This is a genomic window from Nitrosospira sp. Nsp11 (assembly GCF_900142705.1).
Taxonomy (GTDB): domain Bacteria; phylum Pseudomonadota; class Gammaproteobacteria; order Burkholderiales; family Nitrosomonadaceae; genus Nitrosospira.
In genome coordinates this window covers 1-113,393 of the sequence record NZ_FRBV01000008.1, presented here as the reverse complement: position 1 = coordinate 113,393, position 113,393 = coordinate 1, and the positions used below count along the sequence as shown (strand labels likewise).

Below are 113,393 nucleotides of genomic sequence, written 5' to 3'. Positions count from 1 at the left end.
ATTCGCCCGCCAGGCAAGGGAAAATGCCTTGCCCGGCAGGCCTACTGAGTCGGAAATTTCTACTTTAGACCGGTACTGATTTCGGGGTCAGGTCAGGCTGCGGACTGGGTTAGAACGCCCTTGGCACTACTACCGGGGGCACATCAGGATTGGCTTACAGGGTATGGGCGAAATTTAATGGGTCCAAAACCGACGAAATCGCATTCCAACTGGCTTATTAGCTAAAGATCGACCGTTCGGCCGATATCCTCCATTCAGTTTTTTAGCGAAGGCTCGAATCGTAGAATTATTGACACGGCGTCCAGGTCGCCAGCCACGTTTCAAAATCATCTATCATCATGGGCCGTGCATATAGATAGCCTTGGCTTTCATCGCATTCGATGCTTTGAAGAAAATCAGCCTGCGCTTCCGTCTCGACACCTTCGGCAATCACGCGCAAGCCGAGGCTGCGCCCCATGGCCACAATAGCGCCGACAATAGCCCTAGCATCGGCATCCTCCGGGAGGTCACGAATGAAAGATTGATCTATTTTCAGCCGGTCAACAGTAAACTGCCGCAAGTAGGATAGGCTGCAATAGCCGGTACCGAAGTCGTCAATGGCCACTTTTATTCCGTGGGCGTCCAGGATACCCATTTTCTGAACGACCGATTCCACTCCTTGCATCACTACGCTCTCAGTTACCTCGAGCTGCAGGCGTTCTGGTGAAAGGCCGGTATCTACAAGCACGCGCAGTACAACATCGGTAAAATCCTCCTGGCGAAATTGCACGGCTGAGACATTTACCGAGACGCCAAAATCGAACCCGCGCTCACCCCACTGGCGGGCCCGCGTGCAGGATTCTCGCAGCACACGTTCCCCAAGGGACAGAATCAAGCCAGTGTCCTCTGCCAGAGGAATGAAAATAGCGGGAGAAACCAATCCCCGGCTCGGATGCCGCCAGCGCGTAAACGCTTCCGCGCCGATAACACGACCGGTTGCAAGCTCTATCTGCGGCTGGTACACCGAATAGATTTCATTCTGCTCAACAGCACGACGCAGGTCGCGTTCAAGGCTGAGCCGTTCGGTAGCCCGGGATGTCGACTCTTCAGAGTAGAATCGATACAGATTCCGTCCAGCCTCTTTGGCGGAATACATCGAGGCGTCGGCGTTACGCAACAAGCTGCTCGCTTCCTTACCATGATCCGGATAAATACTGATCCCGATACTGGCGGTCAATACCAGCTCATGCAGCTCTATTATGTAAGGTTGAGACACCGCTTCAATAAGCTTCCCGGCGACACGTCCCGCATCCTCTGGCGCCTCGATCTGGCTGAGCAAGACAATAAACTCGTCACCTCCCATCCGGCTGACCGTATCGGTAAGGCGCACGACGGAGTGCATGCGCTCGGCGACAATTTTAAGCAGCTTATCGCCAATTTCATGGCCGAGGGAATCGTTGACCAGCTTGAAACGATCCAGGTCTATGAATAGCAACGCAAGCCGAAAGGAATACCGCTCAGCATTACCGATGGCCACTCTCATGCGGTCCGCAAACAACGTGCGGTTGGGAAGACCGGTGAGCGGGTCGTAATGGGCGAGATACCGGATGCGCTCTTGCGATTCCTTGCTCTGGGTGATATCGCGAGCAACCTTGGAGGCGCCGATAATTTTGCCGGTAACGTCTTTTACTGGCGATACCGTTACGGAGACATCGATCGGCTTCTCGCCTTTCGCCCACCGCACCGTCTCAAAATGATCTGCGAGTTTCCCGCTCTTGATAAGGCTCATGATTTTGATTTCTTCTCCCACGCGGTCGGGTGGAATCAATTTAGATATCGAGCAACCTATGATTTCGCTCGCATGGTATCCAAAAATACGTTCCGCGCCGGCATTCCAGCTGGTAATGATGCCGTTGAGATCTTTGACAACGATCGCATCGTTTGAGGATTCCACGATTGCGGCCAACTGTGCCTTATAAGAGTCGGCCTGGCGGCGTTCCGTGATGTCTCTGAAGCTCCAGACGCGGCCGATCTCGCGTCCTTCCACAAACTGGACCTTCGTATATCGCTCAAACAACCGGCCATTATGAAACTGGAGCACGTCAAAACTTTCCTGCGGCCGTGTCTTATAAATTTCGTCAGTTGATAGCACGAACTGCTCGGGATCCTTTAAATAACAGCAACAATATTGGATGAGTGCTTGATGCCGTACAGTTTTCATGAGTTCACGAGGGATAGGCCACATATCCAGGTAAAGCTGGTTATAGCAAAGCACCTCGCCGCTCTCATCTGTAACGAGGAGTCCGTCGGCAGTAGACTCTATGGTGGCTCGCAACAGGGAAAGAGAACGGTCACGTTCCGCCATCGTTTTCGCCAACGTTTTTTTTATCTGATCAAGCTCATGCTCCGCGCGCTTCCGTTTTCGTGCTTCAAGGCTTGCCCGAGAAGACCGTACGGCTGCGGAGTACAACAATATTTCTTCCTTTCTTTTATTCATATCGTAAATTTCAGCCGTAGAGCCCCTACGCCTGCATCATCCATTTCTGACGCGGAAGACCTAACCGAGGTGATATATGAACTACCGTTTTCGGAAAAATCGGCGTACATAAGATGATCCCAAGCCAAGCCTTGTTTTCTCTGCTATGGATATGCATGCGATGTTTATATAATGGCACGTACGGTAAACGAGGACATGCGAACCGCTTGAGGAAGATATTTTCACTCCGTCTGCAAGCGGTCCTCTGCAATCATTTCATAGAGAGATGAACAAGAGGCGCAGCATGACAGACCTGGACCTGCATATTATATTAAGATATATCTCTACTTTATTACTTGAAGCTGGGAACCGTTAAAACGCTGGTTCCTCGCCTATCCGATTGTTATGACCGTTTATCAGACTCTCGGCGTGCGCCTACGACTTGCCGCATTGTTTGCCATAAGGAGTCGTGTCACCGTTCCGTTGCTCCCCGATTATGTTTGCTCGAACCTCCGCAGCTTGCCTGGTTGCTGCTTTCGCCTTCCCGGGATGCCCGGCTCCGGAAAGAGCCAAGGCATAATCGTCAAGTACGTTGGCGTAGAAGACGGGCGCGGTTTTTGCGGTTATGGCGGAGTCAAGCTCAGCTAGAGCGCGTTCAAAGTAAGACAAAGCTTCAGGAAATTTTTGTTGGGCCAGGTTAAGCCGGGCCAACTCTGCTAGCGAAAGATAGAAAACGCCGCTATTTTTCTTATCAAGGTTGTGAGCAAGAGTGAGTTCGTGCTCTGCTTCCGTAAAAAAGCATGTAACGCCGAGAGATCGTCCATATTCGTAGTGGAAAACGGCTCTGTAGCGGGGGCTTGTTTGAGCGAGTTTTTTGTCAGCGAATGTTTGGGCATAAATGCGCCGTGCTGCATCCCAATCTCCCTGATCCTCGGCAGCAGCACCTTTTTGCATGCTTTCTCCTGCTGATCCTTCAGTGATGGAGACACAACCCGCCAAGCTGAGGAGAATCATCACACCTGGAATCAATCGCTTCATATCGCTTGCCTTATATAACCAAAACCGCATAAACATTCATATGTCTCACGAATGAATGCCGCCTTGGATGAGTTAAAAGTAGTTTCCCCCTATTCACAAAATATAGGTATCAAGAGGTCTTAATAGGGTTGTGAAGCAGGAATGCAAGACATCCGTTTTAACGGCTTATTTTCCCTGTCATGCCTGCGATCATGTCAATTAATGCCCGTAATTCGAAGGGCTTGGAGAGATGCTTTTGAAAACCGGCGTTGATCGCTCTTATTTTATCTTCCGCGCGATTGAACGCGGTAAGGGCAACCGCAGGGGTTTGGCCGCCGGTATGCGCAGGCAGATTCCTTACTTCGCGTATAAATTGGTAGCCATCCACCTTGGGCATGCCGATGTCACTGACTATGACATCCGGCCTGTGTATTTGTACCTGTTCCAATCCGTCGGCAGCGTTGCCGGCCGCAATCACGCAGGCGTGGTTAAGAATCAGTATGAGCTTGGTAAACTCCAGAGCATCCGGTTCGTCATCCACGATCAGTATTTTCAATCCGAAAAGCGTAGGACCGTTGCTATCCATTCATAACCTTTTTTGTGAGGTGATGCCGATTCTATTCCGGTCAACACATGCCGAGTAAACGCACGCAATAGGCTATTAAACCCACTTGTATATTTGCATTTAATCCCGGATGCCACCGTGCGTTTAGTCACATAGTGATGCTTTTCATGAAAAATGGGCCAGAACGAAAGCATTTTCCAGCTTTTCTGCCAACACTTGACGCGGGTTTCGACCACTATCTCGTGAAGCCGTCGATATGGAAGAGCTTACCGCGCTGCTGAATGTACTTATTGAAGTGTTGGCCGGACGTGGTGTTTCTGGCAGCAGCAATTAGGACGCGCGGTTTGCAAAATAGCGGGTGGGACGCGATACGTACCTGTTCCATAGATCATGGGCTGGTAATAATCTTGAATCCGGCAGTTGACCGCTCATTTGTCATCTAAGCGCATATAACCGAAAATGATTTTTCCTACCCCTGAGCTTCACCTTTGTGGTGGGCTCGCTATCCCAGCGACGTTGCCGCCATCATAAGCACCGCAAGCGCCATCACAGCTGTCGCAAGCCAACCGAGTATCCGAAGCCGAGACGTGACTATAAACTTCCCCATTATTTCCGGTTTCGCCGCCATTGACATCATTATTACCATGATGGGCACAGCAATAACGCCGTTGATTACCGCGCTCCAGAACAGTGCCTTGACTGGATCGATGGAAGTAAAGTTGAGCATCACGCCTAAAAGCGTTGCGACGATCAGGATCATATAAAAACCCCTGGCCTCCAGGAGCCTGCGGCCCAAGCCAATACGCCATCTGAAGGATTCCGCCACGGCATAGGCGGCCGAGCCTGCGAGAACTGGCACGGCAAGCAACCCGGTGCCTACTATGCCTGCCGAAAATAGCAGAAACGCATATTCCCCCGCTATCGGGCGTAACGCCTCGGCCGCCTGTGCAGATGTCTGGATATCCCTGACGCCGTGTTGGTGCAAGGTAACCGCTGCCGTCAGCATAATGAAAAACGCGATAAGATTGGAAAATCCCATCCCGATGTAAGTATCCACCTTGATACGCTGAAGGTGATGGCGCGCCTGCTCCGGTGCGTCCTTAAGCGGTTTCTCACCCTTTGAGGCCCGCTGTTCCTCAACTTCCTGCGAAGCTTGCCAGAAAAATAGATAGGGACTGATGGTAGTGCCGAACACAGCAACAACGGCCACCACATAATCGGTTTCGAAAGAGACGGACGGAATGATTATGCTGTGAAAGACGTCACCCCATGGAACCTCGACGGCGAAAACCGTGGCGACGTAAGCAAAAAGCGACAGCGTCAACAATTTCAATATTGGCGCATATCTCGGAAACGGTATGAAAACCTGAAGCACAAGGGACACCACGGCGAAAGCCACCCCATACAGATGCGCCGGGCCACCGATCAGGAGCTTGAGCGCTGCAGCCATTGCGCCGATATCGGCAGCAATGTTGATTGTGTTTGCGATCACAAGCAAGCAGATGAGGCCGTGCAGGATCCAAGGAGAATAATGCTCGCGAATATTGGCTGCGAGACCATTACCGGTAACCCGTCCAATTCGGGCGCTGACAATCTGGATGCCCACCATGAGAGGAAAAGTCAGAAATGTCGTCCACAGCATCGAATAGCCGAATCCGGCTCCCACTTGGGAGTAGGTAGCAATTCCACTGGGATCATCATCCGCTGCGCCGGTGATAAGCCCGGGGCCCAGCTTTTTCCAGACTGGACCGCTATGTAAAACGGAAGCCTCTTCCTCCTTCATGCAGGTTCTCTCGAAGTCGCCGGACCTCTATCGCTTGCGTATGCCTGACAACGAATGGCTGCGCCACCGCCAAGCTTGAACTTCGAAGAATGGATCTTTATTTGAAAAAGAAAAAGCTCGCCTTTTCGGTACGTTCCCGCCTGAACCACCTGATCAGGCGTGGACATTACCAGTGCCTCTTTGCAAGGTTCCAGCGATACAGCAGGCGGGCGAACAAATTGTATGCCAACTGCGTAAGTTGCCTGAATACCGGTAAACGCAACAATGCTGCCAACCAGCGCTGACCCGGCGTCTGTGACCACAGACGAGCGAATGCATCGGCGCCTACGCTGAGCTGACCATCCGCACTCCTGACATGAAGCTGCTCCCGCACCTGCTCCAGCGGCGTCCCTATCTCATCTACCGCTTCCGGATGAGCATGTACGTCGACCCACTCGATATCTTTGATACCGGACGCTTCCATGCGCTTGCGTTGATCCTTGATTCCCGCGTTGCAAACGGGACATGCGCTGTTGTAGTAGACCTTGCTGGACATCTTCCTTGACACCCTCTATTTCAAACGAAACAGGAAAAGAGTACCTTAAACGCAAGGGTTATCGCTCACTCACAGCGGTACACAACCCCCAGGACCGTGGTATTTGATGTGCCTTTACTTCCCCATGCATTGGTATTACTGGAGTCTTGCACCCAAACGTAGTTTCCGCCCATTTTAGATGCCTTGTTGCGCAGGTCGTTCCGGGCGCCGATAAGCAGATTTTTGTTTGATGTATAGTCGCCGGTAAACCAATTGCCCTGAGAGCCGACGACGTCGCCGAGCGGTTTGCAATTGCCTGCTGGTTTTTCGGTCAGAAGCTCCACGGACCTTCCTTCCGGCGTCGTTGAAATCGCTGAACAGCCGACAAGAAAAAGAACTGATACCGCAGCACCTCTTTTCATGATCATCTTTTTCTCTCCTATGATGTTTTTGGTCTTTTGATTATCGTTCGCTGAAACATGGAGCCGGTCATCAGGCAGTTGTAGAAAAGATTTCAGGATTCCCGCTTGCGCCCTGTTTGGAACCGGCTCATAAACAATTTTTAAAAAAAGATTGCATGTTTTAAGCGTAGTACAAATTCAACGAGTAACGGCCATCAAGAGGAAACTGATCGTGAGAGATCGATTGTAAGAGATGTAATCCACACTTACACCGATTATGCATGTTTCGGCCCAAACATGATAATGCCCATGCCCGCAAGCGCCACCAGAGAGCCTGCCACGTCCCACACCGTTGGCCTGATACCATCGACAGCCCAGAGCCAGAGAATCGCGACGAAAATGTAAACACCCCCATACGCGGCGTAGGTGCGGCCTGCGGCTGTAGGGTGAAGAGTGAGCAGCCACGCGAATAACGCGAGGCTCGCAGCAGCGGGTATCAGCAGCCAGGCGCTCTGGCCCTGATTGAGCCAGAGATAAGGCAGGTAGCAGCCTATAATTTCGGCAACAGCCGTAGCCAGGAAAAGAAAAAGAATTTTTAGCTCAAACATATCGGCACCTCAACAGTTCCGTCTGAGCGATACCTTATGCAAATAAAGTGCATGCGGTATCGCGGTGCAACGCCTAATTCGAAGCGCGGTTTGCCATTTTTCCTCTACTCCTCTTTTGCTTTCGCTTCTTGAACGGAGCGCTTTCCTACGGCCTTGAAGAGTTCAGGTATTGCAATCGTATTCGACATGTTTGCGACAAAATCCGGGATCAGCCCACCGGGATTCGTCAGCAGTGTGTAGGTCAGCCTTGTGCGCGTGCCGCCATCAAGCGGCGCCGCAAGCCATGAGCCTTCGTTAAGCTTGATACGCACGACCCCCTCGACCTCGGGTTGCATCTCGGGGATTGCCTTCCACTCGATCTTGAATACGCCGGTGTTCGAGGCCGTGCCGCGCACCATCCTGACCCTGAGCAGATAGTCACGCTCACTTACGAAGGGCGGTGCTACGCGCGCGTAAGTGATGACCTCGCCATTGCTCTCGCGCCCGAGTACGCGTGATTCTTTTACATAAGGCATGAAATCGGGGTAATGCTCGAAGTCACTGAGAACATCAAAAATAATCTCCGGTCGGGCAACCACCTCGGTGGTTGCCACGATTCTACGTCCCTCATCCACGTCCTTTATAAAAATGGTAAGTTCGCTGGTGTGATAAGCCTCCGTCCAGTCCGGCCCTGGGCTCTTCACGTCGAACGCCTGCGCTGGTGTGGCAGCGAATACGGCAGCGGCAGCGAAAGCAACAATGCGGCGCATAAGACTCCCGATAAATATTTGAAATACGTGGGTACCGGCTTCGTCATCGTATAAAAAGTACTTCTATTCGGCATCCGGTCAGTCTTTCGTCAGGCGAATACTACGGAACCAGCCGCCCGCCAGCACCGGCACATCCGCTTCCATTTTCAATTCCGGAACGCCTTCCAGCACCTCTTCAAATATAACATCGAGCCGTGTAACAATATGCTGCGACAGCAGATTCAGCGCTCTTCTCAACCACGCGGTCTCGCCCGGCTTGAGAAATTTGTCAAGTATCAGCACGTGGCCGCCCGGCTTCAGCACGCGCGCGGTCTCTTTCAAACAGGAACGCGCATCGGGAACGATCGCCAGAATGAGATGCAGCACCACATAGTCGAAGGAAGCGCCGGCAAACGGAAGAGCCATGCTGTCGCCACGAACGAGATTCAAATGCAGGTTGCCGATCCGGGGTTTGGCGCGTTCCAGCATAGCGGCGGTAAGATCCAGACCGGTATAAGTATGGCCCGGGGGAAGATAGGGCAAGTCGAGGCCCGTTCCAATACCGCTGATCAGGATGTTGAGGCCACCTTGCCGGGGCTGTTGCGGTAGTTGTGCAAGACTTGCTGCACGCAGGCCCGTGCCTGCAGCCGCCAGAAAAGCATCGTAAAGCGGGGCGATAATCGTGTAGGAATGGCGCAAGGACATGAGAAATTTTTTTCCTAGCTTCGATTCCGCTTCCCTGCCGTAACAGGCTTGGCCGGTTTATCGGACCACGCAGGTCTCTGTGGCAGGATAGGCTGGGTGCGATAGGCCCAAGTAATCATGATTATTCCCGCAACAACCATCGGCAGCGATAGCCATTGACCCATGCTGATACCGAGCGTCATTACCCCCATGAAGCCATCCTCCGGTTCGCGGAAAAATTCGGCGACCGAACGAAATACGCCATAGCCGATAAGAAACATGCCGGAGACGGCTGCGACCGGCCTCGGTTTCGCCGAATAAATCCATATCAGCGCAAAAAAAGCCAACCCCTCCAATGCAAATTCGTAGAGCTGCGAAGGATGACGCGGGAGGTTATCCACGTTGGGGAAAATCATGCCCCAGGAGACATCGGTCGGGCGCCCCCACAACTCGGCGTTTATGAAATTACCGATCCGGCCGGCGCCCAGGCCCAGCGGTACAAGCGGCGCAATGAAATCCGTTACGGCCAGCCACGGCAACTTATATTTTCGGGCCAGCAGCGCCATTGCGGATATTACGCCAAGAAAGCCACCGTGAAAGGACATTCCGCCCTGCCAAACCGCAAGGATCTCCAGCGGATGCTGTAGATAATAGCCGAATTGGTAAAATAATACGTGACCCAGGCGACCGCCCAATATCACGCCCAACACGCCATAAAACAGCATGTCGTCAAGCATGGCGCGCGTAAATACGCCTTGAGGGTTATGTTTGATGCGATAGCGCCCCAGCAGGATGAACGACGCGAATCCGATGAGATACATAAGTCCATACCATCGAATGGCGAGTGGCCCGAGATGGATGGCGATAGGGTCAAACTGCGGGTGAACGAGCATGGGCTTCCGCTTTTTTGAGGTAAAATACTGTTGATTTGGCGAGAGGACAATATAGCCGCTTCAGCCGCGATAGCGGCGAAGGCCGGTATCCAAAGCGTACCATATAAAATTTATTTGCTGGCTGTATGGATCCGGGCTAAGCCAGAATCACGAAACTCGCGTTTCTCTTTGGGCAATGATTATACATACGGCCAATAGCTATTAACCGCAGAGGATATATAAAAAGAACACGCTTCTTTTTATCCCAGATAATCCATTAGGACGCGAGATGATGGCGCGGCAGGTTGCGAGGCAGTTTTGCCGGTTGAGAGAAGTCCATAGCTTGGCCTATGGACGCCGCGCAGGTAGCAAAAATGGCGGCGAAAATGGCCGCAAACCGACGCCAGCGCTCGCGTAGGATCGCAGAACCGCCTAATGAATTATCTGGGTTATTCACTGATCAAGGTTAAATCACTTCCTTAATGTTCCCCCGCGACTCAGGGGCTTTTCAAAGTTTATCAATATTCTCAAGGAGTATTTATGCCAGACAATCAACGCAGCCGCGCGATAACCCAGGGGGCGCAGCGTTCTCCCAACCGCGCCATGCTGCGTGCGGTCGGCTTCGGCGATAAAGATTTCGACAAACCTATCGTCGGCGTGGCTAACGGTTTTTCCACCATTACCCCCTGCAACAAAGGGTTGAATGCGTTAGCCCTTAATGCCGAGCGTGCGTTGAAAGAAGCGGGCGCGATGCCGCAAATGTTCGGCACGATCACGGTATCCGATGGCATCTCCATGGGCACGGAAGGAATGAAGTACTCGCTGGTGTCTCGCGAAGTGATTGCGGACTCGATCGAGACTGCGGTGCAGGCGGAAAGCATGGATGGAGTAATTGCAATCGGGGGTTGCGACAAGAACATGCCGGGAGCGATGATTGCAATGGCGCGAATGAACGTTCCCGCCATTTTCGTGTACGGCGGCACCATCAAGCCCGGCCATTACAACGGGAGGGATCTCACCATTGTGAGCGCTTTCGAAGCTGTCGGGCAGTTTACGGCGCACAAGATAGACGAGAAAGAATTGCTCGAAGTGGAGCGCCGCGCCTGCCCCGGCGCCGGTTCGTGCGGCGGTATGTTTACCGCCAATACCATGTCGTCGGCCTTCGAAGCAATGGGAATGAGCCTGCCTTACTCTTCCACCATGGCGGCGGAGGATGACGAAAAGTACGTGAGTGCAGCGCGCTCCGCGGAAGTTTTGGTTGATGCCATCAGGAAGCAGATCCGCCCGCGCGACATCATCACGAGAAAATCGATAGAAAATGCCATTGCCGTGATTATGGCGGTGGGTGGCTCAACCAATGCGGTGCTGCATTTTCTGGCCATTGCCCATGCGGCGGAAGTGACGCTGACCATCGACGATTTTGAACGCATGCGCGGCAAGGTCCCGGTGTTGTGCGATCTGAAGCCCTCGGGGCGGTATGTGGCCACCGACCTGCATAAAGCGGGAGGTGTTCCCCAAGTAATGAAAATGTTGCTTGAACACGGCCTGTTGCATGGCGATTGCGTAACCATAAGTGGTGAGACCGTGGCGGAAGTATTAAAGAATATCCCGTCGACGCCTCGCAAGGATCAGGATGTGATCCGGCAATGGGAAAATCCCATGTATGCTCAAGGCCACCTCGCCATACTCAAGGGTAACCTCGCCCCTGAAGGCTGTGTAGCCAAAATCACCGGGGTGAAAACACCAAGAATTACCGGCCCGGCACGGGTATTCGAATCCGAAGAAACCTGTATGGCGGCCATTCTTGCACGGCAGATTCAACCCGGCGACGTCGTCGTGATACGCTACGAAGGCCCCAAGGGAGGTCCTGGAATGCGCGAAATGCTTTCCCCTACCTCCGCCCTGATCGGAGAAGGTTTAGGAGATACGGTCGGACTCATCACCGATGGCCGCTTTTCCGGGGGAACCTACGGGATGGTGGTGGGCCATGTGGCACCCGAAGCTTTCGTAGGCGGCACTATCGCGCTGGTGCATGAAGGCGATTCGATTACCATCGACGCCGAACAGCGGCTGCTGCAGCTCAACGTCTCCGGAGAAGAGCTGTCACGACGCCGCGCCGAATGGAAGCCGCCGCATCCGCGTTATACGCGAGGCGTCCTTGCAAAATATGCGAAATCGGTTTCGAGCGCCAGTCGGGGGGCAATAACGGATTAATCGCAAGCTTCTCCGCGTGGTCCAATTATCCTAAATCCGGTAGTTGGACGGAGGGAAGTGTATGGTTTTTGCGGTGCAGGGCAAGGCGCGACTACGCGGAATGCGACCGCGCAGGGCAGAGCGGTGCCTTCCGCAGGAAGGTGCGGCCCCGAAGCGGGACGCGGGCGCCCCCGTGCGTGTGGAACGCGATCGCGGCATCCCCTGCGCTGCCCGATCCCCGCTTCGCGGGGCCCCTCGGGCGACGCTTCGGGGCGTCGTTCCATTCCAAGAAGTTGCAACGCAGCCGTGTGCCCCAAAAACTGTGCAATTCCCCCCGTAGCGCCCTCACCCAAAAGGTGAGCGTCAAATAACGTGAAATGTTGTTATTAATCATAACACTGATCTATTAAATGAGCGGTCAACTACCAGATTTAGGATTATCATGCCCAACCATCTCTCCGGTGAAACCAGTCCTTATCTGCTTCAACATGTAAACAACCCGGTGGATTGGTATCCCTGGGGGGAGGAAGCGCTAGCACTCGCTCGTGCGCAAAATAGGCCGATACTGCTTTCAATCGGCTATTCGGCCTGTCATTGGTGCCACGTCATGGCGCATGAATGTTTCGAAGACGCTTCGGTTGCCGCAGTGATGAACCGGCATTTCGTGAATATCAAGGTAGATCGCGAAGAACGTCCCGATATCGACCAGATTTATCAGATGGCCCTTTATATACTGACCCGGCGTAACGGCGGATGGCCCCTCACACTGTTTCTGACGCCGGATCAAAAGCCATTCTTCGGCGGCACATATTTTCCCAAGACACCTCGGCATGGTCTGCCGGGATTTCTCGATTTGTTGCCGCGCGTGGCAGAGACATATCATGTTAGAGGCGTGGAGATCGAGCGACAGGGCGAATCGCTGCTGAAATCACTTGCCAACATGCTTCCGTCAAAACGCCTGGATGCGCCGGTATTTTCGGAGCAACCGTTTGACCAGGCGCTGGCGGAGCTGGAAAACCGCTTCGATTCAGTCAATGGCGGCTTTGGCGACGCACCAAAATTCCTCCACCCCACGGAACTGGAGTTTTGTTTGCGTCGCTACTTTGTCGCAGGGAATGGCGAAGCGTTGCGCATGGCATCCTACACGCTGCAAAAGATGGCGGAAGGCGGCATCCATGATCAGTTGGGCGGCGGCTTCTGCCGCTACAGCACGGATGAGTGCTGGCATATTCCGCATTTCGAGAAGATGCTTTATGACAACGGACCATTACTCCGACTCTACGCCGACGCATGGCTTGCCACCCGTAATCCGCTGTTTGAACAAGCGGTGGAGGAAACAGCCGAATGGGTAATGCGAGAGATGCAGGCGCAAGGGGAAGACGGAACCGATGGAGAATCGATAGGACGCGGGTACTACTCGACCTTGGATGCCGATTCCGAAAACGAGGAAGGAAAGTTCTATATATGGGACCGCGACGAAGTGGCGCAAATCGTGTCGCCGGACGAATATACCGTCATTGCACCCTATTACGGTCTTTTGGATAACCCCAACTTCGAGCACAAGCACTGGAATCTGGAAATTGCACAGCCGCTTGCGGCCTTGGCCGTGAAAGCCGGCATCAGCCTGGAGGAAGCGCAACAAAGGCTAGCGTCGGCTCGGAGCAAACTTTTCCACAAACGGGAATTGCGCGTTCATCCCGGCCGTGACGAAAAAATCCTTACCAGCTGGAACGGGCTGATGATTAAGGGAATGGCACGCTGCGGCCGCGTATTCGAGCGGGACGACTGGGTGCAGTCGGCCACCTGGGCGGTTGATTTCATTCGCTCCACACTATGGAAAAACAACCGCCTGCTTGCAACCCATAAGGATGGCAAGGCGCATCTCAACGCGTATCTCGACGATTATGCGTTTCTTCTGGATGGGTTATTGGAACTGATGCAGGCTGAGTTTCGCCAAACTGACCTGGAATTTGCCGTTGCGCTGGCAGATGTGTTGCTGGAGCAATTCGAAGACAAGCAGGGAGGCGGTTTTTTCTTTACCAGTCATGATCATGAAAAATTGATATATCGTCCCAAGCCTGCTCACGACAACGCCATGCCTTCAGGCAACGGCGTGGCAGCGTATGCTCTGCAGCGGTTAGGGCATCTGCTTGGAGAATTCCGCTATTCGCAAGCGGCGGAGCGCACCCTGGGCTTGTTCTATCCTGCCATTTCCCATTTTGCGAGTTCCTCTTGCAGCCTGCTGATGGCATTGGAGCAATCGCTGACGCCACCGCACATTGTCATCTTGCGCGGGCAGAGGCATGCGCTGGCAGAATGGAAAAATGCGTTGCGGTGCATTTCCCCCTGCACCCTTGTATTTGCATTGCCTTTGGAACTAGTCGGGCTACCGCCGAGTCTGAATAAACCGGTATCAACAAGTAATGCTGTCAACGCCTGGGTCTGCCACGGCGTTAAATGCTTACCGGAGATCTCTGACTTGCAGCAATTGCTGAGCATCTGCGAAATGAGGTAAGATAGGTCCGCCTTTCTAAAATTAATCAACGGATAAAGGAGCGAGAGTATGAAAGCTGTCTGGATAGGAATGGTTGCGGCATCAGCCCTGTTAATGGTGGGTACCGCGCAAGCGAACGCGGACTTGGCAAAAAGTAGTGGCTGCCTGAATTGCCACACGGTGGACAAAAAATTGGTCGGACCCGCGTTAAAGGATATCGCCGCCAAGTATAAAGCTGACCCGGCTGCCGCAGACAAGCTGGCAGTGAAAATACAGAAGGGAAGCCAGGGGGTCTGGGGTCCGATTCCCATGCCGCCGAATGCAAAGGTCAATGATGCCGATGCCAAAACTCTGGCACAGTTTATTCTGTCGCTCAAATAAACCGGGGTTGAGTTAAAAAAGCCGGCGCTTGATGTGCCGGCTTTTTTGTTTGCCATTGCACAAGGCTGTGGCGTGGAGTAAAGATGCTTTCCTGCAATTTATTCCGAATTATAAAAAATGCTTTTGTGTGCTTGTTCACGGATAACACATGAGCTGGTTCGCGTCGAACCTGCTGAGCGCATTCCTGCTTCCGCCGTTCAACGCCATTCTTCTAGGCGCTATGGGGTTTTTGCTTCTCAAACGCCGGCCCAGGTTAGGTAAGCTTATGGTATGGTCCGCGCTGGCCTTGCTCTATTTGCTGTCCATTCCGTTCGTCGCCGAGGCCCTTCTGCAAAGGCTGGAGACGCCGCGCGAACGCGGCCCTTTTGATAACGATGTGCAGGCAATCGTCGTGTTGGGTGGCGGCACTTACTATCAGGCGCCAGAATATGGCAACGACACGGTCGGACGATATAGCCTGCAGCGCATACGTTACGCGGCAGAACTGCATCGCCGAACGGGCAAACCTATCCTGGCGACTGGCGGTACTCCTCTGGGAAGCAAGTCATCTGAAGCGGCGCAAATGAAAGCGGTGCTGGAAAAGGAGTTTCAGGTTCCGGTCAAGTGGACAGAAGGTGCTTCGCGAAACACTCGTGAAAACGCCTACAAGAGCTTTGCGATACTTAGCAGGGACAAGATCAGTCATATCGCGCTCGTCACTCACGCCTGGCACATGCCGAGAGCAGCCAGGGAATTCGAACAGGCCGGCTTCAAGATTGTCCCTGCTGCGACTGCGTACACTACCCGCTATAAAACGGATATATTCGCATTCATTCCCACGGCGGCCGCGCTGCAAAAAAGCAGCTTGTTCTTTCATGAAGTCATCGGCATAGCGTGGTATCGGCTGACGTCGGCTTCCGGGTAAACTCCACTCTTCGAGCGAACCATTCCATTTACTCGCGCATCTTTGCAGCACACTGCAATGCAATAAGCCAAGCAAATGCGCCAGTGATGAGCAGCTTATGAAATTCGTTGTTGCCTTGAACCAGGATTAAAATAACACCCGCATATTTTTTGGAAAAACCAGCATGAAAACACGTATTAAATGGAACGATGGCATGAGTTTTCTGGCCGAATCGGGCAGCGGCCATGCCGTACTGATGGATGGGCCCCCGGAAGCCGGTGGGAGAAATCTCGGGCCGCGTCCAATGGAAATGTTGCTGATGGGAACCGGCGGGTGCGCAGCTTTCGATGTAGTGTTGATTCTGAAAAAGAGCCGCCAGGATATTAACGATTGCGTAGTGGAAATCGAGGCGGAACGGGCTCCGCAAGACCCCAAGGTATTCACCCGCATTCATTTCCATTTCATCCTGACCGGAAAAAAGCTGAATCCCCAGCAAGTAGAGCGGGCGATCGTCCTTTCCGCGGAAAAATACTGCTCAGCCTCTATAATGCTGGGAAAAACGGCGCAACTGACACATGACTTTGAAATCGTGGAGAGCTGAAGCTCTTCGCTAAACCCGAATACCGCAGGTTGGAAGGGTGATCGAAAGGAGTGGAGTGGGCTCACCAAAAAGGTGAGGTTCAGGGAGCACAAAAATTCCTTGGGATGAGGGCGTTGATAAATGAGCTGACAAATGAGCTAAAAGATGAGCGTCAACTGCGGGATGCAGGTTCAAACCTTTGATTCAAACCCAATATGCCGTTTTCGTCATCACTTTAGACCCCAGCTTCATCATCAACTTCACCGGCATGGGCAAATCCACGCCGCCCTGCGACATGGCGGCGGTAGCGTGACCCGCTTCGTCGATTTGCATTTGTGCGACGATGGCGCGGCTTTTCCCATCGTTATGCGGCAAGCGTTTTAAATGTCCAGCCAGGTGGGATGTCACTTGGCGTTCGGTTTCCGCAAGAAACCCAAGGTTCCATTTATCGCCGAGTGTGCCCGCCAACGCGCCCATGGCGAGTGATCCGCCGTACCAAAACGGATTCAATAGGCTCTTGCGCCCGCTCAATTCCGCAATCCGCCGCTCTGTCCAGGCAAGATGTTCAGTTTCTTCGCGCGCCGCCTGCGCCAGGGTATGCTGCACTTCTGCGTTACGCGCAGTCAGTGCCTGTCCCTGATATAGTGCTTGTGCGCAAATTTCCCCGGTGTGATTGATACGCATCAGTGCGGTGGATTCGCTTTTCTCTGAATCACTCAATTCAACTTCCGGCAATTCAGTTCCCGGGACGGGCCGCAGCGTTTGTGCCGGCGTCAACAGCGTACGCAGTGCGTGATCGAAACCGATAATAAATTTGTCCAGATTCGGCATGAAAGTCCTAAGCAAACGATACGAAAGACATAAACGATGAATAAATGATAAATCAAATTTGAGAGGTTATATTCATCTGCCGCGCTATGAGTGTAACCGGATGCAACACTTCAATTTCTGATCCGGCTTCGCGCAACGCGCTTGCAAGATGCATGGCACAACCTACGTTTGATGTAGCGAGATAACGTGCGCCGCTTGCGCTTATTGCGGTAATTTTATCATGCAGCAGCACTTTTGCCATCTCTGGCTGGTCGAGAAAATAAGTCCCGGCGGCACCACAGCATTGATCGTTTCCAGTTAACGGCGCAATCTGCGCGCCAGGAATGCGCGCGAGCAGCGCATAGGAAGAGGCGGAGCCGCGCAAAACATTGCGCAAACTACAGGGCTCGTGTACTGATATTTTATAGGTCAATGGCGCCAGCTTTATCTCGTCCCATCCTTCAGCCACTGCCAGAAATGCACTGATGTCCATGACTTTGGCTGAAAATCGCTTGCTCGCTGGCGTGCCCCCGTCGCACCCGTTCCCAGCTTCCAATTCTGGCGCAGACTCTTTTGAGCGTGGCGACGGGGGCAAAGTGGAATACTCAGTCAACTGCACGCCGCAACCCGACGCCGTGCTGATAATCGCCTCCAGATTCAGGCCATCAAAAGCACTGATATTCCGGTGTGCAAGTTGCGCCGCCGTTTGCTTGTCACCGCCATGCTGATGCAAGGCGCCACAGCAGGTCTGCGCGGGCGGCACATGAACCGTATAACCCAATTGATTGAGGACGACTATTGTCGCGTTGAGCGTTGCAGTATCCGTCAGTCGTGCCACGCAACCGAGGAAGAGACCGACTTCTCCGCGTGGCTGTCCAGTAGTGGGATAAACTGCTTGCCATGACCCTGCAAAATTTGGCCGGCCGGGCAAAGAGTAGGGTTTATCGATGCGCGGCAACTGGGTCTCCAGCAAAATAAGCTTCGTTTTTCCAAATAAACCGGACTTACGCAACAGCTTCTGCATACCGCTTCGCTGATAAAAACGTAAGAGAGGGCGCAACGCATCAATACGCGCGGGTTTACCGATTATTTCACGCTCCACCCACCGGCGAAACCAGGATTTTGAGGCCTGCGTACTTCCTCCCAGCGGTATGGATGAGGATGCCATCATCGCACGGGTCCCGTCTATCAGTTGTCCAAAGCGCACGTGGTTGGGGCATACCGACTCGCAGGCACGGCAGGTCAGGCACCGGTCAATGTGCAGCGCAAAGCGCTCGTTCATCGGAATACGCCCGCCGGCAACTCCGCTCATCAGAGCGATACGCCCCCGAGGCGAATCGGCTTCCGATTGTGTTACGCGATAGGTGGGACAATGCGGCAGACACAGACCGCACGCAACACAACGGTTGGCTTCAGCGATCAGCGAATCAAGAGAAAAATCGGGCGGAAGATCAGAGGGTTTCATGATCATATCGGCTCAAAAAAGACTTTGGACATATTTTTTATGTTTTTGCTGGCGCTGCTGGCATTCGAAGAGTCTAGCAACCTGTCGGCGATTTGTTCGGTTTCGGGAAGGGCCGGCGCCTATCAGGCATCAATTACTGGAACTGGAGAGAGCACGTGGTTTAGGACAGCAAAACCACGCTACAATTTCCGGACCTCCATTTTTTGATACCCCGACCCTCCATCTTGGAAGCATTTTTTACCTCCACCCTGCTGGTAGCGCTGGCTGAAATCGGCGACAAGACTCAGCTTCTTTCATTTGTACTTGCAGCCAAGCTACGGCAACCCTACCCAATAATGGCCGGCATCTTCGTGGCCACGTTACTTAATCATGCGCTTGCGGCATCGGTAGGCGCATGGCTGGCAAGCCTGATCTCTCCTCAATTTCTCAACTGGATCGTTGGGCTATCGTTCATCGGATGCGGCCTTTGGGCGCTCAAGCCAGATGCACTAGAGGGGAACCTGCGCTTTTTTAGTGCCGGAGCATTTGTCACCACGCTAATTGCTTTTTTTCTGGCGGAGATGGGAGACAAGACCCAACTTGCGACAGTGGCATTGGCCGCCCGCTATGATGCGCTGACAACAGTTGTTTTAGGAACCACGCTTGGCATGATGCTTGCTAACGCACCGGCCGTCTGGATGGGCAAGGTACTTGCGGATCGCATCAATATGACAATGATGCGATGGATCGCGGCTGCGTCGTTTTTGCTGCTGGGAATATGGTCATTGGCGGGCGAGGTACCATCTTATTGACGTACCGTTGACACATTAATCTGGTCCGGTAATCCCGTATATGTAACGTTCGAGCTGATGAATGACGAACTCGCGTCCCGAAATGGCGTCCTTGACCAGATCGCCGATGGAAATAATGCCGACCACTGCGTTATTTTCAAGCACGGGCAAGTGCCGTACCCGTATCGAAGTAACCAATGCCATGCAATCTTCAGCGGAATAATCGGGGGTTACATATGCCACTTGCGAAGTCATGATTTCGCTAACCGGGATATCTTTCGCAGGTCTATCCAGCAGATATGCCTTGCGCGCATAATCTCTTTCAGTGAAGATACCGGCCAGTTTTCCATCCTGTAGCACCAGCAATGCACCGATGTTTCGTGCAGCCATCAATTGCATCGCGTCGTATACGGATTTGTCCGGCTCGATGCTTGCACATTCGAATCCCTTGCCCTGCAGTAATTGCCTTACGGTCGCCACTACATATTCCCCTATTCGAGTTTCGAATGTTCGAAAACTTCTTTATCAGTTGAGTTAATCATAGCATGCAAGGAGAAGAACCTGGGGGCTGCTTCCGTACTTCAAATAGTGCACTTGGCTTGCGGACAAGGTAACCGCTGTTGTTCGCAATCGCAGGGTTCCAGCGCCATCGCGCATGCGCTACAACATACGGCTTTTATCCCCGCTGATGAATCCGATCAGTGACTGGTGGATATTCTTGCCAAATGCGATAACCTTAAACAGTTCACCCATTTCCGCCGGGCTCACCAGCTTTTGCAACTGGTTCGCCAGCGGCAGATAGTCCTTGGTGTTCTCCACTCGGGTTTGCGCCAGAATCTCGGTTACCCCGCAGTTGATGAGAAAATATGCCTGAGTCGTGTAACCCCGCAACCCCAGCCCCGAATCGATAGCGGCGCTGGCGACAGAACTGAAATCAACATGGCTGGTAATGTCCTGCAAACCCGGCAGATAAAAAGGATCGTTGTGGGCAAGATGGCGATAATGGCACATCAATGTACCGCTGGATCGCTGGGGATGATAATACTCATTACGTCCGAAACCGTAGTCGATTAACACGATTGCGCCCCGCTGCAAAACAGCGGCGAGACTACGCATGAAATGGCTCGCGGAAAGATTGATCTCGCTCACGTACTCACCAATATCGTGGCCAAGACCACGGCTGACATCGCCATCCGCACCCTCAACCTGAGGATTTAATTCACGAGCAATCTCAAAAAGCGCTCCCCCTGCAAGAGCGCGGTCGCTCCATGCAAAATCGTCTCCTTTTATCATCACGCCACGCTCGAACAGATCAGTTCCGCGCCAGGCAACCAGATGTACCGGCATGGCGTCGAGTACCTCATTCGCAATTATCAGCCCATCGAATGCGGGAGGCAAATGTTCCAGCCAGACGACTCGCAGCGCGAGATGCGGCGCGAATCTATCAAATAATTCCCTTTGCCGCTGCTGTAGCTCTGCACTGACTTCAAGAATAAAATACCGGCTGGGCAAGCTGCCGAGTTTTTCCAGTTCAAGCAGTAAATCGAGCGCGAGTTTGCCCGTACCCGCCCCGAATTCGAGAATATCGGCCTGGTCATCCACGAGTTCGAGAACCTGCGCGGCCTGCCGCGCCAGGGTTTTACCGAATAATGAAGAAATTTCCGGGGCGGTGACAAAATCGCCCGATTCGCCGAATTTTGCTGCACCGCCGCTGTAATAACCCATGCCCGGCGCGTACAAGACCAACCTCATGTAATGTTCGAATGAAATCCAGCCGCCGGCAACAGCAAGTTCGGCATGGATGAGTTCTTTCAAGGCACGGCTGTGCCGAAGGGCTGCTTCGCTCGGTATAGGTAGTGCCGGTAGTGGCTGCATTGGCTCTATGCTACTCTGTAATATAAGGCTGTCTATCAAATAGGGACATCGTCTTTCTCGCGTCGCGAGAATTCAGCGGTCTTCTGTAAACTCTATTTGAGAGCCACTATGAATTATAAAAATCGAATCGATTCGTAAGTGTAGAGGAGATAGCGATGCAAGGGAAAGTGATACTCGTCACGGGGGGGGCCAGACGCGTGGGTGCAGCCACCTGTCGCAGGTTGCATGCACAGGGCGCAAATCTGCTGGTGCATTACCGCGCGTCGGAGACGGACGCACGGGCCTTGCAGACCGAACTTAATCTGGCACGGCCCGGTTCAGTGGCGCTGGCCCGGGCTGACCTGCTGGATATCAGGCGACTCCCCGACCTGATCGAGGAGACCATAAGGCATTTCGGAAAACTCGACGCGCTCGTCAATAATGCTTCCAGCTTTTTCCCTACTCCCCTCGGAGAAATCACCGAGAACATGTGGAATGATCTGATCGGCACCAATCTGAAGGTACCTCTGCTTCTGTCACAGGCGGCGGCGCCGCAACTCAGGGAAAATAATGGCTGCATCGTCAATATCGTCGATATTCACGAGAAGTGGCCGCTGAAAGGATACGTGGTGTACAACGCTGCAAAGGGCGGCCTTGCCTCGCTCACGCGATCGCTTGCCCAGGAGCTTGCACCCGAAGTTCGGGTAAATGGGGTTTCTCCCGGTCCCATTCTGTGGCCTGAAGAGGGTGAGTGGGCAGATGAAGCCTCTCGCCAGTACATCATCGGCAGGACACTGCTCAAACGAACCGGCGAGCCGGACGACATCGCCAGAACGGTGGCTTTCCTGATTGCGGACGCACCTTACATTACCGGCCAGATCATCGCCGTGGATGGGGGACGTAGTGTGAATCTATAGACAATACGGGTATGAGTTAAATTAATGTCACCCCCGCATCGTTTTTTCGCCATGCACTATTATAGTTGGACCCCATACGTCAACCCAATGCTTTCTTATTGATGTCGGTGCCGCCGTATATCACAGTCAAGCGTGGTTGTCGATTTGGAGTAAGCTTGGCGCGCGCAATCAATCACTCGCTAAAACCACCGGTATCCCGGGAGATGGCACCGCCCCATCCTGTTGGATAAACCCCACGCCGCGCATACTCACGAAACGTAAATACTGCCAATCCGCTGCATACGCCTAGCCGTGTTTGATGGGATTGTATTGAATATAGTCGAGAAAATGCGACCGCAGGTACTCGCACCGTTTTTACGCACCGCTGATTGCTCGGCAGTTTTATTTTTCCACGAAGGCGAAATTTCCTAATCCTTGGGATGATCAATGCTGACAGCGGGGGTAGCGTGTATAACACATCCCCATCCTCCGCTCCAATACCATTGAACACCAAGGTTTGCGCCACCTCATTGCCGAAGCTCTGGCAGTCCTTGTGTTAGCGTCGCAGCGTTACACTTTAAAGCTGCACAGATTGTGCCAAGCCTGGTGAACATTACATTTCGTTTGCCACGCTCAACATCACAATATCTGCTGTTTCCATGTAGCATGGACGGCATTTTTGTGACTTAACTCCACAAATTAAAGTACCCATTTGTTACCAGTAGCTAGGTGGACCAAGTACAAATTTCAGAATGCCCATACTCAGCGATAGGTGTACCTAAGTCCAATTGCTTACTCAGCTATAAAACGCGAAGATAAAGGCCAATACTTGTTCACCTTCGACACAGCTCCTAGCACGGATTGCCGTTGACGCTGACTATAGCGTGTGACAATGCGATGACCAAACGCTCGAACTAGATCCATGATCAAGCACTATTGAGGAATATCTCAATTCCCCACGCGGATGAGTTTTGGTTCGCACCAATGACTTGAAGGAGGATGCGTGCAAGCTGTGAACGGTTAGTTGTGGCCTCAAGCATCGCGGTTGGGCTGAGGAAAAAAATAATAGAGCTACATAGCTAGCTTGTACAAGAGGGAAAATTATGGCAATGCGATTCCCAAGGGGAGCAGAATGGCGCATTTGGGACCTTCAACTTCATACACCTTTTTCCGAACTCAACAACGGGTTTGGGCAGGACTACGATGAGTACGCCAAAGCATTCTTCACGAAAGCTATCGAAAAAAACGTCGCGGTGGTAGGTGTAACCGATTATTTTGTTGTTGACGGTTATCGATTTCTGAGGGACCTCCAAAATGATGATACTCGGCTTGCCGCCCTTATAGGTACTGACAAGGCGTCGTTGGCCAAAACGATAACTCTATTTGCCAATGTCGAACTTAGGACTAATATTCTAGTTGACGGCAACCGCGTCAACTATCACGTTATATTTGCCGATGATGTATCGGCAGATGATATCAATGATAATTTTCTCGCGCAGCTTCACTTCGTATGCGAAGGGAATCCCCACGGCCTCGATCAATCGTTATCGCTTACCAAAAATAATCTGATCCAGTTTGGGAAGACCTTAAAAGCTCATCATGGAGCATTTGCCGGAATGACTGACATTTTTGTCGGGATGATGCAGGCAACCATCGACCACAAAGAAGTGTCGGAGATTCTTAGAAGGCAACAGACTAAGTTCGGCGACAAATATATATTCTGCGTCCCGTGTGACGAAGACCTTTCGAAAGTCAGCTGGGACGGGCAAGGGCACGCGCTTCGAAAGGTTCTTATCCAGAAATCGCACGCACTCTTTGCATCCAACAAAAACACACGAGATTTTGCGCTTGGATTGAAGCATCCGACAGAGGACGACTATATCAATGAGTTTCTGGCTTTTAAGCCATGCATTCACGGCTCGGATGCCCATGAGTTTGATAAACTCTTTGAGCCCGACGGCTCCCGATATACGTGGATAAAGGCTGATCCGACTTTCAAAGGCCTCCTGCAAACGCTTAACGAGCCAGACACCCGCGTTTACATTGGCACCTGCCCTCCAGGCATCGAAGCGATTCGCGCTCGGCCTACGAAGATCCTCAAAGAACTCGCCATTCATAAGAAAATCGGCGCAACGCTTGCGGAAAAATGGTTCGGTCACGATTTGCCCCTAAATTCTGGGCTAATTGCAATTATTGGGAATAAAGGTAGCGGGAAAAGTGCGCTTGCTGACATCCTCGGCTTAATCGGCAACACTCCAAGACATAGCGCGTTTAGCTTTCTTTCCGCGGAGCGCTTCAAGGACCGCCTCAATAACAAAGCCAAATACTTCGAGGCGACTGCAACGTGGAGCGACAATAAAATCGATGGCCCCGTTTCACTTAATGATACCCCAGCCAAGGGATCGGTTGAAACGATCAAGTACATACCACAAGATTATTTAGAACGGATATGCAATGAGGTCAGCCTAGGTAGCGGGAGTAAGTTTTATAATGAGCTTCAGAACGTGATTTTCTCTCATGTCCCGGAGGCAGAACAACTGGGGTTCTCTACCCTTGACGACCTGCTGAACCATAGATCAGAGGAGACCAAGAAGACAATTGACATCTTGGTGGATCAAATTAAAGCTATCAATCGTGAGTTAGCCATTTGCGAGGATATGCTCACGGAAAATCACAGGAACTTCTTGTCAGCTCAGCTGGCAGCGAAGCAGAGAGAACTGGAAGCACACGAGCTTACGAAGCCGGCAGCACCGCCCTCTGAAGACTCAGCTGCCGTTCAGGTTGCTACAGAAGTCAGTACGCAATTACAAAATGTCCAATCTGAGCTTGTCAAGGTGGAAAACGATATTGCAGCTGCGAGGCAAAAGCTGAGTGAGACAACGAAGCAGCGAACTACCGCGGAGCGGCTCCTTGCAAAGCTTTCAAATTTCGAAAAACAGCTTAACACTGCTTCGAGTGATGCTCAGGCTGACGTATGTGAGTTAGAGCTGCAATGGAGCAATTTGGTCAAGGTTGAGATCAACAAGTTTCCGGTTGAAGCGATTGTTAGTGGGGCTGAGAAGGCGATCGTTGATCTCAATGCAAGGCTTGATGCAGCGGCGACTGACAGCTTCACGGAGAAGCAAAAGAAATTACAAGAGTCTATTTTTGTACTGGGTCAGCAGCTTAGTGCTCCGCAGAAAGCACATGAAGAGTACAAGGCTGCCTTAAAACGCTGGGAAGAAACGCGGAATGCACTGATCGGAACTCCAGAGCAATTAGGCAGCATGAAACAATTGGAAGCAACGCTAGCTAAGCTACCGGCTGTCAAAGAACGAGAGCAACTATTGAGTTCTGAGCGCTTGAGTAAGGCCAAGGAAATTTATACGGAGAAGGAAAAGCTTCGCGACGACTACGGGCGATACTATGGAGCTGTCCAAAAATTTCTCGGAGGCCATCATCTGGCAAAAAGTCAGCAGTTTAAGCTCACGTTCAACGTAGCAATCACTGAACAAGAATTCGCTCCATCATTCTTGAAGTTCCTAAACCAGCGTCGGGTGGGTACATTCTCAGGACTGGAGGATGGCACAGAGAGACTTAAGGAAATGTTGGATGCGATCAACTTTGACTCAATGGAGGAAGTCTGCGTATTTTTGAATAACCTCATGAAGGCGTTGTGTGAGGATCTACGTCAAGGTAAGGGTAACTCGACCGTGGAGTTGAAGGAACAACTTGCTCAAGGAGTAAGCGTCACTGATGTTCACGATTTCGTTTTCGGATTAAGTTATCTTGACCCGGTCTATAGCCTAAGATGGGACGATAAGACGCTTGAACAACTGTCACCTGGCGAGAGAGGAAATCTGCTCCTTATCTTCTATTTGCTAATTGATCGTGATGACATTCCCTTGGTCATCGATCAGCCGGAAGAAAATCTTGATAACAACACCGTCTACCGAACACTTGTACCGTGCGTAAAGGAGGCTAAAGAGCGCCGCCAAATCATTATGGTAACGCACAATCCGAATCTAGCCGTTGTTTGTGATGCAGAACAGGTCATTTGCGCTGAAATACTCAAAGAACAGGGCCACGAAGTGCGATATGTAAGTGGGTCAATTGAGGACCCGCTGATAAATCGGAAAATTGTAGACATTTTAGAGGGTACGCGGCCAGCGTTTGACAAACGCGATGCAAAGTACCTCCCTCAACGCTGACAGGGCGGCGAATATCTCCGTACCCAATTGACCTCAAGTCCATGATTATGGCTGAGCAAGTCTAAGTTTAACAATAGTTTAATTCCGATACATCTCTTCAAGGAGTAAAGCTGGTGTCGAAAAAGATAGTCATTCCAGCATCGCGAGTTCGTCAAGGTGCACTCGTCCTTTACACAACCTCAATGAAGGTTAGAGACTTGCTTTTAGATGGGTTCTACAGTGTAGAGACGCTCGATCCGGAGGACAGCAGTGACAAAGGGTATCAACGCCTTCTTAACAGGGCGCGCGCCAAAAAACTCGCAGATTACATTGTTAAGGGGCAAGATAGACAAGATGCCTTTTTGCCGACCTCGATCTTCCTTGCTACTGATAAGTTTATTGAATACAACGAGACAAATAACACCATTGAAATTGGTATTACGCTTGTTGGGCCATTCAGTGTCGTTGATGGGCAGCACCGTCTTGAAGGTTTGAAGATGGCGGCCGAAAAAGATACTCGAGTTTTGGATTTTGAGGTTCCGGTTAACATCGCTGTGAACCTTCCGAAAATTGCACAAATGTGCCACTTCCTCATTGTTAACACTACGCAGAAGAGCGTGGATAAATCCGTTGAGCAGAGAATCATTGCTCGGTTGACCGATGCGCTAGATGTGGAGGACTTGCCTAGTCTTCCCAAGTGGATCTTGAACACTGTTCAGAGGGGCGAAGTAGATAAAGCTATCAAGTATGCAGACTACCTAAATGAAACCTTTGACTCCCCCTGGTTCGGAAAAATTCAGATGGCTAATGCAGACTCAGATGATGTCACCATAAATCAGCGTTCGTTTGTGAAAGCAATCGTTAAGTATGTTCTAACCGCTAACAACCCCGTCTCCATCATTTTCAGAGATATTGAAAAAGAAAAGCGGGTATTTTTGAATTACTGGAAAGCGATTCAGCGTGTACTTGACAATGGTAGCTCAAGCATCTTGTACAAATACAATGGCGTTGAACTTTTTTGTAAGTTTTCAATTCCGTTTTTCATGAAGCTTCAAGACCGTGGCAGTTTTACTGTTCCCACAATGGAGGAGCTTTTACGATCTTGCTTTGACAACGTGGAAGGCGACTATACAGGTGTTGGTCATCCCGACTGGTGGGCTAGGGGCGGCACAGCAAGCTTCTTAAATGCCGGCGCAATTAATGTAGTCTCGCAAGAGATGTCAAAAGCACTTCATAAGGCATCAATGAACTCTCCAATGGAACTATGAAAGTATCCGCGCTGATCCCTCGCCCAGCCAGGAGTGAGCCGTTCAGACGAAACAGAGAACGGTTCATTCCTGAAAACCAGGGTTGCTACGTTTTGACCACCTTCGATAGCACAGTCCTGTATATCGGTTTGACTACTAATCTTCGTCGTCGCATTATCGACCATCTTGACAGCAATCAAAAGACGTTGCCAACTGCAACTGGCAGAGCTGTTTTGTTTTTTTGGATTGAAAGCAACGAGATTAACAAGATTGAACGAACATGGCTCAATACTCACATTCAACACGAGGGAGCAAAACCAGTGTTGAACAAAATCTACTCTCCCGTGTCCGTCTAAGCACGACGATGGATTCTTTCACCCATTAAAATAAAACCGATATGCAGAAGTACATCCTAATCAGCCTCATCAACTTCTAAGGCAGAGAGATATTTATGGGCATTGAAGAAGATAGAGCTGAATTTAATTCAGCAGGGATTCGCAGCCTTCGTCGGCAACTTATGAGGCAAGAGACTGACCTGCCCCCTGAAGTTAGCCACATAGGGCGGTAGAATCCTAGTTTACAAATTGGTGATGTGAGTCATGAACTCGAGGGTGTGATATCACCCACCGAACTGTGCAGCCGATTTGAATTGTATCTTTCCACCAAAACTCGATAAGAATGCGTGCCCTTTCCCAGGTCAAGAACCAATGGTCGTTCAAGCATTCATCCCGGAAGCGCCCGTTGAAGCTTTCGATATAGAGATTCTGCGTTAGTTTCCTGGCTGAATGGATGAGAGCTTCACACCACGACACGAGCCCATGCATCCAGCGCCAGGCTGGTGAACTTCGGTCCGCAATCCATCCGAATCATCCTCGGAAGTGAACGATACTTGGCAATGCTATCTAATATCCGCACCACACGCTGCCCCGAGATCGAGGTATCCACCTAAATGACGATGCTCTCCTGATGAAGTCATCCGCTACATTCAGGCATTGGACGTTGGTGACTTCGTAACGCGGGTGTATGGAAAATGAGTTTAAAAATGCTGGAATGACTTCACACTCATTTGGCTAATTTTTTCTTCAATATCTCGTTCACTTGCGCGGGGTTCGCCTTGCCTTTGGCGGCCTTCATTACCTGGCCGACGAGTGCATTAAAGGCTTTCTCCTTGCCAGCCTTGAATTCCTCAACGGATTTCGAATTGGCAGCAATAACGTCGGCGATCAGTTTTTCAAGTTCGCCCGAATCCGAGATCTGCTTCAATCCCTGCGATTTGATGATCTCGTCGACAAGGTTCTCAACCGGTTCCGAATCGTGGCGCTTCCAACCCCCAGCTTGCTCACCGGACTGGATCCACATTTGTCTCAATACTTCCTTCCCCATCTTTCCCGAGATTGTGCCATCTTTGATACGCGTTAGAAGTTGCACGAGTTGTGCCGGAGACAGCGGACAGTTATCAAAGAGCTTTCCTTCATTATTGAGATAACTGGATATTTCGCCCATTACCCAGTTTGCGCAGAGTTTTGGATCAGATGGAAGCTTATCTGCAACCGCGTCGAAGTACTCCGCAATTTCCCGATCGGCTGTCAGGGCCGCCGCATCATAAGCAGAAAGCCCATAGTCGCGCTCGAGGCGAATTCGCATTTGCTGTGGCAGTTCCGGTAGCCCGCTCTTCACTTCAGCGATCCAGCTTGCAGGGATTTCCAGCGGCAACAAGTCCGGATCGGGAAAATAGCGGTAGTCCTGCGCATCTTCCTTGCTTCGCATGGCACGGGTTTCATCCTTTGCAGGATCGTAGAGGCGGGTTTGCTGATGGATGGCGCCGCCGTCTTCCAGGAGCGCTATCTGGCGTCTGGCTTCGTAATCGATAGCCTTCTCGAGAAAACGGAACGAGTTGAGATTTTTTATTTCGCAGCGAGTGCCAAGCCTGTCCGATCCTTGTGGTCGCACGGATACATTGGCGTCGCAACGGAAGGAACCCTCCTGCATATTGCCATCGCAGATGTCGATCCAGCGCACCAGCGAATGCAATGTTTTGGCATAGGCCACCGCTTCGGCGCTACTGCGCATATCCGGCTCAGAAACGATCTCGAGCAGAGGCGTGCCCGCACGATTCAGATCGATGCCGGTCATGCCGTGGAAATCCTCATGCAACGACTTGCCCGCATCTTCTTCCAGATGTGCCCGGACAAGACGTACAGTTTTCTCCGTTTCCCCCACATGAATTGTCACGTTACCGCCTTCAACGACGGGCAATTCATATTGACTGATCTGATAGCCTTTGGGGAGATCAGGATAAAAGTAATTTTTTCGGGCAAAAATTGATGGCGAATTGATTTTTCCCCCAACCGACAGACCAAGCTTGATTGCCCGGTCAACCGCGCCGTGATTCAATACAGGCAGCACGCCCGGCAGCGCCAGGTCGACCGCGCAAGCTTCTGCGTTGGGCGCCGCGCCGAAAGCGGTCGAGGCGCCTGAAAATATTTTCGATCGGGTCGAGAGCTGCGCATGGACTTCAAGACCGATAACGATTTCCCATTGCATTGCGAGAATCCCTTTTTTGGAATAGTACTTAAATTGATCCGGCAATTATCGGTACGATATACCAGCCGAACTCGCCGTCCAGGGTTGGAAAGCACGCCATAGCGGGTTTTGAACCGGATGCCGGATCAAGCCCCGGAATGGTGGAATCATCGTATTCTCATGACGATGAAGCCGAGTCCGATACGATTCAATACGGGCTCAATTCACTCTTGGGATCCGGCAGGCATCTGCATATGCCAGTCGGTTACCCGTTGGTATTGATGTGCCACATTCAGCATTTGTGCTTCCGTAAAATAATTGCCAACGATGTGCAATCCCACCGGCCGGTTTTTATCGCCAAAGCCAACCGGGATGGACATACCGGGCAAGCCGGCCAGGTTGACGGAAATGGTGTAGGCATCGGATAAGTACATTTGGACCGGGTCGCTGCTTTTTTCTCCGAGATCGAATGCAACGGTGGGCGAAGTCGGCCCCATGATGATGTCACACTGTTTAAATGCCTCGGCAAAATCCAGTGCTATCAGACGGCGCAGCTTCTGGGCCTGAATGTAGTATGCGTCGTAATATCCGTGCGACAGCACGTAAGTTCCGATTAGAATGCGGCGCTTCACTTCTGCGCCAAAAGCCTGCGCGCGGCTTTTCCGATACATATCATCGAGGTCGATATACTTGGGAGCACGATAGCCGTAACGCACCCCATCGAACCGGGATAGATTGCTCGACGCTTCCGCTGGGGCCAGCACATAGTAAACAGGTACCGACAGCTTCGTATTGGGTAGCGATACTTCCACTGTTTTTGCGCCAAGCTTGCGGTATTCCGCGATAGCGGCTTCCACCGCGCGCGCTACGTCATCGTTTATTTCCTTCACGAAATATTCTTTCGGCAGGCCGATACGCAGCCCTGCGAGCGGCTTTTCCAGCTCGCGCACGTAATCTTCCGCCTCACGCTGCAAACTGGTCGAGTCGCGTGTATCGAATCCGGCCATGACATTCAGCATCAACGCCAGGTCTTCTGCTGATTTCGCCATCGGACCGCCCTGGTCGAGACTGGAAGCAAAGGCAACCATACCGTAGCGCGAAACCAGCCCATAAGTGGGCTTGATCCCGGAAATGCCGCATAGCGCAGCCGGTTGACGAATTGAACCGCCCGTATCCGTGCCAGTTGCGGCGGGCGCCATACGTGCGGCAACGGCACAAGCCGAACCGCCCGAACTTCCACCCGGCACGGCCGTGGTATCCCACGGATTCCTTACCGGTCCGTAATAGGAGGTCTCGTTGCTGGATCCCATGGCGAATTCATCCATGTTGGTTTTGCCGATATTCACCGCCCCTGCCGCATTGAAACGCTCAACCACAGCAGCATCGTAAGGGGAAATGAAATTGGACAACATTTTCGATCCGCAAGTGGTGAGCCACCCCTTGGTACAAAAAATATCCTTCTGGGCGATCGGAATACCGGTAAGCGGCCGGGCGCCGCCGGATGCGATAATCATGTCCGCGGCACGCGCCTGATTGAGGCTAGTCTCTTCATTGATGGTAATGAAAGCGTTGTAACCTGGGTTTAACGCCTGGGAACGCTTGAGGAATTCGCCGGTCAATTCAGCGCTGGAGATTTTTTTCGCGGCAAGGAGCGTGGAAAATTGCTTGAGACTGGAGTTCAACATGTTATTCGCGGGGTGAAGCAAATCTTGCAAAAGGTTGCAAACGTGGAAGGAGAGTTCAGCGGCGGCGCCAGGCTTTACTCGATAACCTTTGGCACGAGGTAAAGACCCGCCTCTACCTGGGGCGCTATGGATTGAAACAACTCGCGCTGATCGACCTCCGTCACGATATCCGGGCGCAGCCGTTGCATCAAATCCTGTGCATGGGATACGGGTTTTATAGCCGATGTATCCACCGCCTGCATCTGCTGGATCAGGTCGAAGATACCCGATAACTGAGCCAGCGCGGCACTCGCCTCCTCCTCGCCGACTTCAATGCGCGCCAGGTTGGCGATGCGCTTTACCTCATCCAAAGACAGTGACATTAACCGCCAAATCCCTTATATTCAAATAGGTAATAGAGTATCATAGCCCGCCTGAGTGACGCATCCTTTTCCGCGCTTTATCATCGCCATCTGCAACGGATTTCGTAAACCATGCTTAATTTTATAAACAATAATGTATTGAAGGGTTATTTTTCGACCGATATGGCGATAGACCTGGGAACCGCCAATACGCTGATTTATGTGCGCGGCCAAGGTATTGTATTAAATGAACCTTCCGTAGTAGCGATACGCCAGGATGGGGGGCCCAACGGCAAAAAAGTAATTCAGCAGGTAGGGCTGGCGGCCAAGCAGATGCTGGGGCGGACCCCCGGTAATATCACCGCGATCCGTCCTATGAAGGACGGCGTGATCGCCGATTTCACCGTTACCGAACAGATGCTGAAGCACTTCATCAAGAAGGTAAATCCACCGCGACTGTTTTCCGCCAATCCCCGCATTGTAATCTGCGTACCTTATGGATCCACCCAAGTGGAGCGTCGCGCCATTCGCGAAGCCGCCTATGGCGCCGGCGCACGCAAGGTCGAACTGATCGAGGAACCGATGGCGGCAGCGATCGGCGCCAACTTGCCGGTCGAGGAAGCGACTGGCTCGATGGTGGTCGATATCGGTGGCGGCACTACCGAAGTGGGTGTGATTTCGCTCGGCGGCATCGTTTATTCAAATTCGGTACGCGTCGGGGGGGATAAATTCGACGAAGCAATCATCAATTACATTCGCCGCAATTACGGCATGCTGATCGGTGAAGTCACCGCGGAGCTGATCAAGAAGGAAATAGGTTCCGCGTTCCCGGGCTCGGAAGTACGGGAAATGGAAGTCAAGGGACGAAATCTGGCGGAAGGAATTCCGCGCAGCTTCACTATTTCCAGTAACGAAATCCTCGAAGCACTGACGGACCCGCTGAATAGTATCGTCAGCGCGGTCAAATCGGCGCTTGAGCATACGCTGCCTGAACTGGGTGCGGATATCGCTGAAAAAGGCATGGTGCTGACCGGTGGCGGGGCATTGCTAAGAGACATCGATCGCTTGTTGATGGAAGAAACAGGGTTGTCGGTTATCATCGCTGAAGATCCACTTACCTGTGTTGTGCGTGGATCAGGTGTCGCTCTGGAAAATATGGACCAGTTGGTGGGCGTTTTTGCCAGTGACTAGCGGGTTTTCGAGGACGTCCGGTTGGGTCCCGGCCGAGCGTACATTGAATCGTCCATCGTGAAACCCGAGAGACATGACGGAAACGAACCCGCGGTTTTTCAGGCATGGTCCCAGTCTGCTGGCGCGGCTTGTTTTTTTTGTAATGCTGTCATTAGTGCTGATGGCTGCCGACGCGCGGTTTAAATATCTTCTCGAAATTCGCCAAGCCTTCTCTACCGTGATCTATCCCTTACAGAAACTAGCCAATGTACCGGGAACGATCTATGACGGCGTAAGCGAGTTTTTCTTTAGCGGGCATCTGGCCGACGAGAATATTCATCTCAAGCAGCAGCACCTTGTCGACCGGGGCCAACTTCAGCAGTTGGGCGCCCTGGAAGCTGAAAATGCACAGTTGCGCAAGCTTCTGGAAGCCACGCAGCGGGTTGAAAGCAAGGCGGTGATGGCTGAAATCCTGCACGTACCGCGCGACCCATTTAACCGTAAGGTCATGCTTGATAAAGGTAGCCAAAGCGGAGTTCAGCCGGGTCAGGTGGTGGTGGATGATATTGGCGTGGTGGGGCAGATTACCCGCGAGTATCCATGGGCATCCGAAGTCACGCTTATTACTGACAAGGATCATTCGGTGCCGGTGCAGGTAGTGCGCAATGGCCTTCGTTCAGTGATATCGGGCACGGGAAAGGATGCGATGCTTGAATTGCGTTACCTGGCTGTCAACACCGATATACAGGAAGGAGACTCCCTGGTGACTTCCGGAATAGATGGGGTTTATCCACCTGGCCTCCCCGTCGCGGTGGTTTCAAAGATCGAACGCAATTCTACGTATGTCTTTGCCCGTGTTACCTGCACACCTGTTGCAGGAGTAGGTCATAACCGCCAATTGCTGATATTGTCCACGCTGACGCCCGTTACGGAAATTCCGGCGGAGGCGTTCGAGTTGAAGCCCGAGAGCAGAAAGCGAGAAAAAGGTGGCGTTCGCTGATCATCCCAAACATGAAATTCTGCGGCCTGTAAGGGGCTCGTTAATCGTCATCAGCCTGATGGTGACCTTATTGCTGAATCTCATGCCGTTAAAAGGTATAGCGCTAGCGTTATGGCCGGATTTCGTCGCCCTGGCGATACTTTACTGGTGTATCAGCCAACCGCAGCGTGTCGGTATCAGCGTCGCGTTTGGAATGGGCCTGCTAATGGATTTCGGTGATGCCAGCACCTTTGGCCAGCATGCCCTGGCGTATAGCATCATGGCTTTTGTCGCGCTGCTGTTCCACCGGCGCTTGAGCAATTTTGAATTGCTCAAGCAAGCTCCACAGATAGGATTGATATTGCTTTTAGGACAATTCGTCATACTTCTGACAGGGCTGCTGGATGGGTCCCATTTTCCCGGTTGGAATTTCTTTCTCGCGAGCGTTACCGGCACGTTGCTGTGGCCGTTTTTCTCTTCATTGCTGAGAATACCGCAGAAGCCCAGGTTTGAATCCGATGCCCGATGAGCCGTACAGTAGAGCTTCGTAACCATCCGCGTGAGTTGCAAAATTTCCAGTTGCGGCTTGCCTTCAGCGCGGGATTCGTGCTGCTGCTATTTCTTTTGCTGTTTGCGCGTTTCTCTTATCTCCAGGTATCGCAGCGCGAGCATTATCATACCCTGGCGGAAGCCAACCGGATATCCATCTCCCCTATCGTGCCCAACCGAGGCTTGATTTTCGATCGTAACGGTGAGGTGCTGGCGCATAACTACTCTGCTTACACGCTCGAAATCGTGCCCAGCAAGATTGGAGACCTTGAGGCTCTCATTAACGAATTGGCTACCGTTGTCGAAATAGCCGCGAGAGACCGCAAGCGTTTTAAAAAATTGATGGAAGAGAGCAAGAGATTTGAGAGCCTGCCCATCCGTACCCGTTTATCGGATGTGGAAGTCGCTCGTTTTGCAGCCAACCGCTATCGCTTTCCCGGGGTGGAAATCAAGGCCCGTTTATTCCGTCAATACCCTAAGGGCGAAAGCGCGTCTCATGTCGTCGGCTACATCGGTCGAATCAATGACAAGGATCTTGAGCGACTGGAAGCCAACAACGGCTTGGCCAATTATCGAGGCTCCCACCACATGGGCAAAATCGGTATTGAGCAGAGTTACGAAAAGGAACTGCACGGTATCACGGGATTCGAGGAAATGGAGACCGATGCGGCCGGCCGGGTAATAAGAGTTATATCCCGTACTCCAGCGATCTCCGGCAACGATCTGACACTTTCGCTCGATGCCAGATTGCAGGAGGTCGCCGAGAAAGCTTTTGGAGATCGGCGCGGCGCGCTGGTCGCGATTGAGCCTGCTACCGGCGAGGTGCTCGCGTTCGTCAGCAAACCGGGATTCGACCCCAATCTGTTTGTCGATGGCATTGATTCGGAAAATTGGGATTTACTGAATAATTCCATCGACAGGCCTCTAAACAACCGCGCGTTGCGCGGGCTTTATCCGCCGGGCTCCACATTCAAACCCTTCATGGCTCTGGCCGGTCTGGAGTTGAAAAAACGCTGGCCGCGGCACGCTATCAACGATTCCGGATATTTCAGCCTGCCCGGCAGCACGCACCGCTTTCGTGATTGGAAAGCCGGGGGCCACGGAGTTGTCGACCTGCACAAATCTCTGGTTGTGTCGTGTGACACGTATTACTACGGGCTTGCCAATGACCTCGGCATTGACAACATCTTCAATTTCGTCAGCCAGTTTGGATTAGGGAAGAAAACCGGCATCGATATCGAAGGAGAGGTTAGCGGCTTGTTGCCCTCACAAGAATGGAAAATGGCGCGGCACAAACAGAAGTGGTATGCCGGTGACACGATTTCAGTGGGCATAGGCCAAGGCTACAATCTGACCACTCCGCTACAACTGGCCTTTGCTACCGCAATACTGGCGGGGAATGGTACAGCGTTTCGTCCACATCTTGTGAAGCAGGTCCTGAATAACAACAAGGAGGTGGTGCGGGAAATTGCCAAGGAGCCCTTATATACGCTCAACCTCAATCCCGATAATTTACAGGCAGTGCGAAACGCGCTCGTAGATGTAACCCGGCCCGGGGGCACCGCCGCGCTCGCCGGCGCCGACGCCGCCTATGTGTTCGCGGGTAAAACCGGTACGTCGCAAGTAATTGGCATGAAGCAAGGGGAAAAATACGTAGAAAGCAAGGTCCGTGAACGTTTTCGTGACCACGCGCTGTTCATTACTTACGCCCCGGCCGAGAACCCCAAAATAGCGCTATCGGTATTGGTGGAAAACGGCGGCCATGGCGGGTCTACCGCTGCGCCGATCGCCAGGATGGTCATGGACTACTACCTCCTTGGCAAGCTGCCGAGCGAAGCGGCGGCAGAAGCTGTCGAGCAGAATGAAGAAGAGGACGAGCATGATTGAATCCATGCGCGTATGGCATTACCTTACACGTTATGTGGACAGCTTCCTGCTGAGCGGAATATTGCTGCTGATGCTGACCGGCTTGTTCACGCTGTATAGCGCAACCGACGCCAACCTCGGTCGCGTCACCAATCAGGCAGTCAATATGCTGGTCGCACTGGGCATAATGTGGCTGGTCGCCAACATTCCGTTACAACATATCATGCGCATTGCCTTGCCGATATATGTGGCTGGCATTCTCCTGCTGCTTGGGGTGGCGCTGTTCGGTGAGATAAACAATGGAGCCCGGCGCTGGTTGAACATCGGCTTTACCCGTATTCAGCCGTCCGAGTTGATGAAGATAGCCGTGCCGCTGATGATGGCATGGTATTTCGATAAACATGAAGCCACCTTGCGGCTGAGGGATTATGCGGTTGCAACGCTGCTGCTGATACTTCCCGTATTGATGATCGTGCGCCAACCGGACTTGGGCACTGCGCTGCTCATCGCATCGAGCGGTTTCTACGTACTGTTCCTCACAGGGTTGTCATGGCGCATCATGGGCGCATTGTTCGTCGTTGGGGCAGGAAGCCTGCCAATACTATGGTCGACGATGCATGATTATCAGCGAAGACGCGTCATGACCTTGCTTGATCCGACACAGGATGCGCTCGGTGCAGGGTATCACACCATTCAGTCCACCATTGCTATTGGCTCTGGAGGCATTCTTGGCAAGGGCTGGCAGCATGGTACCCAAACCCATCTCGATTTCCTTCCAGAGAGAAGCACCGATTTCATCTTTGCGGTATTTTCCGAGGAATTCGGGCTTATCGGCAACTCACTGCTGTTGCTGCTGTACCTGGTGGTAATCGGCCGCGGAATGGTTATCGCTGCCAATGCCTCAACCCAGTTTACGCGCCTTATCGCCGGCTCGATCACGCTGACATTTTTCACCTATATTTTTGTCAACATAGGCATGGTCATCGGTATCCTGCCTGTGGTGGGGGTACCGCTGCCTCTGATCAGCTACGGCGGTACATCAATGGTGACAATGCTGTTGGGATTTGGTATTTTGATGAGCATACAGACGCATCCCAAGTTGGTGAAGACGTGAGGAATATTGATTCGAGATCGAAATCCTTGTCGAATCCATTGCCCCCTCCTCGGCAATGGACGATCTGGATTATCGCGGTCTTTATTCTTACTTTCGTTAGCGGCTGCGGCACTGTCCTGAAACAGGATAAGAGAGGCAAGACCGGCACATCGACGCTCTTTGGCATTGGCCTGAAAAAGGGGGGTGGCTATTATCTGGACGATGGCCCTGGCGATAATCCACCGGCTGACCTTGCGTCCATTCCCGATGCCGTTCCCCGGGACGAGCCTTTGCGGCAGGCCAACATGCGTCCTTATGTCGCGCTGGGGAAATCATACGCACCCATGACTGTTCTGGAATCTTACAGAGAGCGTGGAATCGCTTCATGGTACGGCCGGCGGTATCATGGGCAAAAAACTGCCTCTGGTGAAGTCTATGATATGTATGGTATGACGGCAGCGCACACAACGTTGCCATTGCCCAGCTACGTTCGCGTCACCAACATCAGGAACGGGAAATCCGTAGTAGTAAGGGTTAATGATCGCGGACCCTTCCTTTCCGACCGCCTCATCGATCTTTCCTACACGGCCGCCTACAAGCTCGATGTACTGGGCGGCGGCAGCGCTTGGGTCGAAGTGGAAACCATCCTGCCGGGTTCCGGTCCTGCCATACAGGTTGCGTCAGCGCCTGCCTTTGCCACGAATACAGCCCGGACCTTTGCTACCGCCGCAGGTTCCCTCGCATCTGTTCCAGCATCCGCTATTGCCGGCGAAAAGACAGATGCGCCTGCTGCTGCAGGGCAACAGGAGGGAGCGGCCGGGCCGGGCTTGTTCGAAGTTGCATACTCACCCCTGGAATCAGGCACATCCATATCGGGGAGCACTGCTGCTCTCGCCGCCGCGGATGCAAGAGGCATCTATCTGCAACTGGGCGCGTTCAGCGCCTATGATAATGCCGATAATTTTCTTGCACGGATGCGCAGCGAACTTCCCTCAATCGATGCACTTGGTATTGTCCCGCAAGATGGCTTGTTCAAAGTCCATGCGGGCCCTTATCCAGATCAGGTGGTGGCAAGGCAGGCAGCCGACAAGATCGCCCGAAGCCTCTCCATTAAGCCGATGTTGCTGGTGCGGTAGCGTATCGATGGGAACGCGGGCGTATCATGCGCTTTAAGGCGGTATTCGCCAGTAAAGAAAACAAACGCACTACTTCAAGGCGTATCTCATAGCAAAATCTTTGTTCTCTTGATAAAATCGGCCTTCCTCCTCAATGATTCAGCTCACCCCAACTCAGGATCAGCTATGACAATACACTTCGGCCCAGCCAAAAAGATCGGTACATTTTATCCACCGCAACGCACTTTGATGGGGCCGGGGCCATCCGATACCCACCCGCGCGTATTGTCCGCCATGGCCCGCCCGACTCTCGGGCATCTTGATCCAGTATTCACGGATATGATGGAAGAGCTGAAAAGCCTGCTGCGCTATGCCTTTCAAACCGCAAATCTGTTGACTTTTCCGGTTTCGGGCCCGGGTTCGGTCGGGATGGAGATGTGCTTCGTCAACATGGTCAGCCCGGGCGATAAAGTGATTGTATGCCGCAATGGCGTATTTGGCGGACGCATGATCGAGAATGTGCAACGCTGCGGTGGTACGGCAGTGGTGGTTGAAGACAAATGGGGAGCACCGGTTGATCCACAAAAACTGGAAGACGCATTGAAGCAGAACCCCGACGCGAAGATCGTCGCCTTTGTCCACGCAGAGACGTCCACGGGCGCGCTGTCAGATGCGAAAACCCTTTGCGAGATTGCTCATCGCCACAATTGCTTGACCATCGTTGATACCGTCACCTCCCTGGGTGGCTCACCGCTCAAAGTTGACGAATGGAAGATCGACGCAATTTATTCCGGTAGCCAGAAATGTCTTTCATGCCCGCCGGGGTTGTCGCCTGTCAGTTTTTCCGAACGCGTGGTGGAACTGGTCAAGAATCGCAAGGGAAAAGTGCAAAGCTGGTTTATGGATTTAAATTTGCTTCTCGGATATTGGGGGAGCGCCCGCACTTACCACCATACCGCCCCCACAAACGCGCTTTATGCGCTGCATGAATCGCTGGTAATGCTGCACGAGGAAGGGCTGGAACACTCCTGGGCGCGGCATCAACGTAACCACAAGGCACTTAAGGCAGGGTTTGAAACGCTGGGCATGGAATATCTCGTGGAGGAAAAATCGCGTCTGCCGCAGCTCAATTCTGTGCGCGTGCCGGACGGTATTGATGAGAAAGAGGTACGCCGGAGACTGCTCACCGACTATAGTCTCGAAATTGGCGCCGGCCTTGGCGACTTCGCCGGCAAGATATGGCGCTTCGGCCTGATGGGTTATTCGAGCAGAATGGAAAACATCATGCTGAGCTTGGGCGCACTGGAAACAGTATTATCCGATATGGGCAAGAAAATTGAACATGGCGCGGCAGAATCCGCGGCACATTATGCTTATGCGGCTAATCCGTTACCGCTGGAAAGTAAAAACGCTGCCCAAGCGGCTTGATCAACGTTTGAATCTAAATCCCATCCTCCGCGATAGGATGGGTGGAGCGTAGCGCAACCCATGAATTTTCAATTATGGGTTGCGGCTTGCTCGCCTTCACCCATCCTGCAAGAGTTACTCTATCAGGTAGCGACATCCATAAAAGGGAATTCTCTTGCAGCGCAATGCGCTTCACTCGTTGATCAAAGAGGGCTGATCTGAAACAAGGTAAAAAACTGAATTACAACCCTAGCCGCTGCCAGATGGTAGTCGTCGGTCCCGCCGAGTTCAACGTATAAAAGTGTAATCCCGGGGCGCCGGCGTTCAGCAACCGGTCGCATAAATCAGTCACGATATCGAGCCCAAATGCGCGTATCGATGCGCTGTCGTCGCCGTAGCCTTCCAGTTTTTTTCTGATCCAGCGAGGTATTTCCGCGCCGCAAGCATCCGAAAATCTTGCCAACTGTGAAAATTTATTGATCGGCATGATGCCGGGCACGATAGGGACACTGATACCCATTGCTTCGCAGGCATCAATGAAACTGAAGTAAGCATCCGCATTATAGAAATACTGGGTGATAACGGAATCCGCCCCAGCTTCAACTTTGCGTTTGAAATTCTGTAAATCCTCCTGAGCCGAATTGCACTGCGGGTGGTATTCCGGATAAGACGCAACATCAATGTGGAACGTGTCGTCAAATTCCTCACGTATAAACGCCACCAGTTCATTTGCATAACGAAACTCTCCCCCTTGTGCCATGCCTGACGGGAGGTCCCCTCGCAGGGCGACCACATGGCGAATACCACCGGCGCGGTATTTTTGCAACATGTCGCGGATATTTTCGCTGGTCGCGCCAATGCAGGAAAGATGAGGCGCCGCTACATAACCCTCTGTCTGAATTTCCAGAACCGTCTCAAGAGTTCGGTCGCGGGTGGATCCCCCAGCACCGAAGGTCACGGAAAAGAATTTCGGGTTGAGTTGTGCCAGTTGCTTGCGCGTCGCACGCAACTTCTCAACTCCCTCCGGCGTTTGCGGTGGGAAAAACTCGAAACTGAAGGTAGGGGCAAATTTCTTTTGCGATTCCATTTTTACTCGCCTGGATGATTCACAGGGTAGTGTGACGCAAGGTGGTTTGCAAGACTAGTCGGCGCATCCTCGGCAATCGAATAGTGCTTAAGGAAGCGGGCCACAAACGGATCCATGATAGGTCAGCGGCATGCAAGTCGCTGAGGATAGAAACAGGACTCCGGCACCCTTGGCCGATACCGATACTCATACCCGGCTTATGACATTTTTGTTTGGGGGTATTTTGCCAGACTGCGACGACAAAGAAGATAAAGGCTCAGCTACTCCCTTTATCTCCTCCCTCGCTGAAAGCCCAAAATCAATACCGGTACATCGCAGGCTTGTATGGCCCATTCTTGTCCAGGTTCAGGTAGTTTGCCTGCTCCTCGGTCAATTCGGTGAGTTTGACGCCCAGCTTTTTGATGTGCAATCGCGCCACTTTTTCGTCCAGGTACTTCGGTAGCACATAGACATTTTTCTCATAACTGGCGCCATTTTGCCACAACTCCATTTGTGCCAGCACCTGATTGGTAAACGAACTGGACATGACAAACGAGGGATGACCGGTGGCACAGCCGAGGTTTACGAGCCGTCCCTGCGCCAGCACGATGATACGGCGACCTGTGGGAAAAATGACGTGATCCACCTGTGGCTTTATGTTTTCCCACTGGTATTTCTCGACCGACGCAATATCGATTTCCGAATCAAAATGGCCGATATTGCACACGATAGCTTGGTCTTTCATTCTCAGCATATGGTCGTGGGTAATAACGCGCAGATTGCCGGTGGCAGTGACAAAAATGTCGGGCTGATCGCAAACTTCATCCATGGACACGACCCGATAGCCCTCCATTGCCGCTTGCAGGGCGCATATCGGATCTATCTCGGTTATCCACACCGTGGCGCCCAGGCCCCGCAAGGATTGGGCGCAGCCCTTGCCAACGTCGCCATATCCACATACCAGCGCAATTTTGCCGGCAATCATGACGTCGGTAGCACGTTTGATACCGTCCACCAGTGATTCACGGCAACCGTAAAGGTTGTCGAACTTGGACTTGGTTACCGAATCGTTGACATTGAATGCGGGAAAAGGCAGCTCACCTTTTTTTTGCATTTCGTACAAGCGGTGGACACCGGTAGTGGTTTCCTCGGTCACGCCCCGAATAGTGTCGCGCTTGCTGGAGTACCAGCCCGGGCTGACGCTCAGCCGTTTCCGGATCGCTGCGAACAATGCGCGTTCTTCCTCGTTAGTGGGGCTGGCTATAACCGAAGGATCTTTTTCCGCACGGCTACCGAGGATAACGAGCAACGTCGCATCGCCCCCATCATCCAGGATCATATTAGGAGCGCTGCTCGCATCCAATGCCTGATCACCGGACCATTCGAAAATACGGTGAGTATATTCCCAGTAATCATCCAGCGATTCGCCTTTGTAGGCGAATACCGGTATGCCTTCCGCTGCGATGGCCGCGGCTGCATGGTCCTGCGTGGAAAAAATATTGCACGACGCCCAGCGCACTTGGGCGCCCAGCTTAATCAGCGTTTCGATCAATACTGCCGTTTGAATGGTCATGTGCAGAGACCCGGCAATACGCGCGCCTTCCAGAGGCTTGGCATCTGCGTATTCTTCGCGTAGCGCCATCAGACCGGGCATCTCGGTTTCGGCGATGGCAATTTCCTTACGCCCCCATTCCGCGAGGGACATATCGGCAACTTTATAGTCAGTAAATTCACTGCTCTTGTTTGTAGAGGCAGATGCGGATGCAGGGCTGAGCACAGCGTTCATGAAATTATCTCCTGAAAGATGAGCGAGCGCCGTTTGTTGCGATCCTTCCGTGCCGAGCCTCACGGGACTGTGCCCGTTGCAGCGCTCCTCGGCATGAAGGAATGAGCCAACCTGAAAATTTAAGCTTGAATATTTGCCATTGCCTGAGTCTCTACCGCAGTTCCGATTCCTGCTTCATCGCGCAGCAAGGCGGCTTTATCTATCGCTTCCCAGGTGAATTCCGGTTCGTCGCGCCCAAAATGACCATAGGCGGCGGTTTTCTCGTATATCGGACGCAGCAGGTCAAGCGTATGAATAATAGCACGGGGTCGCAAATCAAAATGACGCTCGATCAGCTTGATGATTTTCGCGTCGGAAATTTTTCCTGTTCCGAAAGTTTCCACCATCAGTGAGACAGGACGCGCTACGCCGATTGCATAGGCTATCTGAACTTCGCATCTGCTGGCGATACCGGCGGCCACGATGTTCTTGGCCACGTAACGCCCTGCGTAGGCTGCGGAACGGTCAACCTTGGAAGGATCCTTACCCGAAAACGCGCCTCCACCATGGTGCGCCGTACCGCCATAGGTGTCCACGATGATCTTGCGGCCTGTCAAACCGCAATCGCCCATCGGTCCACCCACCACGAACCGCCCGGTAGGATTGATGAGGTAACGGCTCTCGCCATTCAGCATTTTTTTCGGAAGTACCGGCTTGATGACTTCTTCGATTATCGCTTCGCTCAGTTGCGCGTGGGAGATGTCCGGATGATGCTGCGTAGATATCACCACGGTTTCGATCCGCTGCGGTTTTCCGTTCACATAACGCACCGATACTTGCGACTTAGCATCCGGACGCAACCACGGCAAACGCCCATCTTTTCTCAGTTCCGCCTGCCGCTCCATCAAGCGATGGGCATAGTAAATCGGCATCGGCATCAATTGCGGCGTCTCGTCGCAGGCATAGCCGAACATGAGCCCCTGGTCGCCCGCGCCCTGATCCATTTCCTCTTCTTTGGTGCGGTTGACTCCTTGCGCAATGTCGGGAGACTGTTTGTTAAACGCGGTAAGCACAGCACAGGTACGATAATCAAAACCGATATCGGAACTGTCGTAACCAATACGCTTGACCGCCGCACGCGCAACCTGCATATAGTCGACGTTGGCCGTGGTGGTAATTTCACCCGACATCACGATCAGGCCTGTACTGCACAGAGTCTCGCAGGCTACCCGTGCACTGGGATCCTGGGTGAGGATAGCATCCAGGATTGAATCGGAAATCTGATCAGCTACCTTGTCTGGATGACCTTCGGATACGGATTCGGAAGTAAAAAGATATTCGCTCATGTTGTCCAGCCGCTATAGTGGTAAAAGGTCTGTAGAATAACAAATTACTCGGGTATTAAGAAGATCAATGATAGTGAAACCATGTTTATTCCTGTGGAATCCTTGGATACCTCCTGCACTTGCATAACGATGGCGTTGCCCGGATTGGATACCGCAAAGGTACACCAGGCACGCCAGGCACGGATGCGAGTGGTTTGCCAGGGATGGCGGGGGAAATCGGACATGGCAATAGTACCGAAGGCTTTCTCACGCGGCGGTTTATCATGCGGCGCAACGCGCTTCTTATTGATGGCGTCCCCGACGCTGCTGCCCTTTACGCCTGACCGGGAGAAGCTTTCCATATACACAGGCTCTACATTCAACTCGGCGCGTTAATGGTGAGAATGAGGTTTACCAAAATGCATGGCCTCGGCAACGATTTCGTTGTGATTGATGGCGTCAGTCAGTCGGTTTCCCTCAGTGCGGAACAATTACAAAGGCTAGCCGACCGCCATATAGGCGTCGGCTGCGATCAGGTTCTGCTCATAGAAACCGCAAAAGGCAATGCTGATTATCGCTATCGTATATTCAATGCCGATGGGGGTGAAGTGGAGCAGTGCGGCAACGGCGCGCGCTGTTTCGTTCGCTATCTGCATGATCGCGGAATGACAAGCAAGCGCGAAATCCGCGTGGAGACGCTGGGTGGCGTGATAGTTCCAAGACTGGAGGCCGATGGAGAAGTCACTGTCAATATGGGCGCACCGAAATTGGAACCTCGGGAAATACCCTTTATTGCCGAAAAACGTGCAACGACCTATCCGCTCGATATCGGCAGCAAACAACTGGAATTCAGCGTTGTGTCGATGGGCAATCCCCACGCCGTGCAATTGGTGCCGGATATAGATCATGCTCCGGTATTGACCGAAGGTGTAACGATCGAGGGTCATCCACGTTTTCCTCAGCGGGTAAACGCCGGTTATATGCAGGTTATCGACCGCCATCATATTCGGGTGCGCGTATATGAACGCGGCGCTGGCGAAACGCTTGCCTGTGGTACCGGCGCGTGTGCGGCAGTGGTAGCGGGAATTCAACGGGGCTTGCTTGAATCACCGGTCAAGGTCAGCTTTCGCGGCGGCGATTTATTTATTCGATGGGAGGGCGAAAATCAACCGGTCTGGATGACAGGTCCCGCAGTCACCGTGTTTGATGGAGAGATCGACTTATAGGATTCAGACAGGGAGAAATATGGAATCAAGTCCGGAAGAAGTTGCCGAATACCTGCGCATGCATCCTGAATTTTTTGAAGAATATGCTGATATGCTGGCGGAGATTCAGGTTCCGCATCCTCACGGCGGCAGAGCCATTCCCATTAGCGAACGTCAAATCGTCGCGCTTCGGGACAAGAATCGCATCTTGCAGGATAAACTGGGCGAGTTGATCAGGTTTGGCGAGGAAAACGGCGCTATTACCGAAAAAATGCACCGTCTGGCTGTTGCGCTACTCACCTTCACTCATCTGGCTGATTTTCTACATGGGTTGAATTTTCATTTGCGCGAGGATTTTTCTATACCTCATATGGCCCTGCGGTTGTGGAACATGACTGCCGATGGCCCCCCGCTACCGGAATTCACGCCAACCAGCGCTGATATTCGCGCCCTCGCTGAAAGCCTGCCGCGCCCTTACTGCGGTTCTCACGTATTGGACGAGGTCAGGGACTGGTTCGGAGAAGATGCTGTTCGCCTGCGCTCATTTGCGTTGGTATCCCTGTCAGCAGAGCAAACCATCGGTCTGTTGGTAATGGGCAGCGAGGATCCGCAGCGATTTTACCCGGAAATGGGAACAATTTACCTCGCGCAACTGGGCGAACTGGTAAGCGCCGCATTAAAACGTTTCACGCGTGCTGAAGGATAAGAAAAGCGCACTGCTATCAACATGACATTGGGTAATCACCAGGCCGAACTTGCCTCGGCCTATCTCATCCACCTTGCTAAAGAACGGCGTTTGTCACCGCTCACCTGTGAAAGTTACGCTCGCGATATTCGCGCTTTGCTGAACCTTGCGCAAGAAACGCCTCTCGACCGATTGCAAATTCATCATGTCCGGCGGTTTGCCGCTCAACTACATGGAGAGGGATTTTCCGGCAGGAGTCTGGCCAGAATGTTATCGGCGTGGCGGGGCTTTTATAGATACCTGACGCGGGATCACGGCTATGCATCCAACCCCTGCGACGGGATACGCGCGCCAAAATCGCCAAAAACCTTGCCACACACTCTTTCACCCGACGAGGCCGCGAAGCTGCTGGAGTTTCCAGCCTCCGACGACTTAATGGCATTGCGCGACAAGGCCATGTTCGAGCTGTGTTATTCATCCGGGTTGCGGCTGGGTGAGCTTGCCGGCCTGAAACCAGGAGATTTGAGTCTGGATGACGGCACAGTGCGAGTTACCGGCAAAGGCGGAAAAACGCGCATCGTGCCCGTTGGCAGCATGGCGGCGCAAGCCTTGCGCGAATGGATGACGCAACGCCAGGTGCTTGCTAAACCCGGCGAAACTGCACTATTCATGTCACGGTATGGCAAGAATATCAGCCGCCGATCAATTGATCAGCGGCTAAAAATCCAGGCGATGCGTCAAGGAATCAGCGCCAATATTCACCCTCATGTGCTACGGCATTCGTTCGCCTCGCACCTGTTACAATCCAGCGGTGATTTACGGGCTGTGCAGGAGATGCTGGGGCACGCCAGCATCAGCACTACCCAGGTTTATACTCATCTGGATTTCCAGCATTTGTCGAAGGTCTACGATGCGGCCCATCCACGTGCCAGGAAGAAGGAAAAAAGTTAAATCTTCAGTAACCATACAGCTTGCGTTTTCTCTACGGATCAGCGTTATAATCTTCGCTCAATCATCACGCGCCAATTTCCATGCTAGAACATCGCGGTACAACCATACTTTCGGCCCGACGAGGCGCCCAGGTCGCGCTTGGGGGGGATGGCCAGGTAACTTTAGGCGCTGTTGTCGCCAAGGCAAGCGCGCGCAAGGTCCGCAGGCTTTACCATGAAAAGATACTGGCAGGGTTTGCCGGGGGAACAGCCGATGCTTTTACCTTGTTTGAGCGGTTTGAAGGTAAGCTTGAAAGGCATCAGGGACATCTGATGCGTTCGGCGGTTGAGCTGGCGAAGGACTGGCGCACTGATCGAATTTTACGGCGGCTGGAGGCAATGCTGGTCGTTGCCGACCTGACCACTACGCTCATCATAACGGGATCGGGCGACGTGATCGAGCCCGAGTTCGGTATTGCTGCGATTGGCAGTGGCGGCTCTTACGCTCACTCCGCCGCACGCGCCCTATTGGATAATACCAGTATGACACCGGTGGAAATCGTCAAGAAAGCGCTTGTCATCGCGGGCGACCTGTGCATTTATACCAATCAGAACCATGTAATCGAGGTACTCGAGTAAACTGTAAACTGAAGAACATGAACAGTGGTCGAGGAATATAACCTTGGAAGATGAACTGAATGACAGGGTAAAAATACGTGTCTTTCGACGAATGATTGCGGGACAGCATAGCCGCGCATATCGCATACTTCCATCTTTGTTCACCTTGGCTTCGTACCCCTCGCATTTATCACCGACCTGAAATCATGTCACAACTGACCCCGCAGGAAATCGTCCACGAACTGGATAAACACATCATTGGCCAGGATAGCGCCAAGCGCTCCGTGGCCATTGCCCTGAGAAACCGCTGGCGCAGGCAGCAGGTAATGGATCCCCTACGGCAGGAGATTACGCCAAAAAATATCCTGATGATCGGCCCGACCGGCGTTGGCAAGACCGAAATTGCGCGGCGCCTGGCTAAACTGGCCGGTGCACCCTTCATCAAGGTGGAGGCGACGAAATTCACCGAGGTGGGATATGTCGGGCGGGACGTCGATTCGATTATCCGCGATCTGGTGGAAGCCGCCGTTAAACAATCCCGTGAACAGGAAACGCATAAAATGCGCGCCCGCGCGGAAGATCACGCAGAAGAGCGCATACTCGATGTCCTGCTGCCCCCTGCGAGAGAAATGGGCGTACAAACGGAGGTGGGAGAGGGGGAAAATACCACTCGGCAAAAATTCCGCAAAAGATTGCGTGAAGGTGAGCTCGACGATAAGGAAATTGAAATAGAAGTGGCGGCAGCGCACTCCCATATGGAGATCTTCGCTCCTCCCGGAATGGAGGAGCTGACGACTCAAATTCAGGGGATGTTCCAGAACCTTGGCGGAGAGCGAAAGAAAACACGCACGTTGAGAATTCGGGAAGCATTGAAAGTCATTATCGATGAGGAAGCATCCAAGCTTGTCAATGATGAAGAATTGAAACTTCACGCAGTGCAGAATGTTGAGCAGAACGGCATCGTATTCCTTGACGAAATCGATAAAATCACGAGCCGGTCCGAAAGTTCCGGCGCTGATGTCTCGCGTCAGGGCGTTCAGCGCGACCTGCTGCCGTTGGTTGAGGGCACCACCGTTTCAACCAAGTATGGCATGATCAAAACAGATCATATCCTGTTCATTGCAAGTGGTGCATTTCATCTTGCCAAGCCTTCCGACCTGATCCCTGAATTGCAGGGGCGCTTTCCGATTCGTGTCGAACTCGCGAGCCTTAGCGCTGACGATTTTGTACAGATCCTGACCAATACGGATGCCTGCCTGACGCGTCAATATGAGGCGCTGCTTGAAACTGAAGGAATCAAGCTGGAATTTACCCCCGACGCGGTGAAACGCTTGGCAGAGATTGCCTTTGCGGTTAATGAGAAAACCGAGAACATCGGCGCGAGGCGTCTATATACCGCGATGGAAAAGCTTCTGGAAGAGGTATCCTTCGATGCCGAAAAGCATCGTGATACTAAAGTTGTCGTTGATGCCGCATACGTGGATGCGCGGCTCAACACCTTATCACAAAGTGAGGATTTGGCACGCTACGTGCTCTAGCTCACAAGTCCGCAGTCTAGCGCATGCTTGGCAAGCAAGCTGCGCAAATTCCAATATTCTCAGGCGGTTTTCATTCCGTCTTCATGTAGAAGAAAAGCATCTCTCCAGACTGCGTGATGGGACCTGATCTGTTACAATTCCGGCCTGCGGCGTTCGCTCCACGTCTTCACGCCGTCCATTCTGTTTTTCGAACTTACCCGTCTGCCTAAGACTGGCGTCTCCTAATGGGGCGACAGGCCGATGTTACCTTGGAGTTTTATGTCTTTCTCTATCTTCGGCCTGTCCGATGAAATTCTTCGTGCCGTGATTGAACGCGGCTATACCGATCCAACGCCCATTCAACTACAAGCCATCCCTGCGGTGCTGGCGGGCGGCGATTTAATGGCCGGGGCTCAAACCGGCACTGGCAAGACCGCTGCATTTACCTTGCCCATCCTGCATCGTTTGTCGGACAGGAGCATTAAGGGACCCTCCAGCGGCAGGCCGCCCATACGCGCGCTGGTTCTCGTCCCTACGCGCGAGCTGGCAGCACAGGTGGAGGAAAGCATACGCATATATGGCAAATACCTGAAGCTGAGCTCGATGATAATGATTGGTGGGGTCAATATCAATCCGCAGATCACCCGCCTGAAGAGCCGCGTGGATATTCTGGTCGCCACCCCGGGCCGCCTGCTGGATCATGTACAGCAAAAAACGCTCGACCTGTCGCATGTTGAAATCCTGGTGCTGGACGAAGCTGACCGCATGCTCGACATGGGTTTCATTCGCGACATAAAAAAGATACTCATGCTGCTGCCCGTACAGCGGCAGAATCTGCTGTTCTCCGCCACTTTTTCCGATGGTATCCGGGCGCTGGCTGCTGGCTTGCTCAACCAGCCGGCCATGATCGATGTCGCGGCGCGCAACGCAACCGCTGCCAACGTGACACATATTGTGCATCCGGTGGATCGTGAGCGGAAGCGCGATCTGCTTGCCCATCTTATCAAGCAGCACCGCTGGTCGCAGGTACTGGTATTCACCCGCACCAAGCACGGCGCCAACAAATTGGCTGAGCATCTGGTTGCGAGTGGCATTCCATCGCTTGCCATACACGGCAATAAAAGCCAGTCGGCACGCACGCGAGCACTGGCGGAATTCAAGACTGGCAGCCTGCAGGTACTGGTAGCAACCGACATTGCCGCACGCGGAATCGATATCAACGAATTACCACATGTAGTCAACTTCGAATTGCCCAACGTGGCGGAAGATTACGTTCACCGCATCGGACGCACTGGGCGGGCAGGGGCAGAAGGAGATGCAGTGTCGCTGGTATGCGTGGACGAGCTCAAGCTGTTGACGGATATCGAAAGGCTGATCAAACGGGATTTATCCAGCAAAATTATCGCTGGCTTCGAGCCAGACCCGCGAATCAAGGCCGAGCCGATCGTGAATGGGAGCAGCGGCGGACAGCGCCGCTTGCCGCCCGGACTTCCCGGACGTAGCCAAAGGAGGGGAGGACAGCCAGGTACAAAGCCACCATCCGCCAGATTATCTACAGGACCTGCTGCCGGTCGCATGCCTGCATTGCAGCGTTCGGGCGGGCGCGGCCGTTGATATGCCTCATTCCATTCCAGGGTATGCCAAGCGTTGCTCGATGATCTGGGTAAACTGGCGACGTAGTACCATTTTCAACCGTTGGAAATGAATTTTGCTCAGCGAGAAAATACCGGTATAGATACGCCGAAAAATATGGTTTCTGGAGAACTGCCGGATGGAAGCAGAACTATACAAACTGGCCGGCGGCATAACCGGACGCCCAGGCCCACTGGAAATTGAACCCACCCAGATGTCCCGTCACGTCCACCACTTCACCTATAAAATAAAGCCCGGGCACTTTTTTCGCCTCCATGCTTTTGGACGATAATTCCCGGGTATCCACGCCGCCGAGCGTGACTTCCGCCTTCTTGTAGCCCGCGGTACCATCCGGAATAACCTGCCAGTCGTGCAATTGTGCGGCAATCTGCTTCAAGCTCTTGTCACTGTACTGGTTTACCGGCCCAGTTGACTGCCCACGCACGATCGTTTCGCTCCAGACCCGTGCGAAACGCCGGGGCAAGTGCTGCGCTAGCAGATTGGGTAATAGCGTGGCGCTATACTTATGATCGAGCAGCCATGCAGCCGCGTCGAGATCCGGCAGCAGGTCGATGTGCAGCGGTAATCCCGGCCGCCAGTATGAAGAAATCTGCAATATCGCGGGCCCGCTCAAGCCGCGGTGTGTGATTAACAGGTTCTCGCGGAATCGCACGCCATTGCAACTCACCACTGCATCAAGCGCAACTCCAGGAATTTCTGAAAAACAGGCCAGTTGCTGGGGTGCAAAAATCAACGGAACCAATCCAGGCCGCAGAGGGGTAACCGCGATGTCGAATTGCTCCGCGACGCGATATCCGAAGGGGCTCGCGCCAATTTGTGGAATGGAGAGGCCACCGGTAGCAATCACCACTGCATCGGTTGCCAATGTGCCACGGTCGGTTTCCAGCAAGAACCTGGAGCCGTCGATGCCGAGAAGACTTACATTACTCACTTGGCATGGCATTTCCCACTCGACGCCGGCACTATCGCATTCACGTCGCAGCAGGCCGATGACTTGCTGCGAACTGTCGTCGCAGAATAATTGCCCCAGCTTTTTTTCGTGATAGTGAATTCGATGCTTTTCCACCAGATCGATAAAGTTTTGGGGGGTAAAGCGGGACAATGCTGATCGGCAGAAATGTGGATTTTGTGAGAGAAAATCCTCCGGCCTCGTGTGGAGATTGGTGAAATTACAACGTCCACCGCCCGAGATCCGGATTTTCTCTGCCAGCTTGCTTGAATGTTCCAAGAGCAGCACGGATCGCCCGCGCTTTCCCGCTTCGATTGCGCACATCATTCCGGCCGCCCCGGCGCCTATCACCACTACATCTTTTTTTGATTTCATGTTGGCATGTTGCAGCCATTTTCACTGCTAACGTTATACAGCCGCTTTACGCCACACGCTGGCCAGCCATGATTGTTGTTCGAAAGGAAGGCCGGCAGGGCGATAGTAATGGATAATTTCGACGAACCCGGCATTGGCGAGATAGTCCCTCCAGCTTTCGATATCGTGGTATACGCCGTAGCGCCCCTGGTTCCAGCCCTCCTCGTTATTTCCCCGCGGGTTCGAGCTGAATAACACTCCGTTTAGCTTCAGCGTTGACCAAAGTTCCTTCAATACACGCGATAACTCGGACGTGGGAACATGAAACAGCGAAGCATTGGCAAATATGCCGTCAAAATATCCATCCGGCAAATCGAGCCTGAGAAAATCCTGATGCCATACCTCGCAACCACTATGGCTGCGGGCCATTTCGACAAAATTCATCGCCCCCTCCAGTCCTGTTGCAAGATGGCCAAGTTCTGCAAAAACCTTCATATCACGGCCTGGTCCACAGCCGAAATCCAATATGTTGAAGGGGGGAACGGCTTTGATATGTTGAAGCAACGCTGCGATATTTTGCCCGACGTCATGGTCTTTCGTTCCCGTCCAGAAAGCCTCGGCTCGTTCGTTGTAGCGGGCCAGCGTAAGGTCGGTGATTTCCCCGAGATCCAGTGAGTTTGGCTTCATATGGGGCGACTCTCATCGAATGTGATAGAAAAATTATCGCGATATATTCTGTCGGCTACCGGCTACCGGCTATGCCTCAGCTAATTGCGTAGTGTACAGAGAACAATGACGATATATTATTTGGAAACGCCCAGTATCGCGCCACGCGCCATTAAATCGCGCATGATTTCAAACCCGCCCTGAATTACGACCTCAGGCGAGGGATGCTGACTTTCCATGGCAATGATTTGAAGCGCCGCTTTGCCCGTATGCTCAGCAGAAGCGAGGAGATTTATCAGGCGTGACGTAAACGCATTTATTTCGGTGAATTGAATCTGATCATCCGCATCGCGAAATACGAGCAGGTAGGTTTCTGTTTGCTCGACTCGTGTGTGGGGACCAATACGGTGCACTGGCCAGTTATAACAAAGGTTAGCGAACACGGGATTTAAAACCGGACGCTGTTCCAGCAAGCCACCTTCCCGGTCGATCGCTCCCCAAGCCGGCGCCAGGGTTGAAATGGAAAGAGCGAGTTCTACCCACTCGTAATGCGCGAGCTCCAGCACGAATTCCGGATAATTTGCCGGTATCGCTTCTTCGCTCTGCAGGAAGTGGATGAACTCATCGGGTATTTGGCGAAAAAAAGGCGAGCGGCTGCGATGCGTGGCGAGGAAACAGCGCATGAGTCGCGTCCACCGCCGTTTTCCCAGCACTCTATGGAGCACGGGAAAACAGGTCAGGAGAAAACTCTCGAGATTGTTGTAAACCAGCCTTCTGTATATTTCCATGCGTCGCGTGTCAATACCGCGCGGGCAAGGGTTTATCTTGGGGTTGCGTATATGCGCAGTGAAAGCGTACTGGAGGCGCTGAAATTCAGGAAGCGGCATACCCATGGCTCGGTCCCCGATACCGGGTCTGGATCAAGCCGATGCGCTCGACTTCACGCACCAGTTCGTGGAGGGGCGGGATATTGAAATCGCGCTCCAGCAGAGTGGGCGCCACGCCATGGATATGGTAGGTTTGCTCAAGCAATGACCATACTGGATCGATCACGTCCGCCCCATGCGTATCTATAATCAAATTCTCCGCTTCATTATAGTGACCGGCCATATGCATATAAACGATGCGCTCGGTAGGCATCGCACGGATAAATTCGATCGGGTCGTAGGCGTGATTAATGCTATTGACGTATACATTATTGACGTCGAGATGCAGATCGCAATCCGCCTCGACCAATACAGCGCGAATAAAGTCCGCTTCGCTCATCTCGGCGATCGGCGCCTGAACGTAAAACGAAGCATTTTCCAACGCGATGCGTCGCTCCAGAATGTTCTGGACGCTGCGAACGCGCGCCGCCACATATTTCACTGCTTCTTCAGTAAATGGTATCGGAAGCAAATCGTATAGATGGCCATCGTCGGAGCAATAGGAAAGATGTTCGGTGTAAAAGCGGATTTGATGTCGATCCAGAAACCGCCGGATTTTTTTCAACAATACCTCGTCCAGCGGCGCCGGACTGCCGATCGAGAGCGAAAGGCCATGGCAGACAAAAGGGTAGCGCTCAGTGAAAACGCACAGATCGCGCCCCAGAATGCCTCCAAGATCAATCCAGTTTTCCGGTGCGATCTCAAAGAAATCAATGGCATCGGGAACACCGGCTTTTAACGCTGGGATCAATTCCCGCCGAAAACCGAGACCTGCACTGGCACGAGGCAGGAATTCCACGACGGGAAAAATTACTTCTTCATTCCAGCATGGGGGGCCGTGTTCGGCGCACTTGGCTTGCTTCCCCCATAGCTATCGGCCTCAGGCTGATCCACTGCCCCATCCTTGTTGGCATCGATCCTGTCGAATATGTTTTCATGATGCTTGAGAAATTCTTGCTTGGTGACTTTGCCGTCCTTATTGGCATCTACCATCGACATGCCGCATCGACCTTCACCGGATTTTGCTCCAGCGCCATATTTGCTAGGGTCTACCTTATCGGCATACGCCAGCACATAGCCCTTATCCAGGGATTGAGCGGTAAAAGGGCTGTCTGCCGCGGAGGCGAACGGTACAGCGCCAAGTGTAGCGGCAAGGGCAGAACCAACGGTCAGCGAAATCATGGTTTTCTTGTTGCGCACAGTATTTTCTCCTAATTTTTGGATGGAATATTATGTCACAGTTCGAATGAATTGGGGATTGCCTTAACCAGGCAGCTGTCAGACTTGAAGGAAATCAGCTGCAAAAGCTGCGATTCTTCTCTTCAAGTCCGACGGCTGGTAGAACCCCGCTTTCCTGCGTTGGATGAGGCACAGGAAAGCGGAGGCCAAGCCGTACAAAACAAAGACGACCAGGGATTTGACAATAGCTAGAAATTGTTCAGATGGTCTCTTAAGTTATTTACTGCTACCGCACTTGCCGTCTTTCATTTTGCCCTTCTTTTCATCTTTAGTGATAACGCCATCCTTGTCGGTATCCATATGTTCAAACATGGCGTCGTGATGCTTCGTCCATTCTTCCTTGGTGATCTTGCCGTCACGATTCGCATCTGCCATAGCCGCGCCGCACCTGCCTTCGCCGCATGCGCCTTCACCGCCGCACTTACCTTCTCCACCTTTCTTTTCGCCATAGTTATGGGAATCGGCCACCATGTAACCTTTGTCGAGGGACTGCATGGTAAATGGATTATCGGCCGCAGAAACACCCGGTACCGTACCGAGAGTAGCGACAAAAGCGGAGCCTATTGCGATAGAAATAAGGGATTTTTTGTTGGACATCATGTTCTCCTGTATATGTTAGGGATGTTACGAAACTCAGCGAAAAACCGGTTGTTGTGTCGACTTTTATCGACCAGTTTTTTTTGCGATTGACTTCGACGTGCGCAGAAACCCGATATTAAACAACCTCCGCCATTCTTGAATAATGCGATATCGTTTGGAGACAAGAACGACCATAAGAAACATAGCACAAATATTAGGGCAGGTGCGGCAATTTGTCGCACCTGCCCTATCATGGCAATGCTTCACAAAGAAATAGAACAAGGACCCGCCGCGCTTAAATCAAACGTTCCTCGACCGTTAATTTAACGGGTTATTTATTTTCTTTTGGGGGTATTCAAGCAATGGGAATTCTGCAAGAATTCCCGCTGTCGATGTTGGGAGTCTTCATGCAACTGATTGACCGGAGGTCATCTAAAGCGGGGTTAATTTCTCGGGGAACCACATCAGACAAACCGCCAACCTACTTGCTGTATAATGTTTTTTTCTGTAAGTGTTACCACAGATCACCAGAAATAGAAAAGGAATATTAATATGCCGCAAGAACTGCATAAACAGGCTAGCCCCTATAAACCGAAGAAGGGAGAAACCTATATGAGTTCCAAGCAGCTTATGCATTTCCGCAATATACTGGAAGGCATCAAGTTTGAGTTGGGACGAGATATTGATCGCACGGTTCACACCATGCAGGACGAAGCCACGATTTTCGCTGATCCTAACGATCGCGCCAGCCAGGAATCGGACATGGCGCTGGAGTTACGGAACCGAGACCGTGAGCGCAAATTGATCAAGAAAATTGACGAGACTATCGCAAAAATAGATACTGGCGATTACGGTTATTGTGAAAGCTGTGGCGTAGAAATCGGTCTTAAGCGACTTGAAGCCCGGCCCACCGCCACTCTCTGCATTGATTGCAAGACCCTGGATGAAATAAGGGAAAAGCAGGTCGCTAAATAGTATTTTTCGGCTGACTTCTACAGGTATACATCTGCAGACGTTGCTGAATCGAATATTATTGCTATAAGATAAAAAGCCCTATCTCGCGATTAGGGCTTTTTTTATTTCCGCGGAAACAGGTTGGATCTGTCTTCAGCGATGGAGAGCAGCATGTAATAGGTACTCCTTTTTGAGGAGCTACAATTCTCGCAAGAGATTGTTCAGCTATACCTAGATTGCCGTGTTGTCAGTGACCTCGGCAGAAACAGCTTTCATGCTCAGGCGTAAACGGCCTTTGTCATCGGCTTCCAGAACTTTAACACGCACCACCTGACCTTCCTTGAGATGGTCAGTTACATTATTGACGCGCTCGTTGGCAATTTGCGAGATATGCAACAACCCATCCTTGCCCGGGAGGACGCTAACTATTGCGCCGAAGTCCAGAAGTTTTAAAACGGTTCCGTCGTAAATTCTTCCAACCTCAACCTCGGCCGTTATATCCTCGATACGCTTCCTTGCCAACTCGCCACCTTCAGCACTGATACACGCTATCATCACTGTGCCGTCGTCAGCGATATCGATTGTGGTCCCGGTTTCTTCCGTCAACGCACGAATCACCGCCCCGCCCTTACCAATTACGTCACGGATTTTCTCGGGATTGATTTTTATTTTGATAATACGCGGCGCATGTTCCGAAATATCCTCGCGCGTGGTGGGCAAAGCCTGTTTCATAATTCCAAGAATATGCAGGCGGCCTTCCTTTGCCTGTATCAGTGCCGCATGCAGGATTTCTTTAGTGATGCCCTGAATCTTGATATCCATTTGTAGCGCAGTGATGCCTGCTTCGGTACCGGCCACTTTGAAATCCATATCGCCCAGATGATCTTCATCCCCCAGGATATCGGTCAACACTGCAAATCTGTTGCCGTCCTTGATTAATCCCATGGCAATACCTGCCACATGGGCTTTCAGTGGTACACCGGCGTCCATTAACGCAAGACAACCACCGCAAACCGACGCCATGGAACTGGATCCGTTCGATTCGGTAATCTCCGATACCACTCTGAGAGAATAACCAAACTCTTCGGGAGTGGGCAACACAGCAATCAAAGCCCGCTTGGCAAGACGTCCATGGCCGATTTCACGGCGTTTGGGCGTCCCTACACGGCCGGTCTCGCCCGTAGCATAAGGCGGCATATTGTAGTGGAGCATAAAGCGTTCGGAGTAATCGCCTTGCAGTGCATCGATTTTCTGCTCATCCCGTCCGGTGCCCAACGTTGCCACTACCAGCGCCTGAGTTTCCCCTCGGGTAAACAACGCAGAGCCGTGAGCACGCGGTAACAAGCCGTTACGGATCGTAATCGGCCGGACGGTTCGCGTATCACGCCCATCTATACGAGGCTCGCCATCCAATATCTGTGTTCGCACAATTTTTGATTCCAGGGCAAAGCAGGCCTCCTTTACGGATTGCGCGTCCGGCCCTTCCTCAGAATTGACACCCACTTCGGTAAATACTCTTTTCCAGATATCGTCTATGGTTTCCGATCGCGCCTGCTTCTGCTTTAGCCGGAATGCGGCTCGCAAGTCATTTTCGGCCAAATGGGCGATTTTCTCAGCAAGCGCGGCATCCTTCGACACCGGGGCCCAGTCCCATGCGGTAACCCCTGCTTCGTCCGCCAATTCGCTGATCGCGTCGATCACCACTTGCATTTGCTGGTGGCCGTAGACGACAGCGCCCAACATGATTTCTTCGGATAGCTCCAGTGCTTCGGACTCAACCATCAGCACAGCTCGCTGAGTACCCGCCACCACCAGATTCAGTTGAGTCTGCTTCAGCTCGGTAGTACTCGGGTTTAATATATATTCGCCATTGATGTAACCGACACGAGCCGCGCCGATCGGGCCATCGAACGGTATGCCGGAAAGAACCAGCGCAGCGGAGGCGCCCAGAAGGGCAGGTATATCCGCATCCACCTCGTTATCGGAGGACAGAACCGTGGCCACAATCTGAACTTCATTATAAAAACTTTCCGGGAATAACGGGCGGATAGGGCGGTCAATAAGGCGGGAGGTGAGAATTTCCTTCTCCGATGGACGGCCTTCGCGCTTAAAAAAACTACCCGGTATTCTACCGGCGGCGTAGGTCCTTTCCTGATAATCCACGGTCAAGGGGAAAAAGTCTTGTCCCTGTTTAGCATTTTTTGCACCCACCACGGTAACAAGGACCACGGTGTCGTCCATAGTGACCATCACTGCGCCGTGCGCCTGCCTTGCTATTTCCCCGGTTTCGAGTGTTAGTTGATGAGACCCGTAGGTAATGCTTTTCTTGATTTTCAATTAACTGCCCTTTTCGATAAAATCATGCCGGTCACGTCAGATCAATAGCTATAGCTCCGGCCAGGCTTATTGGAAATAGCGATTTCATTCATGCCGCTGCTATCTCACGCTGCTCGATATCTATTTACGCAAGCCAAGGCGCTCGATCAGCGCACGATAACTATCATCGCTGCTACGCTTCAGGTAATCCAGCAGCTTGCGGCGACGGCTTACCATACGCAGCAAGCCGCGGCGTGAGTGATGGTCCTTGACGTGCGCTTTGAAATGACCGGCCAAATCGTTGATGCGAGCGGTCAATAAAGCCACTTGCACTTCGGGGGAACCAGTATCTCCGTCTGCTCGTTGATAGTCGCGCACCACCTGCGCTTTTTGTTCGGTTTTAACTGCCATACTGCTCTCCATTACGCCCAATAGGAAAGGGCGACATTTTACTCTTTAACAGGGTTAACTCTCAAGTAATGTAATGACTTTATTTCATTTTCGAATACCGGGCTGGTAAGCGCCGTCGAGTCTACGGGAAATAAGACGGGGAATACAACCGCCTTTGCGCACCAATCTCGAAATCATACTTAACCAGTTCGCTAGTCTGACACATATCCGCGGGGTGATGCGGCATTACGTGTCTTCATGCCAATTTCCGCGCCGGCATAACGCACCACAGCAGACAGAGCGGCACACGCGGCACGCGAACCCATCGCGAGACGAAGTAGCGTACTAACTGCTAAAGATCCCCGTACCAGCAGAGGCAGGAGGCGAGCGAGGTCCGCGCTTCCGTCCGGGCGCACTGCATCGAGCAGAACTGGAGGCGGCGAAAAGTCAACCGGGTCTGAGATCGCCCGTATGGCCAGAAACGGCAAGCCCGCGCGGACGGCAGCTTCTGCCACCGCACCGCTTTCCATGTCCACTGCGCAAGCCCCGGTTGCCTGCGCCAGCTCACGCTTGGCGATAGCCGAGGTCAGCATCTTGCTGCTCGCAGCCAATACGCCGCCGGTAACGTTCAAGTGGCCAGGCAGACATTGCCGCAAACTGTCACGCCAGCTCAGGTCGACTTGCAATGAACGATCGGCATGGACTGACTCAGGCAATATCAAATGCCCCGGACGCAAATTTGAATCCAATGCGCCTGCAAACCCAAAACTCATCAAGGCACTCGCGCCACCCATTCTCAACCCTTCTGCGGCGCCGCGAGCGGCCTCTTCACCCATTCCGCAGAGCCAGATTGCAGCGTTTTCCCCCAAGCTGATTTTTTGATTGAAGGGCAGACGGAGCGAGGTAATACATCGAGCTTCTATCCGCATCGCCGTGATGATGCCAATCTCCCTCACGCAGAAATCTTCCGCGTCAAAGCATGAAACCTGGCCAGTGCCCACAGTGGGAAATACTTGGTATAGCCATAATATCTCAGGTAAAAAACCCGCGGAAAACCGGGTGCCGTAAACCACGGGTCATTCCATAATCCATTGGCGCCCTGTTCACGCAACAGGTATTCGATGCCCCGGCGCACTTCATTGCTGTGCCCGTCACCTGCCGCCATCAGGGCTAACAGCGCCCAGGCCGTCTGAAAAGACGTGCTTCTCTCGAACTGTCCGGCGTTCTCCGGTTCGAAGTAGGTATCGTTACTTTCGCCCCAGCCGCCATCATCGCGCTGCACCGACTTCAGCCATTGCACCGCACGGCGGATTGCGAGATGGCCGGTATCAACGCGGGCCAGGCGGAAGGCCTCCATTACTGACCAGGTGCCGTAGATATAATTGCTTCCCCAGCGTCCAAACCAGGCTCCGCTGGGTTCCTGCTCGCGAAATAGATAGGCGAGGCCTCGTTCCACAACAATCTTATGTCTGGGTTCACCATACAATGAGAGAAAACCGGTGCAACGGGCGGTGACATCGCTGGTCGGCGGATCAAGCAAGGCCCCATGGTCAGCAAATGGTATTTCGTTAAGATAATAATAAGTATTGTCGGCGTCGAAGGCCGCAAAGCCGCCGTCGCGCGACTGCATTCCTGCAAGCCAATCTGCCGCCCGTACTATGCTCCCATGATAGGCTTGAGGATCCGCCTGATATAGTGCCCAAGCCACAGCTGCGGTGTCGTCCAGATCCGGATAATGAGGGTTGGCGTACTGGAAGGCCCAGCCACCACCTGGCAAGCCGGGGTGGTCTTCCTGCCAATCCGCGGGCGCATCGAGTATCTGGTGGGGAATGAGCCAGTCGAGCGCTTCACGGACGGGCTTTTGATCCGTATCAGCGCTTTCCTGCATGGCGAGGCAGGTAAGGACGGTATCCCACACGGGCGACGTACACGGTTGGCACCAGGCGCGTTGGCCTTCCTCCACCAGCAAACCTTGTAGCGCCTGGCGGCATTGGTTTCGATAAGGGTGATCGTAGGCATAGCCCAGCAATGCCAGGGCCTCGCCCGCATTCACTATGGCGGGAAAAATTCCTCCCAGACCACACTCCCCGTTTAGCCGCTCCACAATCCAATGTTCAGCCCGCCGTATTGCAATACGGCGCAGAGCCTGTGGAATGAATGGCTCGAATAGCGAAGCGGTACGCTCAATTATTAAAAACAGGCGGTTGAGGCGAGTGCGAACCGGAAAGTAGTCACGCTCTTCCTCCGGAGGCACCGTAAACAATTCACGGATATGAATTTCGCGCGGATTCGCCGCACGCGCCTTCAAACTGCATAAAATGGACAGCGGTATTGTAACGGTACGAGACCAATAGGCGATTTTGCTCAAGTGGAAAGGGAACCAGCGAGGCAACAAAATGATCTCTACCGGCACGAATGGAACGCCGCGCCAAGGAAGCTGACCGTACATGGCAAGCAGTATGCGGGTGAACACATTAGCTCGTGCGGCTCCTCCATGTTTTAAAATAGCGGCGCGGGCGCGCATCATGTGCGGCGCGTCGGGCGAATCACCTACGATCTTTAAAGCATAATATGCTTTAATTGTACAGCTAAGGTCGAAATGGCCCCCATAGTACAATGGCCAGCCACCATGCTCGAGATCCTGTTTTTCACGGATAAATCGGGCGAGCCTGACTTCCAGGCTTACATCGATATCATCCATGAAGTGCATCATTAATACATACTCTGCCGGAATTGTGCAGTCTGCCTCCAACGGAAAACACCAATGACCATCTTGTTTCTGTAGCGACAGCAGAGCATCACGCGCTGCGGTTAATCCATCTTCCAGCGTCGTTTTACTGGTGGGGTTAACCTGTTGATCTAACGAAGACAATGTGGCGGTACCTCCGAATCTATTCATTAATTTTTACCCAAGTTGCGTTTTTGCGGAATTCAGGATGAAATCCATCCATATGATAAGAAAAATAACTGAAGAATTCACAAAATTGTGTTTTTGCATGGACTTGCTATGCGCTATGCTACTGTGCGCTTTTTGGCGCTTCGAGAAAGGAATGCCTTACGATGAGATCGATATTGGCCGATCCTCAAGCCAACCCAGCATATTGCGAGTATCTACCTTAGGTTTCAGTGCCGTAGCGATGACGCCGCATTGGAGTCGTTCTGTCCGATTTCTTCGTCCATCGGGTCTTCGTAGCTCTCGGGTGGCGGATCTCCGTCATAAATTAAATGCTTGCGCTGCTGCAAAAATCCCTCTCGTACAAATAGATAGGGGTCCAGCGCCGCCTGGTCACGGACCCGCATAGGGCCAGAGAGCCTCGCTCTTCTGTCAATAATGCTTAAAACCGTGACGGGGCCTACAATAGCGCTACTCGCGAAGGTGCCGGCATAAAATAAAAGGTTGCTGAAAACGCTTACGGGTATTCCCGGCGCATCTCGATAGGTGCTGGGGCCGAGCAGAGGAACAAAAAGATATGATCCTGTATTGAAACCCCATACACCCAGTGTTTGCCCAAAGTCTTCATCATGTTGCGGCAAGCCCATGGGCGCCGCCATGTCGAAGAAGCCGCCCAAGCCAACCGTTGAATTGACGACAAAACGAAGACTATCCTGGAAGCCCTGACGGACTTTGCCCTGCAAAAAATCGTTCAGGATAACGTTCGGATACGCGAGATTGTCATAGAAGTTTCCAATCGAACGCACCATGGGGTCAGGTACGTATTTTATATAAACATCAGCAACCGGAGCCAGCAGGTTTCGGTCGATCGTATCCGTAAAGTTATAAAATTTTCGATTGGTCTCTTCATTAGGATCAATCGGATCCATGCCGGAGTCGCTCGTTCGTACGGTAGCGCATCCCGCGAACAATACGGCACATATTGCCAGCAAAACGGTTGTCCGGTGGTTATGTATCATGATCAGTTAAGATAGGCATGAATGCTAATCTCCAGGCATTGCTACTTTAATAACGCGGCGGCGCTCCAAGTGGGGAGTATAAACAATAAATGACAATTTAGCGTATAAGTTCGCTTACGTAAACAAAGGGAGAATAAGCCTGCCGGGACAGCGGCGGTGACTTGGCTTCCCGACCCCTCATCCCCGTTCCAGGACTTATATTCACCAGCGGCTTAAGGCGTGATCATACCTTAATGCTTTGGGCGGGTGCCTTCAATAAGATCGGCAGTATTACCAGCGTGCAGAGGAGCGTAAAAGTCAGTCCGACGGTAAGCATTATTCCCATGCTGGCGGTACCTTCGTGCGATGAAAACATGAGACTTGCGAAATCGACCAGTGCAGTCAGAGCACTATAGAAAATGGCCCTCGCGGTGCTGGTGTGGATCAAAACCTCGCTCACCATCTCGTTATTCAGGCTTCGGTGCACCATGTGCAGGCTGCTGTCGATACCGAGACCAAGCAATAGCGGCAAAGCAATGATATTGGCAAAGTTGAACGGTACATCCAACACGACGGTGAACGCGGCAGTAAACAAACTGGACAGCAAAAGCGGGGTCAGGACCAACAGCGTATATTTCACGCTGCGCAATATTATCAGCAGCGCGGCGACAATCCCCGCCAGCGCCAGCAGGAATGCCTGGATAAATGCCTGCACCACCGCCTCACCTGCCTCGAGGCTCACCATAGGCGCCCCGGTGGCGTTCGGTGCGACCTGTTGCACAGCGCGCACAAAACGCCGCAATGCATCGTTGTCGTTAAGATCTTCAGCCGGATAGATCGCGACCCGGTACTCGCCCGAGCGGCTTTTCCACCGGCTGCTTAGCGATTCCGGCAGATCCTGCATGCCAAATGGAACGGCTTCGGTAGCAATCCGCATGCTCTGCAAAGCGGAGGGCAGCGTAGTGAGAAGATCGGCCTCCACTGACTGCAGCAAGCGGCTTCTCTCGTCGACGCTCGCCGCATCGAGTCGGGCAAGCAGAGCGGCAAGGGACGCTTTGAGAGCGCGAACACTCGCCGACGCGGGATGATCTGGACGCTCGGCGATAAATCGATCCAAGGCGGCGGCCAATGCATCCAAAGATTTACGCTGACTTATCTGGGCTTCACCGCCCATCGGCCGGGCCTGCATTGAATTCGTCATCGGCCCCATCGTAAGCGCCATTTCCTCGATAAGCGAAAGTTTCTCTTCCTGCTCCGCCGGCAACAGATCGAAGATGGTGACCACCTTGGTCACTTCGGGAAGCTTGGCCAGCTGCTGCGCCAGACGTTCTGCTTCTTTTCGGCTGCCGGCCAACGCAGTCGCATGCCAGGGGGAATTGTCGGCATCCACAAGAAGTTCCTTGAATGTCCGTATCGCTTCCCCGTTCTGAGCTTGCATATTCAGCAGATTATAGTCAAACGTTACCCGCGGCAGTATTGCAAGAGCAGCGACCAAAGCGACGAAAGTGACGGCATAGGTCAACTTGTGCCACTTCAAGGATAGCTCAAGCACTTTCCCCACTGAACTCTTTGTGGCGGCCTTCGTTGACACTTTCCTGGGAAAATAACGTAGCAGGGCGGGGCCTATGGTAAGGGTAACAAGCAGACTGATCACCATGCCAGTACCGGAAATGATCCCCAATTCCGCGACTCCGCTATAATCGGTAGGCATGAATGCGTAAAAACCGATGGCGTTGGTGATCGTACACGCAGTCAGTGCCGCCCCGGCGTCGCCGCCAGACAGATGCATGGCTTCGGCTGGCGGAGTACCACTTTCCAGGATCTCACGATATCGGAGCAGAAAATGGATAGCAAAATCTGCCCCCAGACCGATATACAGCACTGCAAACGCGATAGAGATCAGATTCAGGTGACCAACCGCCGCAGTGGCGAACGCCGCGGTAAGAAGCAAACCCATCGTCAGGCAGACGAGCACATTAATTATCAGACCCGCGTTATGCATCGCAAAGTAAAGCACTATGGCGACCATTACAAACGTTATGATTCCGGCATACTCCATTCCACGCAGCGAGCTGTTGAGTTCCTCCTCAGCTAGCGCTACCTCACCGGTAATTCGCATCCGAACCGGGCCGTTTGCCGACACCCCGATATCTTTTGCTGCTGCATAAAGGGCGGCGATGGGCTGCTCTGCCGGGGATAGCTGCGTGTAATCAAGCTTTGGCTTAACTACGATCAGCTGCTGGTACTTATTCTTCTGCGGCTCACCGTTAAACAGCGTTTGCCACGATAAGGCCCGAGGCGATCCGTCGACCCGCGCGTCAAAAGTTGCACTTATCCCGCGCAGCACGGGCTGAAGCTCCATGCTGCGTCCCTCGCGCAATTCGTCCACCGCCCTGGTAAGCACGGAAGTGAAAGATGACAGAGTGGGGTTTTCGGAGATATGTGCTATGAGCGGCTGTGCAGCGGCCAAACGATCGGTGATTTGTTCCAGCTCGGGAAGACTTTCGTAGAGCAAGCCGTTACGCTCAAAAAAAACGTCCACGTTAGGAGTGTAGACATCATAAAAGCTCGCCGTATCTTTTTTTAGCCGCGCCGCAAGACGTTCGGCCGCCGTGTAAACCTGCTCGGGTGTGGGAGCGTCCAGCACCAGCAACAGGGTTTCCATATCCTGCGGGAACGTCTCGTTGTAGTGCTTCATATTGACGCGAAACGGCAAATGCTCCGAGAGCATGTCCGTGGTATCGGTATTTATACCGAGGTTACGCGAAACATATAATCCGCATACGACAGTGACCAATAAAGCCGAAAGAAGAACCCAAGCGGCGTATCGGTAAGAGAGTGTGGACCAGCGCGCGAAGATGTCGTATATGCGGCTGTGAGAAGCTTTGGTTGGTATGGCCATCCTTAAGGAAGCAATTTAGGACGATCAATCCTCGGTGCTGCCCAGGTTTTTTTAACCTTGCTCGGTCAGGATGATCTTTTTCTTGAGCATGTCGATGAGTGTCGCGAAACCATCACGCTGGAGGATAGCGCGGTACTCGACCCGTTTTAGCGCGAGATCGCTGACGCCGTCAGCCAGGACGTTGACGATGCGCCATCCATCCTTCCCGTTCCGGAGGATATAGTCGAAACGTACGGGCTCACCGGTAGGTAAAAACAGCTTGCTGCGTACCATTATCTGATCCCGCGGCATGGATTGTTGCTCTATAAATTCGAACCGCTCACCTTCGTAACTTTTGAACCAACCCGCGTAGGTGCCGATGCTGAGCTTTCTGAAAATGTCCTTGAACGTACGCTGTTGCTCGGCATCCAGCTGAGTCCAGTTGGCCCCTAGCGTAGTGCGGGCAATAAAATCAAGATCGTGGGTACGATCAATAACAGGGGCCAGCAATTCATAGCGACCTTCATATCCGAGTTTTGGGCCTTCTCGCATCGACTTGAGAAGTGACTCGTGCAGGTCATTCACGACCTGTTCCGGACCGGGAGAATCCTGAGGCTCGGCCCAGGATGCCGGCGCAGTCAGAAACATGACTGCTATCATCTGAAATTTCAAAGCGGACGTAATAGCGCGCAGGACTTTCATATTGACAACCTTTATAGCAACGCTAACCGCGCTATAACGCCGTAGCGCCAAAGTGAGGCCTGATCAGTCCGGCCAAGCATTATACCCGATGGGTTGGGCGCTACCATGACTGAATTAAACCCGCCATGGCTATCCCATCTGTTTAAGCCTGGGATCACAAGCGTCCATAACAGCCATGCCCCATGAACTCACTGTGAACAGCGAGTAATCAGAGGAAGCCGGGGTTCTGTTGCCCTTAAAGCCGGCGCGCGGGCTTTAAGGGCACAACAATAGCGATGGTTTATCACTCTACTTTAACAGGAATTCCAGCGAGCGTTGCTGGAGATTTCAGTTTTTCCGACGCCCATTTAGGTGTAGATTCAGCCACCATTGGACCGGTGGTTCTCGGACCCCTGAGGGAGGTGAGTAATGCCTTCACCGGATGCTGTAACATATCTTCAACGGCGGTGGCCTCATAGCCACAATGGGCCATGCACTGGGCACACTTGGGATTGCTACTGTTACCGTATTTTTCCCACGGGGTGTCCTCCAGCAGTTCCTGGAAACTGGACGCATATCCTTCATCCGACAATAAGTAGCAAGGTTTTTGCCACCCGAACACATTGCGCGTTGGATTGCCCCAAGGAGTACATTGATAATTCTGGTTACCTGCAAGAAAATCAAGATAAAGCGTGGAATGATTCAACTTCCAGTTCCGTGTCTTGCCCAACTTGAAGATACCTCGAAATAAATTCTTGGTATCCTTCCCCTTAATAAAGATATCTTGCCTCGGAGCGCGTTCATAGCTGAATCCCGGCGCGATGGTTGCGCCTTCGATACCTAACTCCATGGCATAATCAAGAAACTCGGCAACATCCTCGGGCGTCTCGCCCTGAAACAGGGTACAGTTTACGGTGACCCTGAACCCTCTTGCCACTGCCAATTTTATGGCTTCAACTGCCCGGTCAAAAACACCATCCTGGCAAACTGAGGCATCATGCCTCTCTTTCAGGCCATCCAGATGGATGGAAAAAGTCAAATAAGGTGACGGCGTATAGTCGTCCATCTTTTTTTTCAACAGGAGCGCATTCGTGCACAGGTAAATATACTTTTTCCGCGCAATAATACCCGCGACAATTTGCGGCATTTCCTTATGTATCAGCGGTTCCCCCCCGGGAATGGATACCATGGGCGCGCCACACTCATCAACCGCCTCCATGCATTGTTCAACAGAAAGCCGCTGATCCAGGATGTGGTCCGGATAGTCTATTTTACCGCAGCCTGCACAAGCCAAATTACAACGAAACAGAGGCTCCAGCATCAGAACCATAGGATATTTTTTTACCCCTTTCAACTTTTGCTTGAGCAGATAAGTGCCTACAGCTATTTGTTGACGTAAAGGAACTCCCATGAGTAAACCCTCCAAAAACTTGTATAAAACCGATTGATAGCCACAGGCAATAAGTGCCCAGTTTTTTCTGTTATTTTCCCATGCCGAACTTGATAGCCCCGATACGTTTTGATCCCCGGAAGATCGCGTATCTCACTCCTGCAGCTTGCAAGCTACCGCTCTGGTACTCCGGTCTCTCCACTCCTGACCCACCATGCATTCCGCATTAAATATGCTGCCTCATTACGCCATCTTGAAGCGCTCTGCGACAGATCAAGTTCCGGTAATTTTTTCTCTTACATTCTTTTTACAACAGCATATTAGCACGGATATTTTTCAAACTAAACACACAACCTTTTCAGGGTCTTATGAGCCTCCGAACAACCCTTAACGCACGCCTAATGGTGGTTTGGGGCATGTTCTATTCCCTTCCACTTCTCTCTTTATGGGATGGGCTGGTTCCCTAAAAGAAGGAAAAAAATGGGGCGCCTAGGCGCCCCATTCTCAACTGGTTCGTCTCAATTAAAAATTGTGACGGATACCAATCGTGTAGGTAGCACGGCTACCTGTTGCATAGCTCGGAGTATTATAGCTGACAGTAGCGGTGCCGAGGTCATTCACGGACGCAGCATTCGGATTGCTCACGTACACATGCTGATAGCCACCGAACACGCTCGTGCGCTTGCTCAGATTATGAATCGCGCCTACCGTAAAGCTATCGGCCTTGCGTGCTTGTGCGCCATTGACGCCGCCTGCGTGAGCCTTGGTCATACCGCCCTGAGCCACCAGGGTGGTGTTGCCCCACTTGTATTGCGCGCCTGCGAACCAGATGTTGCCATCGCCACCCCAGTTCATTGCGGAATTGCACTGCCCTGTGCCGCTACCAGCGGCGTCGAGCGGGTTTGCTACCAGTGCGGCTGCTGTGGTACAGGTGGCGGAGCCAAGCGCGTTGTTGATATTTTCATATTGGCCGCTGAGCTTGAAGTTCTCCCAGGTCCATGCACCACCAACTCGCCATATTTCTTCTGTCTTGAGACCGATGCTCTTCTGTGTTCCATTGGCGTTGTCTCTGGAGTATCCGCCAAATATATCAAGCCCCATACCTGCGAAATCGACGTGATATTTGGCAGCAGCCTGGCCGTCGAACTCACCGTTTCTACCGCCGGTATTGCCTTGGCTGCCCAGTCCGCCCGGAGCGAAGCCAGCTATCAGGCTGCCGGATTGCAGGGGATCGAGCGTATTTGCATCACCCGGCATAAGCAAGCCGGAAAAAGAGAAACCTTCTATCGTTGCTGAGTCGTAACGGATGGCGCTGTTGACAAAGCCATTTGCACCCGAACCCAGACCGTTGGCGCCAGCAGACATGGTACCGCCGGCACCGTTGGCTTGCAGCGTGGTGTATGCAAACGGATCAATCGTCATACCACCGGCGAAGTCCTTGAAGGGAGATTGAACGCGGCCAAATTTGATATCACCCCACTGGTTGCTGGAAAGACCAACCCATTGCTCCCGAGGAGTGGTGGCTGAACCGGAACCAGCGTTCAAGCCCATTTCCAGACGGGCATTTGCTCTCAGCCCATTGCCGAGATCCTCGGTAATGTGCAGGCCCCAACGTGATGAGCGGGAGTTGTCTTGCAGTGATCCCTGGCTGGGTTGGCTAGCGAAATCGACAAGGCTGTATTCAGCTTGTACCCGGCCAAAAATTGTGACGTTTGTCCCCTGAGCGGATGCAACCACCGGGGCCGCGAGTGCACCAGCAGCAGCCAGTGCAATCAGTTTCTTTTTCATATGGAAAATCTCCTTTAAAGTTGAAACGGTGGGGTGCTTCTCACCGACCCTATTTCGGTGAAGTAGTGTCCCGCTGCTTGGACCTCTCTGAATGAGAGGGTTGAGAGATTGTGCCTAACGTCGCAACGGCTAGCAAGGAAATAACGAGACTTTCGAAATATGGAAGATGTATGTGTTGCTTTTTTGCAACAAAAAGGTTCGGCTCGTGATCCAGGCAAATGTGAGCGCCGGTTCGGGCGGCATAAACTGTAACACTTGTGCGTCAATCCGTTCCAAACAGTCGTGCAAGCTCTGCCCCTGGATCATCGGCGCGCATGAAAGCTTCGCCCACGAGGAAAGCATTCACCCGATGATCGCGCATCAGCATGACATCGGCGGATACGAGTATGCCGCTTTCGGTAATCACAATGCGCTCCGGCGGAATACGGTCGAGCAATTGCAGCGTTGTGTCCAGGCGAGTTTCGAACGTATGCAGGTTGCGATTGTTGACGCCAATCAAAGAGGAACTTAATTGCAACGCGAGATCCAGCTCCGCACCGTCATGTACTTCAACCAGCACCTCCATGCCGAGCGCGTGTGCGAGCGATTCGAGCTTGAGCATCCGGTTCACTATTTCTGTCTCTTGCCGGCATTCTCCAGCCATGAAAGAAGCCTCGCGGAAGGCCGCGACGATTACAAGGATGCAATCCGCTCCCATCGCACGGGCCTCAACCACCTGATATTCGTCCAGCATGAAATCCTTGCGTAGCACCGGCAGATTACAAGCGGCTTTGGCCTGCCTTAAATACTCCGCGCAACCGCTGAAAAACTGCTTATCGGTTAATACGGACAGGCAGGCGGCTCCATATCTCGCATAGCTGGTCGCGATGGCGGCCGGATCGAACCGCTCTCGCAAAACACCCCGGCTGGGGCTGGCTTTCTTGATCTCTGCAATGACCGCGGGCAGCCCGGCGGTCATTTTATCGCGGAGTGCCGCAGCGAAATTTCGGGGAGGGGGCTCAGCCTCGGCTTCGCGATACAATCCATCAAGCGGCCTCACTGCCTTTGCAGCAGCGATCTCCTGCCGCTTGACGGCTAAAATCTCTTGCAGAATGTCGGCCATAGGCTAAATCCGGGAAACCTCATTCCGATTTTCACGATTTGAGAATTCCACCAGTTCCAGCAGTTTTGCTTTAGCTGCACCGCTCTCTATCGCGGCGCGGGCTTTTTCCACACCTTGCTTCAATGATTCCGCTACACCCGCAACGTAGACCGCCGCGCCTGCGTTAAGCAACACGACATCGCGTGCCGCGCCAGGCTGGTCATCCAGCACCGACAACAACATTTCTCTGGATTGAATACTATCTTGTGCCTGTATTGACTCAATGGCAGCAGTATTCATGCCGAAATCTTCAGGTTTAATACTGTATTCAATCACCTCGCCATGCCTGAGCTCGCCTACCCAGGTTTCGCCGGCTATGGTGATCTCATCCAATCCCCCTTGCCCATTTCTGCCGTGGACCACCATTACGTGACGGCTGCCCAGTCGCTGCAGTACTCGAGCCAATATGCCGACGAGATCGGGATGAAATACGCCCAGCAACTGATTTCTCGCTCCGGCGGGATTGGTCAGCGGCCCAAGGATATTAAACAGGGTGCGCACGCCCAGATCGCGCCTCACCGGTGCGGCATGTTTCATGGCGCTGTGAAAATTGGGAGCAAACATGAATCCGAGGCCGATCTCCTTTATGTCCTCGGCTACCTGACCTGGGGTCTGGTTGAGGTTGACGCCAAGAGCCTCAAGCACGTCCGCGCTACCTGATTTGCTGGAAACGGAGCGCCCACCGTGCTTGGCGACCCGCGCGCCCGCAGCAGCCGCGACAAAGGCTGCGGCCGTTGAAATATTGAAAGTATGGGCCGCATCGCCTCCAGTCCCGCATGTATCCACGAGATGTCGGTTATCCGCCACTTCCACGCGGGTAGCAAATTCGCGCATCACCTGTGCCGCAGCGGCGATTTCGCCAATGGTCTCTTTCTTTACCCGCAGTCCGGTGACGATAGCAGCGATCAGTGCGGGTGACAACTCGCCACGCATGATCTGCCGCATGAGTGAAAGCATTTCATCGTGAAAGATTTCACGATGTTCTATGATGCGGGCCAGCGCTTCTTGCGGCTTCATAAATCTTTCCTTTTCCGGAATGCGTCAGCTTCACATGGCCCTCTTCAGGGTCGCTCAGACAGCTCTTACTGGCTCAGAAAATTTTCCAGCAACTGGTGTCCGTATTGGGTGAGGATGGATTCCGGATGAAACTGCAGGCCTTCGACCGGGAGAGTTTTGTGGCGCACGCCCATTATCTCCCCATCTTCAGTCCATGCAGTGATTTCAAGACATTCCGGAAGGCTCTCGCGTTCTATGACCAGCGAATGATAGCGAGTCGCGGTGAACGGGTTTGGCAAATCACGAAATACGCCGACGCCATTATGAAAGATAGGCGAAGTTTTGCCATGCATGAGTTGCCGGGCGTGGATGATTTTTCCGCCGAAAGCCTGCCCTATGCTCTGATGCCCCAGGCAGACGCCCAATATGGGAACCTGACGGCTGTAACGCTCAATTAACGATACCGATATGCCCGCTTCATCTGGCGTGCAGGGACCCGGCGAAATTACAATACGCGCAGGCTTTAGCCGCGCAACTTCACCGGCTGTAATTTCATCATTGCGAAACACCATCACTTCTTCGCCCAATTCGCCAAAATACTGCACCAGGTTGTAAGTGAAAGAATCGTAATTGTCGATCATCAACAGCATTTATGGAAATTTACCTTGGGAAATAGATAAAAATCCTTTATGCCTCGCCTTTTCATGTCGAGCATAGGGGGAGTGGCATAGAAGGGAACTTGATATTATCCCTTCTCCATAGCGGGCGGACAAGGATAAGATAAGATGGCTGAAGGACGGGAATAAAAATACCAAAAGTGGGCTATATATTTCAGGCACGACTAATTACTTGTACATAAGATACAAATCAAAAATACCGTCTGGCCGCCATTATAAAGTAGGGTGTAGCGAGGGCCTGCGAGCGTCTAACAATTGCTTTGAATTATGAGAGGTCGTGGGCTCGACAATTTGCATCGAGCGCTTGGATCGATTGAACTCTATTCTCCGATTTATCGTTTGAGTCCGCATTTCACTGGAATCACCTTCTTCGGCAATTAGCGCATTGCCATGCCCATAAGAAATATCCGCAAAGGAAACTGGAGGCTGTAAAAAACTTATCTCCATTTGAAGTTCTCTGTAACCAACTTCCCGTAACTCATCAAGGCTTCTTTCATAAGGCGGATGCAAGGTACCGCCATATTGTGCTGCGATACCGGCCAAAAGTTCATTTGTAACGCTGGATGCCTCCATAATCTGAAGTATCTCGTCCCAGTGCGAGCCCATTTTGCCGCGCCGGTCGCTGCCCATACGGCGGTATGACTCCACTCCATGCAGAACCTTGCCCCGGAGCTGCTGCTTTGTTCTTATCGGCAGATGGTAAATAGGGAAACTGTCTCTTGCCGGAAACTTGACCTTTGAGGATCTGGTTCCCAGAAAAAGGGCGTGATTACCCTGAACAATAAAATAGCTGGTCGAGAAAATACGACTGGGCTGAAATGCTATTTTGTGATAGCTGGACGGTTGGGGTGGTTCGAGAAAAAATTGGCTGATCACGTCGCCGCTCTCCATATCCAAAGGTACCAGATTGAGCCATGGCATCGAAATGACGGGAAAGGAATCCAATTCAGAAAGTTTGCGATCAAACTCCTCCTTTGATCTAAACGGCAGAAACTCATCGACGTCAAGAAAGAAAACCCACCCCGGCATCTCCTGATCCACGAGATTTTGTGTGATCCAAGTCATTAGTTCGGACTGGTAATAACCGGGCTCATCAAAAAAATAACATTCGATATTCGGGTGCTTTTCCGACAGGAGTGTTATGTATTCCCTCGAGCCGTCCGATGAAAGATGGTCAACCAGAATAATCCGGTCGAATAAAGATAAAGCATGCGCAGAAAAAGTCTCAAGAATTCCTTTCTCATTTCTGATCATGGTGATGAGTGTTGTTTTCTTCCTGCGATGATCCGCAACTCGACCTACGTTTGCTAGTAGAGGGGAAGACCATAGCAGCTTCCAGCGAGCGATAAATTGCGACTTGAGAAAAGTGTTCATGAAATCGTGTAGTGGGTTATTATTTTCTTCATTTGACCTGTGAGCAGGTGCAATAAAAAGGCAGGAATGAGCCGGCAATAATTCCGCGGGCCGGATTCTACCCCATACTGAGCAGTTGTGGGTGCCCCTGCCTCTGACCAACCATCTGGATTTCAAAGGTGCCAGACGAACTGCTGCCCAGATCGCCGGAGAAGGCCTATTTTTCCTGTGCAGATCGTTGCTTGGAAGGGGAATCAAAGCAGACAAAATAGAAGCTGTTGATGCCTCGACGGTTTGTCGAGTGTGCACTAGGGGCCCGCGCGGGCTTTTCACGGTTTGCTCTGCTTCAGGACTTCCGGACAAAACGTATCAAGATTGATTTCAGCCACCTCCGGCAAGCCGACGGACAACTGTTATGTCGAGAGCATTCAACGGAGGAGCGGATTAAGAAGGAATGACTCTAATCGAACAGATAAAAACAACGAGCGACGTACCCCATGCTGAATTGATGCACTCTCTGGCTGGCAAACACCATGTCCTCGCCGGCTTGATTGGAACAGCTCCAGTTCATTACATCGATTTGCCTGTTCACAGGAACATAGGTGACCTGCTGATCATGCTGGGCACGCTCCGCTTCTTCGCGCTCCATGAATTGAAGATAAATATTAAGGCGGCGTATTTTACCTACCGCCCAAGCTGGGCAAAAGCCGGTGATGTGATCGTATTCCAGGGTGGCGGTAATCTTGGCGATCTTTACGCGGGGCCGCAGCAAATGCGTCAACATGTGGTCGAGAAGCTACCCGGGAACAGGATAATTATCTTCCCTCAGACCATACACTTCCGTTCGGCGGATGCGTATGCGCAATGCTGCAGGATTTTTTCAAAGCACCCTGATCTCCATATTTGTGTCAGGGACCATAAATCATTTGAACTGGCAGTCCCCATGTCGCGGCATGTTTATCTTCTCCCGGACATGGCGCATCAGCTATGGCCGATACAGCAAGCCCGCTGTTTCGAGGGACGCCGTCTCGCGCTACTGAGGGCTGATGTCGAGTCCGCGGGGAATGAGGTAATTGATTTTGATGTGCGTACTGACTGGCGGGAGTTGGTCAGGCGTAAAAACACCTTGATTCGAATGATGCGAGGAGTGCTGGCTGCCTTACACCTTGCGCACGTTGACTCGGGTATCCTGTCCCTTGAGATGGACTTATGGATCAAATACGCAACGAAACTTGTTGACGAAGCAATCGATCTTTTTAGCAGATTCGAGGTAATTACGACTGACCGATTGCATGCCCACATCTTGTCTTGTCTGATGGGAATTCCAAATACGGTCTTGAACAACTCCTATGGCAAGAACTATTCCTATATCACGGCGTGGACGGGGTCGAGCAATATCGTGGATTTATCGAGTGAAAACCATCGAATGAAACCGAGGAATACTGTTTAACCGCCACTATTAAATAAAGCAGCCTGGGGCACGACAGAGCGGGTGGCCGCATCAAATCGCGAGGCAGGATCAGCTCGACAATTTGTGTATCGTACGTGGCACTCGCTTCGAGAGGAGGAATGGCAGCAAGCGTCAAGAGCGCGGGCTTGTCGTATCCGACTTCACAATGCTGGCCCGCGCCCAACAATTCCCTAGTTAACCAGTCCCCTATTATTATGCCTAAGCCAAAATTGCGTGATCGGATAGCGCGTTTTTTCGACATCCCCGTTCATATGCCAGGGCTTATACAGCGCGGTAATGATTTATGCACCAGGATCGACGGTAATTTTCTTCATATCCGGAGTGAACGCACGGAACTTGTTCTATCCCCGGAGGCGTTGGGCACTGCTTTTCTGCTACCTACTGTCGCGATGGGCAGGCGTCTTGTGGGGAATTCGTGCGATCCGGTATGGCTGGAGAACACGCAACGCATACTCGACCAGGTAAATGAGTGGTGGGATTACGGGGCAAATCAGCCTGACTTTGCCCCAGGTAGACCTGGCCGGCCAAACCAAGGCGTTGGGCTGGCATTTAGCTTAGGGGTTGATTCGTTTTACTCCTGCTTTTTTGCCGATCCAGCACCCGATCTTTTAATTCTGGCTTCCGGATTTGATATTCCGCTAGAAAGAAAAGATATCCTTGCATCAATGTGTAATTCTCTAGCCACAGTAGCCGAGGCAACGGGTAAAGATTGGACAATGATTGAGACTGATCTCAGAAGGCATCGTCTTTTTCGGAGATTATCCTGGGAATTCTCGCACGGGGGCGCGGTTGCATTTTTAGGGCACCTTCTGCAAGAACGCATCGGTTCCTTGCTTATTTCATCGAGCTATGACCAAGATCATCTAGGTCCCTGGGGTTCGCACCCTGATCTCGATCCTTACTGGTCCTCCAGCCGACTTTCGGTCAAAAGCATTGGCCATGAGGTTTCTCGATCAGAAAAGATAAAGCGGTTGGTGAACCATGCTATTGCCAAGTCACTTCTGAAGCGCCATCTACGCGTATGCTGGGAACACCCGACATCACTTGGGAATTGCGGTTATTGCCATAAATGTGTCCTGCTGCGCATGACCTTGAATTGGCATGCTCCTGATTTTAAGCTCGACACTTTGCCTGAAGGTATACCTCTAGTTCAAGCTATTGAGGCTTTGTCGCCGTTAGATCAAGATTTGTCGCTTAATTTTCGAAGGGAGTTGGTGGGGCATCTTGATCCGCCTGTTGATAGAGCATTACGCAAGCTGATTCAGCGGTCAGAAGAAAGTATTCAAAGACGATCAGGTGCTTGAAAGTTTTCCGGCATTCCCATCAATCTGTGCATTGTTGCGATTGTATCGAGCGACATAGGTTTACAGTAAGATACTCGTCAGTTTTTTATTCATTATTATTTCCCTTGGGTTTATACCGTGATTATTTACTTATGGTGAAGTAATAGCCTGAATTGACCAGAATCAGGTGGTTCCCAATAAAGAAAGGTGGATAGTGATTCGAGGACTAGCGGGCAGAAGTAACTTTAGTCACGATGATCGTAATTAAAGTTACTCCATCGGAAAACTAGCCAGCAACATAGCGTAGATTTCCGACTCCGGAACTGACGGATTGTTGGTGTACTTAAGACCAATTCTCGCTCGGCGAGTAATATCTAAAATCTAACAGACATATCGTCCCAACCCACTTTTCGGCGGACGTAAGCCAATTCAGATTTATGCATTAAAGCCGCAATCAACCCTATCGCCGGCTTTATTCTTGAATGCTTGCGAGCATCTGCCTTATTGCAGAGGTTTGGGATAGAAAAACAGTCAACATGGAGCGGCTTGAATAGAGAACGATTGTTCTCTATAATAAGAACAATCGTTCTCTATTCAGCTCTCGCCATGCAGCAACTCGACGTTTCTTCTTATCTTGGCAAGCTTCAGGATTACTACGCCAAAGAAAGAATCATACCCTCAACAACTCAATTATCTGTGCTATGGAACGGAAAGGCCCGTTCGTGGACCCATCGGATCGTCCAGCGTTTAAAAGAAGAAGGTTTTCTGGAAAATGGTCCAGGCGGAAGATTACGTCCGGGACCTCGCTTTTTCGAGCGAACGGTCGGGCATAGAATCCGTGCAGGGTTGCCTCAAGAGGCTTTTGACGTTCAGCCTGAATTATTGCGCATAGATGATTATCTTATCGAGAAGCCTTCTCAAACCATTCTGTTTCCCGTCAAAGGCGATTCGATGATTGATCTGGGAATACTCGAGGGCGACATGGTGGTTATTGAGCGCAGCGATTCAGCTTCACCTGGTCAAGTCGTATTGGCTATTGTAGATAACGAATTCACTCTCAAGGTTCTGGCCAGGGACAAAGAAGGCTATTACCTGGAAGCACGTAATGATAGGCGAAGCGGGGATTACCTGCCTATCCGCCCTGAGCAGAAGCTGGAAATCTACGGGTTTTATGTTGGCCTGTTTCGAAAAGCTCCTGCTTCCAGAAACCGCATCGGCTCCAGCCGTGGTTAATGGAACTTTGCCATGTCGACGCTTGCCTCCCCACCCTCGGCGCCGCTATCGCTTTCACAAATCGAAACTCGATTTAAAAACAGGATATGGCGGGGTGACGCATCAGGATCTTCGGCTGATCCGGTTGTTTCCAGTGGTTTTGATGAACTGGACAAAGCTTTGCCTGGAGGGGGATGGCCTGTTCACAATCTGACGGAATTGCTGCTACCGGCAGAAGGACTGGGAGAAATCAGATTACTGGGTCGACCGCTTGGACAGCTCACCGGGGACGGGAGGAATATTCTATTGGTTGGTCCACCTTATATTCCTTATATGCATGCGTGGGAGAACCTGCATATTGATAGTCGGCGCATTGTAATTGCCAGAGTTTACAAGCCCGCCGAGCGATTATGGGTACTTGAACAAGGGATCAAAAGCGCCGCTTTCGGAGCGGTTATCGGCTGGCTGCCCGAATCCAGCCTGCAAACGACGCGCAGATTACAGGTCATCGCGCGGACGGCTGCCAGTCTGATTTTCTTGTTCAGACCGGTGAGCGCGCAATTTGAATCCTCCGCGGCCCCACTCAGAATATTGCTCGGCCCGGTAACACAGCATACTCTTTCTGTGCGCTTGCTGAAACGGCGGGGCGCCCCGGCTGTCTTGCCCATTTATATTGTCCTCCCCCAGATCAAGCCCTTCCTCGGCTCCACTGTATCCAGACCTGCTTTAGCCCACTGTTGAGCCTTGGATCACAATGCTGTGGATCGCTCTATATTGCCCAACATTATCACTTGACTGGATAGAACGCCGGTTTCCTGCCGCACTGATCCCCGCAATGGCGGTGACTGTTCGCAAGGGTAATCAGGCTTATATCCAGCAGGCCAATAAGGCGGCGCAACAATGGGGAGTAACGGCTCATCAACCCTTGGCAAGTGCCCTGTCTCTTTTTCCCGACTTGGTGGTATTGGAGCATGACCCGAATGAAGAAATGAAAGCGTTGCAGGAAGCTGCGTATGCCGCTTTGCGTTTCACCCCCAATATTGTGATGCAATGCAGCGGCCTGATCGCCGAAGTTTCCGGAAGCTTAAAGCTGTTTGGCGGCATGAAAAAATTGTGCCGATTACTCAACCGGGCAGTGGCTGCACAAGGCTTGCAACTCTGCGTGGGTGCGGCTCCCACTGCCAGGGGAGCATGGCTTCTCGCACAGTCCGCACCACCGCAAACCGTCATCAATGGCGCAGGGACTAAATTCCACTCATTGCTCGACTTCTTGCCCGTCAGTTTGCTGGAGTCGGCCCAGGCTCATCTTGAGGTCATTCGCGGAATAGGCTGCAAAACGCTGGCTGATTTACGGCAATTGCCTCGTGGAGGAACAGCACGTCGATTTGGTACGGGCCTTCTAATGGAACTGGATCAAGCTTACGGCGACTCACCAGATCCCCAAAAATGGTTTGAAGCACCAGAATATTTCCAGCAAAAGATGGAATTAATGACGCAAGTTGAAAATGCCGGAACGTTGCTGCTTCCCGTACAGCGGATGATCGAGCAAATGTGCGGTTGGCTGGTTTCACGCTATGCGGCAGTTTTAGCGTTCTCACTCATTCTGCATCATGAGCATTCTGCCCGGCAGCCGTACCGATCCACGCCTATAAACATACGGCTTTCCGAGCAAAGTGATGACCCCGATCATTTAATGATCTTGCTGCATGAACGCCTAGAGCGTACAAAATTGATGGCTCCGGTTTGCGGATTGGAACTGATAGCGGACGAAATAACAGCGGGAATAGAGGCTAATCTGGAACTGTTCCCGACCGCGCAATCGGAAGCGACTTCATTAAGCCGGTTTATTGAAAAACTTTCGTCCCGCCTGGGGCCGCCAGCCATCACCAGTCTGCAAGCTGTCTCTGACTATCGGCCGGAATGCAGTCAAAGATTCAACGCTTCAGGAATAGGTGGATTTTCATGGCGGGGAACGCATCGGGACAGAATTCCACCGGAATTAATCCGTCCTGCCTGGTTAATGGAAAGACCGCTGGAACTGAAGTTGCAACGTCAGCGGCCAGTTTATGGGTCGCTGTTGAAATTAATTTCAGGACCGGAGCGAATCGAGGCAGGCTGGTGGGACGATGACGCGATCACGCGCGACTATTTTATTGCGGAAAATAATCTTGGCCAATTGTTATGGATTTACTGCGAGCACGACCCAGCAGGGGGAAATAAGAAAAAAGACTGGTATTTGCAGGGGCTGTTTGGATAAATCGGCTTTGCCTCTATCCCGGCATTCTACTATTCGGTATTCACTTGGATATATATTCTTCCCCTCCTTCCTACGCTGAACTGCACTGCTGCTCCAGTTTCAGCTTTCTGAACGGCGCTTCCTTTCCGGAAGAGCTGGTTGAACGCGCGGTAAGCCTGGGCTATAGCGCCCTGGCCATAACGGATGAGTGTTCCATGGCCGGGGTCGTGCGGGCCCATTCAGAAGCAAAAAAAGCCGGCCTCCATCTTCTCATCGGAAGCCAATTTATCCTGGAGGATGGGCTACGGCTGGTCTGCCTGGCCATGAATCGGGAAGGCTACGGCAATCTATGCGAACTGATAACGCTGGCAAGACAGCGTGACAAGAAAGGGGCTTATCGTATAAGCCGCGCGGATTTTGAAAGCTGCCCTGATGCGCCCCATCTCGCCCTATTGCGAGATTGTCTGATTTTATTAATTCCTCGCTTTACTCAAACGGAAGCCTGTCTGGTAAATGACATGCGCTGGGCACTGTCACTATTTCCTGGCCGCTGCTGGGCTGCTGTCGAGCTATTGCTTCATGCCGGCGAGGATCACCTGCTCGAACGAATACGGCAGGGTGCGGCTATCACCAGAATGCCGCTCGTGGCTGCAGGCGATGTCACTATGCATGACAGTTCTCGTAAGCCCTTGCAAGATACGATGACGGCCATTCGTATCGGCAAGCCGCTTTCCGAATGCGGCTATTCTCTCCAGCCTAATGCGGAACAGCATCTGCGTACAAGATTGCAATTGGCGGAAATCTATTCGCCGCAGCTCTTGCAGGAAACTATTTCGATTGCAGCACGTTGTACTTTCTCGCTGGACGAGTTGCGCTATGAATATCCGGATGAGTTAGCAGGAACTGGCGAGACGTATGCCGCCTATCTGCGACGCATGGTCGAGGAGGGCATGGCAAGACGGTTTCCCGAAGGCGCCTCGATCAAAGTCAGGAAACAGGTCGAATATGAATTGAAGCTGATCGCCGATCTGAACTATGAGCCCTATTTCCTGACGGTATTCAATATCGTAAAGTTCGCCCGGTCGCGCGGCATTCTCTGCCAGGGACGCGGATCGGCGGCCAATTCGGCGGTCTGCTATTGCCTGGGTATTACCGAGATTGATCCGGAGCGCAGTAGCCTGCTGTTTGAACGGTTTATTTCAAAAGAACGCAATGAGCCTCCTGATATCGATGTCGATTTCGAGCATCAACGCCGGGAAGAGGTTATTCAACACATCTATCAGAAATATGGCCAGGATCGTGCTGCGATAGCAGCAACGGTAATCACATACCGTACACGCTCGGCGGTCCAGGATATCGGCAAAGCGCTGGGGCTCGATGTCGAACGTATCAAGCGGTTATCCGGTTCTTTTGCCTGGTGGGACAAGACCTCGGATATTGCTACGCGGCTCATTGAAAACGGCTTCGATCCCGATAGCTCCATCATCCGGAAGCTGATTCAACTGATCCCGGCCTTATATGGGTTTCCACGTCATTTATCGCAGCATGTAGGTGGTTTTGTCATTACCCGCGACAAGCTGTGCCGCATTGTCCCCATCGAGAACGCCGCCATGCCGGATCGCCGCATTATCCAATGGGATAAGGACGATCTTGCAGCGGTAGGGCTGATGAAAATCGATGTGCTCGCGCTGGGTATGCTATCGGCCATCCGTCGCACGCTCGATCTGGTTTCTATACGGCACGGCAAGCCATTCCAGATGCAGGATATCCGGGGGGAAGACGAAAAAACCTTCGACATGATTTGCAAAGCTGACACCATCGGCGTTTTCCAGATCGAGTCCCGGGCACAAATGTCCATGCTGCCGCGCTTGAGGCCCCGGAATTTCTATGATCTGGTGATAGAAGTCGGCATTGTTCGTCCAGGACCGATTCAAGGAGGCATGGTGCATCCTTATCTACGCCGGCGCCAGAACCTGGAGCCGGTCAGCTATCCAAGCGAGGAAGTCAAAACCGCTTTGGAACGAACTTACGGGGTCCCGATTTTCCAGGAGCAGGTAATGCAATTGGCAGTGCTGGCTGCTGGCTTTACTCCGGGCGAGGCAGACCAGTTGCGCCGTTCCATGGCCGCCTGGAAAAGAAAAGGAGAGCTCGATTCTTTCCATAAGAAAATAATCGAGGGAATGACCAGCCGAGGCTATACCCTCGATTTTGCTGAACGGATCTTCCGCCAAATCCAGGGTTTTGGCGAATATGGGTTTCCGGAATCTCATGCTGCAAGCTTTGCGCTGCTGGTTTACGTATCGGCCTGGCTTAAATGCCACGAGCCCGCTGCCTTCCTGTGTGCCATGCTGAATAGCTTGCCCATGGGCTTTTATAGCGCGTCGCAACTGATCCAGGATGCGCAGCGGCACGGCGTTCAGGTCAGGCCGGTGGACGTAACAATCAGTGACTGGGATTGCACGCTTGAAGAACAGATGGATAAATCTTTTCAGCTCGCTGTCCGGTTGGGCCTGAATAGGGCGAAAGGGATTGGCATTAAAGCTGCCCGGCATATCGTTGAGGCAAGAAAAATATCACCATTTGAAAATACGAGCGATTTGGCAAGCCGCGCGTCCTTGAATACCGCTGAGATGCGCTCCCTCGCCCACTCCGATGCGTTACGGGCTTTGTCAGGTCATCGACGTCAGGCTTTATGGGCGGTCGCATCCCACATAAAACAACTGGATCTGATGCGAGACGTCCCCGTGAGGGAGACGCTGCCCACCATTGCCGCCGCGCATGAAGGAGAGGAAATTACGGCTGATTACGCCAGCACGGAGCTCACTCTGCGCAGGCATCCCCTTGCCTTGTTGCGGCCAAAATTGACCCGAATGAATTTACATTCCGCAATGGAGCTGGACAGTTGTCCAACGGGGCGGCTGGTTCGAACAACCGGCATTGTGACCTGCCGCCAGCGTCCCGGAACGGCAAATGGGGTAGTCTTTGTTACGCTCGAAGATGAGACCGGGATAACGAACGTTGTGGTATGGAACCAGCTTGTCCGGAAACAACGCCGTGAAATATTAAACTCAAGGCTTTTAACGGTATATGGGGTATGGCAACGTGAAGGCGAAGTTAAGCATCTGATTGCCAAGCGACTGATAGACCATAGCCATTTGTTGGGTAATCTCATGGTGGAGAGCCGGGATTTTCATTAACCCATGATCCGGTTCTCTTGAAAGCTCTTCTTTTGAAGACTATATTTCAACTGAAATTGGCAAACATTGTACGCATACATAGAAAACAGGGAAAGCTCGCAGCCACGCCAGCTTCGGTTTACAAGTCTCCATATTAAATTGGCTTCTTGGGCTTGTAACAGGTTGGCTGCCGAATGATCTCAATCCCGTTAGCTCGGTCTTGTCGATGATGGATATTGATATTGCCACATAAGGCGTCCTACAGCTTGCTACAGGATGATGTCTGACCCGCTGCGCGTTATTGGCCGATCTTCTTCGCGTCACAACATACGTCCGACGCCGAATCGAAGGCCGAATCAGCGCCGGATGCATTTCATTCTGAAGCGAACTCCTCGAAGTACGCGCTGAACCGGAAGAACGCAGACAGGATTAATAATGACTGGAAAGCCTGACTGTATCAATCAAGACGCCTGGCATTCGCCTCATCTACCAGGCCTGCGTCGATTTGCGCCGATGAACGATAGTACCCATCAGCCCCAGGCCTGCTAGTAGCATGGCGTAGGTTTCAGGTTCGGGCACCACGCCTGCCACCAAGGTGCCAGTAACGCCATACTTATCCAGGAGATGAGGATTGGCGATATCCTGCGCCAGATAATCCGATCCTCCCACGAACACCGAATAATCACCTGCAGCCAGATTCATGAAAGTGTGCGAAACCTTGCCATCGGCTACACCGTCGAATCCGGGGACCGTTCCTGTTCCGTCGTAAGCATGGCTAACATATTTAAAAAAGCTCAGGGCAGCGGGTAAATCTTTTACTGGATCGGGCGCATTGCCGATTTTCCAGTCATTCAATGCTCTGAATGAACCTTCGGTGTCAGCGGGCCGGTATGCCTTTGAGATATCCGAAGAATCGTAATCCGCTCCGATCGGCGCAACATGCGCAAGCCCCTGATAGAGCGAAAAACCGGGGGTCAATCCATCGAGCACGGGAGCAGCACCCCCTGCTGCGGTGTAAACCTGGCTAGCAAACGAGAGCGTCACATCTGTCGGACTCAGTAAAGTAAACCGGTAAGCCAGTGTTTTATGCGCATCGCCGTAGTCTGCATCCGTGCCGTCGATCCAGCCGTAATTACCGGTAACTGCCTGATTTGATATGCTGGAAATAGCGTAAGTATTATCGAAAGCACCGAAGTTGCGGCCGGTATAGCCGACATGAGCTAATGACGGCAAGGAAGTCATGCCAGCAAGGAAAAGTGCATATCCGAGGTTTTTTTTCATACGTAGTCCCTGTTTATGAATGATATTAAATGTCATTAGGATCGGCATGCCCGTTGGCGGAACCGATGCGACTGAGTATTCATTATCCATATCAATAAATCAATGTGGCATATTGCCGCATGTGGCAAATTGCCGCAGGCCAATAAAGGCGCGGCAATATTAGCTATCCAGCGTGAACGTACTGCATTCCATGACGGCCCCGGTTTATCCCAAAGGTTATTATTTCTCCAGACATATACGGGTACAACAGCCGCGTTAACTGGGTTTACGACGCTATGGCAGGGCAGCCATCTGGCGCCAAAACCTGGGTGTGGCGATACAAGGCAGCACAGTGATCGACGCCTACCTGATCAATGACAACTGGAGCTTCCTGAGCACCGGCATACTCGACCTAGGCGATGATGCCTGGGGCGGTGTGTCGTGGTCTTCGCCAGATGGCAGCGCGGCGACGGTGAGACGCGCTCGACGCCCGTGGTCTACAAGTGGTCGCTACACGGATGGATGGTGTTCTGCTGGGGGGAGAATACGAGCCTGCGCGCGTGGAAGGTGAATGCAAACCTTACCCTGACTTTCCTGGCATCGAGCGACGAAACAGCATCGCCGAATACGGGAGGTTTGGGCGGGATGCCGAGCGGCATGATCAGTCTGTCAGCCAACGGTTCGACACCTGCGCCCAAAGACGTTGCTTCGATACTGATGCGTATGATCTGAGCGCTGCAACCGGCTTATGTGGCAATATTGTCCATATAAGCGCGCACCAGCTTGTGATAATGACGATCTTCCATCAGGAAGGAATCATGTCCATGGCTGGAGGTGATTTCCGCATAGCTGACATTCAGCTCGTTATCCAGCAACGCCCTGACAATAGCGCGGGAGCGCTCTGGCGAAAAACGCCAGTCAGTGGTAAATGACAGCACCAGGAAGTTTGCCTTGGCAGCGCGAAATGCCGCACTCAAATCGTTGTTGTGCTGGTGCGCCGGGTCAAAATAATCCAGCGCCTTGGTCATTAGCAAATAGGTGTTTGCATCGAACTGATCGGCGAATTTATCCCCTTGATAGCGAAGATAGGATTCTATTTCGAACTCCACGTCAAAACCGAATGCAAGCGCTCCGTTACGCAACTCACGCCCGAATTTCGCGGCCATTGCGTCATCCGATAAGTAAGTAATATGCCCCAGCATGCGCGCGAGCCGCAGACCCCGTCGCGGGACTACGCCGTGCGAATAGTAATCCCCGCCGTGAAAATCCTGATCGGTGATGATGGCTTGGCGCGCCACATCGTTAAAAGCGATGTTTTGCGCAGTCAGTTTTGCTGCAGCGGCAATAATCAATGCGTGCCGCACCCTATCCGGAAAATCAAGCGTCCATTGCAACGCCTGCATCCCACCGAGGCTGCCGCCTGCCACTGCGGCGAACTGATCAATGCCGAGGTGGTCTGCCAATCGCACCTGTGTTCTTACCCAATCTTCCACTGTCACTAATGGAAAATTCGCGCCATAACATTTACCGGTCTTTGCATTGATGCTTGCGGGTCCGGTAGAACCATGGCAGCCGCCAAGGTTGTTGACCCCGACTACGAAAAACTTGTCCGTATCGATGGACTTACCCGCACCGATCATATTATTCCACCAACCACCGCTCTTGGGATTGTCCGCGTAAACACCCGCGAGATGATGATTACCGGAAAGCGCATGGCAAACCAGGACTGCGTTGGATCTGGCTGCGTTGAGTTGGCCGTAGGTTTCATAAACCAGCTCGTAATTCTCGAGCACGGGTCCGCTTTTTAAATGCAGAGGTGTGTCGAAACGCGCGGTTTGCGGGGCGACGATGCCAATCGAATCGGAATCTTGCATTAACGTGAAAGGATCGTCAGCAGAATTTTTTAGGGCTAACAGTCTGCAGGTGCATATTCCGGGGCACGCCAGGTAGAATAAATAAGACCGACATTGATTTTCTGCATCGCACGGCTAAAAACTCAGCATGACCCGGAAGGTTAACAGAGGACATGTATTAACACTATCGGTAGCTGACAGTGACGGTCAGCATGCTCCGCGTCGCAGGAGCATGCCTTCCATTCCACAAAAACGTTTCCATACATATAGTCCCATCTTTTGCGCCAGCCTATTTCATGTGGCTGCTAAGCCAGTTTATCTGGCCGGTTCAAGTTGACCGGTCTAAATCTTTTGCAGGTATAAATCAGCTGTTCAGCTTTGTCAATAACCCGTGAATTCTCTCCGGATCATCGGCTTTAAGTATTTTTTGCGCAAGCGGTATGATATCAGGCAGATTACTTCTCAATACCTCTCGTTTCACGGTCAGCAGTTGCGCCGGGTGCATGGAAAACGTCCGTAGCCCAAAACCGAGCAGAAGCCGGGTAAATACGATGTCTCCCGCGATCTCGCCACAGATTGCCACGGGTATTCCGGTTCGGTTGGCGGTACGTATGATGTGAGCCACCAACCGCAGTACTGCAGGGTGTAGCGAGTCGTAGAGGTGTGCGACAGAATCATCGGCACGGTCTATGGCTAGCGTGTACTGAATCAAATCGTTGGTCCCGATGGACAAGAAATCCAGCTTGCGCATAAAAACATCGAGGCATAGCGCTGCGGCGGGAATCTCTATCATACCGCCTATTTGTATTTTCTCGTCGAAGGGAATTTTTTCCATGCGCAAGCTTTGCTTGGCGTTTTCAAGCAAATGCAAGGTCTGAGCAATTTCCGAAACGCTGGAGAGCATCGGCACCAGAATACGAATCTGGCCATAACGGGAAGCGCGTAGAATCGCACGCAACTGCGTATTGAACATTTGAGGTTCAGCTAGACTTAGGCGAATGGCGCGCAACCCCAACGCCGGATTGGCAGCTACGCGCTTTGCATTGTCAAGATTCTTGTCGGCGCCCAAATCAAACGTACGTATCGTTACCGGCATTCCCCGCATTTTTCGCGCCACGGTACGATAAGCTTCGAACTGTTCGTCCTCGCCGGGCAAACTATCGCGATTGAGGAACAGGAATTCACTGCGAAACAGGCCAACACCTGTGGCTCCATTTTCCTTTACCTGTTCGACATCTTGAGGTAGTTCTATATTGGCTTGCAATTCCACCGCTGTACCATCAAGGGTCGTGGCAGGCGTCGTCTTGATGCGCTTCAGCTTCTGTTTTTCCAGTTCCAGTTCGTTCTGGCGAAGCCGGTATTCCGTCAGCACATGCTCGTCAGGACCCACTATCACCACACCCTGAGCGCCATCCACGATCAGAACATCATTGTCGCGGATCAACCCGCGTGCGTGATGAAGTGCAACGATAGAAGGAATGTTGAGGCTGCGCGCCACAATAGCCGTGTGCGAAGTCAAGCCGCCGAGGTCGGTCAGGAATGCGGTAAAACGGTGCTGCTTGTACTGAATCACATCAGCGGGGCTTAGATCATGGGCAACCAGAATGCTGTCGCCATCATGCTTCAATGGCGCCGGAACGTAACCTGGATGCCCCAGCAAGGTTTTCAGCACGCGTTCGACCACCTGGATCACATCGGTCTTGCGTTCGCGCAGATAAGGATCTTCAATCTCTTCAAACTGCGCCATTAATACACCCATTTGCTGGGTAATAGCCCACTCGGCATTGCACTGGTTCTGGGCAATATAAGTTTTAGCAGCAGTGGAGAGGGTGGGATCGTCCAGAATCATCCGGTGCAATTCAAGAAATGCGCCGTATTCCGGGGCGGCGGGGCCGTTGACCACAGAAGCATTCAGCGCTTCAAGCTCTTCACGGACACCATTGAAAGCGATGTCGAGCCGGGATATTTCATTGCTGACTTGATCCTCCGGCACGATGTGATGCGCCACCTCCAGTGCGGCGTGCGAGGCGAGATACGCATGCCCTATGGCGATGCCGCTGGAAACACCCACGCCGTGCAGCACAAAGCTCATTCGCTTTCCCCGAAACCATCCTCGATCAGGTTTACCAGCGCCTGCATGGCCTCGGCCTCATCCGCACCTGTTGTTTCAATGCCCAGGGTAACACCTTGATTCGCAGCGAGCATCATCACGCCCATAATGCTTTTCGCATTAACTTTACGACTGTCCCGCGATAGCCATACTTCGCTACGGTATCGAGAGGCCAACTGCGTGAGCTTCGCGGAAGCACGCGCATGAAGACCCAATTTGTTCAGGATTTTGACCTCCTGGTATTGCATTATGTTGATCCTGTATTAATACGAATAACGCCTTCTCTGCCGCCGGATAGCGCTTTCTCGGCTACGGCTGAGAGTGGCTCGTTGCGATAAGTAAGCGCTCGCACCAGCATCGGCAGATTGACCCCGGCAAGGCATTCCACACTGCCGGGTTTAACGAGTCGGCTGGCGATATTGCATGGCGTTGCACCGCAGATATCGCTCAACACCAGCACGCCATCACCATGATCGAGTTGTTTCACCAATTCCAGCGCTTTGGGCATGACGACGTCGGGGTCATCCTGAACGGTAATGCTCAGGTATGTCAACTGCTCGGATTTTTGACCCATGACGTGGTTAACGCAATGGATAAGACTGTCACCCAGATTACCGTGAGAGATAATTAAAATTCCGATCATGTACGGTCAGAAATATCTGGAGATGAATACATCAGTTAGGTATTTTTTCAATCGCATCCAACATCATCCCTGCTACGTTGAAGCCGGTCTGATCAGTAATTTCCGTCATCCCTGTCGGACTGGTGACGTTAATTTCGGTAAGGTAGTCACCGATTACGTCCAGCCCGACAAGCATTAAGCCCTCATCATATAATGCGGGACCTAATGCTTCGGCAATTTCCCGGTCGCGCCTCGTAAGTGGCTGCGCTACGCCCCTGGCGCCTGCGGTAAGATTGCCGCGGGTCTCACCCGGCTTGGGAATACGCGCCAGCGTGTAGGGCACGGGCTCTCCCGCTATCAGCAGAATACGCTTGTCTCCCTGGCTGATTTCGGGAATGTAACGCTGAGCCATGATCGTGCGTGTACCGTAATGCGTCAAGGTTTCTATTATCACGCCTATATTATGATCAGCGCTGTGAATGCGAAACACGCTCGCACCACCCATGCCATCCAGTGGCTTGAGGATGATATCGCTGTATTCAGCAAGGAAATCGCGAATCAGGTGTTCCTGCCTTGTCACCAGCGTAGGCACGGTGTATTCCGGAAACTTCGCTATCGCGAGCTTCTCATTATGGTCCCGCACTGCTCGTGCACTATTGATGACATGAGCGCCGCGGCTTTCAGCCAACTCAAGCAGATAAGTACTATAAACATACTCCATGTCAAAAGGCGGGTCCTTGCGCATCAGCACTGCGTCAAATTCCTGCAGGAGCGTTTCCTCCGGTTCAGCTGTCCGATACCACGGACGCCCTTTATCAGTCTCACTCGTTAATTGCAGGGCTCGCGCGAGTCCTATTGTCTCGCCACCTTTCCACACCAGATCGCCCTGCTGCATGGAAAATAGATCATGGCCGCGCAAAACCGCTTCGCGCATCATGGCGAAGCTCGAGTCTTTATATGTTTTTATTGAATCGAGGTGGTCGAGAACGAAGGCAATTTTCATGAATTATGAACCCTCGATTACGCTAACGGCATACAAAGGCGAAACCAGTTTTTCCAGAACGCGTCTGCAAGCTCAGTATTCTGATGAAATGGTTGAAGAAGGAATTATGGCGTCACGCTAAGCGACAAAGCCTCGATTCGCCCTTCGCTTTTTTCCAGCTCTTGCGCTGCCGCGAGCAACGCAAGGCGCGCTATCACGCCATAAGCGTAAAATCGGTTGGGGCTACAACCTGGCCGGGCTTCACGATCTGGCATAAGACAGGTATCTTCAAAGGCTAATGGTACGAACTGCATACCTGGAGCATTGAGGTTCTCGTCGATTCCACGGCTGGTGTGGACCCGGTAGAATCCGCCCACCACGTAACGATCGATCATATATATTACAGGTTCGGCTACCGCTTCATTAATGCTCTCGAACGTGTATACGCCTTCCTGCACCATGACTTCCGTCACCTGCAAGCCCTCTTTCACGACCGCCATCTTGTTGCGCTGCTTACGGTTAAGCGCGCGGACTTCGGCACCATCTTTCACGGTCATGATACCCATGCCATAGGTGCCGGCATCGGCCTTGACAATGACGAAGGGGTCTTCCTTGACGCCATATTGCACATATTTTTCCCGAATGTCGCTCAGGATCTCGTCTACGGTATTTGCTACGCAGTCTTCGCCTTTCTTTTCGCGAAAATTGATCTTGCCGCAAGCGGCAAAATAAGGATTGATGAGCCACGGGTCGATGCCGATCAGGTCGGCGAATTCTCGCGCCACGTTGTCGTAAGCTGCGAAATGCTGCGATTTGCGTCGGGTTGCCCATCCTGCGCGAAGGGGTGGAACGACGGTCTGCTCGAGATTTTGCAGAATTGCCGGTATGCCTGTCGAGAGATCGTTGTTGAGGAGCACGACGCACGGGTCAAAGCCTGCTATCGTCACGCGATCCCCTCTGCGCTGTATCGGTTCCAGCGTAAGCTTGCCGCCATCGGGCAAATTGATCACAGTGGCTGCGGTAATCTCTGGTAACAAGGTGCCAATGCGAATATCCATGCCGGCATGGCGCATGATGGCTTGCAACACTCCCAGGTTTTGCAGGTAAAAAATATTGCGCGTGTGGTTTTCCGGTACCAGCAGCACACTGCGCGCGCCGGTACATATTTTCTCAACTGCCGCCATCATTGCCTGTACGCACAACGGCAAAAATTCAGGGTTGAGATTGTTGAAACCGCCGGGGAACAGGTTGGTGTCCACGGGTGCCAGCTTGAACCCGCTGTTGCGTAAATCCACGGAGCAATAAAACGGCACTGCCTGCCTTTGCCACTCATTGCTCAGCCAGTGCTCAATGGTGGGCATGGCATTGATGATGCATGTCTCCAGATCAAGGATCGGGCCGGTCAAGGCAGTGGCAAGATAGGGAGCGGGCATGAGTAAAATGATGTTTAACGGACAGTTACCATTGTAGCATCACGTATTGCCGCGCCCGCGGCTATTGGAAATGGCCGCGCCGTGAATATCGAAAACACAAGCATTTGGAAATTTCCATACGAATACGGCATCAGTGGAGGTCGCTCAAGGCAAACAAGGCCGGTTGAAACGAGCTTTGATATTTCTCTGGAAGCCCTGCCACCGCCGCGTCAGCTTCGTCACGGCTGGGATAAATGCCATAGGTGACGATAAACTTCGCCTGATCCCCGTTACTTACCGGGTGGACATAGAGATCGGATAAATCAACCTGACTCCGTGCACGTAGCAGAAATCGTTCCATACGGTCGGGCTGTATGTTTTCGGTGGCGAACAGCTGGATCGTATAGAAATTCTTGTCCGTCTTGCGCATGAGGTTGGTTGTCGCTTCAAGTCGCTGCTCCAGCAATGCATTTCCCGCCAGCTCAACGCCGGCAATATGCGTTCTGGCAGTGCTGCGTTGCCCGATCTCGGCGGCGGGCTTATTCTCTGCGGAAGGTGCTATCCCTGCCACAGCTTCGGGAGGAGCAGGCGTAGAAGCAACTGCCGAAACTGAGCGAGAAATGCCGGAAGAAGCTGCTGCAGGCGCTGAAACTGAAGGGGGAGTGCTGGGAGGAATCGCTGTGACCATCGTGGAATATACGGGCTCGGGTGCGGGAATCGAAACGGGCGCCGGCGTTGTTGCTTCAAGCGGCATCGAAGCAACTAGCGAGGTAATCTCCGGCGAAGGAGAGCGAATATCATGCCAGCCCAACACGCCCAGCGCTACGACCGCGACCGTAGAAAACACGGCCACCGCATCCACTGTGCAGTGGCCCAGAAAAACTCGCCATTGTCGCCAGCTTTCGCCGCTGGCGCTGCGCTTTATTCCTGAATTCTCAACGGCTGCGTTGACATGACGCGCATCTACTCCGCGGGTTTCGGCGATTGATGCCGCCAGGAGGGATTTATCCGCGAGAATGTCTATTTGTCGAACAAGCCCGCCGGAAGCCCTTGAAATCAATTTTGCCGCCTTAGCAGAAAAAATATCGGCGTGGGGATAGCCCGCCGTACCCATGCGGCGCACGAGATATTCTTCAACTGCTTTAGTATTAAAAGGCTGCAGGGCAAAGCGATGAGTGACGCGATCGTTAAGCTTGCGCATCTGTGGCGAAGCCAACTTGTTTTCAAGTTCGACCTGGCCAAACAGGACGATTTGAAGCAACTTGTGACGGGGCGATTCCAGGTCATACAGGGCCAGTACCTCTTCAAGCACTTCCGCAGACAGGGTATGAGCCTCATCTACGAGTAACACGACTTGTCCGCCGTTGGCATGTTTCTCGGTCAGCGTACGTTGCAGGTCTTCTATCGCAACAGTGGCCCGCACAGCGGTAGTAGCGCTTTCAGTGCCTCCGGGATTTAACTCATTCATGATCGAATGGAGAAATTCTTCTCGTGAAAAATCCGGCTTGGCGAGATAAACAGCTTGCATTTGTGCAGGCAATCGCTTTATCAGTGACCGGCATAGCGTGGTTTTACCGCTGCCGTCAGCGCTGATGACCTGAATGATGCCCTCTACCCCCTCACCATGTGTAAGCACATAAATGAGCGCGTCCAGCGTCGCGCCCCGGTTGGCTCCCTCGTAAAAAAAATCGGTGACTGATGAATCGGCAAAGGGCTGCTCAGAAAACCCAAAGTGGCCAGGATACATTTTTTACCTCGCGTTCATAACGCCCCGTTATCATGGATAAATCGCTGCCTCGTCTGGATAAAAGCAGCACAAAGGTTCGAATTTAATCGCTGCCGGGCTTGAATAAGATACCATTTTAAAGTCAAAACGCATTGATTCGCTTACTTAGAATTGCAGGCAAGAACAGTTTGGCCATGTGATATGCCTTGTCTTGATCCCGGCTGCTGGAGTATAGTTCGAGTCTGCTATTTATTTATATCCAAGCGGAAGAGTGCGTCGGTTTCATCGTCGCCGCCGAAGGCGCAACCCCCCGGAATCGCTCAGGCGTGGAGCAGGTCATCCTGATCCCTGAGAACCGCTTGTGAAAAGGCAATCTGGAGAGCGCCGGCATTGAGTTGGCCACCGAAGGGGCAGACGGAATAGAGAAACAGATATTCCGTAATCTCTCAGGTAAAAAGGACAGAGGGGTGAAGTCATGACGTGACTTCACCCTTTTTTTTGAGGTATCGATCTTTGAAAGCAACTTCCCTTAATCAAACCCACCGCGACAGGAAGGCCAAGATGGTCGATTTCGGCGGCTGGGATATGCCTTTGCACTATGGCTCCCAGCTTGACGAACATCACCGGGTGCGCAGCGATGCGGGCATGTTCGACGTGTCCCATATGCTGGCCCTTGATATCAAGGGCGAGACTGCACGTGAGTTCCTGCGGCGGCTGGTCGCCAACAATGTGGACAAACTGACACAGTCCGGCAAAGCACTCTATTCCTGCATGCTGAATCCCGAGGGTGGGGTAATAGATGATCTCATCATTTATTTTCTCACAGAATCGCATTTCCGCATGGTCGTCAATGCAGGCACTGCCGACACGGATCTGGCATGGATCCTGGCGCGCCGTGATGAGATTGCTCCCGGACTTGAAATTATTCCACGTCGTGATCTGGCCATGATCGCGGTACAGGGGCCTGAGGCTCGTGCCAAGGTTTGGCAAGTCATTGCGGGGTCTCAGGCGGAAACGGAGAATCTCAAGCTGTTCCAGGCAGTTTTTTTTGATAAATATTTTATCGCCCGTACCGGCTACACCGGGGAGGATGGCTTTGAAATCATGCTGCCGGCGGTTGATGCCGTAGAATTCTGGAATGCGCTTCATGCTGCAGGCGTAGCGCCGGCAGGATTAGGCGCGCGCGACACCTTACGGCTTGAGGCGGGCATGAACCTTTACGGCCAGGATATGGATGATACTACCAACCCGCTGGAATCGGGGTTGGGCTGGACGGTCGAGTTGAAAAGCGATCGTAATTTTATCGGTAAGCAGGCGCTTCTGGAAAAGCCGGTAAAACAACAACTCATCGGTTTGATATTATTGGATCGGGGCGTATTGCGCAGTCATCAGAAAGTGATGACGCACCCCGATCAGAATGAAGGTGAAATTACCAGTGGCGGCTTTTCCCCCACGCTTGAACAATCTATCGCGCTGGCACGCCTGCCGCTAAGCGTCTCCCCCGGAGATGAAGTGCAAGTCGTAGTGCGGGACAAGATGCTGAGAGCGAAGGTGGTGAAATACCCGTTCGTGCGAAATGGCAAAATCCTGGTTTGATATTGACGGCAACGCGGTTGTCATTTAATTCTGGAGTGAAGACATGAGTATCCAAAACAATTTGAAATACACCAAATCCCACGAATGGGTGAGGCTCGAAGATGATGGCACGGCAACCATCGGCATTACCCAGCACGCTCAAGAGTTACTGGGCGACATGGTCTTCGTGGAAACGCCTAACGTGGGGCGCAAACTCAAGCGGGGAGAAGAATGTGCCGTTGTCGAGTCGGTAAAGGCTGCGTCTGACGTATACGCACCCATTTCAGGAGAGGTAATCGCTGTCAACCCCGAGCTTGAATCAACTCCCGAGAAGATAAATCAGGATGCTTACTCGGCCTGGCTCTTCAAGCTAAAACCGGAAAATGCCGGCGAGCTGAATAATCTGCTCGATTATGCAGGGTATCAAAAAATACTCGAAGCCGACGGCGATTGATAAATAACTCGAGGTTATTTTCGAGGTTATTTATCAGGTTTACCGTTCACTCAATGATTTCGCGGAAAAAATATGCCGTTCATTCCCCATACTGAAGAAGATATAAATACGATGCTTGCGAGTATCGGCGCAAACACCATTGATGAGCTGTTCGATGAAATTCCCGCCGCCCTCAAGACTGGTAGCCTGGAACGTGTGCCCCCAGGTTTGAGCGAAATGGAAGTATCGCGGCTGATGCTGGAACGCGCCGAGATGGATGGGCGGTATCTCAATTTCATAGGCGCGGGCGCCTATGAGCACCACATCCCGGCGGCGGTATGGCAAATAACCACTCGCGGCGAGTTCTACTCCTCTTATACCCCTTATCAAGCCGAAGCCAGCCAGGGCACGCTGCAATTGCTCTATGAATACCAGACGATAATGGCGTCGCTGACAGGCATGGATGTGTCCAATGCAAGCATGTACGACGGCGCCTCCGCGCTGGCGGAAGCGGCATTGATGGCGGTGCGCTCTCACAAATCCTCACGCCGTATTCTGATGCCGACGACCGTTCATCCCGTTTATCGCAGCGTGGTTCGGGCCATCGTCAAAAACCAGGGTATCGACGTCGTTGAGCTACCTTATTGCAAGCAATCTGGCCAGACTCTGGTTGAAGCGCTGGACGAGTTTGGCAAGGAAGAATTTGCTGCGCTGGTCATTCCCCAGCCCAATTTTTTTGGCGTGCTCGAAGAGGTCGATGCCCTCACCGATTGGGCTCACAGCAAAAACGCACTGGCTATTGCCGTAGTCAATCCCATGGCGCTCGCCATACTCACTCCCCCCGGCGAATGGGGCGAGAAGGGCGCTGATGTGGCGGTGGGTGAAGGCCAGCCATTGGGAATTCCACTTTCGAGCGGCGGACCCTATTTCGGCTTCATGGCCTGCAAACAGGCGTTGGTACGCCAGATGCCGGGGCGTATTATCGGGCGCACGACGGACCTGGACGGCAAGAGCGGTTTTGTGCTCACGCTTCAGGCGCGTGAACAGCACATCCGGCGATCCAAGGCTACATCGAACATATGTACCAATCAAGGATTGATGGTCACTGCGGCCACCATTTACCTATCCCTGACGGGGCCGGAAGGGTTGCGACGCATCGCCGCGCAGTCTCATGCGAATACGCTGGCTTTGCTGGAAAAACTGGAGAACTGCAAGGGCGTTAAAAGAATTTTCAGCGGGCCATTATTTCACGAAACAGTGATTTCCCTACCCGCGCCGGCCAAGGATGTATTGCAGGCGCTAAAAAACCAGCGGATATTGGGCGGGCTGAATCTGGACGAATATTACCCGGAGCTTGGCAGTGCGATGCTCGTATGCGCCACGGAGACCAAAACATCTGCTGATCTGGAAAATTACACCGAGAAGTTGGCGAATGCCATCGATAATTTGTAACTCGTCAGTTGACTCTCAACCACTCGAACCGATATCGCCCTCACACAAGGAGCAACAATATGGTCACCTTAGCCGGCAATCCGATTAAAGTTGAAGGTAATTTTCCGAAAATCGGTGAAAAGGCGCCGGCGTTCTCGCTGGTAAACAAGGATCTGAAGGATGTGACGCTGGCTGATTTTGCCGGCAAGAAAAAAGTACTCAACATTGTCCCTAGCCTGGATACTCCGGTCTGTGCCATGTCGACCCGCAAGTTCAATGAAAAAGCCAGCAATATGGCTAATACAGTGGTGCTGATAATCGCTGCCGACCTGCCTTTTGCAATGAGCCGCTTCTGCGATATCGAAGGGTTGGACAAAGTGGTAACGCTTTCGACCATGCGCGGTTCCGAATTCATGAAAAATTATGGCGTGGCGATTACCGATAGTCCGTTGGCTGGGGTCACTGCCCGGGCCGTCGTGGTGCTGGATGAGAACGATAAGGTAATTTATGCTGAACTCGTACCGGAAATCAAGGATGAGCCCAACTATGATGCCGCCCTGGCTGCTCTGCAATAGGCCCGGATACCGACGACGCGACGAGCCAACCCGTATTGGCGGGACCCCCTTTCAATAAGTATTTACTGCAAAGAATCGGATTTCACTATGTTGATATTTGAACACTCGCGCCCCGGACGGCGCAATTACTCTCAATCCCCGGCAACAAGTGCGGAGATAGCCGGCATTCCGGAAAACCTGATGCGTAAAGCGCCGCCGCTGCTGCCGGAAGTGTCTGAAATGGACGCTGTGCGTCATTACACCCGCTTGTCGCAAAAGAATTTCTCGATAGACACGCAGTTCTATCCGCTTGGCTCCTGTACCATGAAATATAACCCTCGAGCATGCAACTCGCTTGCGATGCTGACTCAATTTCTGGCGCGGCATCCGCGGGCGCCGGAAAGTACCGGTCAGGGATTTCTTGCCTGCATGTACGAGCTTCAGGAAATCCTGAAAGATGTAACCGGCATGGCTGGAGTATGTCTTACGCCTATGGCCGGGGCACAGGGCGAATTGATCGGGATATCGATGATTCGCGCTTATCATGAGTCGCGCGGCGATTCCGCCCGCACTGAAATCATCGTTCCCGATGCAGCGCACGGGACCAACCCCGCCACAGCGGTCATGTGCGGCTATAAGGTGGTGGAAATACCCACTGACAAAGACGGCGACGTGGATATGGAAGCGCTGAAGGCAGCGGTGGGTCCGCAAACGGCAGGGTTGATGCTGACCAATCCTTCGACGCTTGGCGTGTTCGAAAAAAACGTGGCTGAGATGAGCAAAATCGTCCACGAGGTAGGTGGATTGCTTTATTACGATGGCGCGAACCTGAACGCCATACTCGGCAAGGTGAAGCCCGGGGATATGGGGTTCGACGTCATTCACATCAATCTGCACAAGACTTTTTCAACGCCTCACGGCGGCGGCGGCCCCGGGTCAGCGCCGGTCGGGGTTGCCCCCCGGCTATTGCCATTCATGCCTGTACCGGTGGTAGCACTCGAAAACGGACTTTATCGCTGGCTTACGGAAAAGGAGATACCGCAATCCATCGGCAGACTTTCAGCGCATATGGGTAACGCGGGGGTGCTGCTCAGGGCCTATATCTACGTGCGTCTGCTCGGTGCGGAAGGAATGCATCGCGTGGCCGAGTTCGCTGCGCTTAATGCAAATTACCTGATGGCGGAACTGAGCAAGGCAGGTTTCGAGATTGCCTACCCGAACCGCCGAGCCAGCCATGAGTTTATTGTCACATTGAAAGACTTGAAGGAAAGTACAGGCGTAACCGCGATGAACGTAGCCAAGCGCCTGCTGGACAAGGGTTACCATGCCCCTACCATCTATTTTCCGCTTCTGGTGCCGGAATGCATGCTGATCGAACCGGCTGAGACTGAATCCAAGGAAACGCTTGATGCATTTGTCGCTGCGATGAAGGAAATCCTGGAAGAAGCACACTCTCAGCCAGACTTGGTAAAAAATGCGCCGCATACGACCCCCGTGCGCAGGCTGGACGACGTAAAGGCCGCGCGGGAACTGGATCTAGTATGGAAACAACACAGCGCTTGATGGTCGTTTCGATCTGAAGCACGTAAACCTTTACCATCCATCAGGCCCATGAATACACTTATTTGCGGCTCTATTGCCTACGACACCATTATGGTGTTTAACGACCATTTCAAGAACCATATCCTGCCCGAAAAAATCCATATTCTGAATGTGGCTTTTCTGGTACCGGATATGCGAAGAGAATTCGGTGGCTGCGCCGGCAATATCGCCTACAACCTGAAAATGATAGGCGGCAAGCCGCTCATCATGGCAACCGTTGGGGATGACTATCAACCATATTCGTATCGGTTAACGAGCCTGGACCTTGTGCAAACTCATATACGCCGCATTCCGGGTATATTTACCGCGCAAGCATTCATTACAACCGATCTGGCGGACAACCAGATAACCGCCTTTCATCCGGGTGCGATGAATTTTTCTCATGAAAATCACGTAGCGGACGCAAAAACCGCAAGCCTCGGCATCGTTGCCCCGGATGGGCGCGACGGCATGGTCCAGCATGCACGCGAGTTTCATGAAGCCGGCATTCCATTCATGTTCGATCCGGGTCAGGGATTACCCATGTTCAACGGGGAAGAACTTCTGGATTTTGTTCACAAGGCGGATTACGTAGCTGTTAACGACTACGAGGGTCAATTGCTGCGTGAGCGTACCGGATGTTCGCTGGAAGCGCTGGCGAAACATGTGAAGGGACTTATTGTCACAAAAGGCGGTGAAGGGTCAGTAATTTATTCTGATGGTCAACAAATTGAGATCCCGAGCGTCAGGGCAGATAAACTGGTGGACCCCACCGGATGTGGTGACGCTTTTCGCGCAGGCCTGCTTTACGGAATTACTAATGGAATGGATTGGCAGAGCACCGGGCAGCTTGGCTCCCTGATGGGCGCGTTGAAAATTGCCGAGCGCGGTGGCCAGAATCACAGCTTCACCCGGGATGAAATAGACCAGCGATACTTTGAAATTTTCGGTAGCCGCATACTATAACGGGAGGCGCAATGACACCGACCGAAAAAAGTACCTGGCGCTGCTGCTGAGGCAGCGTGTCATTATTGATGCAATAATAATGACATGAAAAACGAAATCAATACCAATAGTCGGCTGATACAGGTTTTTCGCTCCGTCCGCCTGTTGTTGCATATCGTTTCGGGTCTGGTTCAATCCGCGATTTACCCACATCTTGGTCAGGCAGCACAAAGGCGTATGGCGCAAAACTGGTGCGCCGGATTGCTCGCGATTCTATGTATCCGATTGCACTGCCGCGGCACCCCGCCCGGCGCCGGAACGCAGCGCGTGATGTTGGCGGCGAATCATGTTTCCTGGGTGGACGTGCATGCGCTCATAGCTGTATGTCCCGCACGTTTTGTAGCCAAGGCTGAAATTCGAGACTGGCCTCTGTTCGGCTGGTTGAGCCGTAACGTGGGCACCTTGTTCATTGAACGCACAAAACGCCGCGATACCGCCCGGATAAATGAACATATCGGGGATGCTTTAACAATTGGCGATCGCGTTGCGGTATTCCCCGAAGGCACTACCAGCGATGGTACTTTGCTTCGCCATTTTCATGCATCGCTGTTGCAACCCGCGGTAATGGTTGCAGCGCTGGTTTATCCGGTGGCGATACGTTATACGGACACGACAGGAGAAATCAGCAAGGCAGTGCCATACGTCAAGATTTCGCTATTGGAATCGTTACGGCAGATATTAAGTCAACCGTGGATTGACTTGGAACTGATTTTCGCCGACCCGATCAACAGCAGCGGGAAAAACCGGCGAGAACTTGCGCGAGGTGCGGAGCATGCTATTGCAGATGCCTTATCCCTTCCCCTGCCGCACAAGACACCTGAAAAATCCGCCGATCTTCAAGGCGAATAGCGGTAAGGCTTCCGCCCCACAGGCAACCTGTGTCGAGCGCTATCAAGTTATCCCTGATTTGCAGCCCCAGCGCAGACCAATGCCCGCAGACGATAATCGCTTCGCGGCTGGCGCGATTGGGCATATCGAACCATGGCAGGTAACCGGCTGGAATGTCCTGCATCAAACCCTTGTAGTCAAAATCCATTTTTCCGTCCGCAGTGCATACACGCATGCGTGTCATGGCGTTGATTACCACTCTCAGACGCTCATAACCTTCCAAGCCGTTGTCCCAATAGTCAGGCTGGTTCCCATACATATGGCGGCAAAGTTCGTGGAAATCCGGACTGCGAAGCGCAGTCTCCACTATTTTCGCCTGGAGCGAAGCTTGCGCGACGCTCCAGGAAGGCAATAAACCCGCGTGCACCATGACATAATTACCATCCGCATGCAGCAACTTCTGGTGCCGCAGCCAATGGAGCAGCTCATCCCTGTCAGGCGCATCGAGAATATCATTTAATGTATCATTCCGATGAAGGTTGACGCATCTTTCGGCCACCATGAGTAGATGCAGATCATGATTGCCCAAGACCATTATTGCTGCATCTTTTAACCCTCTGACGAAGCGCAACACAGCCAGCGAATCTGGACCCCGGTTGACAATATCCCCCACCAGCCACAGCTTGTCCTCTGCAGGGTCAAAACGAATTAGCTCAAGGAGCTCCTGAAACTCCTGATAACAACCTTGCAGATCACCTATCGCGAACGTAGCCATATTTACGGAATTAATAATTCCGGCAGATCAGATACACAAACGCGGGCATTCTTCATAAAAATAAGGGCGATATGTAATTTACCTATCGCCCTTTATCTTACTATCGAAATTGCTCAGAGATTCACTTTGACTGGCTCACCATGTAATCGACTACCGCTTTCACGTCGGCATCGGAGAGGCTCGCATTTCCGCCTTTGGGGGGCATCGCATTTTTTCCCTTAAGTGCGCTGTTGTAGAGTGTCTCGTTGCCAGCCTTGATTCGGGCGCTCCATGCAGCATTATCGCCCAGCTTGGGCGCGCCGGCGGCCCCAGTGGTGTGACAGGCAGCGCAGCTAGCGGTGTAGATTGCTTTTATTTTTTCCGGACCTTCCGCATCTGCTACTGGAGCAGCTGCCGCACTCGTTGCCGGAGGAGGAGCTACCGCGCTCGCTGGTTCGCCGGTTCCTTCACCAGATTGCGCTCCAGACTGCGAAGTATCACTTGCAAGCACCAGTTCACCCACCGGCTTCAAGCGTTGCGCCACAGTTTCATTGGAAAAAGCACGACTGTTTTGGTCTATCGGGACATCTCCAGTAACATACTTCCCCAATAGCCAAATAATCAGAACAGGAAACACGAAAGCGGCTAGAACGACCACCATCAATTGTTTTGGTGTTTTAATAATCGAGGAATGCTCTTCGTCTTCTGCGGCGCTCACGATAACTCCAGGTAAAGTGATTATTGTATAGGTTCACGCCTACCGAAGCAAAAAGTGATTTGTTACGTTGGACGCGGGGTTTAAAAAAAGCTATCCTATCGCCCGGGTCCTGGATTAGTTCTTGTCGAAGCACGTCACTAGCAAAGATGGAGGGCTACCCGAGATTCCTTTAGTCGACAAGCTTATCTATATTAGCGCCCATAGCTCAGCTGGATAGAGTACCGCCCTCCGAAGGCGGGGGTCACACGTTCGAATCGTGTTGGGCGCGCCATTCCTGAAATCGTTCCTTTTTCCCACGCCGTGCAAGCTATTTGCTGAATAACCCATTCTGAATACCGTCATATCTCAACCCGCGCGCCTAGCTCAAGAACACGATTTGCAGGTAGTTTGAAATATTCGGCAGCATTGCTGGCGTTGCGCGCCATGGTTGCAAAAACGCGTTCCCGCCACATCGCCATTCCAGCCCCGGGACTCGGCACTACGATCTCGCGACTAAGAAAAAACGACGTTTTAAGCTGCTCGAACACAAGCCCATAAGGCTCACATAGTTCGAGCGCATACGGCAGGTTGGGTTCATCCTTGAAGCCGTATCGAACGGTAATCTGGTAGCAGTTTTCCACTAATGGCTTTACGGATATTCGCTCGTCTGCTGGAACCCAGGGAGTTTCAATATACGTTACAGTCAAAAACACTACGCGCTCGTGCAAGACCTGGTTATGGGCAAGGTTATGTAAAAGCGCGTGTGGCACCCCATTTGGATCAGCCGTCAAGAAAACCGACGTACCCGCCACGCGCACCGGCGGATGCGCAGTCAGTGACTCGAGGAACGGCAGGAGTGGTATTGCCGCCGAGCGCAAGTGATCAACCAGGATGCGGCGCCCGCGATTCCACGTAACCATGACAAAATAGATAACTGCTCCAATTGCTAGCGGAAACCAGCCCCCTTGAGCGATTTTTAGAATGGTGGCGGCAAAAAATACTGTATCGATCGTCAGGAAGAATCCGGTCGCCAGAACGCATAGCAGCCACGGGTAATTCCAGGCATAACGAAGTACGAAAAAAGTAAGTATGGTTTCAATTACCATGGTAGCGGTCACGGCGACACCGTAGGCGGACGCAAGACTGGATGACGAGCCAAACCCGAGTACCGCCATGATCACGGCTGCCAGCAGCATCCAATTGACGAAGGGAATATAGATCTGGCCGATCGTTCGATCCGAAGTATGCTTGATCTGCATGCGCGGCAGGAATCCCAGCTGTATCGCCTGTCTGGTCACCGAAAAAACCCCGGAAATAACGGCTTGCGACGCAATCACTGTCGCTGCGGTAGCCAGCCCTACTGCGGGGTAGAGAGCCCAGGAGGGAAAAAGCAGGAAAAAAGGATTGGCGATTGCCAGCGGATTGGAGAGCACAAGCGCTCCCTGCCCAAGATAGTTTAGTGTAAGCGCGGGAAGGACGCATCCATACCATGCCACCCGAATCGGCTTCGGCCCAAAGTGCCCCATATCGGCATAGAGTGCCTCTCCCCCCGTCACCGCCAGCACCACGGCGCCGAAAGCAATAAACGCCAGCCAACCATTGTTGAGGCAAAAGGCGAGGGCATGAATAGGATTAAACGCTGCCAATATCTGTGGCGCAACAGCAATGTTGGCGAGGCCGGCGAGTCCCAAGGTAGTGAACCATATGAGGGTCACCGGTCCGAATAGGGTACCAATGCCTCCTGTGCCGCGCTGCTGCAGCAAAAAAAGCGCGATCAGCACAATCAACGTTATGGGAAGTACGTAGGGTTTGAGTAGGGGAGTTGCGACTTCCAGTCCTTCCACGGCGCTCAATACGGAGATCGCCGGGGTAATGACGCCGTCGCCGAAGAATAGCGCGGCACCGAACGCGCCGATGGGAAACAGGAAATTGCGCAGCCGTGGACGACCTGCGACCGAGGAGCTCGCTAACGATAGCAACGCCATGATGCCGCCCTCCCCATGATTGTCCGCTCGCAAAATCAAAGTGATGTACTTAAGCGAGACCACAATCATGAGTGCCCAAAAAATGAGCGAGATGACGCCGATTACATTGCCTTCGTTGACGGCAAGTCCATGGGCAGGGTCAAAAACAGTCTTCATGACGTATAGGGGACTTGTACCGATGTCCCCATAGACGACGCCGAGCGCAGCCAGGCTCAGCAGACCAAGGGATTGGCGGCTGGCGGTTTTTTTTGGTTCCATATTTTGGCGGGTCTTGATTGGGTATACCGGAATGCGCGGTTACCTGATGAGAAAAAAACAGTGGGTGGGGTGTCGTATATGAAGCAAAAAGTCGCGAAAACTCAAGGGGATTTTTGCGACTATAAAGGCACTGTGTACGTTTGTTAAATTCGGACGCCTGGAGGAGCTAACTTCCTGCACCCGATATCCAGGACGGCTGTTCGGTACCGGATGTAATTGATTTAATGATTACCGGTCGCGCCGGCACGTGGATGCATTGTACACGACCCCCATGCAGCCAGCACAAGCGGCCTGTTGCGGTGCTCGGAAGCGGAAATTTCACCGATGCTGCAAGAAAGCGAATGTTTTGCTTTGCTGTCCTTCCTATCCAGCTAATTGATAGCCAGCATCTTGTAATGCTACCGTACCGAGGTCGGCGCTCTCCCCTACACTTTATTCCACCTGAGGTGCAGAACAGGCTGATGCCTCGTAAACCCTGGAGATTCCATGACAAGCATGGCTATTTGATCGCAGGCTAGGTATCTAACGGCCCGTCTCCGGGTCATGATCGGTAAGTGGCGCGAGCTTCTTTTTTAAGATCAGCCGTTAACCATGTCACAGCATGTCGGGTGAAATACTGGCGCGTAAAATCGTCTCCTCTACGCCTCCCTTCGTTTTGTGGCTGAACCACCATATCGCACCCTTGCGCATGGGCCATCCTGCGGGCTCGCCGGATATAAGCACCGCTGCCACTTCCCCTAGCGTGGGTTGATGGCCCACCACCACGACTGCGCCTTTGGCTTCTGGCCAGCCAGCGGCTGCAAGAACTGCTTTCGCCGACGCGGCAGGCCCAATCTCTTTGACAGTTTCAAAATCCTCGTCAAGCGCGGCAGCAGTCTGTTGAGTCCGCACAGTTGGGCTAACTATCACGCGCGTGTTTTTGGGTAGCCTTGGCTTCAGCCATTCTGCCATCGCGCGCGCTTGTTTCACCCCTTTATCGGTCAGTTCTCGCGCAGTATCCGGAGAACCATCCTCAGCTTCGGCATGGCGCCATAGAATGAGTTCCATTGTTCCTCCCTCGGGTATGGTCGACATGATAATACTCCTGATATTTTCTCAGTATAGAAGAAACTCGACTTTCTACCGGCATACTATATGCTCGGCCATGCTAAGGATTTCAAAAAAAATCGGGTGTTCGCCAGACAGGGGCGCTTAAGGAAAGGGAAATGCTGAGGATGGGAGCTTTGGTTTGAGCGACGGGGAGTAGCGTTATATCGTGTTTTATAATGGGAAATATTATGCAAATGGCGAGCAGTTCGCCCGCCATTCCCGGCAATTAGGACTTCAATGCCGACATCGGTGCGCCAAAGTTGATGTGGAAAGGTGCGCCGTTGATGACAATTGCGGGCACCGACTTGACGCCAGCCGCTTCAGCAGCCGCGATACGATCCTTTTGCTCGCCGAGATTCACGAGTTCAACCTCGTAACGGTCGGTGTCCAGAGCGTCAGCAATCTGCCGCTCGGCTTCGACACATACAGGACAGCCAGCGTGATAAAAGGTAGCAGGTGTTTTCATAGTCGACTCTCCAAAAAATTAAATGTCAGTGGGGGCTGCCCACGTTCGCAAGAACCAGTTGATGTTACCATGCGACCGGGTATTATAGTCGCTGCCCCAACCTTGCGCCAGCCTCATCAGGATTATGCTTGACCTGAGTTTATGACGTCCTATCAGGGACGGATGAAGTATTGGGAACTCCTGCTGGTTTAAGTGCTGGGATTACTGATTGGAACGCCTTGGTTCACATCCATGTTTTTTCCGCAATTAGCGTCCGCCAGGCCGAGGGCGCTGGCTGACGTTGACGGGACCGATCACTATTTTTGTTGATTTTGCTCCCGTTGTAGTAGAAGAGCTTGCGAATACAGCGTATTTTTGCTTTCGCCACTGATCTCCGCAGATAACGTTACTGCATGTTTAAGCGGCAAGTCGCGCAACAACAGCTTCAATATATGTTGCGCCTGTTCGGGTAATTCCGCCGGGTTCGGCGCTACTGCGCCTGACACTAGCAGTACGAACTCGCCCTTTTGACGATTGGGATCTGCCTGGAGCCAGGCCGATGCGTCGCGCAGTTCGCAACTATGGATCGTCTCGAATAATTTTGTCAATTCTCTCGCAATCGTGATTCGTCTTTGATCACCCAGTACCTCAACCAGGTCGGTTAGGCACTCAAGAATGCGGTGAGGCGCCTCGTAAAATATGATGGTATATGGCTGTGATTTCAACGCTTCCAGCTCCCGCCGTCGCGGCCCACCGCTGGCTGGGAGAAAACCATAAAATAGAAAATGGGGAGCGGTGATTCCTGCTGCCGAGAGAGCACACACTGCCGCGCTGGGGCCAGGGACTGGTACCACTTTATATCCCTGTTCCCGTATCAGCTTAACGAGAATTCCCCCGGGGTCGGAGATTCCCGGGGTGCCGGCATCGGTAACGAGCGCCACTGATTGCCCTCGTGACAACAAACTGGCAACCTTGTCCACCGTGGCGTTTTCATTGTGGCGATGCAAGGCCATCATCTTTTTATTTATCGAATAATGCCTCAGCAAATTGGCGGTTGTGCGAGTATCCTCTGCGGCCATCACATCCACTGCCGAAAGTATGTCCAGCGCACGCAGGGTGATGTCGCGCAGGTTTCCTATCGGTGTGGCTACAATATATAACGTGCCCGGCGAGGGTAATTCCTTTGATTGCATTTTGCAGTGGTCGGGCTGATTGCTGGGATGCGGAGTATTGTAAAATATATCGTTTATCGACATTTGATTAACTGCGCGGTACATATATGGAACATTCAAATTGAATGGGAGCGAGGCGGAGCGCTATGCAGAAGCGTATCTTCTGCGCCATGATCTTGTTTTGCTCCAAAGGAATTATCGTTGCCGCTTTGGCGAAATTGATCTCATTATGCAAGATGGTACGACACTGGTATTCGTTGAGGTCCGTATGCGTACAAATCGCGCCTTTGGTGGCGCGGCGGGTAGCATAACTTTTGTGAAGCGGAAAAAATTATTATGTGCGGCGCGCCACTATCTTGCTGCTCTGAAGTTCGAGCCGTCCTGCCGTTTCGATGCGGTATTATTATCGGGTCAGGGCGGAAAAGAGGTTGAGTGGATCAGGAACGCATTTGGAGAATAGCAGCATATAGCGCGTGATGGAACGGCATGTGTTTGCTTGGTTTATTAATTTGACTGATATGGATCGCGGTTCGGACGAGCGACTTCAAATTGAATGAGGTTTTTTTCGGATTTTATTTACCCTATTGAGCTATTTCGTATGTAATACGAAGAGCCGACGTGGGAGTTGTGTGGTGTTTTTTGGGTTAAGCCACAAATTGGTTGGAAATTGCTGGAACTGGACCGCATGATACTGATGCGGTTATTCTTTTTTATTAGGGGTATGAATGCTTAATCGTAATTTGAAGTGGTTGCTGATATTGCTGTTTCCGTTCATTTCGGGCTGTGCTGTGCTAGTTGCGGCCGGCGTGGTGTCGGGTGTTGGCGCGGGGGCTGCGGTGTCGCAGGATCGGCGCACCAGTGGTATGTTCGTGGAGGATGAGGGGATTGAGTTTAAGAGCGGCCGACGGATCAGCGAAAAGATGGGTGGAGATGTCAATGTCAACGTCACCAGCTTCAATCGTAACGTGCTGCTTACAGGCGAGGCTCCGACCGAGGGATTGAAAAAGGAGATTGGAAAACTGGTGACGGGCGTGCAGAACGTACGGAAAGTCACCAATGAGATCGCGATAGGTGACGTAAGTTCGTTTGCTTCCCGCAGCAACGATGCATTGCTGACGTCCAAGGTCAAGGCGCGTTTTCTGGATAGCGGGGAGTTTCAGGTCAACCACGTTAAAGTCGTTACTGAGGATGCTGTGGTTTATCTGCTGGGCCTTGTAAAGGTAAGGGAGGGAGACAGTGCGGTGAACATTGCGCGATCTACAAGTGGTGTTCGGAAGGTTGTGAAAGTTTTCGAGTACCTGGATTAAGCTTTTGGGAAAGTTTGGCCAAGCAGGATACTTGTGCTTTTTCAAGATGGAAAGGCGGAGCCGTTGGGTGATATGGGTGATAAGAGGTCTCTTGTAATTACGCCTGATTTCGTCGCCAAACTTGTCAGTCTGCTTCCGGCGGATCGGATATATACGGATCCGGTGGATTGTTATGCCTATGCGTATGACAACACGCGAAAGATCTTTCCGCCGGATGCGGTGGTATTTCCGGTTACCACCGCGGAAGTACAGGCTATAGTGTCGCTTTGTAATGACTTTAAAATTCCGCTAACGCCACGTGGACGCGGCACCGGCACCTCGGGCGGAAGCCTTCCTGAACAGGGCGGGGTGGCGTTATCCCTGGAGCGGATGTTACGCATTATCAACATCGACCCCGCCAATCGTGTGATTGTGGCAGAACCCGGCGTTATCAATCAATCGGTACAGGAGGCGGCGAGGCCCCACGGCTACTTCTGGCCGCCCGATCCGTCGAGTGCGGGCTACTCAAGCATAGGGGGAAATCTGGCGACCTCCGCGGGAGGGCCACATGCCGTCAAATATGGGACGACACGCGATCACGTGCTTGGGCTCAAGGCCGTTACCGGCGCGGGAGACATAATCCGGACGGGTTGTTATACCACCAAAGGCGTAGTGGGCTATGATCTCACGCGACTTTTAATAGGGTCGGAAGGTACGCTGGCCGTTATTACGGAAGCAACACTTAAGCTTACCCCGCTCCCTCAATCTTATGGCGGGCTCACTGCGCATTACCGGGACCTTGCGAGCTGTGCCGCAGCGATAGTCCGGGTGATGGCGCTGCCGCAGACGCCCAGCGCGCTTGAATTCCTGGACGCCGGGTCGCTCAACCTGATACGTAGCCGATTCCCCGATATGCTGCCGCCTGACGCCAGCGCGATGCTGATGATTGAAATGGATGGGTCCGAGCAATATATTTCGGAATCGCGGGCGGCGATTCTTTCTGCATGTCGCAACGAAGGGCTCATCCATGCGGAGGAATCAGCGGATACCGCGAGTTTATGGCTAGCCCGTAAAACATTATCTCCGTTACTGCGCGATATTGCGCCCAAGAAGATTAATGAGGATGTGGTTGTACCGGTTTCAACACTACCTCGATTTCTCGACGGGTTGATGCAACTGAGCGGTAGATATCACATTGCCAATGTCAATTTTGGTCACGCGGGCAATGGCAATATTCATGTCAACTTGCTCGTGAATCCGGAATGCGCCGACGAGATGAGCCGTGCGGAAAAATGTCTGAACGATATATTCGATCTGGTGATCGAACTCAATGGCACGCTTTCAGGCGAGCATGGGGTGGGCAGCGAAAAACGCGCGTTTGTCGGGAAGGAGATCGATGCGCCAACGATAACGCTGATGAAAGCGATCAAACGGGTGTTTGATCCCAACAATATACTAAATCCGGGAAAGCTATTTCCCTAAGTTGCGATATTTCCTTAACCTGAGCTTATTTCGACTGTCATACTAGTGGAAATCTGGAGCTGAATCAGCTTGTGGTGCAGGCGTGCTAACTTGTCGTTCTCAATAGCTCGGAAAGATCATGGGCAAAAACATCAGCGTCCTTCTCACTGCTCACGTATAGCCGAAGCTTTCCCTTTGTGTCATAGATATAGGTGCCGGTAGAGTGATCCATGGTGTGATGTCCGGGGGATTCTCCCTCCTGTTTTTGATAAATGGCCTTGAATTCTTTTGCGACCTTTTTCGTCGCCCGGTCATCGCCATATAAACCAAGAAAGGTTGGATCAAACGCGGACAGGTATTCCTTGAGCACCGGCGCAGTATCACGTTCAGGATCCACGGTAATGAATAATACCTGAACACGAGATGCCTCCGGGCCGAGCTCTTTCATCGCAGTCGCAAGTTTGCCCATTGTGGCCGGGCATACATCAGGGCAGTGGGTATAGCCAAAAAATACTACTACCGCTTTACCCTTGAAGTCCGCAAGCGTACGCATTTTGCCGGTATGGTCGACCAGGTCGAAATCGGCACCGAAGCCGGCGTTGGTAATATCCGTCGAGAGAAATGTGGGTTTTGGGGCGTTGCCGTTACTACAGGCTGTGAGCAGGAGAGCGGCCAGAAGCGTTACCGCCGCTGGCCATATCGTGCGCGAATTGAATTGCAGGGAATTGAATTGCAAGGGTCTCACACGCTTGCTATAACCTGATGTAATGATCCACAAGCAATACCGTAAATAGTGCAGCGAGATACCAGATCGAATAACGAAACGCCTGGCGCGCGAGCTGATCGCTATAATCGAGGTATATTTTTACTGCGTAGTACAGAAATACCGCATCCAATACCAAAGCACCGGTAATATAGATGAGCCCGCTCATCTGCGTCGCATAAGGCATCAATGTGACGGCGATGAGTATCAGCGTGTATAGCAGGACATGCAAGCGCGTGAACTGATCGCCATGAGTAACCGGGAGCATCGGCATCCCCACCTTCGCGTATTCAAGCTTGCGGTACAGCGCCAGCGCCCAAAAATGTGGCGGCGTCCAGGCGAAGATTATAAGAAAAAGAAGCAGCGCGTCCGAGGACACTTCGCCTGTCACCGCCGCCCAGCCAAGCACAGGCGGCATAGCGCCGGAAGCACCGCCGATGACGATGTTTTGCGGCGTGTTGGGCTTCAGTATGACGGTATATATAATCGCGTATCCGACAAATGTCCCCAGGGTAAGCCACATGGTTAGCGGATTTACCAACTGGTGAAGCATGAGCAATCCGGCTCCGCCGATCAACGCAAGAAAAAACAAGGTTTCAGGCGACGTAACCGTTCCCTGGGGCAATGGTCGGCCACGTGTACGATTCATTATCGCATCGATCTTTTGCTCGACCAGGCAATTGACTGCCGCAGCTGCGCCGGCTACGAGCGCAATACCCAGCGTACCAAATATCAGCGCGTTTAAAGGAACGGCACCGGGTACTGCGAGAAACATGCCGATAACCGCGGTAAAGACGATAAGAGATACAACTCTAGGCTTCGTCAACCGATAGAAGTGTTGCATACGTGAGGCGGTCTGTTGCCAGGCAATGCTCGTAGTAGACATAATGTTCATCTCCTAATTCAGCGCAGGTACTATACCTGCGCTTACCGACTTCGAGGGATCAGCGCAACTCGGAATCCGTCAGCTATTGCAATGATCCGGACTTTCGTTTCAATGTTCCGTTGCGCTGGGGATATCAGATCAGTGACGCTTATCCGTCCCCATGGCATGTTCCAATTGAGAAACCTTGAGCAATCGCTTGATGTCTTTCGCCATCTTTGATGGATCCACATCTTTCGGAAAACGCATTATAAGATTTCCTATAGGATCGACAAGGTAAATATGGTCATGCTGGGAAGCCTTCGCAGGAATTGCTTTGAGCAGGTCGCTATCCTTTGCATTAATAAATAAAGTGCCTTCAAAGTCACCGGCGAGTTCGGGTGATGGGGCTTCATTATCATCAATCAGCCATAACCGCTCTATTCGTTCCCGTTCAGCATTCTGTACCATGCGCACCTGGCGCATGTAATATAGTTTTTCGCGGCATCGCTCATCGCATTTTCCGGAGTCAACTGATACTAATGCCCATTTCCCGCGAACTTGACGCATGCGAAAAATCGTCTGGTCTGTTTGATTTAAAGCGGTCCCTGTCAAAGGTTTAACTTCAAGTAGCTCACCATAATTAACGCTGTCAGGCCGCACATTGGAGAAAAACAGTGCATAAGAAGCAATAATGGGCGCGCAAAACAGCAGTAGCAATAAAATCAGCGTTCGTCTATTTTTCCTTGGGGCGATTTCGTTTGACACTTAACACCAAATAAATAATCAGTACAGCCAGCGCCATGGCAAACCACTGAAACGCATATCCAAGATTCTTGGCAGCACCCGAATCCGGTCGCACCCACTGGCGCACCAAGCCATCTTTCACGTCGTCTTTTTGCAATATCATTACCGGCTGCAGCATCAATCCCGTAGCGCGCCGGTAACGCTCAAGGTCAAGATTTTCCCAAACTTTACCCGATACAACTTCCGCTGACAGCTCCAAGGTTTTTTGTGTCGCTGTCGTTGCTAATCCTGAGACAATCACCTCGCCATTTGGTGCGGGGGCTTCCGGCAATTTATTACGGTCCCGATTTGCTGGAGCCCAACCTCGGTTCACCAGAATATGCATTGAGCTTTTACCTATCCTCAATGGGGTGATTACCTGGTAACCAGCCATACCCTGAAATATCTTATTGTCGAGGTAAATCGTGTGTACCGGCACATACTCGCCTCGTGCCTCGACCTGGCGATATTGAAAATCTTCGATCCTGACCGGGATGTCCGGCACCGCGACAGCAGGTTCTCGTGAAAGTAGATCAAGCCGTTCTTGCCGCGATTCCTTTTCCTCGGCACGGGAAAGCTGCCAATTGCCAAGCTGTATGAAGATTACTATACCGACTGTGGCTGCTATTGTTGACCATAATTTCGGCGTGAATCGCCAGCCTAAAATAGTCATTGGATAGTATGCCGAACTCGGCTAAACTTGTTCTCAGACCCAATAACTACAGGACTGACCTTGAAAATTGTCGTCGTTCTATTTCTCCTCTTTATCCTTGGTAGCCTTGCGTCCGCGCTATATTATGTAATCAAGGATAAAGGAAACGGCATACGTGCGGTTAGGTCCTTGACCCTGCGTATTGGACTATCAGTCTTTCTGTTTGCCATGCTCATGCTGGGAACCTATTTGGGATTCATACCGCTGGGTCATTAATACCCGGCGGTATGATGTACCTGCTTATACGAGCCAGTAGACGAATATGAACAGGCCCAGCCAGACCACGTCCACGAAGTGCCAGTACCAGGCGACGCCCTCAAAGCCGAAGTGATTCTCCGGCGT

Annotated in this window: 103 protein-coding genes, 1 tRNA gene and 2 riboswitches; of the genes, 43 read left to right on the top strand and 61 right to left on the bottom strand. The window is 52.3% G+C overall.

Annotation, left to right across the window (positions count from 1 at the left end; all coding sequences use genetic code 11):
• Nucleotides 1–286 precede the first annotated feature (286 nt).
• From BUA28_RS10430 to lgt, 10 genes are all read right to left on the bottom strand, one after another.
• Entirely contained in the window at nucleotides 287–2,476 is a 2,190-nt protein-coding gene (locus BUA28_RS10430; RefSeq protein ID WP_256598298.1) for an EAL domain-containing protein, read from the bottom strand.
• Nucleotides 2,477–2,890: 414 nt separating this feature from the next.
• Nucleotides 2,891–3,493 (bottom strand): tetratricopeptide repeat protein, encoded by a 603-nt coding sequence (locus tag BUA28_RS10425; protein WP_072768066.1) that lies wholly within the window; start codon nucleotides 3,491–3,493, stop codon nucleotides 2,891–2,893.
• Nucleotides 3,494–3,650: 157 nt separating this feature from the next.
• Entirely contained in the window at nucleotides 3,651–4,058 is a 408-nt protein-coding gene (locus BUA28_RS10420; RefSeq protein ID WP_072768053.1) for a response regulator, read from the bottom strand.
• A 481-nt stretch (nucleotides 4,059–4,539) separates the two neighbouring features.
• On the bottom strand, nucleotides 4,540–5,820 hold the full coding sequence (locus tag BUA28_RS10415) for an NRAMP family divalent metal transporter (protein ID WP_072768052.1): 1,281 nt from the start codon (nucleotides 5,818–5,820) through the stop codon (nucleotides 4,540–4,542).
• Between the two features lie 166 nt (nucleotides 5,821–5,986).
• Nucleotides 5,987–6,355: a thiol-disulfide oxidoreductase DCC family protein gene (locus BUA28_RS10410; protein ID WP_072768051.1), complete on the bottom strand. Its 369-nt coding sequence runs from the start codon at nucleotides 6,353–6,355 to the stop codon at nucleotides 5,987–5,989.
• A 65-nt stretch (nucleotides 6,356–6,420) separates the two neighbouring features.
• The gene (locus BUA28_RS10405; protein WP_072768050.1) at nucleotides 6,421–6,762 is read right to left on the bottom strand and encodes a DUF4156 domain-containing protein; all 342 of its coding nucleotides are present in this window, start codon (nucleotides 6,760–6,762) and stop codon (nucleotides 6,421–6,423) included.
• A 248-nt stretch (nucleotides 6,763–7,010) separates the two neighbouring features.
• Nucleotides 7,011–7,343: a YnfA family protein gene (locus tag BUA28_RS10400; protein ID WP_072768049.1), complete on the bottom strand. Its 333-nt coding sequence runs from the start codon at nucleotides 7,341–7,343 to the stop codon at nucleotides 7,011–7,013.
• A 104-nt stretch (nucleotides 7,344–7,447) separates the two neighbouring features.
• On the bottom strand, nucleotides 7,448–8,092 hold the full coding sequence (locus tag BUA28_RS10395) for an SRPBCC family protein (protein WP_072768048.1): 645 nt from the start codon (nucleotides 8,090–8,092) through the stop codon (nucleotides 7,448–7,450).
• A gap of 78 nt (nucleotides 8,093–8,170) precedes the next feature.
• Nucleotides 8,171–8,776: a class I SAM-dependent methyltransferase gene (locus BUA28_RS10390; RefSeq protein ID WP_072768047.1), complete on the bottom strand. Its 606-nt coding sequence runs from the start codon at nucleotides 8,774–8,776 to the stop codon at nucleotides 8,171–8,173.
• 14 nt (nucleotides 8,777–8,790) lie between these two features.
• Nucleotides 8,791–9,648: a prolipoprotein diacylglyceryl transferase gene (gene lgt / locus BUA28_RS10385; RefSeq protein ID WP_072768046.1), complete on the bottom strand. Its 858-nt coding sequence runs from the start codon at nucleotides 9,646–9,648 to the stop codon at nucleotides 8,791–8,793.
• A 519-nt stretch (nucleotides 9,649–10,167) separates the two neighbouring features.
• Here lgt and ilvD point away from each other — a divergent pair.
• The 5 genes from ilvD (at nucleotide 10,168) to BUA28_RS10360 (ending at nucleotide 16,179) form a co-directional block, all read left to right on the top strand.
• Nucleotides 10,168–11,841, top strand: a complete 1,674-nt coding sequence (ilvD, locus tag BUA28_RS10380) for a dihydroxy-acid dehydratase (RefSeq protein WP_072768045.1) — start codon at nucleotides 10,168–10,170, stop codon at nucleotides 11,839–11,841.
• A 421-nt stretch (nucleotides 11,842–12,262) separates the two neighbouring features.
• Nucleotides 12,263–14,335, top strand: coding sequence for a thioredoxin domain-containing protein (locus tag BUA28_RS10375; RefSeq protein WP_072768044.1), 2,073 nt, complete (start codon nucleotides 12,263–12,265; stop codon nucleotides 14,333–14,335).
• A 48-nt stretch (nucleotides 14,336–14,383) separates the two neighbouring features.
• Entirely contained in the window at nucleotides 14,384–14,695 is a 312-nt protein-coding gene (locus BUA28_RS10370) for a c-type cytochrome (protein WP_025041295.1), read from the top strand.
• Nucleotides 14,696–14,843: 148 nt separating this feature from the next.
• Nucleotides 14,844–15,599: a YdcF family protein gene (locus BUA28_RS10365; RefSeq protein WP_072768043.1), complete on the top strand. Its 756-nt coding sequence runs from the start codon at nucleotides 14,844–14,846 to the stop codon at nucleotides 15,597–15,599.
• Nucleotides 15,600–15,762: 163 nt separating this feature from the next.
• Nucleotides 15,763–16,179 (top strand): OsmC family protein, encoded by a 417-nt coding sequence (locus BUA28_RS10360; RefSeq protein WP_072768042.1) that lies wholly within the window; start codon nucleotides 15,763–15,765, stop codon nucleotides 16,177–16,179.
• A gap of 183 nt (nucleotides 16,180–16,362) precedes the next feature.
• Here BUA28_RS10360 and coq7 read toward each other — a convergent pair whose 3' ends face one another.
• Complete coding sequence (coq7, locus tag BUA28_RS10355) at nucleotides 16,363–16,989, bottom strand: 2-polyprenyl-3-methyl-6-methoxy-1,4-benzoquinone monooxygenase (RefSeq protein ID WP_072768041.1); 627 nt, start codon at nucleotides 16,987–16,989, stop codon at nucleotides 16,363–16,365.
• A gap of 52 nt (nucleotides 16,990–17,041) precedes the next feature.
• The gene (locus BUA28_RS10350; protein ID WP_072768065.1) at nucleotides 17,042–18,433 is read right to left on the bottom strand and encodes a (Fe-S)-binding protein; all 1,392 of its coding nucleotides are present in this window, start codon (nucleotides 18,431–18,433) and stop codon (nucleotides 17,042–17,044) included.
• Nucleotides 18,434–18,654: 221 nt separating this feature from the next.
• Between BUA28_RS10350 and BUA28_RS10345 the strand changes: the two genes are divergently transcribed.
• On the top strand, nucleotides 18,655–19,224 hold the full coding sequence (locus BUA28_RS10345; RefSeq protein WP_218124798.1) for a TMEM165/GDT1 family protein: 570 nt from the start codon (nucleotides 18,655–18,657) through the stop codon (nucleotides 19,222–19,224).
• Between the two features lie 15 nt (nucleotides 19,225–19,239).
• Here BUA28_RS10345 and BUA28_RS10340 read toward each other — a convergent pair whose 3' ends face one another.
• A complete protein-coding gene (locus tag BUA28_RS10340; RefSeq protein WP_072768040.1) occupies nucleotides 19,240–19,683 on the bottom strand; it encodes a CBS domain-containing protein in 444 nt (147 codons plus the stop codon).
• A 180-nt stretch (nucleotides 19,684–19,863) separates the two neighbouring features.
• Nucleotides 19,864–21,078, bottom strand: a complete 1,215-nt coding sequence (locus tag BUA28_RS10335) for a class I SAM-dependent methyltransferase (RefSeq protein WP_072768039.1) — start codon at nucleotides 21,076–21,078, stop codon at nucleotides 19,864–19,866.
• Nucleotides 21,079–21,233: 155 nt separating this feature from the next.
• Here BUA28_RS10335 and BUA28_RS10330 point away from each other — a divergent pair, with 155 nt between their 5' ends.
• From BUA28_RS10330 to BUA28_RS16440, 4 genes are all read left to right on the top strand, one after another.
• Nucleotides 21,234–21,974 (top strand): pteridine reductase, encoded by a 741-nt coding sequence (locus tag BUA28_RS10330; protein WP_072768038.1) that lies wholly within the window; start codon nucleotides 21,234–21,236, stop codon nucleotides 21,972–21,974.
• A 1,082-nt stretch (nucleotides 21,975–23,056) separates the two neighbouring features.
• A complete protein-coding gene (locus tag BUA28_RS10325) occupies nucleotides 23,057–26,143 on the top strand; it encodes a TrlF family AAA-like ATPase (protein ID WP_072768037.1) in 3,087 nt (1,028 codons plus the stop codon).
• A 113-nt stretch (nucleotides 26,144–26,256) separates the two neighbouring features.
• Nucleotides 26,257–27,390, top strand: coding sequence for a DGQHR domain-containing protein (locus BUA28_RS10320; protein WP_072768036.1), 1,134 nt, complete (start codon nucleotides 26,257–26,259; stop codon nucleotides 27,388–27,390).
• Nucleotides 27,387–27,725 carry a GIY-YIG nuclease family protein gene (locus BUA28_RS16440; protein WP_072768035.1) on the top strand — a complete coding sequence of 113 codons (339 nt, stop codon included), beginning with the start codon at nucleotides 27,387–27,389 and terminating at the stop codon, nucleotides 27,723–27,725. Before BUA28_RS10320 ends, BUA28_RS16440 begins: the two co-directional genes overlap by 4 nt.
• 216 nt (nucleotides 27,726–27,941) lie before the next feature.
• Here the strand turns inward: BUA28_RS16440 and BUA28_RS16435 are convergent, their stop codons facing one another.
• The 5 genes from BUA28_RS16435 to gatC all read right to left on the bottom strand — a co-directional run bounded on the left by BUA28_RS16435 (nucleotide 27,942) and on the right by gatC (nucleotide 31,939).
• Entirely contained in the window at nucleotides 27,942–28,193 is a 252-nt protein-coding gene (locus BUA28_RS16435; RefSeq protein WP_072768034.1) for an integrase core domain-containing protein, read from the bottom strand.
• Nucleotides 28,168–28,314 carry a transposase family protein gene (locus BUA28_RS15570; protein WP_143148497.1) on the bottom strand — a complete coding sequence of 49 codons (147 nt, stop codon included), beginning with the start codon at nucleotides 28,312–28,314 and terminating at the stop codon, nucleotides 28,168–28,170. Before BUA28_RS15570 ends, BUA28_RS16435 begins: the two co-directional genes overlap by 26 nt.
• Before the next feature lie 117 nt (nucleotides 28,315–28,431).
• On the bottom strand, nucleotides 28,432–29,913 hold the full coding sequence (gene gatB / locus BUA28_RS10305; protein WP_072768063.1) for an Asp-tRNA(Asn)/Glu-tRNA(Gln) amidotransferase subunit GatB: 1,482 nt from the start codon (nucleotides 29,911–29,913) through the stop codon (nucleotides 28,432–28,434).
• 203 nt (nucleotides 29,914–30,116) lie between these two features.
• On the bottom strand, nucleotides 30,117–31,577 hold the full coding sequence (gatA, locus tag BUA28_RS10300; RefSeq protein WP_072768033.1) for an Asp-tRNA(Asn)/Glu-tRNA(Gln) amidotransferase subunit GatA: 1,461 nt from the start codon (nucleotides 31,575–31,577) through the stop codon (nucleotides 30,117–30,119).
• Between the two features lie 74 nt (nucleotides 31,578–31,651).
• Nucleotides 31,652–31,939, bottom strand: a complete 288-nt coding sequence (gene gatC / locus BUA28_RS10295) for an Asp-tRNA(Asn)/Glu-tRNA(Gln) amidotransferase subunit GatC (protein WP_072768032.1) — start codon at nucleotides 31,937–31,939, stop codon at nucleotides 31,652–31,654.
• A gap of 111 nt (nucleotides 31,940–32,050) precedes the next feature.
• Between gatC and BUA28_RS10290 the strand changes: the two genes are divergently transcribed.
• From BUA28_RS10290 to BUA28_RS10260, 7 genes are all read left to right on the top strand, one after another.
• On the top strand, nucleotides 32,051–33,109 hold the full coding sequence (locus BUA28_RS10290; protein WP_025041307.1) for a rod shape-determining protein: 1,059 nt from the start codon (nucleotides 32,051–32,053) through the stop codon (nucleotides 33,107–33,109).
• Nucleotides 33,110–33,182: 73 nt separating this feature from the next.
• Nucleotides 33,183–34,088, top strand: coding sequence for a rod shape-determining protein MreC (gene mreC / locus BUA28_RS10285; RefSeq protein WP_072768031.1), 906 nt, complete (start codon nucleotides 33,183–33,185; stop codon nucleotides 34,086–34,088).
• On the top strand, nucleotides 34,075–34,596 hold the full coding sequence (gene mreD / locus BUA28_RS10280) for a rod shape-determining protein MreD (protein ID WP_072768030.1): 522 nt from the start codon (nucleotides 34,075–34,077) through the stop codon (nucleotides 34,594–34,596). The genes mreC and mreD overlap by 14 nt, the downstream gene beginning before the upstream one ends.
• On the top strand, nucleotides 34,593–36,503 hold the full coding sequence (gene mrdA / locus BUA28_RS10275) for a penicillin-binding protein 2 (RefSeq protein WP_072768029.1): 1,911 nt from the start codon (nucleotides 34,593–34,595) through the stop codon (nucleotides 36,501–36,503). The genes mreD and mrdA overlap by 4 nt, the downstream gene beginning before the upstream one ends.
• On the top strand, nucleotides 36,496–37,596 hold the full coding sequence (rodA, locus tag BUA28_RS10270) for a rod shape-determining protein RodA (protein WP_072768028.1): 1,101 nt from the start codon (nucleotides 36,496–36,498) through the stop codon (nucleotides 37,594–37,596). The genes mrdA and rodA overlap by 8 nt, the downstream gene beginning before the upstream one ends.
• The gene (locus BUA28_RS10265; RefSeq protein ID WP_371915213.1) at nucleotides 37,593–38,711 is read left to right on the top strand and encodes a septal ring lytic transglycosylase RlpA family protein; all 1,119 of its coding nucleotides are present in this window, start codon (nucleotides 37,593–37,595) and stop codon (nucleotides 38,709–38,711) included. The genes rodA and BUA28_RS10265 overlap by 4 nt, the downstream gene beginning before the upstream one ends.
• A 165-nt stretch (nucleotides 38,712–38,876) precedes the next feature.
• A complete protein-coding gene (locus tag BUA28_RS10260; RefSeq protein ID WP_072768027.1) occupies nucleotides 38,877–40,118 on the top strand; it encodes a pyridoxal-phosphate-dependent aminotransferase family protein in 1,242 nt (413 codons plus the stop codon).
• Between the two features lie 220 nt (nucleotides 40,119–40,338).
• Here BUA28_RS10260 and metF read toward each other — a convergent pair whose 3' ends face one another.
• From metF to BUA28_RS10240, 4 genes are all read right to left on the bottom strand, one after another.
• Nucleotides 40,339–41,184 carry a methylenetetrahydrofolate reductase [NAD(P)H] gene (gene metF / locus BUA28_RS10255; protein WP_072768026.1) on the bottom strand — a complete coding sequence of 282 codons (846 nt, stop codon included), beginning with the start codon at nucleotides 41,182–41,184 and terminating at the stop codon, nucleotides 40,339–40,341.
• Nucleotides 41,185–41,482: 298 nt separating this feature from the next.
• Entirely contained in the window at nucleotides 41,483–42,949 is a 1,467-nt protein-coding gene (ahcY, locus tag BUA28_RS10250; protein ID WP_072768025.1) for an adenosylhomocysteinase, read from the bottom strand.
• Between the two features lie 17 nt (nucleotides 42,950–42,966).
• A riboswitch (S-adenosyl-L-homocysteine riboswitch) is annotated at nucleotides 42,967–43,045 on the bottom strand.
• A 23-nt stretch (nucleotides 43,046–43,068) separates the two neighbouring features.
• Nucleotides 43,069–44,274, bottom strand: coding sequence for a methionine adenosyltransferase (metK, locus tag BUA28_RS10245; protein WP_072768024.1), 1,206 nt, complete (start codon nucleotides 44,272–44,274; stop codon nucleotides 43,069–43,071).
• Nucleotides 44,275–44,318: 44 nt separating this feature from the next.
• Nucleotides 44,319–44,615 carry a hypothetical protein gene (locus BUA28_RS10240; protein ID WP_072768023.1) on the bottom strand — a complete coding sequence of 99 codons (297 nt, stop codon included), beginning with the start codon at nucleotides 44,613–44,615 and terminating at the stop codon, nucleotides 44,319–44,321.
• Between the two features lie 36 nt (nucleotides 44,616–44,651).
• Here BUA28_RS10240 and dapF point away from each other — a divergent pair, with 36 nt between their 5' ends.
• From dapF to BUA28_RS10210, 6 genes are all read left to right on the top strand, one after another.
• Nucleotides 44,652–45,479, top strand: a complete 828-nt coding sequence (gene dapF, locus BUA28_RS10235; protein WP_072768061.1) for a diaminopimelate epimerase — start codon at nucleotides 44,652–44,654, stop codon at nucleotides 45,477–45,479.
• Nucleotides 45,480–45,498: 19 nt separating this feature from the next.
• Entirely contained in the window at nucleotides 45,499–46,164 is a 666-nt protein-coding gene (locus BUA28_RS10230) for a DUF484 family protein (RefSeq protein ID WP_072768022.1), read from the top strand.
• Nucleotides 46,165–46,185: 21 nt separating this feature from the next.
• Nucleotides 46,186–47,094: a tyrosine recombinase XerC gene (gene xerC, locus BUA28_RS10225; protein WP_072768021.1), complete on the top strand. Its 909-nt coding sequence runs from the start codon at nucleotides 46,186–46,188 to the stop codon at nucleotides 47,092–47,094.
• A gap of 80 nt (nucleotides 47,095–47,174) precedes the next feature.
• On the top strand, nucleotides 47,175–47,711 hold the full coding sequence (gene hslV / locus BUA28_RS10220; protein ID WP_072768020.1) for an ATP-dependent protease subunit HslV: 537 nt from the start codon (nucleotides 47,175–47,177) through the stop codon (nucleotides 47,709–47,711).
• 185 nt (nucleotides 47,712–47,896) lie between these two features.
• Nucleotides 47,897–49,228: an ATP-dependent protease ATPase subunit HslU gene (gene hslU / locus BUA28_RS10215; protein WP_072768019.1), complete on the top strand. Its 1,332-nt coding sequence runs from the start codon at nucleotides 47,897–47,899 to the stop codon at nucleotides 49,226–49,228.
• A 258-nt stretch (nucleotides 49,229–49,486) separates the two neighbouring features.
• Complete coding sequence (locus BUA28_RS10210; protein WP_072768018.1) at nucleotides 49,487–50,821, top strand: DEAD/DEAH box helicase; 1,335 nt, start codon at nucleotides 49,487–49,489, stop codon at nucleotides 50,819–50,821.
• 169 nt (nucleotides 50,822–50,990) lie between these two features.
• Here the strand turns inward: BUA28_RS10210 and BUA28_RS10200 are convergent, their stop codons facing one another.
• From BUA28_RS10200 to BUA28_RS10170, 6 genes are all read right to left on the bottom strand, one after another.
• Nucleotides 50,991–52,184: a BaiN/RdsA family NAD(P)/FAD-dependent oxidoreductase gene (locus BUA28_RS10200; protein ID WP_072768016.1), complete on the bottom strand. Its 1,194-nt coding sequence runs from the start codon at nucleotides 52,182–52,184 to the stop codon at nucleotides 50,991–50,993.
• A gap of 33 nt (nucleotides 52,185–52,217) precedes the next feature.
• Nucleotides 52,218–52,850, bottom strand: coding sequence for a class I SAM-dependent methyltransferase (locus BUA28_RS10195; RefSeq protein ID WP_072768015.1), 633 nt, complete (start codon nucleotides 52,848–52,850; stop codon nucleotides 52,218–52,220).
• A gap of 116 nt (nucleotides 52,851–52,966) precedes the next feature.
• Nucleotides 52,967–53,716 carry an HvfC family RiPP maturation protein gene (locus tag BUA28_RS10190; RefSeq protein WP_072768014.1) on the bottom strand — a complete coding sequence of 250 codons (750 nt, stop codon included), beginning with the start codon at nucleotides 53,714–53,716 and terminating at the stop codon, nucleotides 52,967–52,969.
• Entirely contained in the window at nucleotides 53,703–54,554 is an 852-nt protein-coding gene (locus BUA28_RS10185; RefSeq protein WP_072768013.1) for an HvfB family MNIO-type RiPP peptide maturase, read from the bottom strand. The genes BUA28_RS10190 and BUA28_RS10185 overlap by 14 nt, the downstream gene beginning before the upstream one ends.
• 11 nt (nucleotides 54,555–54,565) lie before the next feature.
• Nucleotides 54,566–54,955: an EF-hand domain-containing protein gene (locus tag BUA28_RS10180; RefSeq protein ID WP_072768012.1), complete on the bottom strand. Its 390-nt coding sequence runs from the start codon at nucleotides 54,953–54,955 to the stop codon at nucleotides 54,566–54,568.
• A gap of 255 nt (nucleotides 54,956–55,210) precedes the next feature.
• Nucleotides 55,211–55,594, bottom strand: coding sequence for a hypothetical protein (locus tag BUA28_RS10170; RefSeq protein ID WP_256598297.1), 384 nt, complete (start codon nucleotides 55,592–55,594; stop codon nucleotides 55,211–55,213).
• Nucleotides 55,595–56,125: 531 nt separating this feature from the next.
• Here BUA28_RS10170 and dksA point away from each other — a divergent pair.
• Complete coding sequence (gene dksA, locus BUA28_RS10165; protein WP_072768009.1) at nucleotides 56,126–56,548, top strand: RNA polymerase-binding protein DksA; 423 nt, start codon at nucleotides 56,126–56,128, stop codon at nucleotides 56,546–56,548.
• 210 nt (nucleotides 56,549–56,758) lie between these two features.
• On the opposite strand, the gene pnp is transcribed toward dksA, so the two are convergent.
• The 13 genes from pnp to BUA28_RS10100 form a co-directional block, all read right to left on the bottom strand.
• Entirely contained in the window at nucleotides 56,759–58,864 is a 2,106-nt protein-coding gene (gene pnp, locus BUA28_RS10160) for a polyribonucleotide nucleotidyltransferase (RefSeq protein WP_072768008.1), read from the bottom strand.
• Nucleotides 58,865–58,984: 120 nt separating this feature from the next.
• Nucleotides 58,985–59,254 carry a 30S ribosomal protein S15 gene (gene rpsO / locus BUA28_RS10155; protein WP_072768007.1) on the bottom strand — a complete coding sequence of 90 codons (270 nt, stop codon included), beginning with the start codon at nucleotides 59,252–59,254 and terminating at the stop codon, nucleotides 58,985–58,987.
• A gap of 191 nt (nucleotides 59,255–59,445) precedes the next feature.
• Entirely contained in the window at nucleotides 59,446–60,189 is a 744-nt protein-coding gene (locus BUA28_RS10150) for a phosphorylase family protein (RefSeq protein WP_072768006.1), read from the bottom strand.
• A complete protein-coding gene (gene shc / locus BUA28_RS10145) occupies nucleotides 60,186–62,132 on the bottom strand; it encodes a squalene--hopene cyclase (RefSeq protein ID WP_072768005.1) in 1,947 nt (648 codons plus the stop codon). The genes BUA28_RS10150 and shc overlap by 4 nt, the downstream gene beginning before the upstream one ends.
• A 224-nt stretch (nucleotides 62,133–62,356) precedes the next feature.
• Nucleotides 62,357–63,055 carry an MlaA family lipoprotein gene (locus BUA28_RS10140; RefSeq protein WP_256598296.1) on the bottom strand — a complete coding sequence of 233 codons (699 nt, stop codon included), beginning with the start codon at nucleotides 63,053–63,055 and terminating at the stop codon, nucleotides 62,357–62,359.
• A 313-nt stretch (nucleotides 63,056–63,368) separates the two neighbouring features.
• On the bottom strand, nucleotides 63,369–66,026 hold the full coding sequence (locus BUA28_RS10135) for an MMPL family transporter (RefSeq protein ID WP_072768003.1): 2,658 nt from the start codon (nucleotides 66,024–66,026) through the stop codon (nucleotides 63,369–63,371).
• 51 nt (nucleotides 66,027–66,077) lie between these two features.
• Entirely contained in the window at nucleotides 66,078–66,707 is a 630-nt protein-coding gene (locus BUA28_RS10130) for an HpnM family protein (RefSeq protein WP_072768060.1), read from the bottom strand.
• Nucleotides 66,708–66,990: 283 nt separating this feature from the next.
• Nucleotides 66,991–68,097, bottom strand: a complete 1,107-nt coding sequence (gene hpnH, locus BUA28_RS10125; RefSeq protein ID WP_072768002.1) for an adenosyl-hopene transferase HpnH — start codon at nucleotides 68,095–68,097, stop codon at nucleotides 66,991–66,993.
• Nucleotides 68,098–68,598: 501 nt separating this feature from the next.
• On the bottom strand, nucleotides 68,599–69,864 hold the full coding sequence (locus BUA28_RS10120; protein WP_072768001.1) for a porin: 1,266 nt from the start codon (nucleotides 69,862–69,864) through the stop codon (nucleotides 68,599–68,601).
• 262 nt (nucleotides 69,865–70,126) lie between these two features.
• The gene (gene trpC, locus BUA28_RS10115) at nucleotides 70,127–70,966 is read right to left on the bottom strand and encodes an indole-3-glycerol phosphate synthase TrpC (RefSeq protein WP_072768000.1); all 840 of its coding nucleotides are present in this window, start codon (nucleotides 70,964–70,966) and stop codon (nucleotides 70,127–70,129) included.
• 3 nt (nucleotides 70,967–70,969) lie between these two features.
• Nucleotides 70,970–72,022 carry an anthranilate phosphoribosyltransferase gene (gene trpD / locus BUA28_RS10110; protein ID WP_072767999.1) on the bottom strand — a complete coding sequence of 351 codons (1,053 nt, stop codon included), beginning with the start codon at nucleotides 72,020–72,022 and terminating at the stop codon, nucleotides 70,970–70,972.
• A gap of 65 nt (nucleotides 72,023–72,087) precedes the next feature.
• On the bottom strand, nucleotides 72,088–72,651 hold the full coding sequence (locus BUA28_RS10105) for an anthranilate synthase component II (RefSeq protein WP_072767998.1): 564 nt from the start codon (nucleotides 72,649–72,651) through the stop codon (nucleotides 72,088–72,090).
• A 240-nt stretch (nucleotides 72,652–72,891) separates the two neighbouring features.
• The gene (locus BUA28_RS10100; RefSeq protein ID WP_178298008.1) at nucleotides 72,892–74,364 is read right to left on the bottom strand and encodes a glycosyltransferase family 2 protein; all 1,473 of its coding nucleotides are present in this window, start codon (nucleotides 74,362–74,364) and stop codon (nucleotides 72,892–72,894) included.
• A gap of 121 nt (nucleotides 74,365–74,485) precedes the next feature.
• Here BUA28_RS10100 and BUA28_RS10095 point away from each other — a divergent pair, with 121 nt between their 5' ends.
• The 6 genes from BUA28_RS10095 to BUA28_RS10070 all read left to right on the top strand — a co-directional run bounded on the left by BUA28_RS10095 (nucleotide 74,486) and on the right by BUA28_RS10070 (nucleotide 83,430).
• Nucleotides 74,486–75,481 carry a polysaccharide pyruvyl transferase family protein gene (locus tag BUA28_RS10095; protein ID WP_083569958.1) on the top strand — a complete coding sequence of 332 codons (996 nt, stop codon included), beginning with the start codon at nucleotides 74,486–74,488 and terminating at the stop codon, nucleotides 75,479–75,481.
• Between the two features lie 215 nt (nucleotides 75,482–75,696).
• The gene (locus tag BUA28_RS10090; RefSeq protein WP_143148496.1) at nucleotides 75,697–76,806 is read left to right on the top strand and encodes a hypothetical protein; all 1,110 of its coding nucleotides are present in this window, start codon (nucleotides 75,697–75,699) and stop codon (nucleotides 76,804–76,806) included.
• Nucleotides 76,807–77,391: 585 nt separating this feature from the next.
• Nucleotides 77,392–78,018 (top strand): LexA family protein, encoded by a 627-nt coding sequence (locus BUA28_RS10085; RefSeq protein ID WP_072767995.1) that lies wholly within the window; start codon nucleotides 77,392–77,394, stop codon nucleotides 78,016–78,018.
• Nucleotides 78,019–78,030: 12 nt separating this feature from the next.
• Nucleotides 78,031–78,738 carry a translesion DNA synthesis-associated protein ImuA gene (gene imuA / locus BUA28_RS10080; protein WP_072767994.1) on the top strand — a complete coding sequence of 236 codons (708 nt, stop codon included), beginning with the start codon at nucleotides 78,031–78,033 and terminating at the stop codon, nucleotides 78,736–78,738.
• A gap of 13 nt (nucleotides 78,739–78,751) precedes the next feature.
• Nucleotides 78,752–80,254 (top strand): Y-family DNA polymerase, encoded by a 1,503-nt coding sequence (locus BUA28_RS10075; RefSeq protein ID WP_072767993.1) that lies wholly within the window; start codon nucleotides 78,752–78,754, stop codon nucleotides 80,252–80,254.
• Between the two features lie 44 nt (nucleotides 80,255–80,298).
• The gene (locus tag BUA28_RS10070) at nucleotides 80,299–83,430 is read left to right on the top strand and encodes an error-prone DNA polymerase (RefSeq protein WP_072767992.1); all 3,132 of its coding nucleotides are present in this window, start codon (nucleotides 80,299–80,301) and stop codon (nucleotides 83,428–83,430) included.
• 465 nt (nucleotides 83,431–83,895) lie between these two features.
• Here the strand turns inward: BUA28_RS10070 and BUA28_RS10065 are convergent, their stop codons facing one another.
• Nucleotides 83,896–84,690, bottom strand: coding sequence for a PEP-CTERM sorting domain-containing protein (locus tag BUA28_RS10065; RefSeq protein WP_072768058.1), 795 nt, complete (start codon nucleotides 84,688–84,690; stop codon nucleotides 83,896–83,898).
• A 310-nt stretch (nucleotides 84,691–85,000) separates the two neighbouring features.
• Between BUA28_RS10065 and BUA28_RS15565 the strand changes: the two genes are divergently transcribed.
• A complete protein-coding gene (locus BUA28_RS15565) occupies nucleotides 85,001–85,240 on the top strand; it encodes a hypothetical protein (protein ID WP_143148495.1) in 240 nt (79 codons plus the stop codon).
• A gap of 175 nt (nucleotides 85,241–85,415) precedes the next feature.
• Here BUA28_RS15565 and BUA28_RS10055 read toward each other — a convergent pair whose 3' ends face one another.
• From BUA28_RS10055 to BUA28_RS10025, 7 genes are all read right to left on the bottom strand, one after another.
• Entirely contained in the window at nucleotides 85,416–86,543 is a 1,128-nt protein-coding gene (locus tag BUA28_RS10055) for a homoserine O-succinyltransferase MetX (protein WP_072767990.1), read from the bottom strand.
• Nucleotides 86,544–86,886: 343 nt separating this feature from the next.
• On the bottom strand, nucleotides 86,887–88,614 hold the full coding sequence (gene ptsP / locus BUA28_RS10050; RefSeq protein WP_072767989.1) for a phosphoenolpyruvate--protein phosphotransferase: 1,728 nt from the start codon (nucleotides 88,612–88,614) through the stop codon (nucleotides 86,887–86,889).
• Nucleotides 88,611–88,880: an HPr family phosphocarrier protein gene (locus BUA28_RS10045; RefSeq protein WP_072767988.1), complete on the bottom strand. Its 270-nt coding sequence runs from the start codon at nucleotides 88,878–88,880 to the stop codon at nucleotides 88,611–88,613. Before BUA28_RS10045 ends, ptsP begins: the two co-directional genes overlap by 4 nt.
• Nucleotides 88,880–89,275 (bottom strand): PTS sugar transporter subunit IIA, encoded by a 396-nt coding sequence (locus BUA28_RS10040; protein ID WP_072767987.1) that lies wholly within the window; start codon nucleotides 89,273–89,275, stop codon nucleotides 88,880–88,882. The genes BUA28_RS10045 and BUA28_RS10040 overlap by 1 nt, the downstream gene beginning before the upstream one ends.
• Before the next feature lie 31 nt (nucleotides 89,276–89,306).
• On the bottom strand, nucleotides 89,307–90,257 hold the full coding sequence (gene gshB, locus BUA28_RS10035) for a glutathione synthase (RefSeq protein WP_072767986.1): 951 nt from the start codon (nucleotides 90,255–90,257) through the stop codon (nucleotides 89,307–89,309).
• A gap of 104 nt (nucleotides 90,258–90,361) precedes the next feature.
• Entirely contained in the window at nucleotides 90,362–91,669 is a 1,308-nt protein-coding gene (gene gshA, locus BUA28_RS10030) for a glutamate--cysteine ligase (protein ID WP_072767985.1), read from the bottom strand.
• Nucleotides 91,670–91,799: 130 nt separating this feature from the next.
• Nucleotides 91,800–93,395, bottom strand: a complete 1,596-nt coding sequence (locus tag BUA28_RS10025; protein ID WP_072767984.1) for an AAA family ATPase — start codon at nucleotides 93,393–93,395, stop codon at nucleotides 91,800–91,802.
• Between the two features lie 343 nt (nucleotides 93,396–93,738).
• A riboswitch (glycine riboswitch) is annotated at nucleotides 93,739–93,847 on the top strand.
• A gap of 40 nt (nucleotides 93,848–93,887) precedes the next feature.
• On the opposite strand from BUA28_RS10025, the gene gcvT reads away from it, so the two are divergent.
• The 7 genes from gcvT to BUA28_RS09990 all read left to right on the top strand — a co-directional run bounded on the left by gcvT (nucleotide 93,888) and on the right by BUA28_RS09990 (nucleotide 100,802).
• A complete protein-coding gene (gcvT, locus tag BUA28_RS10020; RefSeq protein WP_072767983.1) occupies nucleotides 93,888–94,970 on the top strand; it encodes a glycine cleavage system aminomethyltransferase GcvT in 1,083 nt (360 codons plus the stop codon).
• 43 nt (nucleotides 94,971–95,013) lie between these two features.
• Nucleotides 95,014–95,403 carry a glycine cleavage system protein GcvH gene (gcvH, locus tag BUA28_RS10015; protein WP_072767982.1) on the top strand — a complete coding sequence of 130 codons (390 nt, stop codon included), beginning with the start codon at nucleotides 95,014–95,016 and terminating at the stop codon, nucleotides 95,401–95,403.
• Between the two features lie 72 nt (nucleotides 95,404–95,475).
• Entirely contained in the window at nucleotides 95,476–96,834 is a 1,359-nt protein-coding gene (gcvPA, locus tag BUA28_RS10010; protein WP_072767981.1) for an aminomethyl-transferring glycine dehydrogenase subunit GcvPA, read from the top strand.
• Between the two features lie 59 nt (nucleotides 96,835–96,893).
• Nucleotides 96,894–97,388, top strand: a complete 495-nt coding sequence (tpx, locus tag BUA28_RS10005; protein WP_072767980.1) for a thiol peroxidase — start codon at nucleotides 96,894–96,896, stop codon at nucleotides 97,386–97,388.
• Nucleotides 97,389–97,475: 87 nt separating this feature from the next.
• Entirely contained in the window at nucleotides 97,476–98,930 is a 1,455-nt protein-coding gene (gene gcvPB / locus BUA28_RS10000; RefSeq protein WP_072767979.1) for an aminomethyl-transferring glycine dehydrogenase subunit GcvPB, read from the top strand.
• A gap of 48 nt (nucleotides 98,931–98,978) precedes the next feature.
• Nucleotides 98,979–99,914, top strand: coding sequence for a carbohydrate kinase family protein (locus BUA28_RS09995; RefSeq protein WP_072767978.1), 936 nt, complete (start codon nucleotides 98,979–98,981; stop codon nucleotides 99,912–99,914).
• An 84-nt stretch (nucleotides 99,915–99,998) separates the two neighbouring features.
• Nucleotides 99,999–100,802: a lysophospholipid acyltransferase family protein gene (locus BUA28_RS09990; RefSeq protein WP_072767977.1), complete on the top strand. Its 804-nt coding sequence runs from the start codon at nucleotides 99,999–100,001 to the stop codon at nucleotides 100,800–100,802.
• Here the strand turns inward: BUA28_RS09990 and BUA28_RS09985 are convergent.
• Both BUA28_RS09985 and BUA28_RS09980 read right to left on the bottom strand, forming a co-directional pair.
• Entirely contained in the window at nucleotides 100,729–101,556 is an 828-nt protein-coding gene (locus BUA28_RS09985) for a symmetrical bis(5'-nucleosyl)-tetraphosphatase (protein ID WP_072767976.1), read from the bottom strand. The genes BUA28_RS09990 and BUA28_RS09985 overlap by 74 nt on opposite strands.
• 121 nt (nucleotides 101,557–101,677) lie before the next feature.
• Nucleotides 101,678–102,253 (bottom strand): c-type cytochrome, encoded by a 576-nt coding sequence (locus BUA28_RS09980; protein WP_072767975.1) that lies wholly within the window; start codon nucleotides 102,251–102,253, stop codon nucleotides 101,678–101,680.
• A gap of 194 nt (nucleotides 102,254–102,447) precedes the next feature.
• Here BUA28_RS09980 and BUA28_RS09975 point away from each other — a divergent pair.
• Nucleotides 102,448–102,524 (top strand) — tRNA-Arg (locus BUA28_RS09975).
• 67 nt (nucleotides 102,525–102,591) lie between these two features.
• Here BUA28_RS09975 and BUA28_RS09970 read toward each other — a convergent pair.
• The 4 genes from BUA28_RS09970 to rsmI form a co-directional block, all read right to left on the bottom strand.
• Nucleotides 102,592–104,475, bottom strand: a complete 1,884-nt coding sequence (locus BUA28_RS09970) for a potassium transporter Kup (protein WP_072767974.1) — start codon at nucleotides 104,473–104,475, stop codon at nucleotides 102,592–102,594.
• Nucleotides 104,476–105,069: 594 nt separating this feature from the next.
• Nucleotides 105,070–105,522 (bottom strand): phosphohistidine phosphatase SixA, encoded by a 453-nt coding sequence (gene sixA, locus BUA28_RS09965; protein ID WP_072767973.1) that lies wholly within the window; start codon nucleotides 105,520–105,522, stop codon nucleotides 105,070–105,072.
• A gap of 268 nt (nucleotides 105,523–105,790) precedes the next feature.
• Nucleotides 105,791–106,030, bottom strand: coding sequence for a thioredoxin family protein (locus tag BUA28_RS09960; RefSeq protein ID WP_025042147.1), 240 nt, complete (start codon nucleotides 106,028–106,030; stop codon nucleotides 105,791–105,793).
• A 296-nt stretch (nucleotides 106,031–106,326) separates the two neighbouring features.
• Nucleotides 106,327–107,202 (bottom strand): 16S rRNA (cytidine(1402)-2'-O)-methyltransferase, encoded by an 876-nt coding sequence (rsmI, locus tag BUA28_RS09955; protein ID WP_072768057.1) that lies wholly within the window; start codon nucleotides 107,200–107,202, stop codon nucleotides 106,327–106,329.
• A gap of 100 nt (nucleotides 107,203–107,302) precedes the next feature.
• On the opposite strand from rsmI, the gene BUA28_RS09950 reads away from it, so the two are divergent.
• The 3 genes from BUA28_RS09950 (at nucleotide 107,303) to BUA28_RS09940 (ending at nucleotide 109,949) form a co-directional block, all read left to right on the top strand.
• A complete protein-coding gene (locus tag BUA28_RS09950) occupies nucleotides 107,303–107,641 on the top strand; it encodes a YraN family protein (protein ID WP_072767972.1) in 339 nt (112 codons plus the stop codon).
• A 265-nt stretch (nucleotides 107,642–107,906) separates the two neighbouring features.
• Nucleotides 107,907–108,488, top strand: a complete 582-nt coding sequence (locus BUA28_RS09945) for a BON domain-containing protein (RefSeq protein WP_072767971.1) — start codon at nucleotides 107,907–107,909, stop codon at nucleotides 108,486–108,488.
• Nucleotides 108,489–108,560: 72 nt separating this feature from the next.
• On the top strand, nucleotides 108,561–109,949 hold the full coding sequence (locus BUA28_RS09940) for an FAD-binding oxidoreductase (protein ID WP_072768056.1): 1,389 nt from the start codon (nucleotides 108,561–108,563) through the stop codon (nucleotides 109,947–109,949).
• Nucleotides 109,950–110,034: 85 nt separating this feature from the next.
• Here BUA28_RS09940 and BUA28_RS09935 read toward each other — a convergent pair whose 3' ends face one another.
• From BUA28_RS09935 to BUA28_RS09920, 4 genes are all read right to left on the bottom strand, one after another.
• Nucleotides 110,035–110,673, bottom strand: coding sequence for an SCO family protein (locus tag BUA28_RS09935; protein ID WP_256598295.1), 639 nt, complete (start codon nucleotides 110,671–110,673; stop codon nucleotides 110,035–110,037).
• Nucleotides 110,674–110,680: 7 nt separating this feature from the next.
• Nucleotides 110,681–111,577 carry a heme o synthase gene (gene cyoE / locus BUA28_RS09930; RefSeq protein WP_072767970.1) on the bottom strand — a complete coding sequence of 299 codons (897 nt, stop codon included), beginning with the start codon at nucleotides 111,575–111,577 and terminating at the stop codon, nucleotides 110,681–110,683.
• Nucleotides 111,578–111,715: 138 nt separating this feature from the next.
• Nucleotides 111,716–112,321, bottom strand: a complete 606-nt coding sequence (locus tag BUA28_RS09925; RefSeq protein WP_072767969.1) for an SCO family protein — start codon at nucleotides 112,319–112,321, stop codon at nucleotides 111,716–111,718.
• On the bottom strand, nucleotides 112,290–113,012 hold the full coding sequence (locus BUA28_RS09920; protein WP_072767968.1) for an SURF1 family protein: 723 nt from the start codon (nucleotides 113,010–113,012) through the stop codon (nucleotides 112,290–112,292). Before BUA28_RS09920 ends, BUA28_RS09925 begins: the two co-directional genes overlap by 32 nt.
• Nucleotides 113,013–113,072: 60 nt before the next feature.
• Between BUA28_RS09920 and BUA28_RS09915 the strand changes: the two genes are divergently transcribed.
• The gene (locus BUA28_RS09915) at nucleotides 113,073–113,267 is read left to right on the top strand and encodes a twin transmembrane helix small protein (RefSeq protein ID WP_178298006.1); all 195 of its coding nucleotides are present in this window, start codon (nucleotides 113,073–113,075) and stop codon (nucleotides 113,265–113,267) included.
• 24 nt (nucleotides 113,268–113,291) lie between these two features.
• Here the strand turns inward: BUA28_RS09915 and BUA28_RS09910 are convergent.
• The coding region (locus BUA28_RS09910; protein WP_176767880.1) for a cytochrome c oxidase subunit 3 at nucleotides 113,292–113,393 on the bottom strand (102 nt) is incomplete at its 5' end.

Coding starts and splice junctions, on each gene's coding strand:
- hslV (WP_072768020.1), top strand. CDS start 47,175: ATGCTAGAACATCGCGGTACAACCATACTTTCGGCCCGACGAGGCGCC.
- BUA28_RS10065 (WP_072768058.1), bottom strand. CDS start 84,690: ATGAAAAAAAACCTCGGATATGCACTTTTCCTTGCTGGCATGACTTCC.
- BUA28_RS16440 (WP_072768035.1), top strand. CDS start 27,387: ATGAAAGTATCCGCGCTGATCCCTCGCCCAGCCAGGAGTGAGCCGTTC.
- ahcY (WP_072768025.1), bottom strand. CDS start 42,949: ATGAACGCTGTGCTCAGCCCTGCATCCGCATCTGCCTCTACAAACAAG.
- BUA28_RS10390 (WP_072768047.1), bottom strand. CDS start 8,776: ATGTCCTTGCGCCATTCCTACACGATTATCGCCCCGCTTTACGATGCT.
- imuA (WP_072767994.1), top strand. CDS start 78,031: ATGTCGACGCTTGCCTCCCCACCCTCGGCGCCGCTATCGCTTTCACAA.
- rsmI (WP_072768057.1), bottom strand. CDS start 107,202: ATGCAATCAAAGGAATTACCCTCGCCGGGCACGTTATATATTGTAGCC.
- BUA28_RS09990 (WP_072767977.1), top strand. CDS start 99,999: ATGAAAAACGAAATCAATACCAATAGTCGGCTGATACAGGTTTTTCGC.
- lgt (WP_072768046.1), bottom strand. CDS start 9,648: ATGCTCGTTCACCCGCAGTTTGACCCTATCGCCATCCATCTCGGGCCA.
- BUA28_RS10290 (WP_025041307.1), top strand. CDS start 32,051: ATGCTTAATTTTATAAACAATAATGTATTGAAGGGTTATTTTTCGACC.
- BUA28_RS10420 (WP_072768053.1), bottom strand. CDS start 4,058: ATGGATAGCAACGGTCCTACGCTTTTCGGATTGAAAATACTGATCGTG.
- BUA28_RS09940 (WP_072768056.1), top strand. CDS start 108,561: ATGGGTGATAAGAGGTCTCTTGTAATTACGCCTGATTTCGTCGCCAAA.
- BUA28_RS09945 (WP_072767971.1), top strand. CDS start 107,907: ATGCTTAATCGTAATTTGAAGTGGTTGCTGATATTGCTGTTTCCGTTC.
- BUA28_RS09960 (WP_025042147.1), bottom strand. CDS start 106,030: ATGAAAACACCTGCTACCTTTTATCACGCTGGCTGTCCTGTATGTGTC.
- BUA28_RS09920 (WP_072767968.1), bottom strand. CDS start 113,012: ATGACTATTTTAGGCTGGCGATTCACGCCGAAATTATGGTCAACAATA.
- coq7 (WP_072768041.1), bottom strand. CDS start 16,989: ATGCCGAATCTGGACAAATTTATTATCGGTTTCGATCACGCACTGCGT.
- BUA28_RS10405 (WP_072768050.1), bottom strand. CDS start 6,762: ATGATCATGAAAAGAGGTGCTGCGGTATCAGTTCTTTTTCTTGTCGGC.
- BUA28_RS10230 (WP_072768022.1), top strand. CDS start 45,499: ATGGAATCAAGTCCGGAAGAAGTTGCCGAATACCTGCGCATGCATCCT.
- BUA28_RS10365 (WP_072768043.1), top strand. CDS start 14,844: ATGAGCTGGTTCGCGTCGAACCTGCTGAGCGCATTCCTGCTTCCGCCG.
- hpnH (WP_072768002.1), bottom strand. CDS start 68,097: ATGGGAGTTCCTTTACGTCAACAAATAGCTGTAGGCACTTATCTGCTC.
- BUA28_RS10240 (WP_072768023.1), bottom strand. CDS start 44,615: ATGGAAAGCTTCTCCCGGTCAGGCGTAAAGGGCAGCAGCGTCGGGGAC.
- BUA28_RS10410 (WP_072768051.1), bottom strand. CDS start 6,355: ATGTCCAGCAAGGTCTACTACAACAGCGCATGTCCCGTTTGCAACGCG.
- metF (WP_072768026.1), bottom strand. CDS start 41,184: ATGGAATCGCAAAAGAAATTTGCCCCTACCTTCAGTTTCGAGTTTTTC.
- gatA (WP_072768033.1), bottom strand. CDS start 31,577: ATGTTGAACTCCAGTCTCAAGCAATTTTCCACGCTCCTTGCCGCGAAA.
- gcvH (WP_072767982.1), top strand. CDS start 95,014: ATGAGTATCCAAAACAATTTGAAATACACCAAATCCCACGAATGGGTG.
- BUA28_RS10430 (WP_256598298.1), bottom strand. CDS start 2,476: ATGAATAAAAGAAAGGAAGAAATATTGTTGTACTCCGCAGCCGTACGG.
- BUA28_RS10055 (WP_072767990.1), bottom strand. CDS start 86,543: ATGCAAGATTCCGATTCGATTGGCATCGTCGCCCCGCAAACCGCGCGT.
- BUA28_RS10130 (WP_072768060.1), bottom strand. CDS start 66,707: ATGAAAGTCCTGCGCGCTATTACGTCCGCTTTGAAATTTCAGATGATA.
- xerC (WP_072768021.1), top strand. CDS start 46,186: ATGACATTGGGTAATCACCAGGCCGAACTTGCCTCGGCCTATCTCATC.
- BUA28_RS10330 (WP_072768038.1), top strand. CDS start 21,234: ATGCAAGGGAAAGTGATACTCGTCACGGGGGGGGCCAGACGCGTGGGT.
- rodA (WP_072768028.1), top strand. CDS start 36,496: ATGATTGAATCCATGCGCGTATGGCATTACCTTACACGTTATGTGGAC.
- BUA28_RS10170 (WP_256598297.1), bottom strand. CDS start 55,594: ATGATGTCCAACAAAAAATCCCTTATTTCTATCGCAATAGGCTCCGCT.
- BUA28_RS10375 (WP_072768044.1), top strand. CDS start 12,263: ATGCCCAACCATCTCTCCGGTGAAACCAGTCCTTATCTGCTTCAACAT.
- BUA28_RS10350 (WP_072768065.1), bottom strand. CDS start 18,433: ATGAAACCCTCTGATCTTCCGCCCGATTTTTCTCTTGATTCGCTGATC.
- BUA28_RS10090 (WP_143148496.1), top strand. CDS start 75,697: ATGCCTAAGCCAAAATTGCGTGATCGGATAGCGCGTTTTTTCGACATC.
- BUA28_RS09995 (WP_072767978.1), top strand. CDS start 98,979: ATGAATACACTTATTTGCGGCTCTATTGCCTACGACACCATTATGGTG.
- BUA28_RS10395 (WP_072768048.1), bottom strand. CDS start 8,092: ATGCGCCGCATTGTTGCTTTCGCTGCCGCTGCCGTATTCGCTGCCACA.
- cyoE (WP_072767970.1), bottom strand. CDS start 111,577: ATGTCTACTACGAGCATTGCCTGGCAACAGACCGCCTCACGTATGCAA.
- gatB (WP_072768063.1), bottom strand. CDS start 29,913: ATGCAATGGGAAATCGTTATCGGTCTTGAAGTCCATGCGCAGCTCTCG.
- BUA28_RS16435 (WP_072768034.1), bottom strand. CDS start 28,193: ATGCATGGGCTCGTGTCGTGGTGTGAAGCTCTCATCCATTCAGCCAGG.
- BUA28_RS09970 (WP_072767974.1), bottom strand. CDS start 104,475: ATGGAACCAAAAAAAACCGCCAGCCGCCAATCCCTTGGTCTGCTGAGC.
- trpC (WP_072768000.1), bottom strand. CDS start 70,966: ATGGCCGACATTCTGCAAGAGATTTTAGCCGTCAAGCGGCAGGAGATC.
- dksA (WP_072768009.1), top strand. CDS start 56,126: ATGCCGCAAGAACTGCATAAACAGGCTAGCCCCTATAAACCGAAGAAG.
- gcvPB (WP_072767979.1), top strand. CDS start 97,476: ATGTTGATATTTGAACACTCGCGCCCCGGACGGCGCAATTACTCTCAA.
- hslU (WP_072768019.1), top strand. CDS start 47,897: ATGTCACAACTGACCCCGCAGGAAATCGTCCACGAACTGGATAAACAC.
- BUA28_RS10260 (WP_072768027.1), top strand. CDS start 38,877: ATGACAATACACTTCGGCCCAGCCAAAAAGATCGGTACATTTTATCCA.
- BUA28_RS10120 (WP_072768001.1), bottom strand. CDS start 69,864: ATGAAAAAGAAACTGATTGCACTGGCTGCTGCTGGTGCACTCGCGGCC.
- gshB (WP_072767986.1), bottom strand. CDS start 90,257: ATGAAAATTGCCTTCGTTCTCGACCACCTCGATTCAATAAAAACATAT.
- BUA28_RS10335 (WP_072768039.1), bottom strand. CDS start 21,078: ATGCAGCCACTACCGGCACTACCTATACCGAGCGAAGCAGCCCTTCGG.
- mreC (WP_072768031.1), top strand. CDS start 33,183: ATGACGGAAACGAACCCGCGGTTTTTCAGGCATGGTCCCAGTCTGCTG.
- BUA28_RS10085 (WP_072767995.1), top strand. CDS start 77,392: ATGCAGCAACTCGACGTTTCTTCTTATCTTGGCAAGCTTCAGGATTAC.
- BUA28_RS10210 (WP_072768018.1), top strand. CDS start 49,487: ATGTCTTTCTCTATCTTCGGCCTGTCCGATGAAATTCTTCGTGCCGTG.
- BUA28_RS10325 (WP_072768037.1), top strand. CDS start 23,057: ATGGCAATGCGATTCCCAAGGGGAGCAGAATGGCGCATTTGGGACCTT.
- BUA28_RS09985 (WP_072767976.1), bottom strand. CDS start 101,556: ATGGCTACGTTCGCGATAGGTGATCTGCAAGGTTGTTATCAGGAGTTT.
- BUA28_RS10040 (WP_072767987.1), bottom strand. CDS start 89,275: ATGATCGGAATTTTAATTATCTCTCACGGTAATCTGGGTGACAGTCTT.
- BUA28_RS10095 (WP_083569958.1), top strand. CDS start 74,486: ATGACTCTAATCGAACAGATAAAAACAACGAGCGACGTACCCCATGCT.
- gatC (WP_072768032.1), bottom strand. CDS start 31,939: ATGTCACTGTCTTTGGATGAGGTAAAGCGCATCGCCAACCTGGCGCGC.
- BUA28_RS10360 (WP_072768042.1), top strand. CDS start 15,763: ATGAAAACACGTATTAAATGGAACGATGGCATGAGTTTTCTGGCCGAA.
- rpsO (WP_072768007.1), bottom strand. CDS start 59,254: ATGGCAGTTAAAACCGAACAAAAAGCGCAGGTGGTGCGCGACTATCAA.
- ilvD (WP_072768045.1), top strand. CDS start 10,168: ATGCCAGACAATCAACGCAGCCGCGCGATAACCCAGGGGGCGCAGCGT.
- trpD (WP_072767999.1), bottom strand. CDS start 72,022: ATGAAGCCGCAAGAAGCGCTGGCCCGCATCATAGAACATCGTGAAATC.
- BUA28_RS10075 (WP_072767993.1), top strand. CDS start 78,752: ATGCTGTGGATCGCTCTATATTGCCCAACATTATCACTTGACTGGATA.
- mrdA (WP_072768029.1), top strand. CDS start 34,593: ATGAGCCGTACAGTAGAGCTTCGTAACCATCCGCGTGAGTTGCAAAAT.
- BUA28_RS10190 (WP_072768014.1), bottom strand. CDS start 53,716: ATGCCGCTTCCTGAATTTCAGCGCCTCCAGTACGCTTTCACTGCGCAT.
- BUA28_RS10105 (WP_072767998.1), bottom strand. CDS start 72,651: ATGCTGTTGATGATCGACAATTACGATTCTTTCACTTACAACCTGGTG.
- tpx (WP_072767980.1), top strand. CDS start 96,894: ATGGTCACCTTAGCCGGCAATCCGATTAAAGTTGAAGGTAATTTTCCG.
- BUA28_RS10135 (WP_072768003.1), bottom strand. CDS start 66,026: ATGGCCATACCAACCAAAGCTTCTCACAGCCGCATATACGACATCTTC.
- metK (WP_072768024.1), bottom strand. CDS start 44,274: ATGAGCGAATATCTTTTTACTTCCGAATCCGTATCCGAAGGTCATCCA.
- BUA28_RS10045 (WP_072767988.1), bottom strand. CDS start 88,880: ATGCAATACCAGGAGGTCAAAATCCTGAACAAATTGGGTCTTCATGCG.
- BUA28_RS10140 (WP_256598296.1), bottom strand. CDS start 63,055: ATGGATCCGATTGATCCTAATGAAGAGACCAATCGAAAATTTTATAAC.
- gshA (WP_072767985.1), bottom strand. CDS start 91,669: ATGCCCGCTCCCTATCTTGCCACTGCCTTGACCGGCCCGATCCTTGAT.
- BUA28_RS10370 (WP_025041295.1), top strand. CDS start 14,384: ATGAAAGCTGTCTGGATAGGAATGGTTGCGGCATCAGCCCTGTTAATG.
- ptsP (WP_072767989.1), bottom strand. CDS start 88,614: ATGAGCTTTGTGCTGCACGGCGTGGGTGTTTCCAGCGGCATCGCCATA.
- BUA28_RS10025 (WP_072767984.1), bottom strand. CDS start 93,395: ATGTATCCTGGCCACTTTGGGTTTTCTGAGCAGCCCTTTGCCGATTCA.
- gcvPA (WP_072767981.1), top strand. CDS start 95,476: ATGCCGTTCATTCCCCATACTGAAGAAGATATAAATACGATGCTTGCG.
- BUA28_RS10400 (WP_072768049.1), bottom strand. CDS start 7,343: ATGTTTGAGCTAAAAATTCTTTTTCTTTTCCTGGCTACGGCTGTTGCC.
- BUA28_RS10200 (WP_072768016.1), bottom strand. CDS start 52,184: ATGAAATCAAAAAAAGATGTAGTGGTGATAGGCGCCGGGGCGGCCGGA.
- BUA28_RS10425 (WP_072768066.1), bottom strand. CDS start 3,493: ATGAAGCGATTGATTCCAGGTGTGATGATTCTCCTCAGCTTGGCGGGT.
- BUA28_RS10195 (WP_072768015.1), bottom strand. CDS start 52,850: ATGAAGCCAAACTCACTGGATCTCGGGGAAATCACCGACCTTACGCTG.
- BUA28_RS10415 (WP_072768052.1), bottom strand. CDS start 5,820: ATGAAGGAGGAAGAGGCTTCCGTTTTACATAGCGGTCCAGTCTGGAAA.
- shc (WP_072768005.1), bottom strand. CDS start 62,132: ATGAATAGATTCGGAGGTACCGCCACATTGTCTTCGTTAGATCAACAG.
- sixA (WP_072767973.1), bottom strand. CDS start 105,522: ATGGAACTCATTCTATGGCGCCATGCCGAAGCTGAGGATGGTTCTCCG.